Genomic DNA, 81,291 nt, shown 5'->3' with positions numbered 1-81,291 from the left:
AATACTCCCCGGCGCCCGCCCCCCCCGGCCTGGGGGGGGGCGGGTTTTTGGGGGTTTTTACAACCGCCCGGCGGGGGGGGGGGGGCGGGCCGGGGACTTTCGAAACACGCCCTAGAAGAAGCCGCAGGTGGGGGCCGCTCCCGAGGGGGCTTCGGCTTCTTCCGCGCCCTTCGGGACCGAGATCTCCAGGCGGGTGCCGTCCGGGTCGTGGAAGAAGATGCCGCCGGACGTCGCGCCCTCGCTGTGGGCGACGACGCCCTCGTACGCGAAGGAGGCGCCGCGCGCGGTGAGCGCGGCCTCGGCGGCGCGGACGTGGCCGATGGACTCGGCCTCGAAGGCGAGGTGGTGCAGGCCGGGTCGGCCGGAGTCGTACGTGCCCGTGGACTGCTGCCAGAGGGTGAGGACGAGGCGGCCGTCCTGGCCGAGGAAGGCGTAGCGGCTGCCGCCCCCCTCTTCCTCGCCCTGGCCGAGGACGTCGAAGCCGAGGACGTCTCCGTAGAAGGCGAGCGAGCGCTCCAGCTCGGTGACGTTGAGGCCGACGTGGTGGGTGGCGAGTGTGCCGATCGCGGACATGGCTGTCCCTCCGTCGCAGTGGCCGGCCCCCTTGGGCTAACCTCTTAACTTGAGATTAGAGGTTAGATGCGAAGGGCGTCAACCGCTCACGTACTCTTGAGGGGTTAGCTCATCGAGGAGGGTGCCTGCCATGACCGCCACCGACCCGCGGCCGCTCACCGGCGAGCCGGTCTCCCTCGACCTGCTCAACACCCGCTGGAACGCGGAGGGCGTCCGCCAGGACCTGCTCACCGGTGTCGAGGGACTCGCCGTCTGGCTCACCGCGAACGGCCTGGCGGGGCGGTTCGCCGCCGACGCCGGCACCCTGCGCCACACCCTCGCCGCCCGGGACGCGCTCGCCGCGCTCGTCGACGCACCCGGCGATCCCGCCGCCACCGCCCGCGTCGACGCCCTCCTCGACCACGGCCGCATCCGGGCCACCCTCACCGCCGAGGGTCCCGGCGAGCGGGCCGAGTTCACGGACCCCTCCTGGGGGCCCGGCTGGACCGCCGCCCGCGACTACCTCGACCTGCTGCGCACCGCGCCCGACCGCATCCGGGCCTGCGCCCACGAGGCGTGCATCCTGCACTTCTTCGACACCTCGCGGAACGGCACCCGCCGCTGGTGCTCGATGGCGATCTGCGGCAACCGGGCCAAGGCCTCACGCCACTACGCCCGCACGAAGGAGAGCTGACCCGGCGAGAGCGCCAACTCGCCCCGTTTAGAGCCGTTTCGCCCACCGTGGCGCAACACGGGCGATGGCGGATTTCCGCCGTGTCCCCAACCCGCCCCCGGCTAACTCTCCACAAACCCCTGTCTCTTACGAAAGGCTGAGCGGTCATCCGGCACCGAAAACCGGAGCCCTCCTTTCACAAACAGGGATCTAAATGACCACCCCCGAAACTCGGAGCTCCATACCCGGAAGCTCGACGCACGGGCACAGACGCGCGGCTCGCATCGCCGCCGCCGCCGGTCTGGTCGCCGCGCTCGTCGCGACCGGCGCCGCGCCCGTGCTCGCCACCGAGGCCCCCGCCGTCACTCCCCCGGCCAAGGCCTCGGACCCCGCCGACAAGCTCGGCGCCATCGACGCCCAGCGCCTCACCGAGGCCGAGGCGAGCGGCGAGAAGACCGTCACGATCCTCGTCGCCACCGCCCCCGGTGCCACCGAGCAGGTCGCGGGCCAGCTCGACGCCGTCACCGGTGCCTCCGTCGGCAAGCAGCAGGACGCGCTCGGCTACGTCCGCGCGACCCTGCCGATCGCCAAGGCCGCGGCCGCCATCAAGGCCGCGACGACGCTGTCCTCCGTGCAGTCGATCGACCTCCAGGCCGAGATCGAACTGGACGACCCGACCCCGGACGCCGGCGCGGCGACCGGCGCCGTCGAGGGCACCACCGTCACCACGACGTACCCGGCCCCCGGCAAGAACACCCCGGCGAAGAACCCGTACAACCCGTCGTACGAGACGGGCGCGGTCGAGTTCGTCGAGGACCACCCCCGGTCCGACGGCCGCGGCGTGACCATCGGCATCCTCGACTCGGGTGTCGACCTCGGCCACCCGGCCCTGCAGAAGACCACCACCGGCGAGCGCAAGATCGTCGACTGGGTCACCGCCACCGACCCGATCACCGAGAGCGACGCCACCTGGCGCGCCCAGGTCACCCCGGTCGCGGGCCCGGTCTTCACCGCCGGCGCCCAGAGCTGGAAGGCGCCCGAGGGTGCCTACCAGTGGAGCCGCTTCGCCGAGTCGGTCACCGCCGGCGGCGACCCGGCCGGTGACATCAACCGCGACGGCGACACCACCGACGTCTTCGGCCTGCTGTACGACCCGGCCGCCGGCACCGTCCGCGTGGACTCCGACCAGAACAACGACTTCACGGACAACGCGCCGATGAAGCCGTACAAGGACGGGTACCAGGTCGGCTGGTTCGGTACCGACAACCCGGCCACCGAGGTCGCCGAGAAGACGCCGTTCGTCATCGAGATCCGCAAGGACGTCCCGATGGACCCGTACGGCGGGTCCTGGATCGGCCAGAAGCGCGACTTCGTCAACATCGGTGTCGTCGAGTCCTCCCACGGCACGCACGTCGCCGGCATCACCGCCGCCCACAGCCTCTTCGGCGGCCGGATGAACGGCGCCGCGCCCGGCGCGAAGATCGTCTCCTCGCGCGCCTGCACCTGGACCGGCGGCTGCACCAACACCGCCCTCACCGAGGGCATGACGGACCTCGTCGTCAACCGCGGCGTCGACATCGTCAACATGTCGATCGGCGGCCTGCCCGCGCAGAACGACGGCGACAACGTCCGCTCGCGCCTCTACACCCGGCTGATCGACCAGTACGGCGTGCAGCTGGTCATCTCGGCCGGCAACTCCGGCGCCGGCATCAACACGATCGGCGACCCCGGCCTGTCCGACAAGGTCGTCTCGGTCGGCGCGGCGGTCTCCAAGTCGACCTGGGCCGCCAACTACGGCTCGGCCGTCACCAAGTCGTACACCATGTTCCCCTTCTCCTCGCGCGGCCCGCGTGAGGACGGCGGCTTCACCCCGACCATCACCGGTCCGGGCTCCGCCGTGAACACCATCCCGACCTGGCTGCCCGGCGCCGGCGTCGCCGAGTCCGGCTACACGCTGCCCGCCGGTTACGGCATGCTCAACGGCACCTCGATGTCCTCCCCGCAGGTCGCGGGCGCGAGCGCGCTGCTGCTCTCCGCCGCGAAGCAGCGGGGCCTCGACGTCTCGCCGCTCACGCTGCGCACCGCGCTCACGTCGACCGCCCAGCGGATCGGCGGCGTCGCCGCCCACGAGCAGGGCTCGGGCCGCATCGACATCAACGAGGCCTGGGACGCGATCAAGGACGGCGCGACCGCCCACGACTACAAGGTCGAGGCCCCGGTCGACACCCTGATCTTCCCGGCCCCGCACACCGGCACCGGTGTGTACGACCGCGAGGGCGGCCTCAAGGTCGGCCAGACGAAGGTCTACGACGTCACCGTCACGCGGACGAACGGTCCGGCGTGGCCCGTCGAGCACGAGCTGGAGCTCAAGTACAACGACGGCACCTTCCGCATCCTCGGCGACGACGAGATCGACCTGCCGCTGAACAAGCCGGTCACCGTCAAGCTCCAGGCCCGGCCGTCCACCGCCGGCGTGCACAGCGTGATCCTGGAGGCCGACGACGAGCGCACCGAGGGCGTGGACAAGCAGATCCTCGCGACCTCGGTCGTCGCGAGCGACCTGGTCGCGCCCGGCTACGGCTTCTCCGCCACCGGCTCCGTCCAGCGCAACAGCCACAAGTCGTACTTCGTGACCGTGCCCGAGGGCGCCAAGTCCCTGGAGGTCGCCATCGGCGGCCTGAAGGCGAAGAGCCAGACCCGGTTCATCGCCATCCACCCGTACGGTGTGGCCGTCGACCCGACCGCGACCACCATGTGCTACCCGCACTACAACCCGGCGAACACCTGCCGCCCGGACCTGCGGTCGTACGCCGACCCGACGCCGGGCGTCTGGGAGATCGAGGTCGAGGCGCGCCGCACCTCGCCCGACCTGGACAACCCGTACACCCTCGGCGTCTCCGTCCTCGGTGCCTCCTTCGACCCGGCCGTCCAGACCGTCGCCGAGGCGAAGGTCGGCACCCCGGCCGCCGTCGAGTGGACCGTCACCAACGGCTTCGCCGCGCTCGACGGCAAGCTGAAGGGCGGCTCGCTGGGCTCGGCCAAGGTCGAGACCCCGACGATCCAGCACCACGAGCAGCAGACGAAGACCGTCACCATCGGTGAGGGCGTCGAGCGCCTCGACATCGCGATCGGCAACACCTCCGACAAGGCCGCCGACCTCGACCTCACCGTCCTCCTGAACGGCAAGCAGGTCGGCCAGGCGGCGGACGGCGACTCGGAGGAGGCCGTCTCCCTCGTGAAGCCGGCCGCGGGCACGTACACCGTCGTCATCGACGGCTACGCGGTCCACGCCGAGGGCGGTACGACGTTCGACTACAAGGACGTGTACTACTCCGCCGCGCTCGGCAGCGTCCGGGTCGACGACACCGCGACCTACCCGCTGGCCAACGGCGGGACCGTCAAGGTCGGCGCCGAGGTCCTCGTCTCCGGCGCGGCCCCCGAGGGCCGTCAGTTCTTCGGCGAGGTCCAGCTGCTCAACGCCCGCGGCACCGTCGCCGGCTCCGGCAGCGTCCTGATCGGGAACGTCACCCCGTAACACCGCGTGTCAGTGAGGGGCGGGTGCCGACGACGGCGCCCGCCCCTCTCCCGTCCCGACCGGTGGACAATGGATTGGACAAGGCGCCCCGGGACCCCCGCATCATGGACCGGCAGCACCCTGCACATACGTACGGAGGAGTCCCCGTGAAGGTCGGAATCGTCGGAGCCACCGGTCAGGTCGGCACAGTCATGCGCAGCATCCTGGCCGAGCGGAAGTTTCCCCTCGACGAGCTGCGGCTCTTCGCCTCCGCGCGTTCCGCCGGGACCGTCGTCGACGGCGTCACGGTCGAGGACGCCTCCACCGCCGACTACACCGGCCTCGACATCGTGCTCTTCTCCGCCGGTGGCGCCACCTCCCGGGCCCTCGCCGAGAAGGTCGCCTCCCAGGGCGCCGTCGTGATCGACAACTCCTCCGCCTGGCGCGGTGACCCCGAGGTCCCCCTCGTCGTCTCCGAGGTGAACCCGCACGCGGTCAAGGACCGCCCCAAGGGCATCATCGCCAACCCGAACTGCACCACGATGGCCGCCATGCCGGTCCTCAAGCCCCTCCACCAGGAGGCCGGCCTGACCGCGCTGATCGCCACCACCTACCAGGCCGTCTCCGGCTCGGGCGTGGCCGGTGTCGCCGAGCTGCGCACCCAGGCGTGTGCCGTGGCCGAGAACGCCGACCAGCTGGCGTTCGACGGCGAGGCCGTCGCGTTCCCCGAGCCGACCGTCTACAAGCGCCCGATCGCCTTCAACGTGGTCCCGCTGGCCGGTTCGATCGTCGACGACGGCTCCTTCGAGACCGACGAGGAGCAGAAGCTCCGCAACGAGTCCCGCAAGATCCTGGAGATCCCGGAGCTCAAGGTCTCCGGCACCTGCGTGCGCGTCCCCGTCTTCTCCGGCCACTCCCTCCAGGTGAACGTGCGCTTCGACCGCCCGATCAGCGTCGAGCGCGCCTACGAGCTGCTCAAGGACGCCGAGGGCGTCGAGCTCTCCGAGATCCCGACCCCGCTCCAGGCCGCCGGCAAGGACGCCTCGTACGTCGGCCGCATCCGCGTCGACGAGACGGTGGAGAACGGCCTCGCGCTGTTCCTCTCCAACGACAACCTGCGCAAGGGCGCCGCGCTGAACGCGGTGCAGATCGCGGAGCTCGTCGCGGCCGAGCTCAAGGGCTGACGGCGGGTCACCTCCTGGAGGGGCGGCTTCCCGTTGCGGGGAGCCGCCCCTCCGCCGTGCGCGCCCGTGCCACAGTTCCCTCATGAGCCAGATTCCCGAGGGTGCCGACATCGCCGTGCGTCCGCAGGCCCTGCACGTCGCGGTCGGCTGGCGGACCGGACACGGGGTGCCCGACATGGACGTCTCGGCGCTGCTCCTGGGGGCCGGGGAGCGGGTCAGGGGCGATGCCGATCTGGTGTTCTACAACCGGACCGAGCACCCTTCGGGGGCCGTACGGCACCTGGGCAGGTCGGCCCCCGGCGCGGCCGGCAGCCCGGCGGCCGACTGGCTGTGGCTGGATCTGTCGCGCGTGGAGCCGGAGGTGGGGCGGCTCGTGGTCGTGGCCTCCGCCGACGGCGGAACCTTCGGGCAGGTCCCCGGGCTCGACGTGCAGGTCACGGACGCGGCCGGGGCCACCGTGGCCTACCGCGCGCTCGGGAACGCGACGACGGACACGGCCTTCGTCTTCGGCGAGTTCCACCGGCGGGGCGACGGCTGGCGCTTCCGCGCGGTCGACCGGGGGTACGCCTCCGGGCTCGCCGGGCTCGCGACGGACTTCGGCATCGTGGTGGAGCCCCCGCCGCCGCCGATCCCGGGCCCCGGCTACGTACCGCCGCCGCCCACACCCGCGCTCCCGCCGCCACCGCCGCGGCTCCCCGCCCCGCCCCCGCCCGTGCCCGGGGTCCCCGCCGCTCCGTACGGCGGGGAGTTCCGGCCCGGCACCTACCAGGGGCGCGGCAAGGAGACCGTGCGCTGCGACCCGGGGCTGCCGGCGGGCCGCTGGGTGCTCCTGGAGATCGAGTCGTACCACTCCCTGTCCACCACCATCGAGACCTGCGACGCCCACGGCCGCGCCGAGGAGTACCTGCTCGCGGCGTACGAGGACGACGTCCGCGCCCGTACGGTCGCCCTCGTCCCGCGCGCCCGGCCGCTGACCCTGCGGGTGGACGCCGACGCCCCCTGGACGCTGCGGGTGCTGCCCCTCTCCCACGCCCGCCGCTTCGACAGTCACGTCGAGGGGCTCGCCCACGATCTGGTGGTCTACGACGGGCCGTCCGGAGTGCTCGACTTCGCGCACGGCGGCGCGGCGCGCTTCACCGTGCACCGGCACACCCCGCCCCAGGATCCGCTCTACGACGACGAGGAACGGGACCTGCTGGTCAACGCCGTCGGCGAGGTACGGACGAGCGTGGCCGTGCCCGGTCCCGGGCTGTTGCGGATCAGTGGTGACGGACCGTGGAAATGCGCCGTGCGCCGCTGAGGCACCCCGTGGAAGGATGGGCCAAACGTCACGAAACCGAGGAGTTGACCGGGTGCCTGGCACAAACCTGACCCGTGAAGAGGCCAAGCAGCGGGCGGCGCTGCTGACCGTGGACGCGTACGAGGTCGAACTGGACCTCACCGGTGCGCAGGAGGGCGGCACCTACAGGTCCGTCACCACCGTCCGCTTCGATTCCGCCGAGGCCGACGCCGAGACCTTCATCGATCTCGTCGCCCCCGCCGTCCACGAGGTCGTGCTCAACGGCCAGGCGCTGGAGATCGGCGCCGTCTTCCGGGACTCCCGGATCGCCCTGCGCCATCTCGCGGCCGGGCGCAACGAGCTCAAGGTCGTCGCGGACTGCGCGTACACGAACACCGGTGAGGGCCTGCACCGGTTCGTCGACCCCGTCGACGACCAGGCCTATCTGTACACGCAGTTCGAGGTGCCGGACGCGCGACGCGTCTTCGCCTCGTTCGAGCAGCCCGACCTCAAGGCGACCTTCCAGTTCACCGTGAAGGCGCCGAGCGGCTGGACGGTGATCTCCAACTCGCCGACGCCGGAGACGCCGAAGGACGACGTGTGGGTCTTCGAGCCCACCCCCCGGATCTCCACGTACATCACGGCGCTGATCGTGGGCCCGTACCACTCGGTGCACTCGACGTACGAGAAGGACGGGCAGAGCGTCCCGCTCGGCATCTACTGCCGTCCGTCGCTCGCCGAGTTCCTCGACGCCGACCACATCTTCGACGTCACGCGGCAGGGCTTCGACTGGTTCCAGGAGAAGTTCGCGTACGACTACCCGTTCGCGAAGTACGACCAGCTCTTCGTGCCGGAGTTCAACGCGGGCGCGATGGAGAACGCCGGCGCGGTCACCATCCGCGACCAGTACGTCTTCCGCTCGAAGGTGACGGACGCGGCGTACGAGCGGCGCGCCGAGACGATCCTGCACGAGCTCGCCCACATGTGGTTCGGCGACCTCGTCACCATGGAGTGGTGGAACGACCTCTGGCTGAACGAGTCGTTCGCGACCTTCACCTCGGTCGCCTGCCAGGCCTCGGTGCCCGGCACCCGCTGGCCGAACGCCTGGACGACCTTCGCCAACGCGGAGAAGACCTGGGCCTACCGCCAGGACCAGCTGCCGTCGACGCACCCGATCATGGCGGAGATCAACGACCTGGAGGACGTGCTCGTCAACTTCGACGGGATCACGTACGCCAAGGGCGCGAGCGTCCTGAAGCAGCTCGTCGCCTACGTCGGCGAGGACGAGTTCTTCAAGGGCGTGCAGGCCTACTTCCAGGCGCACGCCTTCGGGAACACGCGCCTGTCCGACCTGCTCGGCGCGCTGGAGGAGACCTCCGGCCGTGACCTCAAGACCTGGTCGAAGGCGTGGCTGGAGACGGCCGGCATCAACATCCTGCGCCCGGTGATCGAGACCGACGAGAACGGCGCCATCACCGCGTTCGCCGTCAAGCAGGAGGCCCCGGCGCTGCCCACCGGCGCCAAGGGCCAGGCCGTGCTGCGCCCGCACCGGATCGCCATCGGCTTCTACGACCTCGACGCGAGCGGCAAGCTGGTCCGCACCGACCGCCTCGAACTCGACATCGAGGCCGCCGGACTGACCGCCGTGCCGCAGCTCGTGGGCAAGATCCGCCCGGCGGTCGTCCTCCTCAACGACGACGACCTGTCGTACGCGAAGGTCCGCCTCGACGAGGTGTCCCTCACCAACGTCACCGCGCACCTCGGCGACTTCGCCGACTCGCTGCCGCGTGCCCTGTGCTGGGCCTCCGCCTGGGACATGACCCGCGACGGCGAGCTGGCCACCCGCGACTACCTGGAGCTCGTGCTCTCCGGCATCGCCAAGGAGTCCGACATCGGCGTGGTCCAGTCGCTCCAGGGCCAGGTCAAGGCGGCCCTTGAGCTGTACGCGGCGCCGGAGTGGCGGGCCGAGGGCCTGGCGCGCTGGGGCACCTTCGCGCAGGAGCAGCTGCGCGCCGCCAAGGGTGGCGGCGACCACCAGCTGGCGTGGGCGCGGGCCTTCGCGGCGACCGCCCGCACGGACGCCGAGCTCGACGTGCTCGCCGGGCTGCTCGACGGCGGCGAGGTGATCGAGGGCCTGGCCGTCGACACCGAGCTGCGCTGGGCGTTCGTGCAGCGCCTCGCGGCCACCGGCCGCTTCGACGAGGCGGAGATCGCCGCCGAGCTGGAGCGCGACCGCACGGCGGCGGGCGAGCGGCACGCGGCGACCGCGCGCGCGGCACGTCCGACGGAGGCCGCGAAGGCCGAGGCCTGGGCCTCGGTCGTCGAGGACGACAAGCTGGCGAACGCCGTGCAGGAGGCGGTCATCGGCGGGTTCGTCCAGTCCGACCAGCGCGAGCTGCTCGCCCCGTTCACGGCGAAGTACTTCGCGTCGATCAAGGGCGTCTCGGAGACCCGCAGCCACGAGATCATCCAGCAGATCGTGGTGGGCCTCTACCCGACGCTCCAGGTCTCGCAGGAGACGCTCGACCTGACGGACGCGTGGATCGCGGAGCACGACCCGGCCCCGGCGCTGCGCCGTCTGGTGACGGAGTGCCGCGCGGGCGTCGAGCGCGCGCTGAAGGCACAGGCCGCGGACGCGGCCGCCGCCTGACGGTGGCGCTGAGGTGAGGAAGGGCCCCCGGACCGCTGACGGTCCGGGGGCCCTTTCGGTGCGCTCGGTTCTTTCGGTACGGGCGGTTCTTTCGGTACGGGCGCTTCTTTCGGTGCGCTCGGTTCTTTCGGTACGGGCGGTTCCTTCGGTACGGGCGGGATCAGCCCAGGGAGTCGATCCACTGCCAGCCGCCGGTGCCGACGGTCGCGGCGGGCCCGAAGCCGGTGGGCGTGCCCGGCAGGATCTCCAGGTTCTCGGCGGTGCCCGCGGTACGGGTCGACCACAGGTCGGGGCGGCCGTCGCCGTTCACGTCGCCGGCCGACAGCAGGAGGCGGCGGTCGGCGACGGCCGCCGGGCCGCCGTCGAGGGTGGCCGGGTCGGTGGGGAGGTGCTGGGTTCCCTGGCTCGTGTACTGCTTGAGCTCGCCGGTCGCGCGGTCCCTGGCCCAGACGTCGGCCCGTCCGTCACCGCCGGTGTCGCCGGGTGTCAGCACGTCGTACGCGGCCCACTCGGCGTCGCCGATCGGCAGCGCCGCCTTGGGGGCGAAGGTGGGCTGTCCCGCCGTGGGCGCGCCACCGCGGTGCAGCCACAGCCCGGTGCCGCTGCGGACGAGGACGTCGGGCAGGTCGTCGCCGTCGACATCGCCCGCCGCGAGGGGGGTGAGGCCGCTCCAGCCGGTGGGCCGGCCGCCCATGGCGATGCGCGGTCCGAGGTCGCCGCTGCCGGTGCTGGGGTAGACCCACAGGTCGTCGCCGATGCGGGCGAGCACGTCGGGACGGCCGTCGCCGGTCCAGTCGCCGCGGTGGCTGATGACGGCGCCGGCCCAGCCGCCGGTGCCGATCAGGCGCGGGGTGCCGAGGACGCCGTTGCCCGTACCCGGGTACAGCCGCAGATTGCCGTCGTCCTTCACCGCGAGGAGGTCGGGGCGGCCGTCGCCGGTCAGATCGGTGTCGACGCCGGTGGGGTGGGCCGCGGCGCGGAGCAGCTTGTGGTCGGAGAGGGGCCTGGTGCCGGGCGACTCGGGTGTCACGGCGTCGGCCCGCACGGTGTGGAAGTCGCGCGCGCTGAGGAAGACGTGGTCGAACTTCTTGCCGCTCGCGATGGTCGGCTCACCGGTGTGGCAGGAGGTGGCGCCGCCGGCGATGCACTCCTGCGTGAAGAAGGTCGGGTCCGTCCCGTCGGCCTCGACGAAGGGGCCGGTGCCGGGCAGACCGGCGCGGATCGGGTCCAGGGCGGCGTCGTAGTCCACTGTCGTGCCCGCGTTGAGGTCGGCGCCGAGGATCACCGGGGCTCCGGCGTCCCAGGTGTCGATGTACGCCATCGCCTGCGCGGAGCCGTTGTCCGGCACGATGTACTGGGCGAGATGGGTGTTGCACACCAGGGTGATGCGCCCGTCGACGGGGCCGCGGGCGCAGAGCACCGAGCGCGGTGACTGGCCGGCCGGGACCGTGAGGGCGGCCGCGTACCGCTCCACGGCGGGAGCCTTGACGAAGATCCCGAGGCCCAGCCGGGTGTCGGTGGACCACTTGGCGCAGCCGGGCCAGGTCCTGGCGGACGTCCATACGGCGCTGTAGCCGGGGAGCGCGTCGCGCAGGGCGGCCCACTGGCCGATGCACAGCTCCTGGAGCATGAGGGCGTCCGTGTCCCAGGCCAGGGTCTCGTCACGGAGTTCGGCCGTCCAGGTGGGCAGGTCGAGGTCGCTCCGGCACTCCTCCCACCCGCCGCAGACGTTGTACGTGATCGTGCGCACCGGCGGCGCGGTGGCCGGGTCGACGACGTCCTCGGCGAAGGCCGGGGCCGTGAGGCCGGAGAGCAGTGCGGCGGCGAGGGCGAACGCGGCCGCGAGGCGGGCGGCGCCCCTTCTCACCGCCGATCTCGCTCTCGCTGTCGAGCGAAGTCGTTGCATCGGTCCCCCAGTTGCTCGATGGTCGCGCACAGCCGGATGATCTTCGCAGGCATCGGCGGAACGGCGAAGGGGCACCCTCCCCCACGGAGGTGCCCCTTCGCCGTGTCTGGAGTCCGCCCGGCGGACGGGCGTCGGCGCGCGGCCGCGCCGCCGGGCGGAGGACCGGGGGTTCCCCGCGTCAGCCGCCGAGCGCCGCGTACCGGGCACGCAGGTCGGCCGCGCCCTGCTCCGTCAGCGTGCCGTGGAGCCGCATGCGGGCGACGCCGCCGTCGGGGAAGGCGTCGAGGCGGACGTGGGTGACGACCGCCTGCGCGGGGAGCTTGAAGCGGTGCAGGGTGTCGGGCTGGAGGCGGGTCCTGGGGATGATCTCGAACCACTCGCCCGTCTCGCCGTTACGGCCCTGGAGCGCGATCCAGCCGGCGGAGTTGCCCTTGAGGTAGGCGGTGTCGATCTCGACGGCGCGGACGGCGCCCTGGGCGGCGAGCCGGAAGCGGACCCAGTCGTTGGTGCCGCGGACCCGGCGGCGGCGGTTCTCCCAGCCGTCGTCCATCTTGCGGGAGGTGCCGGGCAGGATGATCTGCGTCGGCGAGGAGTAGAACCTGTCCGAGGCGTCCTCGTACGAGCCTCCGTTGAGCACGGAGATCAGGTCGAGGGTGCCGAGGAGGTCCAGCCACTCGGGGTCGGGCACGACCTCGCCGTGGACGCGGAGGCGGGCGATGCCGCCGTCGGGGTGCTGGCAGAGGCGCAGGTGGGTGTAGCGGCGCTCGACGTCGACGGGGAAGCCGTTGGCGGCGTGGCCGCGCACGGGGGTCGGCGGGACGAGCTCCTCCCACTTCGCGTCGAGCAGTTCCGCGGGGCTCGGCGTGCCCTCCACCATGGTGGCCTGGACGCTCACCCGCTGCGGGTAGTTGCCGCGGAAGTGGGCGGTGTCGACGATGATTCCGCGGATCACGCCGGGGGCGCCGAGGCGGACGATCGCCCAGTCGTGGTCCTCGAGGGCGGGGAAGACGTTCTCGGCGTCGGCGCCGCGGCGGCGGCGGGTCTCCCAGCCGTCCATGATCTTTCCCTTGTGGCCGAAGTGCTCCGGATCGAAGACGGCCCGCTCGCGGACGAGGAGGTTCTCGCGCTCGGCGAAGAACTCGTCGTTGGCGGCCACGACCCCGGCGCCGAGCCGGCGGTCGGCGAGGTCGACGAGCTCGGTGAAGGGGAAGTCACCGGAGCGGTAGTCGGCGTACGGGTCGCCACCGGAGTAGGGGGCGGCGGCGTTGGCGTGCGGGTCCGTGTTCTCGTCGTGCGCGTCGAAGCTGCTCATGGCTCGACCCTCCCGCGCCCACTCCCTCCCGGTCCATCGAATGTTTTCGATGGTGTTGTTCAGCTCTGCTGAACGGTTGCGGGAGTCAGCCTGCTGACGGTGGTGGGCGTCAGCTCTGCTGACGGTGGTGGGCGTCAGCTCTGCTGACGGTGGTGGGCGTCAGCTCTGCTGACGGTGGTGGGCGTCAGCTCTGCTGCACGGTTTCGCGGGCCGCGGCCGCCTGCCGGAGCGCGGCAAGCACCCGGGCCACCGCCGGGCCCTCCTCCGCCCCGCGCCGTACCGCCGCGACGACATGGCGGCGCGGCTGGTCGGCGGAGAGGACGCGCATGACGACCCCGGCGCCGCCCCGGCGGTCGGCGGAGGCCATCCGGGGCACGAGCGCGATCCCCATCCCTGCCTCGACCATGGCGAGGATCGCGGTCCAGCCGGAGGCGCTGTGGGCCTGTTCGGGGACGAAGCCGGCGGCCTCGCAGGCGGCGGTGGTGATCTCGGACCAGGGTCCGGAGCCGCCGAAGATCCACGGTTCGGCGGCGAGGTCCGCGAGGCGGAGGCCGGGCGCGTCGGCGAGCGGGTGCCCGGCGGGCAGGGCGACGTCCAGGGGGTCGGCGAGGAGGGGCACCCGGCTGAACTTGGGGTCGCGCACCGAGGGCGCGTGGGCGGCGAGCGAGAGCGCCAGGTCGACCTCGCCGGCCGTGAGCAGCTCGTACGCCTCCGCCGCCTCGGCCTCCCGGACGCGGATGTCGAGCCCGGGGTGGGCGGTCCGCAGCTGGCGGACGGCGGGGACGACGAGCGCGGGCACCGCCGTCGAGAAGGCCGCCACCCGCAACTGCCCCGCCTCTCCCCGCAGATACCCGTCGAGCTCGGCGTCGGCGCGCTCCAACTGCGCGAAGACCACCTCCGCGTGCCGCAGCACGAGATGGGCGGCGTCGGTGAGCCGGACCCGGCGGCCCTGCGCCTCAAGGAGGCGTACGCCGAGCTGTTTGGCGAGGTTGGTGAGCTGCTGCGACACGGCCGAGGGGGTCATGAGCAGGGCCTCCGCGGTCGCGGTGACGGTGCCGCGGTCGCGGAGGGTGCGGAGGATCTGGAGCTTCTTGATGTCCCACTCGGTCATGGGGCGCAACCTACCGGGCGCACCGGGCGGCGTTCAGCGGCCTCGGGCCGAGGCGAGCGCGACTCCACCGAGGACGAGCGCCATGCACACGACCCCGAGGACGCCGAGGCGTTCGCCGAGGAGCGCGTACGACAGGAGGGCGACGCAGACGGGCTGGAGGTAGTAGACGACGCCCGCGCGGGCCGCGCCGATGAGGCCGATCGCCTTGTTCCAGGCGAAGAAGGCGACGGCGGAGGAGAAGACGCCGACGTACAGCAGGGGGCCGACGGTCGCGACGCCGAAGGTGAACCCGCCCTGGACGACGAGGGACACGGCGTACGCGGGGGCGAGCATCAGGGCGCCGAGCAGGAAGGTGGTGAAGAGGAAGGCGAGTCCGTCGATCTCGGCGGGCTTGCGCCTGAGCAGGGCGCTGTACGAGGCGAAGGAGAGGGCCGCGGCGAACATCCACAGGTCGCCGACGGCGAAGTCGAAGGCGAAGTCGAAGGCGAGCCGTCGCCGGACGAGCCCTTTCCGACGAGCAGGAGCACTCCCAGCGCGGCGGTCAGCATCCCGAGGATCCGGCGGGCGCCGAGGCGTTCGCCGCCGAGCCGGGTGTAGACCGCCATGATCACCGGGGAGGCGGCCATGATCATGCCCATGTTGGAGGCCGAGGTGGTGAGCCCGGCCTGGTGCACGAGGGTGTTGTAGAGGGCGACGCCGAACAGCGAGGCGAGGGCCACGAAGCCGAGGTGGCGGCGGATGGTCCGCCACTGTCGCAGGAACGGGCGGGCGGCGAAGGGCGCGACGGCGAGCAGCGCGATGACCCAGCGCCAGAAGACGGCCTGGACGGGCGGGACGCTGTCGGCCATGTCGCGGGTGGCGACGAAGCTGCCGGACCAGACGACGGTGGCGAGCAGGGCGAGGAACACGCCGAGGCCGGCGCCCCGCGCGAGCTTCCTCGCGGGCGCCGGCCTCTCGGTGGCTGCGGTGGTGGTGTCGGTTTCGGTGGTCGGATGGCGGGCGGTACCGGCGATCGGGCTCATGCCGCCTACCGTCGCACCCCCGAACTCTCCAGATCCATCGAAACTTCCTGACTGCTCTTTTCAGTTGAGCTGAACGATTCGAGCTTCTTGCCGCTCTTGGGAGTCCAGGGCCCCATCTGGCCGACCAAGGTCGCACCGAAGGCGATGACCATGCCGACCAGCTGCACCGGACCGAGCGCCTGGTCGAGCGCCACCCAGCCGATGATCGCCGCGGTGATCGGCGAGAGGGGGCCGAGGAGGGTGGCCGAGGAGGCACTGAGCCGCTCGATGCCGCGGAACCAGAGGAAGTAGGAGATCGCGGTGTTGCCGAAGGCGAGGTAGGCATAGCCGGCCAGGTGGGCGCCGGTCAGGGCCGGCGGGGCGCCCTCGATCAGGAAGGCGATCGGCAGGATGACCAGGCCGCCCGCGGTGAGCTGCCAGCCGGTGAGCGCGAGGGCGCCGACGCCCTCGGGGCGGCCCCAGCGCTTGGTGAAGACGACGCCCGCCGACATCGAGAGGGACGAGAGCAGTCCGGCGACGACGCCGACGAGGTCGAGCGCGGCCCCCGCCTTGAGGACCACGAGGCTGACGCCAAAGGCGGCGGCGACGGCGGTGATCAGGGATTTCGCCGTGGGCTTGTCCCCCAGGAAGAGCGCGGCGAGGCCGACGACGAAGAGCGGGCCGACGGAGCCCACGACGGCGGCGACGCCGCCGGGCAGGCGGTAGGCGGCGAGGAAGAGCAGCGGGAAGAACGCGCCGATGTTGAGGGCGCCGAGGACGGCGGACTTCCACCACCAGGCACCGTGCGGGAGCTTGCGGGTGAGCGCCAGGAGCAGGAGTCCGGCGGGCAGGGCGCGCATCAGGCCGGTGAAGAGGGGCCGGTCCGGCGGCAGGAACTCGGTGGTGACGAAGTAGGTGGAGCCCCAGGAGATCGGGGCGAGAGCGGTCAGCGCGACGACGGCGACCCTGCGGGACATGACGGTTCCCCCTTGCTGCGGATACCTGCCGGCTGCGGAGCCGGACTGGCTTGGCGGTAATTAACTTACCACTAAGCTACTTACTCGCAAGTGTCTTAGTTGCCATCGAGGGAGAAGGAAGGGAACACTGGAACCATGGAGACGCAGACCCCGGCCCATGACGCCGTCGACGCCATCACCGACCAGTGGGCGGCCGTCCGCCCCGACCTGGACACCCGGCCGATGGCCGTCTTCGGGCGGATCTACCGGCTGGCCAACGCGATGCGCGGCAGGGTCGACAAGGCGTACGCGCCCTACGGCATGGCGCTCGGAGAGTTCGACGTGCTCGCGACGCTGCGCAGGTCCGGGGAGCCGTACACGCTCTCACCGCGCGAGCTGACCGCCACGCTGATGATCACCACCGGCGGGATGACGGGCCGGCTGGACAAGCTGGAGAAGGCCGGGCTGCTCACCCGCAGCCCCGACCCGAACGACCGGCGGGGACTGCGGGTGACGCTCACGGAGCACGGCAGGGAGCTGGTGGACCAGGCCGTCGGGGCCGGGCTCGGGCAGCAGCGGGCGGCGCTCGAGTCGGCGCTCACCGAGGAGGAGGCGGAGCAGCTGGCCGGGCTGCTGCGCAAGCTGCTCGCCACCACCGTGTAGACGGGAAGCGGCGCGCGCACGCGTGCGAGGGCGCCGCACGGTACGTCGGTACCGTGCGGCGCCCTCGGAGAGGAAAAGCGGAGGCGGTTACGCCTTCTTGGACTTGTCGAGCACCATCACCAGGCCGGCGATGACCAGGAACAGCGCCAGCGGGGCGGCCACGAACAGGCCGAGGGTCTCGACGACCTCGAGCTTGGGGGCCGGGTCGTCACCGTCGTCGCGGGTCAGCGCGAGCGCGGGGGACGACATGAGCAGCATCATCAGCGTCGTACCGGCCGCGACGGCGCCGGCGCGCAGGGCGTTCTTCTTGTCCACGGTGCAAACGTAGCGAACACCTAAACGGACCGCGCGCCCGGGGGTACCGTACGGGCGTTCCCGGCGCCCTGACGGGCGTTCCCGGCCCCTCCTCCCGGGTCCGTACGGGCGTGCAGCTCGCGCAGCAGGGCATGGGCGCGGGGCGAGGCCGCGAGGCGCTCCAGGGTGAGCGGCTGCCCGTCCGGGCCCGCCACCGGCAGCCGCCAGTTGGGGTACTCGTCCCAGGTGCCCGGCAGGTTCTGCGGCCTGCGGTCCCCCACCGCGTCCGGCAGCCACACGCCCACCATCCGGGCCGGGGTGCCCAGCAGGAACCGGTGGACGGCCAGGATCTCGGCCTCCTCGTCCCCCGGGCCCTCCGGGAGCAGCCCGAGCCGCTGGAACAGGCTCAGCCACTCGGTGGTCTCGGCGGCGTCCTCCGCCCGGTCGCGCTCCGGGTCGCCGTCGACGAGCCCGAGCCGGTGCCGCAGGGCGACGTGGTCGCCGGAGAGGCGGGCGGCCGTCGGGGGCAGGTCGTGGGTGGTGGCGGTGGCTACGCACTCCGCGCGCCACTCCGCCGCGGGCACCGGACGGCCGGTGCCCGTCCAGTCCCGCTCGAACCACAGCACGGACGTCCCGAACACCCCGCGCCGGGACAGCTCCTCGCGTACGCCCGGCTCGACCGTGCCGAGGTCCTCGCCGATGACGAGGGCCCCCGCGCGGTGCGCCTCCAGGGCGAGGACGGCGAGCATCGCCTCGGCGTCGTACCGGACGTACGTCCCCCCGGTCGGCTCGCTGCCCTCCGGCACCCACCAGAGCCGGAACAGACCCATCACATGGTCGATGCGCAGGGCGCCCGCGTGCCGCAGGAGTTCCCGCAGGAGGCCGCGGTACGGGGCGTAGCCCGCGGCGGCGAGGGCGTCGGGCCGCCAGGGCGGCAGGCCCCAGTCCTGGCCGCGGGCGTTGAAGGCATCGGGCGGGGCGCCGACCGACATGCCGGCCGCGAAGGCCTCCTGCTGGGCCCAGGCGTCCGAGCCCTCCGGGTGGACGCCGACGGCCAGGTCGTGGACGATCCCGACCTCCATCCCGGCCTCGCGGGCGGCCTCGGCGGCCTCGGCCAGCTGCCGGTCCGTCAGCCAGGCCAGCCGGCAGTGGAAGTCGACCCGGGCGGCGAGGGCGGGGTCGGCGCGCACGGCGCGCTCCGCGGAGCGCGGCTCGCGCAGCGCCTCGGGCCAGGCGCGCCAGTGGGGCCCGTGCCGCTCGGCGAGGGCCTGGTAGGTGGCGTGGTCCTCCAGGGCGCGGCCCCGCTCGGCGAGGAAGTCGTGGTAGTCGGCCCGCCTTCCCGGCCCGAGCTCCACGCCCCCGACCACGAGCTCCAGGGCCCGCCGTTTGACGTCCCACACCGCGTCACGGTCGATCAGCGCCCCCTTGCCGAGGACCCGTTCGCGCAGTTCGGCCGCCTCGGCGAGGATCCGGTCGAGCTCCTCGCGCCGGGCCGGGTCCACGTACGCGTACTCGGGGACGGACTCGACCCGCAGATGGACCGGGTCCGGGAAGCGGCGCGAGGAGGGGCGGTACGGGGAGGGGTCGCTCGGCGCCCCCGGCACGCCCGCGTGCAGCGGGTTGACCTGGACGAAGCCGGCGCCGTGCGTCCGGCCCGCCCAGGTGGCGAGCTCCCGCAGGTCCCCGAGGTCGCCCATGCCCCAGGAGCGGGTGGAGAGCAGCGAGTAGAGCTGGACGAGCAGGCCGTACGCGCGCCGCCCGGGGACGGGCACGCGCGGGGGGCTCACGATCAGGGTGGCGGTGGCGGCCCGTCCGTCGGGGGCCTGCGCCTCGACGGCGTGGACGCCGAGGGGCAGCCGCTCCCAGTCCGGACCGGTGAGGACCGCACCCTCCTCGGTGGTGACCCGCAGGCGGGTGCCGGGCGGCAGGTCCGCCGGCGGGCGGACGGGCTCCCCGCCCCGCCGCCGGACCAGCGTCGGGGGCAACAGGCGCTCCCGCTCGAACCGTTCCGCCGCTTCGAGGGCGGCGTCGACCGCCTCCGGCGTGGTCGCGTCCACGCCCAGGGCGCCGAGGACGGCCACCACGGCGGCGTCCGGCACGGCGACGGTGACGCCCGCGGAGGGGCTGTACTCGGTGGCGACGCCGTGACGGGCGGCGAGACGGGCCAGGGTCACTTCACACTCCGGGGGACTCCGTGCCGCCCGCACTGCCGCGGACGGTGGGTTCGCTGGTGAGGGGGGCCGCCTCGGTCAGGGGCGGCTCGCTGGTGAGGGGCGTCGTGTCGGGCAGCGGCGGTTCGCTGGTCAACGGGGAGTCGGGGCCTGCCGACTGCTGAGGAATCCGTATCCGTCCGAGGTGGCGGGCGGTCGTGGTCACGGGGGTCTCCCGGTTTCGTCTCGACAGGTGGAGCTACGGGTAACGGCCGGGTGCGCCGGCCTGCGGTCCGGCGGATCACGACCGGACATCACCTAGGCCTACCCACCGCACCTCGTTTTACCGGCGGAAAGTGGCGAAGTGGCGTCATCTCCGTGACGGCTCGCCGGGCAAAGCCGACACATCGACCACGCGCATTGACACCCCAGTGCGACGGGTGGTGGGCTCGTGACCCACTCGTGACCGACCGGCAGAGGCGCCGACCGGGTCGAAGGGAGTTCCCGTGCATCTCGGGCGCAGGAAGCGCACGGCGACGGCGGTCGCCGCCGCCGTCATCGGCGGACTCCTCGGGGGCGCGACCCCGGGCGCGGTGCACGCGGCTCCCGTCCCGCCGGCGGCCGACTCCCCCTCCGCCTCCCCGGCCTCCCCCGCCACGACGGCCCCCGCCACGACCGGTTCGTCGGCCGCCACGCGCGCGCCCGCGCCGACCGCTGCCGCCACCACCGCTACGACCGCGGCCACCACCGCCGCCGGCGCGCCCGCCGTCTGGCCCCGGCCGCAGTCGCTGACCGGCCGCGGGCCCGCCGTACGCCTCGGGGGCGAGGTCACGCTGCTCGCGGACGCCGACGCCGATCCGTACGCCCTCACCGCCCTGCGGGAGCTGCTCACGGCCGCCGGGGTACGGACCGTCCACACCGGGCTCCCGGGCCGAGGCCCGATGTTCCGGGTCGCGGGACCCTCCGGCGAGGCCGCCGAGGAGGCGCTGACCGCCCTGCGCGTGCCCGAGCGGCTCGATCTCCCGCGCGGCGGCTACCGGCTCGCGACGGGCCGCTTCCAGGGCCGGGAGACGGTCGTCCTGGACGGCGTCGGCGAGGACGGCCTCTTCCACGCAGTCCAGACGCTGCGTCAGCTCGTCGGCGCCGGCGGGGAGATCCCCGGGGTCGTCGTGCGCGACTGGCCGGGCACGGCCGAGCGTGGCCTCACCGAGGGCTTCTACGGCCGCCCCTGGAGCCCGGAGCAGCGCCTCGCCCAGGTCGACTTCCTGGGCCACACCAAGCAGAACCGCTATCTGTACGCGCCCGGCGGCGACCCGTACCGCCAGGCGCAGTGGCGCGAGCCCTACCCGGCCGCGCAGCAGGAGGAGTTCCGCGCGCTCGCCGAGCGGGCCCGCGCCAACCACGTGACGCTCGGCTGGGCCGTGGCGCCCGCCCAGTCCATGTGCCTGGCCTCCGACGCCGACGTGACGGCCCTGACGCGGAAGATCGACGCGATGTGGGCGCTCGGGGTGCGCTCCTTCCAGCTCCAGTTCCCGGACGCCGGCTACGGCGAGTGGCACTGCTCGAAGGACGCCGACGCCTTCGGCCGGGACGCCGAGGGCGCGGCCGCCGCCCACGCGCGCGTGGCGAACGCCGTCGCCCGTCACCTCGCCGAACGGCACCCGGACGGCGAACCGCTGACGGTGCTGCCGACGGAGTACTACCAGGACGGTACGACCGACTACCGCGCGAAACTCGCCGGGGCGCTCGACGCGGACGTGCGGGTCGCGTGGACGGGCGTCGGGGTCGTCCCGCGCACGATCACCGGCGGCGAGCTGGCCGGGGCCCGGGAGGCGCTTGGCCACCACCCGCTGGTCACCATGGACAACTACCCGGTCAACGACTACGCGCGGGGCCGGCTGTTCCTCGGCCCCTCCACGGGCCGCGAGCCGGCCGTGGCCGCCGGTTCCGCCGCCTTCCTCGCCCAGGCCATGGAGCAGCCGGCCGCCTCCCGCGTCCCGCTCTTCACCGCCGCCGACTACGCCTGGAACCCGAAGGGCTACCGGCCGCAGGAGTCCTGGCGCGCCGCCGTCGACGACCTCGCGGGCCCCGACCCGGCCGCCCGCGAGGCGCTGCGGGCCCTCGCCGGGAACGACGCCTCCTCGATCCTCGACCCGAAGGGCGAATCGGCCTATCTGAAGCCGCTCATGGCCGCCTTCTGGTCCTCGCGCACGGGCACCGGCACCGCCGCGAAGGAGAAGGCCGCACGGGAACTGCGGGCCGCGTTCACCGTGATGCGCGGGGCCCCCGAGCGGCTCGCGGCCACCGCGGGCGGCACCCTGGACGACGAGACGGGCCCCTGGCTGGAGCAGCTCTCGCGGTACGGCCTCGCGGGCGAGACGGCGGTCGACATGCTGCTCGCCCAGGCGCGCGGCGACGGCGCGGCGGCCTGGCAGGCCCAGCTGCGCCTCGAACCGCTCAGGGAGGCCCTGGGGGCGAGCGGGGTGACCGTCGGCGCCGGGGTCCTCGACCCGTTCCTCACGCGCGCGGTGACGGAGACGGCGGCCTGGACCGGCGCCGACAGGACCCCGGCGCGTCAGGCCGACCGCACCCCCGACTCGTACACCGTGCGTCTCGACCGGGCACGGCCCGTGGAGGCCCTGACGGTGCTGACCGCCCGTACGGACACGACGGCGGACCCGGAGCCGGGCGCCGCCCCGGCCGCACGCGTGCGCACGGACGCGCGCGTGGAGGCGTACGTCGCCGGGGAGGGCTGGCGGGCGGTCGGCCCGCTGTCCGCCTCCGGCTGGACGCAGACCGACCTGAAGGGCCTGCGCGCGGAGGCGCTGCGGGTCGTCTGGAGCGGCGAAGGACCGGCGCCCGACGTGCGCTCGCTGGTGCCGTGGTTCGCCGACGGGCCGCGCGCCGGGCTGGAACTGGCCCGCACGGAGACGGACGCGGAGATCGGCGGGCCCGCGCAGCGGGTGGACGTGGAGCTGACGGGGCTGCGCGCGGGCGAGGTCCGCGGGCCGATGACGGCGAAGGCCCCCAAGGGGATCGCGGTCCGGCTCCCGCGGCAGGCCGTGGTGGAGCGGGGCACCCGGACGACCGTCCCCCTGGAGGTGTCGGTGGGCACGGACGTGCCGGCCGGTTCGTACCGGGTGCCGGTGTCCTTCGCGGGCGAGGAGCGGGTCCTTACCGTGCGGGCCTTCCCGCGCACGGCGGGCCCGGACCTGGCGCGCACGGCGACCGCCTCCTCCTCGGGCGACGAGACCCCGGACTTCCCCGCCTCCGCGGCGCTGGACGGCGACGCGGCGACCCGCTGGTCCTCCCCGGTCGAGGACGGCGCCTGGTGGCAGCTGGAGCTGGCCGAGCCCGCCCGGGTAGGCCGGGTGGTGCTGCACTGGCAGGACGCGTACCCCTCCCGCTACCGCGTGCAGGTCTCCGCCGACGGCCGCGTCTGGCGCACGGCGGCGACCGTCACGGACGGCCGGGGCGGCCGGGAGTCGGTCCGGATGGACGCGGCGGACACGCGCTTCCTGCGGATACAGGGAGAGAAGCGGGCGACGGAGTACGGCTACTCGCTCTGGTCGGTGGAGACCTACGCGGTGGCCCCGCAGGACCCGCCGAAGAAGCCGGAGCAGCCTCAGGAGCCCGAACAGCCCGAGCAGCCTGCGGGCACGCCCGAGGACCGGGACACCCCCTGACGGGTGCCCCGTCCCCGTACACGCGAGAAGGCCCCGTACACGCGAGAAGGCCCCGGGTACGCGAAAGGCCCGGCTCAACCCGTCGTCAGCGCCCTCACAGGGGCGTCCGCGACGGAGTCGATCCGGGCCATCACGTCCTCGGCACCGTACGGCTGGAGGTAGGGCAGCCAGCGGGGGTCCCGGTGGCCGGTCCCGATGATCCGCCAGGCCAGACCGGTCGGCGGGGCCGGTTGGTGCCGCAGCCGCCAGCCGATCTCGCGCAGGTGCCGGTCGGCCTTGACGTGGTTGCAGCGGCGGCAGGCCGCCACCACGTTCTCCCAGGCGTGGGTGCCCCCTCTGCTGCGCGGGACGACGTGGTCGACGCTGGTCGCGACACCCCCGCAGTAGACGCAGCGTCCGCCGTCGCGGGCGAAGAGGGCCCTGCGGGTCAGGGGAACGGGCCCCCGGTAGGGGACCCGCACGAAGCGTTTCAGTCGCACCACGCTGGGAGCGGGGAGGACTTGGGTCTCGCTGTGCAGGAAGGCGCCGGACTCCTCGAGGCAGAGAGCCTTATTCTCCAGTACGAGGACGAGTGCGCGGCGGAGCGGTACGACGCCGAGCGGCTCGTACGACGCGTTGAGGACCAGGACATGCGGCACGGATGCCTCCAATGGCGCCGGCGGCGCGTGGCTCGCGCCGGGACGAACTGCTCTCAGTCTCTCCTCATGCCTGGTCGGAACGCCACCACGTATCGGAACCGGGGTGACGGGCCCGGGGTGTTCTCGACCACATCGGCATCTCTCCCAGTACTTGCCCAGGTGAGGTCCGTCTCTCCCTCGAACACGGCAACAGGACCACGCCCGATGCCCCGTTAGTGTGGAAGGACTGCGTACGCGATGCCTGGAGGTTGCCCCGTGCCCTGGTCCGCCCTAGCGGCTGCCACCGAACCCGAACCCATGCCGGTGACCCTGGACGAGGCGGCGGAGAAGGCCACGAACGCGGCGAGCTGGGTGGAGCAGAACTGGTCCACCTGGCTGAACACCGGGCTGCGCATCCTGCTGATCCTGGTCGTCGCGCTCCTGCTGCGGATGGCCGTCCGCCGTGCCCTGACGAAGCTGATCGAGCGGATGAACCGTTCGGCGCAGGCGGTGGAGGGGACGGCGCTCGGCGGTCTCCTCGTCAACACCGAGCGGCGACGGCAGCGCTCGGAGGCGATCGGTTCGGTGCTGCGCTCGGTCGCGTCGTTCCTGATCCTGGGGACGGCGGGGCTGATGGTCCTCGGCGCCTTCAAGATCGATCTGGCGCCGCTGCTCGCCTCGGCCGGTGTGGCCGGTGTGGCGATCGGCTTCGGCGCCCGGAATCTGGTCACGGACTTCCTGTCCGGCGTCTTCATGATCCTGGAGGACCAGTACGGGGTCGGTGACTCGGTCGACGCGGGCGTGGCCTCCGGCGAGGTCGTCGAGGTGGGCCTGCGGGTGACCAAGCTGCGCGGTGTGGACGGCGAGATCTGGTACGTCCGCAACGGCGAGATCAAGCGCATAGGGAACCTCAGCCAGGGCTGGGCGACGGCGGCCGTGGACGTGACCGTCCGGCCGACGGAGGACCTGGAGCGGGTGCGGTCGGTGATCACCGAGGCGGCGGACTCCATGGCCAAGGAGGAGCCGTGGAACGAGCGCCTGTGGGGGCCGGTCGAGGTGCTCGGTCTGAACGAGGTGCTGCTCGACTCGATGACCGTCCGGGTCTCGGCGAAGACGATGCCGGGCAAGGCGCTGGGTGTGGAGCGCGAGCTGCGCTGGCGCATCAAGCGGGGCCTGGACGAGGCCGGCATCCGGATCGTGGGCGGGCTTCCGACCCAGGCCGAGGAGGCCGCGGCCGATCCGACGGCCGGCATGGCGGCCCCTTCGGCCTTCGCCTCGACGACCTCCCCGCAGTCGGCGGCGGCCACCCCGCTGCCGAGGACGGACCTCACGAAGTAGCGCGTACGTCACGCGTACGGGCGGAACACGACCCCGAACACGACGCCCCCGCAGGTAACGCTTTGGTTGCCTTCGGGGGCGTCGTGCGTTCCCGGGTATTGACGGCCCGGTGACGGGCGCCTTATTTTCCTCCCACCGAATAGGAAACTTTCCTAACAGTGTGACGAAGGAAGCGGACCCCGGCAGGCAGCAGAATGGCCGGAACCGATCAGCTCGGAAGGGCAGGTGCACCCCTCATGGCCGGTACGACCCCGGGAACCCCCGGCACGCCGCGTGTGCTGCGGGCCATGAACGACCGCGCCGCCCTGGACCTGCTCCTCGAACACGGACCGCTCTCGCGGACCCGGATCGGCAAGCTCACCGGCCTGTCCAAGCCGACCGCCTCCCAGCTGCTCGCCCGGCTCGAAGCCGCCGGGCTCGTCGTCGCCACCGGCACCACCGAAGGCCGGCCAGGACCCAACGCCCAGCTCTACGCCGTGAACGCGCGCGCCGCGTACGCCGCCGGACTCGACGTCAACGAGCACCGCATCCACGCCGCCGTCGCCGACGTCACCGGCGAGATCGTCGGGGAGTACGAGCTCCGCACCCCAGGACGCTCCGCCACCGGCGTCGTCCGCCAGGTCACCGACGCCCTCGACGGGGCCGTCAAGGCGGCCGGCATCGCCGGCGCCGAGGTGCGGCGCCTGGTCATCGGCACCCCCGGCGCCTTCGACCCGGCCACGGGACGGCTGCGGTACGCCTCCCACCTGCCCGGTTGGCACTCCCCCACCCTCCTGGAGGAGCTGGCCGCCGCCCTGCCCATGCCCTTCGAGTACGAGAACGACGTCAACCTCGTCGCCATCGCCGAGCAGCGCGTGGGCGCCGCCCGCGGCCACACCGACTTCGCCCTGCTGTGGAACGAGGCGGGCATGGGAGCCGCCCTCGTCCTCGGCGGGCGCCTGCACCGCGGCTTCACCGGCGGCGCCGGCGAGGTCGGCTTCCTGCCCGTCCCCGGCACCCCGCTGGTCCGGCAGGTCGCCAAGGCCAACTCCGGCGGCTACCAGGAGCTCGCCGGTGTGCAGTCCGTCCCGCGGATCGCCCGCGCCGCCGGGATCGAGACGCCCGAGCAGCCGTACGTGAAGGTCGCGAGCGGCCTGCTGGCACGGGCCGCCGAGACCCACGAGGACGACCCCCGCTACGCGGAGCTGCTCGACCGGTACGCCGAGCGCCTCGCCACCGGTCTCGCCTCGATCGTCGCCGTCCTCGACCCCGAACTCATCGTGCTCTCCGGTGACATCCTCGTCGCCGGCGGCGAACCCCTCCGCACCCGCGTCCAGTCCGAGCTCGCCGAGCTCGCGGCCTCCCGCCCGCGGCTCGTCCTGGCCGCCGTGCCCCGGCGCCCCGTGCTGCGCGGCGCCCTCGAAAGCGCTCTCGCGACCACACGCGACGAGATCTTCGACACCTCGCGCTGACCAACCGCCCCGCCCCACCACTCGTCCTCTTCCCCGGTATCCCCTCCACCCCTCGCCACAGGGAGACATCGTCATGCCCGCACACCCGCGCAGAGCAGCCGCCGCGCTCGCCGCCACCGCCTCGATCGCCCTCTTCGCCTCCGCCTGTACGGGCTCCACCGAGAACAAGTCGAGCGACGACCCGAACGCCAAGACCACGATCACCTTCTGGCACGGCTGGTCGGCGCCCGCCGAGGTCAAGGCGATCAACGACAACGTCGCCCGCTTCGAGAAGGCCCACCCGAACATCAAGGTGAAGGTCGTCGGCGACATCAACGACGACAAGCTGGGCCAGGCGCTGCGCGCGGGCGGTTCGAACGGGCCGGACGTCGTCTCCTCCTTCACGACCTCCAACGTCGGCAAGTTCTGCGCCTCGGGCGCCCTCGCGGACCTCAAGCCGTTCATCGAGAAGTCCAAGCTGGACCTCGACAAGACCTTCCCGAAGGTCCTCCAGGAGTACACGCAGTTCGAGGGCAAGCGCTGCGCGATGCCGCTGCTCTCCGACGCGTACGGCCTCTACTACAACAAGGACGCCTTCGAGAAGGCCGGCATCAAGGCGCCGCCGAAGACCTGGTCCGAGTTCACCGAGGTCGCCAAGAAGCTCACCAAGGCCAAGGGCGACTCGTACGAGCAGCTCGGCTTCATGCCGAACTACCTCGGCTACGAGACGGTCGTCGAGCACTACATGTCGCAGTGGGACCACACGTACTTCGACGAGAGCGGCAAGTCGAACATCGCCAAGGACCCGGCGTTCGCCGAGATGATGACCTACCAGAAGTCCCTGGTGGACGCCCTGGGCGGCTTCAAGAAGCTCGACAAGTACCGCACGACCTTCGGCGACGAGTGGGGCGCCAAGCACCCCTTCCACACCGGCCAGGTCGCCATGCAGCTGGACGGCGAGTGGCGGCTGAACTTCGTCAAGGACGCCAAGGTGGACTTCGAGGTCGGCGTCGCGCCGATGCCCGTCGCCGACGACGAGCTCGCCGAGTACGGCAAGGGCTACCTCTCCGGCACGATCATGGGCATCGCGCCGCAGAGCAAGAAGCAGAACGCGGCCTGGGAACTGATCAAGTACATGACCACGGACACCGACGCCGTGGTGAGCTTCGCCAACGGCATCGGCAACGTCCCCTCCACCCTGGAGGCGCTGAAGTCGCCGAACCTGAAGTTCGACGACCGCTTCAAGACCTTCCTGGACATCGCCCAGCACCCCGAGTCGACCACCATGACCGGCGCGGTGAACGGCGCCACCTACCAGGAGACCCTCTCCGACCTCGCCCACAAGTACGAGAAGGGCCAGGTCACGGACCTGAAGAAGGGTCTCGCCGACACGGCGGCCCAGATCGACCGCGACATCGCCGCGGCGAAGTGACGGCCGGGACCACACACCCATGAGCACGGACACCCTGCCCGCGAAGGAGGCGGCGGCCCCTGCCGTCGCCTCCCCGGAGGGGCGGAACACCCTGCGGTCGAAGCGCCGGCGCAACGCGCTGCGCACCGCACTGTTCATGTCGCCCTGGCTGATCGGATTCGGCTTCTCCTTCGCCTATCCGCTCCTCTCCACGCTGTACTTCTCGTTCATGCGGTACGACGGCCTCAACCCGCCGACCTGGCGGGGCGTGGAGAACTGGACGTACGTCTTCTCCGACCTGCCCAAGTTCTGGCCGGCGATGCAGAACACCCTCTGGCTGGCCGTCGTGATGGTCTCCTGCCGGGTGCTCTTCGGCCTCGGCATCGGCATGCTCATCACCAGGATCAAGACGGGCGCGGGCGTGTTCCGCACCCTCTTCTACCTGCCGTACCTGGCCCCGCCCGTGGCCGCCACCCTGGCATTCGTCTTCCTGCTCAACCCCGGGACCGGACCGGTCAACTCGTTCCTGGAGGCGGTCGGCGTCCCCGCCCCCTCCTGGTTCAACGACGCCGACTGGGCCAAGCCGGCCCTGACCGTCCTCGCCGTGTGGGGCGTCGGCGACCTCATGGTCATCTTCATGGCCGCGCTGCTCGACGTACCGAAGGAGCAGTACGAGGCGGCCGAGCTGGACGGCGCGTCCGGGTGGCAGCGGTTCCGCTACATCACCCTGCCGAACATCTCGCCGATCGTGCTCTTCGCGGTCGTCACCGGGATCATCGGCGCGATGCAGTACTACACCCAGCCGATCGTGGCCGCCAAGGTCGCCTCGGGGAAGATGGGCGGCTCCGGAGCGGCCTTCCAGCCCGGCTACCCGGACGACTCCACGCTCACGCTCCCGCAGCTCGTCTACAGCCTCGGCTTCAGCCAGTTCAACTACGGCGCGGCGTGCGTGGTGGCACTCGTACTCTTCGCCCTCTCCATGGCCTTCACCGCGCTCCTCATGCGCCGGCGCGGCGGCCTGATCGGCTCGGGTGACTGAACCATGACGACCGCGACACTCCCCGACCGCCCCACGAAGGCGAGCCCGGCCACGAAGGCGAGCCCCGTCGCGAGGACCGCCCGCCGCAAGGCGCTGCTGCACTGGATCGCCGTGCACTCGCTCGGCATCGCCGCGGCCCTGTTCTTCGTGCTGCCGTTCGTCTTCGTCTTCCTCACCTCCCTGATGAGCGACCAGCAGGCGCTCACCCGGGACCTCACCCCGGACTCCTGGCACTGGGACAACTACGTCAAGGTCTTCGAGACCGACGGCTTCCTCACCTGGTGGAAGAACTCCCTGCTCTACGCGGGCCTCGGCACCGCGCTCGTCGTGGTGTCCTCGGTCCCCGTGGCGTACGCGCTCGCCAAGTTCCGCTTCCGCGGCCGGCACCTGTCGCTGCTGCTCGTCATCTCGATGATGATGCTGCCGCCGCAGGTCGTGATCATCCCCATGTACCTGTTCTGGGCCAAGCAGATGGACCTCTCCGGCACGCTGTGGCCGCTGATCGTCCCGATGGCCTTCGGCGACGCCTTCGCCATCTTCCTGCTGCGTCAGTTCCTTCTGACGATCCCGAACGAGTACATCGAGTCCGCGAAGATCGACGGCTGCGGCGAGTTCCGCACCCTGATACGCATCGTGCTGCCGATGGCCAAGCCCGGCATCGCCGCCGTCGCCCTGTTCCAGTTCTTCTACTGCTGGAACGACTACTTCGGGCCGCAGATCTACGCCTCCGAGAACCCGGCCGCCTGGACCCTGAGTTACGGCCTGGAGTCCTTCAAGGGCGCGCACCACACCGACTGGAATCTGACCATGGCCGCGACCGTCCTGGTCATGGCCCCTGTGATCCTCGTCTTCTTCTTCGCCCAGAAGGCGTTCGTCGAGGGAGTCACACTGACCGGAGTGAAGGGCTGAATCACACATGAAGCTCGCTGTCGTGGGGGGCGGCTCCACCTACACCCCCGAACTGATCGACGGATTCGCGCGGCTGCGCGACACCCTGCCCATCACCGAACTCGTCCTCGTCGACCCGGCCGCCGAGCGGCTCGAACTCGTCGGCGGGCTCGCCCGGCGCATCTTCGCCAAGCAGGGCCACCCCGGAAAGATCGTCACCACCTCCGACCTGGACGCCGGCGTCGAGGGCGCGGACGCCGTCCTGCTCCAGCTCCGCGTCGGCGGCCAGGCCGCCAGGAACCAGGACGAGACCTGGCCGCTGGAGTGCGGCTGCGTCGGCCAGGAGACCACCGGCGCCGGCGGCCTCGCCAAGGCGCTGCGGACCGTCCCGGTCGTCCTGGACATCGCCGAGCGCGTCCGGCGCACCAACCCGGACGCCTGGATCATCGACTTCACCAACCCCGTCGGCATCGTCACGCGCGCGCTGCTCCAGGCCGGGCACAAGGCCGTCGGCCTGTGCAACGTCGCCATCGGCTTCCAGCGGAAGTTCGCGAAGCTCCTCGACGTCGCCCCGTCCGCGATCCACCTCGACCACGTCGGGCTCAACCACCTGACGTGGGAGACGGGCGTACGGCTCGGCGGGCCGGACGGCGAGAACGTCCTGCCGCGGCTGCTCGCCGAGCACGGCGACGCCATCGCCGGCGACCTGCACCTGCCGCGCCTGGTCATGGACCGCTTCGGCGTCGTCCCCTCGTACTACCTGCGGTACTTCTACGCGCACGACGAGGTGGTCCGCGAGCTCGGCACCAAGCCCTCGCGGGCCGCCGAGGTCGCGGCGATGGAGAAAGAACTCCTGGAGATGTACGGGGACCCGGCACTCGACGAGAAGCCGGCGCTGCTCGGCAAGCGCGGCGGCGCCTTCTACTCGGAGGCGGCCGTGGACCTGGCCGCGTCCCTCCTCGGCGGCGGGGGTTCGCCGTACCAGGTGGTGAACACGTACAACAACGGCACGCTGCCGTTCCTGCCGGACGACGCCGTCATCGAGACGCAGGCCGCGGTGGGCCGGGACGGCGCGGCGCCGCTGCCGGTCGCGCCGGTGGACCCGCTGTACGCCGGGCTCATCGCGAACGTCACCGCCTACGAGGACCTGGCCCTGGAGGCCGCGCTGCGCGGTGGCCGCGACCGGGTCTTCAAGGCGCTGCTCGCGCACCCGCTGGTCGGGCAGTACGCGTACGCCGAGGGCCTCACGGACCGGCTGATCGCGCACAACCGGGAGCACCTCGCGTGGGCCTGAACGGAACGCTGCTGGCCATCGACGCCGGCAACAGCAAGACCGACGTCGCCGTCGTCGCCCCGGACGGCACCGTCCTCGGCGCGGCGCGCGGCGGCGGTTTCCAGCCCCCTCGGGTGGGGGTGGCGGCGGCGGTCGACGCGCTCGCGGAGATCGTCGGCCGGGCGTGGGCCGAGGCGGGCGGGGGCGGGCTTCAGGAGGGGGGCCTTCCGAGCGGGGGGCTTTCGGGCGGGGGGCTTTCGGGCGGGGGGCTTTCGGGCGGGGGGCTTTCGGGCGGGGGTGGCGGTCGCGCGCCCGTCTTCGCGCATGTCGCGGCCTGTCTCGCCAACGCCGATCTGCCCGTCGAGGAGGCGGAGTTGCGGACCGCGCTCGTGGCGCGCGACTGGAGCCCGTCCGTACGGGTGCACAACGACACGTTCGCCATCCTGCGGGCCGGTCTCGACGAGCCGCGCGGTGTGGCGGTGGTGTGCGGCGCCGGGATCAACTGCGTCGGGATGACCCCGGACGGACGGACCGCGCGGTTCCCCGCGATCGGGAAGATCTCCGGCGACTGGGGCGGCGGCAGCGGCATGGCCGAGGAGGCGCTCTGGTGCGGGGCGCGCGCCGAGGACGGGCGCGGTGAGCGGACCGAACTGGCGCGCGCGCTGCCCGCGCACTTCGGTCTGGAGACGATGTACGAGCTGATCGAGGCGCTGCACCTGGGCCGGATCCCGTTCGAGCGGCGGCACGAGCTGACGCCCGTGCTGTTCCGGGTGAGCGCGGAGGGCGACCCGGTCGCGCTGGCGCTCGTGCACCGGCTCGCCGAGGAGGTCGTCGCCCTGTCGTCGGTGGCGCTGAGCCGGCTCGGGCTGCTCGGCGAGGAGGCGCCCGTGATGCTGGGCGGCAGCGTCCTCGCCGCGCGGCACCCGCAGTTGGAGGACCGGATCGTCGCGCTCCTCGGCACCCGGGCGCCGAAGGCGACGATCGGCTTCGTCACCGCGCCGCCGGTCCTCGGGGCCGGGCTGCTCGCCCTGGACGAGGTGGCGGCGGCTCCGGCGGCGGCCGCCCGGCTCCGGGAGCACTACGGGGCCTGAGCGGTCCGCGTGGCGTGAATGGCCCGCGTGGCGTGAGTGACGTGTGTGGCGTGCGTGCGGGGTGCTTCTTCTCTCCGAAGAGGCGCCCCGCACGCATGTTCACCTGTTCGAGCGACGCCGGACACGGAACCGATCGCCGCCGGGGGACGTATTCAAGGTGAGGGGGCTCGCCCGCGGATGTGCCGGGGGCATGGGGCACGATAGGAACAAGATCGAGTCAATCCCGGTGTGCGATCGGGCCCCTGAGGCCATACTGCTGGCCGGACGGACCGACGTCAGCGACCCAGGGGGAGGTCAAGTGACATACCCGCCGAACGCGCCCGCAGCACCGGCGACGGCGCAGGGCACGGCGCCCGCGCCGGCGCGCCCGGGCACGGTGCCCGCGCAGCCGTCGGCCGTGCCCGCGGGCGGCCCGCCCGCGGGACGCGGGGCCTGGGCCGTGGGCCGGGAGCGGCTCCGGGAGGCCGCGACGACCGAGCCCGGCCGGCTCCAGATCCTCGGGGCCGTACTGGCGCTGCTCGTCGTCGCGTTCGGGGCCGTCACCGCCCTGGAGGTCGCCGACCGCGGCTCCGCCGCCGACGACGTGGTCAGCCGCAGCCAGCCGCTGAGCGCCGACGCCGCCGCCGTCTACCGCTCCCTCGCCGACGCGGACACGACCGCCGCCAGCGGCTTCCTCGCGGGCACCCTGGAGCCCGCGGAGTCCCGGAAGCGGTACGACGAGGACATCGCCACCGCGGCCCGGCTCCTCGTGAAGGCCGCGGCGAACACCGAGGGTGCGAGCGAGTCGGCCCGCGAGATCGCCACGCTCAACGTCCAACTGCCGCGCTACACCGGCCTGATCGAGCGCGCCCGGGCCGCCAACCGGCAGGGCCTGCCCCTCGGCGGGGCCTATCTGCGGTACGCGAACCAGCAGATGACCGGTGAACTGCTGCCCGCCGCCGAGCGGCTGTACGCGGCGGAGACCCGGCGGCTCCAGGAGGACGACGACTCCGCCCGCACCTGGCCCTTCCTGTCGCTGGCGCTCGGCCTGCTCGCCCTCGCCGTACTGGCCTGGGCGCAGCGCCGGAACTACGCCCGCACCCACCGGGTGTTCAACCAGGGTCTCCTCGCCGCCACCGCCGCCTCACTGGTCGTACTGGTCTGGCTCCTCGCCGCGCACACGGTCGTGCGGGCCGATCTCAGCTCCGCGCGGGCGCACGGGCAGGAGTCCCTCCAGCTGCTCAACGAGGCCCGGATCAGCTCGCTCACGGCCCGCGCCAACGAGAACCTCACGGTGGTCGCCCGGGGCGCCGTCCTCACGGAGGACGGCAAGAACGACAAGTACGAGGCGGACTACACGGCGAGCATGACCGCCCTGACGACCGCGCTCGCCTCGGCCCGGGAGCTCGCCGACGACGACGCCGGGCGCGGCCCGGTGGACGAGGCGAAGGAGCGGACGGACGACTGGCAGAAGCGCCACAAGGCCGCCCGCGCCGAGGACGAGGCCGGCAACTACGAGGGCGCGCTGGGACTGATCGTCGGACCGGAGAGGACGACGGGCCAGTCCTTCGACCAGGTCGACGCCGCCCTGGAGCGGGCCCTCGCCCACGAGCAGGCCGAGTTCACCCGCTCCGCCGGGGACGCCAGGGACGCGCTGACGGCGCTGCCGCTCGGCGCGGCGGGGCTCGGGATCCTGGGGGCGGCGGGCGCCGTGCTCGGCATCAACCGCAGACTGTCGGAGTACCGGTGAGAGGGGGCGCGATGCCGAACGGCACGGACCCGCTGACGCGGCGGGCCGCACGGCGGCTGCGGGGCTGGGGCGGGGTCGCCGCCATGGCCGTGGCCTGTGGGCTCACCGCCTCGCTGACGCTGCTGCCGCTGGCACACGAGGGGAGCGGCGCGGACGCCGCGCCCGCGAGGACCGGCCCGGGTCCCGGCGTGGGCACCGGCGTGCAGGTCGGCACCCAGGCCAAGGCCGACACGTGCGAGAACCCGGACGCCTCGCTCCGCCCCGACGGCGCGGACGGCCCCTCGATCCAGGCGATCAAGGACCGCGGGAAGCTCGTCGTCGGCGTCGACCAGTCCAGCTACCGCTGGGGCTACCGGAATCCGGAGAGCCGCACGCTGGAGGGGTTCGACATCGATCTGGCCCGGGCCATCGCGCGGGACATCCTCGGCGACGAGAACGCCGTGATCTTCCGGGCGATCCCGACGAACCAGCGGATCGCCGCCCTGGACAGCGGCAAGGTCGACCTCGTCGTGCGCACGATGACGATCAACTGCAAGCGGATCCAGCAGGTCGCCTTCTCCACCGCCTACTTCCAGGCCGGGCAGCAGGTCCTCGCGCCCAAGCTCGCCAAGGACATCACGGGCTACGACGCCTCGCTGAGCGGCAAGCGGATCTGCACCGCCGAGGGGTCCACGGCCTACGAGGCGCTGGAGGAGAAGTCCTTCGGCGCGGTCTTCAAGGACGAGGCCGACGGCACGAAGGACGACAAGGACCTGCTGACCGTCCCCAACCAGCTGGACTGTCTGGCCCGGCTCCAGCTCGGCGAGGTCGACGCGGTCGTCACCGACAACGCGCTCGCGGCCGGCCAGGCCGCCCAGGACCCCGCGGTCGAGCTCAAGGGCACGCCCTTCACGACGGAGTACTACGGAGTAGCCGCCAAGCTCGGGAACGACGACCTGGTCCGCCGGGTCAACAAGGTCCTCGTGGACTACCGGAACGGCCCCTGGCAGAAGGCGTACGAGCGCTGGCTCAAGGCGGACCTGCCCGGGATATCCGGGCCGCCCGTTCCCCGGTACAAGTGACCCGGCCGACAGCCCCTGCGAACAGCCGCTGTACGCGCGGCGGAAGAGGTGATCGATGGGCGTCACGGGGCCTCCTGGGCCGGTGATGGACCGGGACGAGGTGGACCGTGCGCTGGCGCGGCTCGGCGCCGAGCACAAGGCGGTCGAGGACTCGCTCCTCGCGCTCCAGGACCACGCGGGCCGCAGACTGCTCGAAGGGGCGGAGCTGACCGGCACGACCCGGGACCGCTGGGCGGGCGCCGAGCGGACCATCACCCTGCTCTGGACCTGCTTCGACGTGTACACGAGCGCACTCCGCGAGGCCCGTGAGGTGCGGGCGCGGCGCCGCTGGCCCGGCCGGGACGAGCTCGTGGAGCTCACCGACCGGCTGCGCGGCGAGAGCGTGCTCGTCGCGGGCGGGGCGGGGGAACAGGGGCTGCTCTCCGAGCGGTTCACGCTCGAAGGGCTCGTCCGCCGGATGAACGAGCTGTACGCCTCCTCGCTCGACGTGGTCGTCACGGCCGACGCCGTCTGGTCGGCGCTGCCGGCCCGGATAGACCTGCTCGCCGCGGAGCTGGGCCGGACGCGTTCGCTCGCGCACTCGGTCGGCGTGCGGCCCGGGGAGCACCCGGCCGGCGACGAGCTGGAGGACATCACGGCCGAGCTGACCGCGCTGCGCTCGCAGGTCGTGACCGATCCGCTCGCCTTCTGGCAGCCCGCCATGGGCAGTTCGGCGCCCGGCGGTGGCCGGCCCGACACCGCGCGGTACGACCGGGCGGCCCTGGCCCTTGAGGACATCCGGCGCGAGATCGAGGCGGTCCTCGCGGTCCGGCAGGACTCCGAGGACCGGCTGCTGAGGCTGCGGGACGTGCTGTCCCGCGCGGACCGGACGCTCGCCGAGGCGCGGTCCGCGCGCGGCGAGGTCCTCGCGAAGATCGCCGCCTCCGAGGTGCCGGCCGTCAGCGGGCCGCCGACGGCGCTCCAGGAGCGGCTCGCGGCCGCCGCCGAGTACCGCAGGCACCAGCGGTGGCACCGGCTCTCTCCGCTCCTGGAGTCCCTGGAGCGGGAGGCGGAGGACGAGTTGATGCGGGCCCGGGAGTCGCTGACCGCGGTCACGGCGCCGCTCGCGGTCCGGGCGGAGCTGCGCGGCCGGCTCGACGCGTACAAGGCGAAGGTGGCACGGCTCGGAGCGGCGGAGGACCCGCTGCTCATCGAGCGGTACGACACGGCACGCCGGATGCTGTGGAGCGCGCCCTGCGACCTGCGGGTCGCGGAGCAGGCCGTGCTGCGCTACCAGCAGGCCGCGGCGGACGTACTGTCCGGCCCGAGAGATGCCGGAGGACGACAGTGGTGAGCGGGGAGACGGGTGTGGGGAGCTGTCAGCGTCCCTCGTGCGAGGGCGCGTACGAGGACATGGGAGGCGGCGAGCTGTACTGCGACACCTGCGGGCTCGCCCCGGTCGTCGCTCCCGGAGGGCTGATCGGTTCGACGCCGACGGGCATGGCCGTACCCGGCAGAGGAACCGGTACGGGCGGCATCGGGTCAGGTGTCGGGGGGCCCGATTCGAGCTCCTCGCGGAGCTCGCGGGCGTCCTCGCGGGCCTCGTCCCGCTCGTCGACCTCCCGCCGTTCGGTCTCCGGCCGCCTCTCGCGCTCGCTCTCCGGGACCTCCGGGGGCCGCTCGGTGTCGGTGCGCAGCTCGGGCACGTCGACCGGGCAGTCCGGCCGGAACCGGCTGGGCGCGGGCCTGGTGACGATCCCCGAGGTGCCGCGTCCCGACCCGCGGGGCGCGGTGATGGAGAACCCGGAGGTTCCCGAGCGGAAGCGTTTCTGCTCCCGTTCCGACTGCGGGGCCCCGGTGGGCCGTTCGCGCGGCGACCGGCCGGGCCGTACGGAGGGCTTCTGCACCAAGTGCGGGCACCCGTACTCCTTCGTGCCGAAGCTGCGCGGCGGGGACATCGTCCACGGTCAGTACGAGGTCGCGGGCTGCCTCGCCCACGGCGGCCTCGGCTGGGTCTACCTCGCCGTCGACCGGGCGGTCTCCGACCGCTGGGTGGTGCTCAAGGGCCTGCTCGACACCGGCGACCAGGACGCGATGGCCGCGGCCATCTCGGAGCGCCGCTTCCTCGCCGAGATCGAGCACTCCAACATCGTCCGGATCTACAACTTCGTCGAGCACCTCGACCAGCGCACCGGCTCCATGGACGGGTACATCGTCATGGAGTACGTCGGCGGCAAGTCGCTCAAGGAGATCGCCAACGACCGGCGTACCCCGGACGGCCGGCGCGACCCGCTGCCGGTGGAGCAGGCCTGCGCGTACGGGATCGAGGCCCTGGAGGCGCTCGGCCATCTGCACAGCCGGAACCTTCTGTACTGCGACTTCAAGGTCGACAACGCCATCCAGACCGAGGACCAGCTGAAGCTCATCGACATGGGCGCGGTCCGGCGGATGGACGACGACGAGTCGGCGATCTACGGCACGGTCGGCTACCAGGCGCCGGAGGTGGCCGAGGTCGGCCCGTCGGTCGCCAGCGACCTGTACACGGTGGCGCGGACGCTGGCCGTGATGACCTTCGACTTCCAGGGCTACACGAACGTGTTCCTGGACTCGCTGCCCGACCCGGAGCACATCGAGGTCTTCCGGACGTACGAGTCGTTCTACCGCTTCCTGGTCCGCGCCACGGATCCGGACCCGGCGCGGCGGTTCTCCTCCGCGCAGGAGATGGCGGAGCAGCTGACGGGCGTCCTGCGGGAGGTGGTGGCGCTCCAGTCGGGGCGTCCGCGTCCCGCGCTCTCGACGCTCTTCGGCACGGAGGTCCGGGTGACGGACACCGCGCTCTTCGCCGAGCTGACGGACGACGTGTCGCTGCTCGGGGCCCGCAAGGGTGCCGGGAAGCGGGGCGGCGGGCGACAGGGCGGCGCGCCGGGGGCCCGGCCGGCCGGGTCAGGGCCGGCGCCCGGCGGGCCGGGCGGGCCCGGGCTCGGGTGGCTGCTCGCCGCGGTCGACGCGCCCGCCACCGCGCTCGCGCTGCCCGTGCCGCGCGTCGACACGGGCGACCCGAACGCCGGATTCCTCGCCGGTCTGCTCGCCGCCGCCCCGGCCGAGCTGCTCGGCGCGCTCCAGGCCGCGCCCGCGCCCTCCACCGAACTGCGGCTGCGCACCCTCCGGGCCCATCTGGAGCTGGGCGACGCGGCCACCGCCGTACGGACCCTCGCGGGTCTTGAGGAGCGGGACCAGGACGACTGGCGGGTGGTCTGGTACCGGGGCGTGACCTCGCTGGTGACCGGGGACCACGAGCACGCGGCGCTGGCCTTCGACGCGGTCTACGACGCCTTCCCCGGGGAGCCGTCGCCCAAGCTGGCCCTGGGGATCTGCGCCGAGGTGCTCGGCCAGCTGGACAACGCCGCCGAGTACTACCGCCTGGTGTGGGCCACCGACCCGAGCTTCGTCAGCGCGGCCTTCGGTCTCGCCCGGGTGCAGCTCGCGGCGGGCGACCGCACCGGAGCCGTACGGACCCTGGAGTCCGTGCCGGAGGCCTCGATCCACTACACGGCGGCCCGGGTCGCGGCCGTGCGGGCGCGGCTGCGGCGGCGCCCGGCGCACGAGCCGATCGGCGCCGAGCTGACGGCCGCCGCGGCGCAGGTGTCCGCGCTCCAGGGCTTCGGTCTCGACGCGGTGCGCCGCGAGCAGTTGTCGACGGAGGTCCTCGGGACGGCCCTCGACTGGGTACTCTCCGGGAGTCCCGGTGCGGCACCGGGCGGCGGCGCGCTGCTGCTCGGAAGTGAACTGGACGAGCGCGGACTGCGCTTCGGCCTCGAACGCTCGTACCGGGTGCTGGCCCGGCTCGCCCAGCGGGGCGAGGAGAGGATCGAACTGGTGGAGCGGGCCAACCGCTTCCGCCCCCGGACGTGGGTGTGAGGATGTCGCAGAAGCCGAAGCCGGAGCCGAAGCCGTCGCACGGACTCGCCGCCTGCCCGGGCTGCTCGGAGCCGCTGGACTCGGGTGACCGGTTCTGCGGGGCGTGCGGCTACGAGCTGTCGGCCGTGCCGGCGGCCGAGGCGGAGCCGGACCGTCCGACCATGGCGATCGTCACCCCGGTGGCCTGGCCGGCCGCGCCGCCCCGGGAGGCGGGTTCGCTCTCGACGGCGACCCAGCACCCCGGCGACCTGCCGGGCACCGACTCCGGCGGCCGTGACCTGCCCACGATGGCGGTCCGCACGGACGGCCCGGTGCCGGCGGGCGGGGGCACGCCCGCGTCCGGCGGCGACTTCGAGCTCGCCGCCCCCGACCCCCGTACGGCGGTCCAGGTGGATCCGCCCCAGGCCGTGGAACCCGCCCGTGCCCAGGTCCAGAACCCGGCCCAAGCGCAAGCCCAGGCCCAGGCTCCGGCCCAAGCTCCGGCTACGGCCCCTGCCCCTGCCCCCGCCCCGGCCCCGGCCCCGGCCCAACCGTCGGCGTCCGCACCCGGTGCGGAAGCACCCGACGCCGCTGCCGGCCTCGCCGCCGCTGCCGCGTTGTGCGTGGCCTGCCGGGCCGGGCGGGTGGACACCGACGGCTACTGCGAGAACTGCGGGCACGCGCAGCCGCGCGAGCGGGACCACATGGAGCAGGAGTTCGACACCGTCGCCGCCGTCAGCGACCGGGGACTGCGCCACCACCGCAACGAGGACGCGTTCGCCATCTCGGTGACGACCCTCCCCGACGGCTCCCCCGCCACCCTCGCGATCGTCTGCGACGGCGTCTCCTCGGCGACCCGCCCCGACGAGGCCTCCGCCGCCGCCGCGCGGGCGGCCGGCGCCTCGCTGCTCGCCGCGCTGCCCCGTGGCATCCACCCGCAGCAGGCGATGCGCGAGGCGATCGTCGCCGCCGCCGAGGCCGTCAACTCCCTCGCGGAGGAGCCCGGTCAGGACGGCACCGAGCACGACCCGCACCGGAACTCGCCGGCCTGCACCCTCGTCGGCTCCGTCGTCGCCGACGGCCTGCTCGTCGTCGGCTGGGTCGGCGACAGCCGCGTCTACTGGGTGCCTGACGACCGCACCACCCCGTCCGCGCGGCTCACCGAGGACGACTCGTGGGCCGCCCAGATGGTCGCGGCGGGCCTGATGAACGAGGCCGAGGCGTACGCGGACGAGCGCGCCCACGCGATCACCGGCTGGCTGGGCGCCGACGCGTACGAACTGGACCCGCACACGGCCGCGTTCAAGCCGGACCGCTCCGGGGTGGTCGTCGTCTGCACGGATGGGCTCTGGAACTACGCGGAGGGCGCCGAGGACATGGCGAGGATCCTTCCGCCGGACGCGGCCGGACGCCCGCTGGGCGCCGCGCAGGTCCTCGTCGGGCACGCCCTCGACGGCGGGGGCCACGACAACATCACGGTCGCGCTGCTGCCGTTCACCGTCGCTCCCCCCGGGGCAGGATCCGCCTGAGCGGTCACCGGTCGCCCCCTCTTACTCCCTTCCCTGTTGTCGCCCGAGGAGCCGAAACAGATGGCGAACTTCTCCAAGCCGACCGCGCCGCAGTTCTCCGTGGACGTGTACCAGAACGAGTTCCTGCCGGAGGGCGGCCGCGAGGTCAGCGCCATCGTCACGGTCACCTCGACCGGGGGCGGCACCAGCGGCGCGACCGGCGTCTCCGGATACGCGGGCGGCGGTTCGGCCGGTGTGGTGATCATGGTCGACTGCTCCGGCTCGATGGACTACCCCTCCACCAAGATGCGCGGCGCCCGTGAGGCGACCGCCGCCGCCGTCGACACCCTGCGCGACGGCACCTCCTTCGCCGTCGTCGCCGGCACGCACGTGGCGAAGGAGGTCTACCCGGGGAACGGCCGGCTCGCCGTCGCCGACTCCCGGACCCGGGCCGAGGCCAAGGACGCGCTACGCGGCCTGTCCGCCGGCGGCGGCACGGCGATCGGCACCTGGCTGCGCCTCGCGGACCGGCTGCTCTCCTCCGCCGACCTCGCCATCCGGCACGGCATCCTGCTCACCGACGGCCGCAACGAGCACGAGGCGCCGGAGGAACTGCGGGCCGCGCTGGACGCCTGCGCGGGCCGGTTCACCTGTGACGCGCGCGGGGTCGGCACCGACTGGGAGGTCAAGGAGGTCACCGGCATCGCCTCGGCGCTCCTCGGCACCGCCGACATCGTCGCCGACCCGGCCGGTCTCGCCACCGACTTCACGGCGATGATGGAGCAGGCGATGGGCAAGGGCGTCGCAGACGTCGTACTGCGCCTGTGGACGCCGGTCGGGGTGGAGATCGGGTACGTGAAGCAGGTGGCGCCGACGGTCGAGGACCTGACCGGCCGGCGCACCGAGGCCGGGCCGCGCGCCGGGGACTACCCGACGGGCTCGTGGGGCGACGAGTCCCGCGACTACCACGTGAGCGTGCGCGTCCCGCAGGCCGCGATCGGCCAGGAGATGCTCGCCGCCCGGGTCTCCCTGATCGCCCCGGACCCGGCGGGCGGCGACCCCCGGCCGCTGTCTCAAGGGCTGGTACGGGCGGTGTGGACGGACGACCTGGTGATGTCCACGTCGATCAATCCGCAGGTCGCGCACTACACGGGACAGGCGGAGCTCGCGGACGTCATCCAGCAGGGTCTCGATGCCCGCAAATCGGGCGATCACGACGGCGCGACGGCGAAACTGGGCCGCGCCGTGCAGCTCGCGGCGGCCTCCGGCAACGCGGATACGGCGAAACTCCTTTCGAAGGTGGTCGACGTCGTCGACGCGGTGACAGGTACTGTGCGTTTGAAGGCGAAGGTCGCGGAAGCGGACGAGATGACACTCGAGACCCGCTCCACCAAGACCGTTCGCGTCAAGAGGTAGCCCGGCCCGCCGGGCCGGACGACGAGAGGGGGAAGCACCGACATGCCGACCTGCCCGAACGGTCACCAGTCGGTCTCCGACGACTGGTGCGAGGTCTGCGGCCACCGCATGGCCGGGGCGGGCGCGCCTGCGGGTGCCGTACCGCCGCCTCCCCCGCCGCCGCCCGCGTACGGATATCCGGGCCCCGGCGGCCCCGGTCAGCCCCCGACGGGCCCGCCGCCCGGCGCTCCCGGTGGCCACGGTGCTCCCGGTGGCTTCGGTCACGGGGGCGATCCGAACGCGACCGCGCAGGCGGAGCTCTGCCCGCAGTGCCGTACCCCGCGTGAGCACATGGCGCCGTTCTGCGAGGAGTGCCGCTGGAACTTCCTCACGAACACGGCGACCTCCTACACCCCGCTGGCCCCGCAGCAGTCCGGGCCGCCGCCCGGGCTGAACCTGCCGCCCGGCTTCCAGTCCCCGCCGCCGCCCCCGCAGCAGCAGCCGGACCCCTTCGGGTACCAGGGCTCTCGGCCCTCGCAGGTGAACCGTCCGGCCGAGCCGCTGGGCGCCGAGCCGACGCACCACCAGGCCCCGCCGCAGCGCCGCCCGCCGGCGCAGCAGCAGCCCGTACAGCAGCAGCCCATGCAGCCGCCCGTACAGCAGCAGTCGGCGCCGCCCTCGTTCTTCCAGGCTCCGCCGCCGCAGGCCCCGGCCCAGGCCGCGGCCCCGCCCGCGCCGCCGCAGCCGCGCGCGGACGACGACTGGGTCCTGTCCCCGCCGTCGCAGCCGCAGCCCCCGCAGCCTCCGCAGCAGCAGTTCCAGCAGGCCCCGCCGCCTCCGCAGCAGCACCACCAGGCACCGCCGCCGCCCCCGCAGCAGCAGTTCCAGCAGCAGCCACCGCAGCAGCAGCAGCAGTTCCAGCCGCCGCAGCCGCCCCTGGGCTGGACCGCGGTCATCGGACCGGACCGTGAGTACTTCATGGCGATGATGCACCGCAGCGGGCCGGAGGCCTCGGGCCTCAACCTGCCCGCGTACTCGCCGGACAAGCACCTGCCGCTCCAGGGCAACCAGATCTCCATCGGCCGCCGCCGGCACTCCACCGGCGAGTCCCCCGACATCGACCTGTCGGTGCCGCCGGAGGACCCGGGCGTCTCGCACCAGCACGCCGTGCTGGTGCAGCAGCCGGACGGCTCGTGGGCGGTGGTGGACCAGAACTCCACCAACGGCACCACGGTCAACGGCGGCGAGGAGCCGATCCAGCCCTACGTCCCCGTCCAGCTCCAGGAGGGCGACCGCGTCCACGTCGGCGCCTGGACGACGATCACGATCCGCCGCGGTTAGGTCGCGCCTCGACCGCGGGATCAGGGACGAGCCCGGCCTGATCCGAAGGACGGGCCCTAGCCGACGGACGGCAGGGGCCAGGCGTACGGGCCTCCGGGCTCGTCCAGCCAGGCCCACTGCCGGTCGCCGCTGACCGTCACCCCGAAGCGCTCCCGCCCCGGCCGCCCCTCGCGCAGCCAGAGCGAGAGCGCTTCGCGTCTGTCCAGGACCTCGGCGACGAGACCGCTCAGGAAGCGGAAGCGGTCGTCCCCCGCGGGACCGTGGCGCGGGCCGCGACTGTCCGGGGCGTGGGCGGCGACGCCCCGCAGCGCCACGAAGTACGCCGAGGTCTCCAGGAACCGCCCCTCCGCGTGCGTGCCGTCGTGCACGCGCAGCAGGATCAGCCCGGTGGAGAGCGGGGCGAGGACCAGGGCGCCCGGCCGGCACTGGGCGAGCCAGGGGTACGGGACGGCGGGCACCGCGCAGGTCGCGACGATCCGGTCGTAGGGCGCGTGGTCGGGGCAGCCCCTGGCGCCGTCGGCGGCGAGCACCGCCGGCCGGTATCCGGCGGCGGCGAGATGGGTCCTGGCGGACTCGGCGATCTCCTCGTCGAGGTCGACGGTGGTGACGTGCTCCTCGCCGAGCCGGTGGCAGAGCAGCGCCGCGTGGTAGCCCGTACCGGCGCCGATCTCCAGGACGTCGTCCCCGTCGCGCACGTCCAGGGCGTGGAGCATGAGCGCCATCAGGGACGGCTGGCTCGCGGAGGAGACCAGCTCCCCGTCGCGTACGCGGGTGGCGATCGCCGTGTCCGCGTACGCCCCGCGCAGCCAGCGCTCGCGCCGGGCGGGATCGGGGTCGCCGGCCCAGAGCCGCTCGTAGCCGCCGGTCCCGGGGACGTAGTAGGAGGGGACGAAGAGGTGGCGCGGGACCTCGGCGAAGGCGGCCCGCCAGGCGGGGTCGGACAGCTCGCCCTCCGCCTCGATCCGCCGCACGAGCGCCCGTCGCTCCCGCGCGCCGGCCCCGGCGAACTCGCCCCACGGTTCACCACCCATGCCTCCACTCTCCCGCCGCCCGGGCCCCCGAGCGAGCGCCCGTACGGGTACGGGTCGGACAGGCTCCGGACAGGCCTAGGCCTCCGGTCCTCGGCCGGGTCATCTGAGACGATGGAACGGTGAACGAGATTCCCGGGGAAACGACGCAGGAGCAGACCTTCTACGAGCAGGTCGGCGGCGAGGAGACCTTCCGCCGCCTGGTCCACCGCTTCTACGAGGGCGTCGCGGCGGACCCGCTGCTGCGCCCGATGTACCCCGAGGAGGACCTCGGCCCGGCGGAGGAGCGCCTCGCGCTCTTCCTGATGCAGTACTGGGGCGGCCCCCGCACCTACAGCGACCACCGCGGCCACCCCCGTCTCCGGATGCGCCACGCGCCGTTCACCGTGGACCAGGAGGCGCACGACGCCTGGCTCCGCCATATGCGCGCCGCCCTGGACGACCTCGCCCTCGCCCCCGAGCACGAGGCGGAGCTGTGGCGCTACCTCACCTACGCGGCGGCCTCGATGGTGAACACGGCCGGCTGACGGACCTTCATACCCCACACCCTCACCGCCACCCCCTGGACGGACACATTCCGGAGACGGAACGCCGAATAACGGTCACGATCGCATCAAGGTCGGTCCGTAAGCGGTTTCCAGCCGTACGTGCACTCTGAAAGAGTCCAGGGGAAGTCCGGGGGGACTCGAAGGACTTTCGGAGAACTCTCGGCGGCGTTCGGCGTGCGCGGAGCGGTTCAGGGTTCCAGGGGGATGGGTGACGGGGTTCGTATTCCTGCGTGTCAGGGCTCACCGGCTGCTGTTGGCCGCGGCGCTGCTCGCCGTACTGCTGACCACCACCGTGCTGGCCACGCTCGCCGCCTTCTCCTCCACCATCGGGGACGCGGCGCTCCAGGCGGGGCTCCAGGGGCGGTCGGCGCCCGCCGCTTCGCTGGTCGTGACCGGGCAGGTGGACGCCGCGAAGCGGGCCAGTGCCGACGCGGCGGTGCGCGAGGGGGCGCGGAAGACCTTCGACGGGCTGCCGGTGACCGTACGGCGGCTCGAACGCTCCGGGCCGTACGCGCTGCCCCGCGCTCTTCAGCCACCCGCCGCCCGCAAGGGCGACCCGGACCTCGCCCGCTTCGCCGCCCTCGACCGCTCGCGGCTCTCGCTCGTCCGCGGCGCCTGGCCCTCGGCCGCCCGCACCGGCGGCGTCGTCGAGACGGCGATCCCCGAGGAGGCCGCCCGGCGCCTCCGGGTCGCGCCCGGGACCGTGCTCGCCCTCGGCGACCGGCTCACCGAGGGCAAGGTGGTGAAGACCCGGATCACCGGCGTCTACCGGCCCGTCGACACCGCCGACCCGTACTGGCAGCTCGACCAGGCCGGTGGCCGCGGCGTGCGGACGGTCGCGTTCACGACGTACGGGCCGCTCTTCGTCGACCCGGCCGTCCCCGCCTCCGGAGCGCTCAGCACCGGGGACACGTCCTGGCTCGGCACCGCCGACTTCAGCGGCCTCACGACCGGCGGGATGGACGCCCTGCGCGTCTCGGCGACCGAGGGGCCGAAGGAACTGGCCTCCGACACCGGGCCGTTCGGGACGACGATCGCCGCGACCACCGCGCTCCCGACCGTCCTGGAGCAGACCCAGCGGGCGCTCGTCGTCTCCCGCTCGACCCTCCTCATCGTGGCCGTGCAGCTGGTGCTGCTCGCCGCGTACGCGCTGCTGCTCGTGGCCCGACTGCTCAGCACCGAGCGCTCCGGGGAGACGGCGCTGCTGCGGGCCCGCGGCGGTTCGCGGCGCCGGATCACCGGGCTCGCCGCCGTCGAGGCGCTGCTGCTCGCGCTGCCCGCGGCGATCGCCGCCCCGCTCCTGACCGGCCCGCTGACCCGGCTCTTCACCGAGCGGTCCGCGCTCTCCTCACTCGGGGTACGGCTCGACACGACGCCGTCCCTCCAGGTCTGGCTGGCCGCCGCCGCGGTGGCGCTGTGCTGCGCGGCGGCCGTCGTGGCTCCCGCGCTCGCCGCCGGGGACGGCGCCGCCGTCTCCCTGCGCAAGACCCGCTCGGGCACCTTGCCCGCTTCCGTTCGGGCCGGGGCTGACATCGGGCTGCTGGCCGTCGCCGCCGTCGCCTACTGGCAGTTGCAGCGGCCCGACGCCACCGGCGCGACCCTCGGGGCGGGCGCGGACGGCGGGGGCTCCGTGGACCCGGTGCTCGTCGCCGCGCCCGCCCTCGCCCTGCTCGCAGGGACTGTCCTGACCCTGCGTCTGCTGCCGCCCGCCGCCAAGCTGGCCGAGCGGCGCGCGGCGAGCGGGCGCGGTCTCTCCGCCGCCCTCGCCGGCTGGCAGTTCAGCCGGCGGCCGCTGCGCGGCGCGGGGCCCGTACTCCTTCTCGTCCTGGCCGTGGCGATGGGCATGCTGGCCATCGCGCAGAGCAACTCCTGGGATCGTTCGCAGCGGGACCAGGCCGACTTCCGGTCCGGTGCGGATGTCCGCGTCCTGGCCGCCGGTCCCGGCGAGCCGACGCAGACCCAGCGGCTGGCCGCCGTGCCCGGTGTCACGGCCGTGGCCCCGGTGCACCGCGCCTCGACGGACGTCGCCGGGAAGAACGCGATCGTCCTGGCCGTCGACACCCGCGCGGCCGCGGGCGGACTGCTGCTCCGCCCCGATCTCGCCGGCACCTCCCCCGCTTCCTCCGCTTCTCCCTCTGCCTCCGCTTCCTCCGCTACCTCCGCTCCGTCCACCCCCGCCGCCTCGCTCCTCGCTCCGCTCGCCCCCCAGGCCGGTACCCGTCCCGGGCTCCCCGTGCCCGCCGGCACCCGGACGCTCGGCATCGACCTGCGCACCGTCGCGGCGGCCCGCACCTCCGAGGCCCGGCTCACCGTCGTCCTGGAGGACCCGAACGGCATCCCGTACCGGCTGCTCGTGGGCGTGCTGCCCTCCGACGGCCGCACGCACCGGCTGACCCTCGACCTCGGCGCCCTGACCGGCGGGTCCGGTGCCCCGGGCGACTCGGGCGCCACGGACGACAAGGGGTCCGGCGGGCTGCTCACCCTCACCGGCCTGGAGCTCATCGGCGAGGTCGACGACGGCGAGAAGCACCCGCTGACCCTGCACGTCGAGCGCTTCACCACCGTCGGACAGGACGGCGCCGAGCGGACGCACGCGCCGGGACGGATCCTCGCCGACTGGGCCTACGCCGCCGAGCAGACCCTGAACGGCGAACCCCGGCTCGCCGTCCCCGTGACCGGCCGTCCCGGCGCCGCGGGGCCCGGCGGCCGGCCCGCGCCGTACTCCCTCGCCTACACGATCAGCGGCAAGGAGCTGGGGGCCAGGTTCGTCGTGACCGAGGAGTACACCGTCCGGCTGACCGCCCCCGGGCCGAAGGCGCCCGCCCGGCTGCCGGCCGTGGTCACCGAGACCTATCTGGCGGCGACAGGCGCCAAGCCCGGGGACCAGCTGGAGATCACCCTCGGCGGCAAGCCGGTCGGCATCACCGTCGCCCGCGTGGTCAAGGAGCTGCCGACCACCGGCCCCGGCGCCCAGGTGGCCTCCGCCACCACACCCGTCGCCACCCCTGAGGACGGCGGCGCGATCCTCGTCGACCTGGCCTCGGCCAACCGCTATCTGGCGGCCGACGAGACCGCGAGCGTGCCCGCGAGCGAGTGGTGGCTGACCGTCGCGCCCGGCCGGTCCGACGAGGTCGCCGCGGCCCTGCGGGCCCGCCCGAGCGCGGACCCCGCACAGATCCTCGTACGCGACGAGACCGCCGCCGACCTGCTCGGCGACCCGCTCGGCGCCGGACCCAACGCCGCCCTGATGGCGGTGGCGGCCGCCGCCGCCGCGCTCGCCGCGGTCGGCTTCGCCGTCGGCTCCGCCGGTGCGATGCGGGAACGGTCCGCGGAGTTCGGGGTGTTGCGGGCGCTCGGCACCCCGCAGCGCCGCCTCGCCCGGCTGATCGCCGCCGAGCAGGGCGTGCTCATCGCCGTCGGCCTGCTCGTCGGCATCGGGCTCGGCGCGGTCCTGGCCCGGGCCGTCGTCCCCCTCGTCGTCCTCACCGGCCAGGCCACCCGGCCCGTGCCCCCGGTCCTGGTGGAACTTCCCCTCGGCCAGGTGGCGCTGCTCATCACCGGTGTGGCCGCGCTGCCGCTGGCGATCGTCGCGGCGATCGCGCTGCGCCGCACCGACCCGGCCGTGACCCTGCGCCACCAGGGGGACAACTGATGACCGCCGCACGCAGGGAGAACACCGACATGCCCCGGTCCGAACGGCCCGCCCGGTCCGGCAAGCCCGCTCGCGCCGTGGCGCCGTGGGTACGGACCCGGCTGCGGACCGCACCCTGGGCAGCCGCCTCCCTCGCCCTCCTCGTACTGGTCACCGTCTACCTCGCCGCCGCGCTCCCGCGCGCCGTCGACGCGTACGAGACGGAGGGCCTGCGGCACGAGATCGAGGCCGCCGCGCCCCGCAACAGCGTCATCGAACTGACCCAGCCGGGCGGCCTGTCAGGCCCGCTCGCACAGCGCGAGGCGGCCCTGGCCCCCTCCGCCCTCCTGAACAAGCGGGACACGCTCCGCTCCCTGCTCCCCGAGCCGCTGCGGACCGACCCCGAGCAGACCGTCCACGGCATCCGTACGGTCAAGCGGATCGACGGGCTCGACAGGTGGCTGCCCCGGCCCGACGGCCTGTCCCCCGAGCTCGTGCTCTCCTCCCCGTCCGACCTGCCCGCCCACGCGACGGTACGGAAGGGCCGCCTGCCCGCCGGATCGGCGCGCGCCCCGGAGGCCGTGGTCACCGAGGCGACGGCGAAGTCGCTCGGCATCAAGCCCGGTTCGGTCGTGCACGTGCCCGGCGTGGTGAACGCGGAGCCCGTCGCCGTGACGGTCACCGGCATCGTGGCGCCGCGCGGCCTCGAGTCCGCGTACTGGGCGGTGGAGCCGCTGCTGCACACCCCGGCGCTCACCCCGGTCGTCGGCGACGAGGTGAAGTACTACTGGCAGGGGGCCCTGCTCCTCTCCCCCGCCTCGGCGCCCGTGACCCTCTCCACCACCGGTGAGCCGGAGGCCTACTGGCGGTACATGCCCACGGCGGGTCACCTCACCGCGCGGGACGTCGACCGGCTCGACGCCGCGCTCGGCTCGGCGAGCGCCGGACCCGACCTGGTCGCGATGCGCCAGGTCATGGGGAACACCGGCGCGCTCACCACCAAGCTCGACGAGATCGTCGGCTCCTTCCGCTCGATGCGCGAGGCGATCAACCCCGTCGTGGCCGTCGCCGTCTTCGGGATCGGCGCGGTCGCGGCCGTCGTCGTCGCGATGACCGGCGGCCTCTTCGCCGCCCGCCGGGACAGCGAACTGGCGCTGCTGCGCTCGCGCGGCGCCTCGCTGACCGGCATCGGGCTGCGCCTGCTCGGCGAGACCGCGGCGGTGGCCGCACCGGCCGCCGCGCTCGGCCTGGTCCTGGCGGTGTGGACCGTACGGCCCCCGGAGGTGACGGGCGGTCCCGCCGGAGCCGGATCCGGAGCGGACCCGGGAGCCGCGGCCGAGGCCGCCGCGGGGATCCCCCTCGGCCCCTCGATCCTGGCCGCCGCCCTCGTCGCGCTCCTCGCGACGCTCGTCCTGCCGCTGCGGGCCGTCGTCCTGCACCGCCGCCCGCGCCTGCACGGCGGCCGCGACGACCTCCTCACCGCCCGGCCCTCCCGGCGCCGCACGGTCACCGAACTCACCCTGCTCGTCCTCGCCGTGGGCGCCGTCGCCTCGCTGCGGCTGCGCGGCACCGACGACTCCGGCGACCATCTGGTGAGCGCCGCCCCGGTGCTCGTCGGCGTGATCGCCGCGCTCGTCCTCGTACGGATCTATCCGCTGCCGCTGCGGTGGCTGGCCCGGCCTGCCCGCCGGCTGCGCGGGGCCGTCGGGCCGCTGGCCCTGGCCAGGGCCGGACGCTCGTCCTCGACGGGCGCGCTGCCGCTCCTCGCACTGGTCCTCGCGCTGACCACGGCCGCGTTCGGCGGCTCGGTCCTCGCCGGGGTCGCCGACGCCCGCGACCGGGCCGCGCTCCTCGCGACCGGCGCGGACGCCCGCGTCGACGGCTCGGTCGAGTGGACGCCGCTGCCGCCCGGGCTCACGGAGGCGGTGCGCGGTACGGCGGGGGTACGGGACCTGGCCCCGATCCAGATCGAGTACGGGGTGGCGATGCCGTCCTTCCAGGGCACCGCCGCCCTGCCGATGAGCGCGCCGCTCGTCGGCGTCGAGCCCGGCTCGTACACCCGCCTCGCCGGCCGGACCGGCTTCGGCCCGTTCCCGTCCGAGCTGCTCGCCTCGACCGGGAAGGGCGGCAAGGACGCCGTCGCGGACACCGAGCGGGTCCTGCCCGCGATCGCCTCGCCCTCCGTCGCCGAGCGGCTCGGCAGCGAGCCGCTGGAGATCGTGGCGGCGGCCGGGGTGTTCCGGGTGAAGGTCGTCGCGGTCCGGTCGACCACCCCGGCCCTCACCGGGGAGGACTTCCTCCTCGTCAACGCCGACGACCTGACCCACCCGCAGCCCACCGCACTGCTCGTCACGGGCAGGGCGGCGGACGGAGCGCTCGACGGGGCGGCCCTGCGCGCCGCCGTGACGGCGAAGTCCGACGACTTCGTCGTGACGCTCCGCACCGAACTGCGCTCCACCTACATCGACTCGCCGCTCCAGACGGGCGCCGAGCGGATCTACGCGGCGGCCATCGGCGCGGGCGCCGCCTACGCGGTCGTGGCGGTGCTCCTCGCCCTGATGCAGAACGCGCCGGAACGGACCAAGCTCCTCGCCCGGCTGCGGACGATGGGCCTGACCCGGAAGCAGGGCCGCCGGCTCCTCGGCCTCGAAGCGCTGCCGCAGGCGGTCCTCGCCGCGCTCGGCGGCATGCTCGTCGGCTGGGCGACGGTGCCGCTGCTCGCCCCGGGCATCGACCTGTTCCGGCTCGCGCTCGCGACGGCACCGGGCTTCGCCCCACTGGACAGCGCCCCACTGCGGGCGGATCCCTGGTCCCTGGTCCTGCCCGCGCTCGGCGTCGTCGTCCTGACGGGACTGGCGGCGGCGGGGCAGGCGTGGTGGGCGGGGCGCAGGGGCTCGATCAAGGAACTGAGGGCAGGAGACGCACGATGACGAAGACCGGTACGACCCTCACCACCGCCCCGTCGGGCACCACCCTGGAGGAGCTGGAGCGGCGGGCGACGGCGCGCCGCGACCGGCCCTCGTACGGGCATGACGCGCTCATCGCCTGCGACCGGCTCGTCCGGATCTTCACCACGGACGGGGTGGAGGTGCAGGCGCTCCAGGGCCTCGATCTCCTGGTGAAGGAGGGGGAGTTGATGGCCCTCGTCGGCGCTTCGGGCTCCGGGAAGTCGACGCTGATGAACATCCTGGCGGGCCTCGACGTGCCGACGGCCGGCTCGGCGAGCGTCGCCGGGTGCGACCTGCTCGCGATGGACGGCAAGGCGCGGCTCCGCTACCGCCGCGAGGTCGTCGGCTTCGTCTGGCAGCAGACCGCCCGCAACCTCCTCCCGTACCTGACGGCCACTCAGAACGTGGCGCTGCCGATGCAGTTGCGGGGCCGGACGAAGCGGAAGGCCGAGCGGGCCGAGGAGCTCCTCTCGATGCTGGGCATCGCGGATGTCCGTGACCGGCGGCCGCACCAGCTCTCCGGCGGGCAGCAGCAGCGGGTCGCGATCGCGGTCGCCCTCGCCAACAACCCGTCCGTCCTGCTCGCCGACGAGCCCACCGGCGAGCTGGACTCGGCCACCGGCGAGCAGGTCTTCGCGGCCTTCCGCCGCGCCAACGAGGAGCTGGGCACGACGATCGTCATCGTCACCCACGACCAGGCGGTCGCCTCCGAGGTCCGCCGCACGGTCGCCATCCGTGACGGCCGCACCTCCTCGGAGGTGCTGCGCCGCACGGAGGTCGACGAGCAGGGCCAGGAGTCGTTGGTGGCGCGGGAGTACGCGATGCTGGACCGCGCGGGCCGGCTCCAGCTCCCGTCGGACTACACGCAGGCGCTCGGGATGGAGCACCGGGTGGCCCTGGAGCTGGAGCAGGACCACATCGGGGTCTGGCCGGACGACGCGGAGCACTGACACCGGCGAAACCGGGGAGAGCTGCGGGACGTCCCTTCCCCGGGGGGGGGATGTCCATGCCATCAAGACCACCGAGGACATCAGGGAAGCCGATACGAGAGACGCGGGCGGGCCGGGCGAGGAAGGCGGGCCGGGCCCGGGCGGCGATGTTCCTGCCCGCGACCTGCGCGCTCGCCCTCGCCGCATGGGCGGTCTGGTGCTTCGGGGGCGTGTCGGCGCCGTCCACGGCGGTCGCCGTCTCGGTCGGCGGGGCGGCCGTTCTCGCGGCGGGAGTGGCGTACTTCCTGCTGGTCACCGGGAACGCGGGCTTCTTCGGCGCGGTCGCGCTGGTCGGCGGACTGCTGCTGACGGCCGCCGCCGCGGACCAGGCGGCCGCGCGTGGGGCGGTCGCCGAGTGCGTCGTCGTGAAGGTCACCGGGGAACACAAGGAAGCGATCTTCGACGGCGGCCTCGACACCACGCTCCACCACCACACGCTGCGCTGCCCGGGCGGCTACCCGACGACCCTGGCGGAGGACAGCCGGCTCGCACCGGACGGCGGGACGATCCGGGTGGCCTTCGACCCGCGGCGGAGGGTCGACCCGGCCGTGGAGGGCTCCAGCTCGCCGTGGCTCCCGGGACTCCTGGCGGTGATCGCGCTGACGGCGGCCACGGCGGGGGCGAGACGGGTGAACGCGCACTGGAACCGACCGGAAGAGGAACCTCGACGCCGGTCTCCCCGCAGGACGTGATCTCCCCCGCGGGCAGCACGCCCTAGAGGTCCACGGGTTGGGCGGGCTCGACGGCCACGTCCGTCATCGGCCCGGGGTGACCGTGAGGGACATCGGTGCGGCGGTGCGGAGGGCGATCGAGCCGTACGGGGTGCGCAGCCGGAGCCACGGGCCGGAGGCGAAGAGCACGATCGGCGCGTCGTCCTGGCCCGGCGGCAGGAAGCCGAGCGACTGGGCGGCGTGCACGGCCCGCAGGGGCAGTCCGGTGGTGCCGAGGGTCCGGGACCAGATCGCGTGGCCGATACGGTCACGCTCGGCCCGGGTGCGCCGCTCCTCGGGGAGCTCTTCGTCGCGCGCGCGGAACTCGGCGACGGCCGCGGCGACCGCGCCCCGCATCTCGGCGGCGGACGGCAGCCCGGCGACCGGCTGCCAGCCGGACCGGGGCGGCAGTACGCCCGCCCAGGGCGGGCCGGTGACGGAGTCCGGGACGACGGCCTTGCCGGCCGACTCCTCGATGCCTTCGAGGAGCTCGCCGGCGGAGACGGTGGCGTCCAGGTCGACGGCGTCGACGAGCCGGGCCGTACGGATCGCGAGCACCTCGAAGGACGGCGGCCGGCCGAAGACGGCCAGCGCCCCGCCGCCCGCCTGGAGGCGGACGGCCGCGGCCCGGTCGTAGTGGACCAGCCGGCCCAGGAAGGCGGCGAGGGCCGCCGCCTCCCGGGCGTCGGCGAAGTGCAGCGGCGCGAGGACGGTCATGCGGCGGAGTTCATCCCGTCGTCCACGTACTCCTCCAGGAAGCTCCGCTCCTCGGCGGTGATCCGCCGCGGGCGCTGGGCCTCCAGGTCGAAGGGCACGACGACCGTGGACGCCCGGACGTACACGACGTCCGCGTCCTTGACCTCGTACGCGATCGTCAGCGACGCCGCGCCTATCTTCGTGACCCACGACTCGATGGTCACCGGCTCGTGCCGGTGGACCAGCGGCCGCTTGTAGTCGATCTCGTGCCGGGCCACGACGGACCCGCCGGAGAACGAGGGGGAACCGTCCCCCGGCGCCAGCCGGAACATGAAGTCGATGCGCGCCTCTTCCAGGTACCGCAGGAAGACGACGTTGTTGACGTGCCCGAAGGCGTCCATGTCCGACCAGCGCAGGGGACAGCGGTAGAGGTGCCTGGCCACTGAACTCAGCCTCGGGCCAGCTTCTTGTACGTGGCACGGTGCGGGCGGGCCGCCTCGGCGCCCAGGCGCTCGATCTTGTTCTTCTCGTACGACTCGAAGTTGCCCTCGAACCAGTACCACTTCGACTCACCCTCGTACGCGAGGATGTGCGTGGCGACCCGGTCCAGGAACCAGCGGTCGTGGGAGATCACGACAGCGGCACCGGGGAACTCCAGGAGGGCGTTCTCCAGCGACGACAGGGTCTCGACGTCGAGGTCGTTGGTGGGCTCGTCGAGGAGCAGCAGGTTGCCGCCCTCCTTGAGGGTGAGCGCCAGGTTGAGGCGGTTGCGCTCACCGCCGGACAGCACGCCCGCGGGCTTCTGCTGGTCCGGGCCCTTGAAGCCGAAGGCGCTGACGTAGGCGCGGGACGGCATCTCGACGTGGCCGACGTTGATGTAGTCCAGCTCGTCGGAGACGACGGCCCACAGCGTCTTCTTGGGGTCGATGTTGGCACGGCTCTGGTCGACGTACGAGATCTTGACGGTCTCGCCGACCTTGATGGAGCCGGAGTCCGGGGTCTCCAGACCCTGGATCATCTTGAAGAGCGTGGTCTTGCCGGCGCCGTTCGGGCCGATGACGCCGACGATGCCGTTACGGGGCAGGGTGAAGCTCAGGTCGTCGATGAGGACCTTGTCACCGAAGGCCTTGGAGAGGTTCTCGACCTCGACGACGATGGAGCCCAGACGCGGGCCCGGCGGGATCTGGATCTCCTCGAAGTCCAGCTTCCGCATCTTGTCGGCCTCGGCCGCCATCTCCTCGTAGCGGGCGAGACGGGCCTTGGACTTGGTCTGACGCCCCTTGGCGTTGGACCGCACCCACTCCAGCTCTTCCTTGAGGCGCTTGGCGCGCTTCTCGTCCTTCTTGCCCTCGACCTTGAGGCGGGTGGCCTTCTTGTCGAGGTAGGTCGAGTAGTTGCCCTCGTAGGGGATCGCGCGACCGCGGTCGAGCTCCAGGATCCACTCGGCGACGTTGTTCAGGAAGTAACGGTCGTGGGTGACGGCCACCACGGCGCCCGCGTACTTCGAGAGGTGCTGCTCCAGCCAGTTCACCGACTCGGCGTCGAGGTGGTTGGTGGGCTCGTCGAGGAGGAGCAGGTCCGGGGCCTCGATGAGCAGCTTGCAGAGCGCGACACGGCGCTTCTCGCCACCGGAGAGGTTGGTGACCGGCCAGTCGCCGGGCGGGCAGCCCAGGGCGTCCATGGCCTGCTCCAGCTGGGCGTCGAGGTCCCAGGCGTTGGAGTGGTCGAGGTCCTCCTGGAGCTTGCCCATCTCCTCCATCAGCGCGTCGCTGTAGTCGGTGGCCATGAGCTCGGCCACCTCGTTGAAGCGCTTGAGCTTGCTCATCTGCTCGGCGGCGCCGTCCTGCACGTTCTCCAGGACGGTCTTCGACTCGTCGAGCTTCGGCTCCTGCATGAGGATGCCGACGCTGTAGCCGGGCGAGAGGAACGCGTCACCGTTGGACGGCTGCTCGATCCCGGCCATGATCTTCAGAACGGTGGACTTACCGGCACCGTTCGGACCCACCACACCGATCTTGGCGCCGGGCAGGAAGTTCAGGAAGACGTCGTCGAGAATCACCTTGTCGCCGTGCGCTTTACGCGCCTTGCGCATGGTGTAGATGAACTCAGCCAAGAGAAACCGTCCGGCAAGGAGTGAGTGGGCAGATACACCCCATCTTGCCTGACCGCCACCCTCAGGCGGAAACCGGTAAGACCGGCGCGAGGGCGGAACGGAAGCGGAGACGGGGTCGGGGCGGCGTACGGGAGCGGCCCGGGCGGGGGCCCCGGAGGACGGCCTGGAGGGCCTTCTGGAGGGGTGGAGGGGCCCCGGACGTGCGACGGCCCCCGCGCGGCGCCCGGCGCGGATGCGCACCAGGGCCGTACAGGGGCCGTACAGCGGCCGTGTCGAACTCCAGGGAGCGAGGCGCGTGTGACGCGGATCACTCCCTGGAGTCGGCTACCGGCTGTCGCCGTCAGTTACCGGCGGTCTTCTTCTTGCGGAGGACGAACACCGCGGCTCCACCGATCACGACGAGGACGGCGGCGATGCCGGCGATCATCGGGGTCGCGTTGGAGCTGCCGGTCTCGGCGAGGTCGCCGCCACCGGTGCCCGCGGTGTCACCGGCCGGGGCCGGCGTCGACGGGGTGGCCGACGGGGTCTCCGTCGAGGGCTGCGCGGAAGGGGTCCCCGACGGCTCGGTCGAAGGCTCCGTGGAGGGGGTCTCCGAGGGCTGCGGGCCGGGGGTGGCCGTCTTGCAGTCCAGGACGCCCTCGAAGGTCTCCTCGAAGTTCGGACCCTTGATCGTGAACTTGTACGCCTCGTCCTCGCCGATCGGGACCGTCACGGTCTTCGTCTCACCGGCGGCGATCGTGTACGAGGCGCCCTTCAGCTCGAAGGTCCAGTCCTCGTCGCCCTTGTTGGAGGCGCTGATCTCCAGGCCGCCCTTGGCGCAGTCCTTCGCGACCGTGACGGCCGGGACGGCACCCTTCTTCGCCCAGGTCGCGGAGGCCTTGGCGGTGACGGTGGAGTCGCTGGAGCCGGCCAGGATCAGGGTCTGCGAGGGGCCGTCGAGGGAGACGAAGGCGCGGCCCAGCGGGACCTTGGTGGTGGTCGCGGCGGTCAGCTCGGCGCTGCCGTCGGCGGTGCCGGCGGGAACGTCGAAGAAGACCTTGTCGCCGTCCTTGGCCTTGGTGACGGGCTTGCCCGCGGCGTCGACGACCTTGACGCCGGCGGGGGCTCCCGGGGCGATCGCGATCGTGGGCTCGCCGTTGGTGGCGACGGTGATCGGACCGATGCGGTCACCGGCCTTGCCGGCGACGGAGGACGGGGACAGGCTCAGGGAGGCCGTGGGCTCCTTGAGGTCCTGCACGTTCTTGACCAGGTACTTGGTCAGCTCGTTGGCGTCGGCGTCCACGGGCGTGGCCTCGACGCCGTCGGAGAACTTCCAGATCGCGGCCTGCGTACCCGCGGCGGCCTCGTCCTTGGAGAGGTCGACACCGAGCTTCTCGCCGAGGGCCTCGGCGGAGAACTTCGGGTAGGCGTTCTCCAGGATCCAGAGGATCTTGCCCGCGTCCTTGTTGTTGTGCAGGGAGGACTCGCTCCAGCCGACCTCCTTGTAGCGGTACTCGTGCCGCGCCTCGGTGTGGAAGTCGATGCAGTAGGTCGAGATGGTTCCCCCACCCTCGACCTCCATCGTGAAGAGACCGCCACCGACCGGCTTCGGCCGCTCGGTGCCGTCCTTCTCGACGATCTTGACGTCACCGCCCTCGACGATGTTGCCGAGCTTCGCCGTCGCGCCACCGGTACCCGGGGCGGGCTCATCGGCCAGCGCCGGACCGGCGGTCGCTATCGCTCCGACCGCGACGAGGCCGGACACCAGGGTCGCGGCGGCCAGGCGGGCAGCACCCCGCCCACGAACTGAAAACATTGCATTCCCCTCCGGGCGGGCCGCTCCGCGAACTTGGTCGATTCGCGTGGGGGGAGCGCACGCCAGCAGATTCACAGACTCGATGGGCTCACGTGCCACATGAGTACCCGGGAATCCTATGGACGCGGAACCCCCCGGTGCCCTGCCATACGTTCAGATAACCATTCCGACTCAGAATCGTTATCCCTTCGGCGAGTTGGTCGACAAATCCCCACCACACATGGTCAGGGAGCGGTCACCAGCTGCTTCGTGGCCGCCGTCCACGGGTCCTGGTCGGGTGCCTCGACGAGGGTCGGTTCCGGCTCGGGCCGTGGCCCCGGCTCCGCCCGCGCCGTACGCCGGAAGGCCGCCGTACCCCGCGTCAGATCGTGCCCCACGGCCAGTGCGTCCACGTCCACGAAGGTCTTGCGCTGCCCGTCGCGCTCGTCCTCCCGGACCCTCAACCGGCCGTGCACCACGAGCGGTTCCCCGACGGAGACCGAGGCCGCGAGATTGGCCCCGAGCGACCGCCAGGCCGACACCGTGTAGAAGCTGGTGTTCCCGTCGGTCCAGAGCGCCCGCTCCCGGTCCCAGCGCCGCGCGGTCACCGCGAAGCGGAACCGCGCGACCCCGCCTCCGGCCGTCTCCCGGTACTCCACCGCCGTCGCCACGTTGCCGACGAGCGTCACGGTCGTGTCGTTCATGGTTCCGCCCCCACCTGTGCGTTTCTCTCGGTCGGCACCATGGTGGGGGCGGTGGGCAGGCTCCCGCCGAGCCCTGTGGACAACCGGCGGACTGGGGACAACTCCCTCACCCGGAAGGGAGGGAGCGGGGTCCGGTGAGGCAGCGGCGGCGCTACCTCACCCAGAAGAAAAGGAGTCGGGCCTGCAAGGCAGCGGAGCTCCCTCACCCGGGGACGACTTCCTCACCCGGCAGGAAGGAGCCAGGCCCGGCAAGGCAGGCGCGGCGCTACCTCCCCCGTACGCTCGTCCGCGTCGCCCCCAGCCGCGACGCGCCGGACCGGATCCCGCCGACGACCCGGGCCGAGGGCCGGGCGCCGGGGCCGGTGCCGACCACCGTCGCGTACTGCTCGCGCACCTCCCGGTAGCGCATCAGCTCCGCCGCCACCGGGTCGAGCACCCGGGCCCGGCCGCAGGCCGCGGCCGCCTCCCGCAGCCGGCGCTCGGCCTCCTGCCCGTACCGCCGGGCGGGGCCCTTCACGGCGCCCTCGCAGGCCCATTCGACGAGGGGACCGCCGACGATGCCGCCGATCATCACGAGGACCGGCGGAAGGAGTCCCGGCTGCACGACGCCGACGATCTGGCCCAGCAGCCACAGCGCGCCGAAGATCTGCAGGAGCGTCATCACGGCCTGCGCGAGCACGGCGGCGGGCCACCAGGCGGGCCGGGGCGGCCGGGCGGCCGGGTCGCCCATGCTCGCGGTCAGCTCGTCCAGGGCCTCCGGCAGCCCCTCGGCCCCGCGCGCGGCCGCCTCCCGCACGGCCTGCGCCCATGGGGTGGGGAGCCCGCACGAGGCCTCGTCGGCGACGATCCGTACCGCCTGTTCGACGCGCTGGCGGGCCGTCAGTTCGTCCTCGACGGGCGAGTCGAGGCGCGGGTCGGTGGAGCCGTGCGCGCGCAGCCGCTCGTACCAGCGGTAGAGCCGCAGCCAGGGCGTACCGCAGGCGCGGATGGCTCCCCGGCGCCAGACGCGCTCGGCGGCCTCGCCCGCGGCCTGGGCGCCGACGGCGACCGCGAGCCGGTCGGCGAACTCCCCGCGGGCACGCTCGTCGAGGCCGGAGCGGCCGTCGGCGAGGTACGCGGGGCGCAGTTTGACGGCGGCGGCGTCGAGGTCGGCGGCGAGGCGGCGCTCGGGCGCGGTCCGTTCCTGAACGAACCGGCCGACGAGTTCACGCAGTTCGGGGACGCCCTCGCCGCTCAGCGCGGAGACGGCGAGGACGGTGGCGCCGGGCTCGCCGTGCTCGCCGAGCGCCACGCCGTCCTCGTCGAGGAGGCGGCGCAGGTCGTCGAGGACGAGGTCGGCGGCCTCGGTGCCGAGCCGGTCGATCTGGTTGAGGACGACGAAGGTGACCTCGGCGTGTCCGGCGAGGGGGCGGAGGTAGCGCTCGTGGAGGGCGGCGTCGGCGTACTTCTCGGGGTCGACGACCCAGATGACGGCGTCGACGAGGCCGAGGACACGGTCGACCTGGTCGCGGTGGGCGGTGACCGCCGAGTCGTGGTCGGGGAGGTCGACGAGGACGAGGCCCTGGAGGTCGGCGTCGGCCGCGCCGCCGGCGAGGGGGCGGCGGCGCAGCCGGCTGGGGACGGCGAGCCGGTCGAGGAGTCCGGCGGCGCCCTCGGACCAGCTGAGCGCGATGGGCGCGGAGGTGGTGGGGCGGCGCAGGCCGGTCTCGGAGACGGGGACGCCGGCGAGGGCGTTGAAGAGCGTGGACTTACCGCTGCCGGTGGCGCCGGCGAGGGCGATGACGGTGTGCCGGGAGGAGAGCCGTTGGCGGGCGGCGGCCTCGTCGAGGACGCGCCCGGCCTCGGCGAGGGCCTCGCTCTCCACCCGCGTACGGGAGAGCCCGACGAGCTCGTGGAGGGCGTCGAGGCGGGTACGGAGGGGGCCGCCGTAGTTCCCGCCGAGGGGCGGCAGCGTGTCCTCCTCCGGAGCTTCCCGCTCCGGGCCCTCCACCAGGGCGGCCCGCTCGCTCGCGCGCCGCGCGATCAGCCCGTCGTCCCAGGATTCCCGCCCGCGACCGCGACCGTGTTCGTCGTCCACCACGTCACTTCTCCTTCTGCAGTACGGAGAGCGCGGCGATGAGCTCCGCCTGCGGCTCGGGGGTCACGTCGAGGCCGTCGAGGGGGGCGAGGCGCCGGTCGCGCTCGGCGTGCAGGACGCGGTCGACGCACGAGAGGACCAGCGCGCCGCCCTTGTCGCGCAGGCGCAGGGCGGCCTGGGCGCCGAGGAGTTCGGCGAGGCGGTCGCCGGCGGCCCGGGCGCGCCGGCCGCCGAGGAGGGAGGCGGCGAGGAGGGCGGCGACGGTGTCGGCCTCGGGGACGGCGGTGCGGGAGGCGCGGGACCCGGAGGGCCGCTCGACGTTCCGTACCTCGTCCTCGGCCAGTTCTTCGAGGACGCGGCGCCAGCGGCGTACCTCCACGCCGGTCCGCTCCCCCGCCTCCCGGTCGCCGCCGGTCCGGGGCGGGCCGAGGGCTTCGGCGGCGGGGTCGCGCTGCCAGGCGTCGCGTACGCGCTCCTCGGCGGCGGCCACCGCGCAGTGCAGGAGGGCGGCGAGGGATTCGGCGAGGGCGTCGAGGAGTTCGTCGGCGGTGCTGTCCCGGGGGTACGCGCGCCAGCGGGCGCGGGCGTCGCCGGCGAGGACGGCGCCGCGGCCCAGCTGCTGCCGCACCCGCTTGCCCTGCTCGCGGTAGGCGGCCTCGACGGCGCCGCCGAGCCGGACGGCGGAGGCGTACTGGGCGGCGACCGCGCCGGCCAGCTCGGGCAGCCGGGCGTCGAGGGAGTCGATGACCCCGGTGGCGGTCCGGTCGAGGGCCTGCTGCCGGGCGGCGGGGTCCTCGGCGCGGTGGGCGAGCCAGGCGCGCAGCGGGGCGACGGCGCTGTCGGGCAGGAGTCCGCTGCCGCCGTCCGTGGACTCGGGCAGCTCGGGGATGGTGAAGCGGGGCACGTCGCCGAGGCCCGCCTTGTCGAGGAGCGCCTCGTACTGGCGGGAGACCTCGCCGATCACCTGGTGCGGGACGCGGTCGAGGACGGTGACGAGGGTGGCGTCGTACTCCTTGGCGGTACGGAGCAGGTGCCAGGGGACGGCGTCGGCGTACCGCGAGGCGGTGGTGACCATCACCCAGATGTCGGCGGCGCAGATCAACTCGGCGGCGAGGAGGCGGTTCTCGACGACGAGGGAGTCGATGTCGGGCGCGTCGAGGAGGGCGAGCCCCCGGGGCAGGGAGGCGGCGGTCTCGACCCGCAGGGCGTTCTCCTCCGGCGGCTCGTCGGTGGAGTGGCCCTCGTCGGCCTGGGGCAGCCAGACACGGGTGAGCTGCGGGAGGACGCGCATGCCGGCGAACCAGTGGTGGTCCTCGGGGTGGCAGACGAGCACGGGGGTACGGGTGGTGGGCCTGAGCACCCCCGACTCGCTGACGCGCCGACCCACAAGGGAGTTGACGAGGGTGGACTTCCCGGCTCCGGTGGAGCCGCCGACGACGGCGAGGAGAGGAGCGTCGGGATCCTTCAGGCGGGGCACCAGATAGTCGTCGAGCTGAGCGAGGAGCTCGGCCCGGGTCTGCCGGGCGCGTGATGCGCCGGGGAGGGGCAGTGGGAGACGCACGGCGGCGACACGGTCGCGCAGGGCGGAGAGTGCGTCGATCAGCTGAGGCCGTTCGTCCAAGGTCACCACATGCGAAGAATGCCCAATTTATGAGTGTTTTTGAAGCGTATAGCCGCCCTGCGCGCCGAGAGAAGGGATGGGTGGCCGGGACCGCAGGCATAACGAGTGCACAACACCCGCCCCGAGCGGCGCGAAAAGCGCTGCGCGAATCGCACCTGCCTGCGATTATCGTTCCGCTTCACCGAACCTCCACATCGTGCCACGCAGGTGAAGCAACCGGGCCAAGGCGATCGGAGCCCTATCCTTGTCCCGGCAGGCCACACCCCACCCACCAGGGCCTCCAGGCCACACGGCCACCACCCGGCCCCCGTAGCTCAGTGGATAGAGCAGGTGCCTTCTAAGCACTTGGCCGCAGGTTCGAGTCCTGCCGGGGGCGCACGACGGAAGACCCTCCTTCGGGAGGGTCTTTTTGCTGGTCGGGGCCTGTTTTCAGCCCGGGGTGGGGGTGCCAGGGAGAGAGCCTCGGATGGCTGGATCCGTCCGGCTGAAACCGGTCAGAGGCGGCCTCTGGCGGCTGGTTTTCCCGAAAACTTCCCGAAGTTTTGAGATCGCCCGCTGCCCTGCCTCACTCCGACCGGCGTGCTCTCCTCTGTCGATCACCCCCCTGCTGGATGACGGTGAGCCGCCCCTCGACTCCCGCCGGGAGGGTGGACCGGGGCACGGGGTGGGGCGCGGCAAGCGAGTGAGCGAAGATCGCGGCCAGGTCGTGCGGCACGCCGGCGCTGAAGCTGGCGCACCACAGGTACGGGTCCCCGACGACAGGCTCGGCCCACGCCTGCCATCCGAGCTGTCCGGGCCGCGGATCGGCATCGCGCACGAGCGGTGGCACCTCCTCCAGCGAGACGCCGGCGGACAAGCCAGGGGCGAGGGCGGCGGTGCGGGGGCGGTCGATGTCGCGAACCCACCCCTGAGCGCAGACCGCCGCGAGGACGGTCTCGGGTCCATCAAAGAAAGAGGAGGGTTCCCGGCGGGCGTCGAGCGCTAGCAGGAAGTCGGTCAGCGCTTCGTACGGGATGCCGGCGGTGAAGTACGCGTTCCACTCCGCCAGCGCACTGGTGGGATGCGACCGGACTGAGATCTGCCAGGCCACCGGGAGGTCTCCCAGTTCGAACGGACAGGCTGCGCGTGTCCACTCGGCACCGCACAGTTCGTTCGGGCTCACATAGAGAAGGGTGTCGCGGGCTGTCGGCCACATGCGCCAGCCTGCGGAGGCGAGGGCCGCTCCCACCTGGTCGGCGAGAGCATCGTCGTCGCCTGCCAGATGGCGAGGGGTGACCCAGTACAGCGGGTCCGGGAGAGAGGGTTTGCTGAAGCGGTACGGGTGCAGGGCGCCTCCATAAGATCGAGGTTCTGGGCGGTCGTCTACGTTGACATGGCCGTGGGGCCGTAATCAGCCCCTTGGCGCTCTTCCTCGTCTGCCTCCGGCGAACTGGTGTCCTTTGACAGCTGTGGGGTCTCAAATCCCGCGGCACACCCTCAGATCCGATGCCACATCGATGACACCTGCGCGGTCTCCGAGAGAGTCGCGGTTCGGGGCGCTCACCTTTCGGGAGGAAGGTCGCCATCGCAGCCAGGATCTACGGGGACAGGCCGGTGGCAGGGCATTACAGTCCGAGAGCAGGAGAGGGGGCCTGATGGCGCTGAACAAGAAGGGTTCTCGGCGGATCACAGTCGACGGGGCCGCCTACCGCTGGCGGATCCGCCGGAAGCCGTCCTACATGCAGGGACTGTGCTGGACGCCTTTGGCCTACGCCGTCGAACTCGCCGACGACGACCGCCCAGGCAGGACGTTGGTTGTTGCCACTGGCCAACCGCACCCCAGTAACTGGCTGGGCGTTGAAGCGGAGCCCGTCAGGCCGGATCATGTTGCCGCCAGTATCAAAGAGGCACTGGCGCAGGGCTGGGAGCCTGCCGCGTCCGGCTCCCCCTTCCTGCTTGACCAGTCGGCGACTTTCGTCCCGTCGCTTTGATCGTCAGACGGCCTGGGGCTAGAGCCCTGAAACAGCTTGCCGGTGCGAGAGGGTGATTCGACGCCGGACCGTGTCGATGTCAAGGATCTTGACCAGTAGTGCGTCACCCACCTGGATGCCGAGCTGAGGGTTTTCCAGGTGCTCGTCGGCCAGTTCGGAGTTGTGTACCAGCCCCTCGAAACCGTTCTCCACCTCTTCAATGCGTACGAAGACGCCGAACGATATGAGTTTGGTGACGCGGCCGACGAGGGTCTGGCCGATCTGCACGGTCAGCAGCGGCATCGGATCTTCGTGCAGGGCCTTGAGGGACAGTGATACGCGTTCGCGGATGGGATCGACGTCGAGAATTTCGGCGTTGATCTCCTGGCCGACGGAGACGATGTCGGATGGGTGGTTGAAGGGACGCCATGACAGCTCGGGGATATTGATCATCGCTTCGAAGCCGCCGATGTCCACGAAGGTGACGCCGAAGTCGGCGATGTGGGTCACCGTGCCGGCGACGGTCTCGCCTCGGTGAAGGGTCTTGAGGAAGGCCCAATTCCGGTCGCTCGGCGTCGGCTCGGTCTGCCAACGGGCCCGTACCACTCCATCGTTGTCAGGCATGACAACGGTGAACAGAGGCACACGTTCATCGGCATACACAGACAGGAGCGCTGCAGCATCGGCACCGGACAGCCGGGCGGCCAACTCCGCGAACTCGTCCTCGTCAGCCATAGCGCTGTGGATCCAGCCGTTCTTGTCCTGCCAGACACCTTCGACGAGGCCCTCGGCGGGGAGCGCACCGATGACTGCGTCGACGTCGGAGGACAGGCCCGGCCACACGGCCAGCCGGGCGCGGGGAGCGATCCCGGCGCGAACCGTGTCGATGGAGTCGCGCGTGAGGCGGTGCCACCGCGAGGCGCCGTCGATGTACGTCTCTTCCAGGAGCCCGGCGCGGCATGCGGCGACTGCCCAGCGCAGACCGGCCCAGAACTCGTCGTCACCGGGCCGCTGGACATCTGCGTCATCGGTCTCCATCTCGTACGGAGAGGAGTCCAGGCGTTCCGGGAACAGCCCCAGCGCGCGGGTTCGGGCCAGTGCCTCCTCGCAGGGCCGGCTACTGCCGATGTAGAGGTACTGGTCCCATCCCACATGGACCGCGAACGCGCCTTCTGCCTCCAGCCGGCACCAGGCGCCGTTGTCACGCAACATGGCGCGCACCAACTCCAGCGCGATGTCGAGCGGTACCTCTGCCCCGTCGTGAAAACCGGTCGGACCGGCAGGGAAGAGCCCGGCCAGCCCAAAGCCGTCCACCGGAGGCTCCGCACCGAAGTGCGCGAAGGACGGGACCTGCGGTTCACGTACGGCCAGGTGATCGACGTCGGTGTCTTCGGCGAAGGCCGCGACCGCCTGAAGGTAAGACGCCTCGACCTCGCCGTGATCGCTGACGGTGTCCTCGCTACCGGTGTAATGCCCGTGTTCGTCACGGTCGGCGGGGTCGTACTTGGTGACGCGGTAGACGTAGGGGCGCTGCACCGTCCCATCATCCAGCACGCCGCTGCCACCCCCACGAGGAAATGCCCGGTAGGTGAGACAGAGGTGTGGACAACGCCCTGAGACGGATCAGGAACCTGCTGGTCAGCGCAATGCTCCGTGACATGAACCAGCGAGCTCCTACAACAGCGAACCCAGCCGCCGTGTCATCGGATTGGATGGCAGAGGGCAACTGCATGCTTCCCGAGCTACCGAAGAAGGGAAGCGGCTCACCAGGAGATCAGACGGCCCTCGGGTGTGTGGGTGAGCGTCACGCAGCCGATCCAGTCACCGCTCTCCGGATACTCCCAGTTGTCCGCGTCGGCCAGAACGTTCAACAGTTCCTCGCGGGCGAGGGGCGGACCAGGCTGCTCGCCGGCGCCCCCGCTCGGAGGCGTCCAGGGGATGACACGGCACACATCGATCCACCCCCTGTCGATCAGGGGAAGGAGGATGGGGACCAGCTCTCCAGGCGGCGCCGATGCGAGGGGTTCGTCCAGATCGCCGCGGACGCCCGGGAGGATGTCGATCTCAAAGGCGTTGAGCATGAATGCGCGCTCGGCGGCGGAGAGGTCTTCTGGAGCGTTCACACCGGGATCGTCGCACGACGGATGCCGGTGGCCGCAGGCACAGCCGTTGACGGGGGCGATTGGCGCCATCAGGGTCGGTGCATGGATTCCGCTCCCGCGTCGCTCGGTCACGCAGCAGCCTGGTCGAAGCTGCTGGAGACGTACCCCTCTCGGCCTGCTGACAGCAATCAGGTTCCGCCGTCCCTGGGCTGCCTGATCGAGGCGGCCCGCCACGAAGCCATGCTCGGTGCGATGTACCCCTGGGTGTCGATGGAACAGTTGAGTGTGTCTGCAGGGGACAGCTGGGGAGAGTGGGGGCATGCCCTGCTCCCGGCAATGTTCGCCCGTCCCGACGGGTACGAGGTGGTGGGTCACGACCGGCGGGGAGACGTTGTCCGGCTGACGACGCCCGATCCGGCGAAGGCCGCCGCGTTCGCAGCCAGTCTGGTGCGCACCGATGACGCCGTAGGGCTGAAGGAGCCGCACGCATGGGCGTCCGAGGTGGAGCGGGTTCTGCGGGAGACGGGCTGGCATCCCGGACGGGCTGTCGATACGAGCGGCTGGAAGCAACAAATGGAGCAGGACGGCTTCCGCTCTCATGCCGCTGCCGAGGACTTCCTGCGCGAGTTCGGCGGTCTGGCGGTCGAGCATGGTGGTGCCGGCATCACGCGCGCGCGGGAACCCTTCGATCTGGACCCGCTCGTGGCGCTGGGCGAGGCCGACCGCTTCAGCGAGTGGGGGGAGGAGATCGGCCACCACCTCTTCCCGGTGGGAGAACTCGCCCGCGGTCACGCGTTCCTCGGCCTGGACGAGGACGGTGAACTGTACGTCGTCGCCGACTGGCTGGCCCGCTTCGGCCGTATGCCCGAGGCCATGGAGAACCTCGTTCTCGGTGTCATGCCCGTTCGCATGCCCGCCTCCGAATAGACCGGGCCGCAGGAGAACCGCCCCGAGCCGCCGGCACGACCGAGGAGCGCTGTGTCGGCCAGCGGACCGACACAGCGCTCACGGGCCTCCACTCAGGACGCCGCAGCATTCCTGAATGCGGTGAGGAGCGACCTGGCGCGGTTCCGGAAGGCTTCGTCCTGGCGGATGATGCGGTTCTCGGCTCCCGAGCGGACCACCCGGGCGTCGCCGTCGGCGAGGACCCCAAGCCGGCGCAGGTGGTCGTTGTTCAAGGCGGCGCTTCCGAGGGCTTCCAGGGCGTCGCAGGCCCCCACCGGATCGGCGTCCGACTCGGCGGACGCCAGGGCGGCGGAGGCGAGCGCGGCATGGTCCAGAGCAGCAGGGTCCGCAACAGCTACGAGGGCCAGCACCACGGCCGGCGCCTGCACCGGATCGTCGAGGGCCGCCTCCAGCCTGGCGGTGAGCGAACGACCGGCAGGGCCGAGGAGCGCGGTCGCCCGGGCGGCTCTCGCCACCGACCAGCGGGTCCACTGGCTCTGCGCGGCGCGGTCGAAGACCGACGCAAGGACGGCGACGACAGGTTCCGGGTCCCCCGTGACGCGCCACAGGGCTTCGGCGAGGGCCGTGTCCGTGTCCAGCGCGGGCGTGGTGTCCTTGGCCGGGTCACTGAGCGCCCCGCGCAGGAGCGGCGCTAGGACCACTCCCCGGGGACCAAGTACGGCAGCGATCCTGGCGGCGTCACGCAGGTCTCGGCCGCCACGGCCGAGTTCCTGTTCGAGGCATCGCAGCAGCGGTGCGGGATCGTCCGTGAGGTCGTACAGGGCCTTCGCCGCCGGGAGGACGTTCCCTTGGACTGCCGTACGCAGCGCGGCAAGGGCCATGTCGCGATCGGACGGAGCGCAGTCCGCCACGACGGAGACGAGGGCACGTGAGGCTTGGGCAGGAAAGTGCGGGACCGCTGCACACAGCTCGGGCAGCGCAGCCGCCGCCTCGGCGCCCCACCCGGCCAACAGACTGGTCAGCTGCCATGGTTCGTTGCCGCTGAGCGCCGCGGGCCGGGAGAGGCGGGAGCGAACAGCATCGAGGAGTTGCCTGTCGAACGGGAAGGCCGCGCTCTCCACGTCCCACAAGCCGGTCGCCGCGTCGAGGGCACGCGGGCGGCGCCCAAGGCCGGCGGCGAGGAGCGGGGCAGCCTGCTCGGGTGCGACGAGCACGAGTGCGGCCAGAGCACGGTCGGCGTGATCGTCCTCCCGGTCCAGGTTCCGTCCGGCGAGAGGGGCGAGCACGGCCGCAGCAGGTTCGGCAGCGTGGGCCAGCCGCTCCAAGAGAGACGCCATGTCCACCACTGCCTTGTCGTCGAAGGCCGCCGCACGCAGGCTCTCCACCAACTGCTGCGGGGCACTGCGCGAGAGCATGCAGGCGCGGTCGGCCGCCCAGGCGCCTTCGGCCCGGACCTCGGCCCGGCTATCGCGCAGGGCCGCGTCGACCAGGGCGAATGCTGCCTCCCGCTCCAGTCCGCGATCCCGGCCCAGGAGGGTTTCGACGACGGCGGCCAGTGGCTCGCCGCGTTCGAGGTCGAAGTCGGAACGCAAGGAGTCGGCGGGCAGGAGCGACAGCATCGTCGTGTGCAGGGAATCAGTCCACGAAGCGTCCGCATCGAGACAGGCGAAGAGGGCGGCCAGCCGCACCACGGCAGGCTGGGACGGGTCCAGGACGGAAGCCGCCTCAACCACTCCGCGCTGCGGGTCGAGCCGAGCGATCCCGGCCAGGACCTCGGCCCGCACGGCGGGCTCTGTCTCCTCCGCCCAGCGGATCCCCAGCGCGGGCAGGACGGTTCTGCCTGCGCGGGTGTGCGAAACCGCCCAGGCGGCGGTCCGCCGGACGTCCGGCTCGGCGTCGGCCAGCAACGGCAGAAGCAGCTCCAACTGCGCGGCCACGGCCGCCCGAACACCACCCGGTGCCACGCCGTACTCGTCCTCGCTCTCGGCCATGCCACCGAGCAACCCGAGGACGTCAGCCGTACGGTGGCCGGCCGCCGCGATCCTGGCGAGGAACGGCACCGCTTCCGCGCTGGCCGCGTAGACCGTCCCCTGATGCAGCACGCTTCCATACAGCTCCGACAGCGCTTCGGACGCCGCAGCGGCGTCCGTACCTGTCAGAGCCCGAAGCAAGTCAGGAACGTCCTCCGCGCTGCCGTACGCGTGGGAGGAGGAGGCCCAGGGCAAAGCGTCCAGGTCGTCGAGCGGGTGTGCGAGATCCATGCGGGGCATGGTGCCAGCCGCCTCTGACAGAGCCTCCCCGCAGCCAGCTGCAAGGCTCATCAGGCACCCTTCCAGCTGGTTGAAGTGATCGGCCGCGTCACACGACGGCACATCGCACAGAACAGCCTTCAAGGCGCGGCTCCGTCGGCAACGCGCGATAAGCATCGTGTCGAGAAGTCACCTTGCCCGAGCACCTCTCGCCGAAGAGGCTGCGGCACGGGTAAGACCGATGCTCGAAGGCAGCCGCGGACCGGGCAGTGCCTGGGGGCCTTCGATGCGTTGCTGGAGTTCGGCGATCTGCCCGGTGATGCAGCGGGCGTAGGTGGAGAGCAGGACGGGGACGCTGTTGCCGGCCCATTCGGCGACCTGGGCGGGCGGGATGCCGTTGTTGAGCCAGGTCGTCAGGCAGGTGTGCCGGAGGTCGTATACGCGCTTCCCGACAGGCGACTTGAACTCGTGCTCGGGCAGGACGGCCTTGCGGGCCTTGGCCCAGATCCGTCGGTAGACGGAGCCGGCCAGGAGACCGCCCTTCTCTCCGGGGAAGAGCAGGCCACCGGGCTTGAGTTGCTCGCGTGCGATCAGGTCCCGGAGGCTCGCGACCAAGTCGGGGTGGACGGGGACAGCGCGGGTGTCTCCGGATGCGCGGCCCTTGAGGTTACGGGTCTCGTGGACCTCGCCGTCGTCGGTCCAGTGGCTGCCGACCTCGGGCTCTGCCGTGTGGACGCGGAGCTCGCCCCAGCCGGTCGCCGGGAGGACGGCGTCCTCGACTCGCAGGGCGACCGCTTCCTCTGGGCGCAGGCCGGCGTAGTACAGGGTCGCGAAGAACACGGTGAGCCGATGGCCGGTGCGAGGGCGGGCGGCGATCCAGACGAGCAGGGCGGCCACCTGGTGGGGGTTGAGGAGGGATCGCTTGTCGACTGCGGCGGAGGTCTTCGGGGCGGCGTTCTCCTCCTTCCCCTTGGGCATGGGGTTGGCCCGAAGGACGTTCTGGCGGACGGCGTGGCGCAGGACCACGTTGAGGATGCGGCGGTAGCGCTTGGCAGAGCTGGCGGCGGCCGGCGTGCCGTCGAGGACGGTGTCGAGGGCATGGAGGACGGCATCGACGTGCTTAGTGTCCTCCCAAGCGCTCATCGGGAGCGAGTTGCGCCGGATCCAGGCCAGGATCGCCCGGTACTCGGACGGGGCTTCCTCCCGGCGGTTCTTGTTGAAGGCGTACTCACGCAGCGCCTTGCGGACGTCCACGCCCTCGTACTGGACGGGCTCGACCCGGAGGAGTGCGAGCGTGGCCTTGGTCAGGGCTTTGGCGGTGCTGATGCGGTTGTTCGCCGAAATGCGGGACCACTTCATGTCGACGTACTGGAGGGCGAAGTCGTACCAGGTGATCTCGGTGGACGGCGCGGCATGGGAGACAGGCCGGCCGGTGTCCTGGTCGAAGGGCTCGCCATTGTTGGCGGCGACGAGCAGGGTGGCGCGGAAGGACTCGGCAAGCGCGCTCTTCTTGAACGTCTCGCCGTGCCGCCGGCCATCGACCGACCAACGGACGGTGTAGGTGGAGCCACGCTTCCCCTCGTAGACCTCCGTCTTGTAGAAGCGGACCTTGTAGGACCGAACAGTCACGCAGCGGCCTCACAGTCGCTGAGCCAGTTCTCCAGGTCGCTGCGGCGGATACGCAGGCTGCCGTTCGGGAGTTTCACGCACCGAGGTGCGCGTCCTTTCTGACGCCAGTCATAGAAAGTCGACCGGGAAATCCGCAGCTCATTGCAGAGCTCGTCGACGGTGAGCTTTTCCTCGGAGCGGCGGGTGGCAGATATCGGGGATCGGCGCAAGGTTTCTCTCTCGGGAAAAGGGCATGGCTCTGGCAGGGACCGGATCGACGAGCGTTCCGGGATCCACAATCATCCGGAGAATCCCCGGTTAGGCTAACCGGGGATCGTCGCCTATATTTCGCCCAGCCCGGCCGCCCTCGGGGACGTGAGCGCGCCGGCGAGAAGGGCCTGGGGCGCGATTCCAAGGGCTGCAGCGATGGCGACGAGGTCGTCGATGTCGCAGCGGCGGACGGTGCGTTCGATGCGGGAGAGCGCGGTGAAGGTCATGGGCCGGCCCAGTGCCGTGACGCGGGCGGCGAGCTGACGCTGGGAGTAGCCGCGGGCGGTACGGGTGCGTTCGATGGCGTGAGCGGCGGCGTGTCCAGCGGATCCGATGGCGAGGGGGCGTGGCGGCATAGGTGGTGTTGTAGCTTGCGCGCCGGCCGGTCCGGAAGGGCATTCCTGTCTGCCGTGAGCGATGCGGATCGCACGGCAATTTCCGGCGGCGATTTCGCCGACCGGGAATCCGGCCCTACAGTGACCGGACTCGCCGACGCGGTATGCCGACGAGTTGTTCGGAATTCCTGAGCTAAGTCTGGACTTCTGCGCACCAGGTGTGGCTGTGTTGGCCATGCACCCCGGCGATGCCGGATTCCCCCACCCCCTCCTGAAAGGCGGTCGATCGCCATCGCCCGTATCCGCACCATCAAGCCCGAGGCGTTCTCGTCCGAGTCCCTCGCGGCGGTGTCGCTGTCCGCCGAGCGGACCTTCTTCGGGCTGCTCACCCAGGCCGACGACCAGGGCCGGTTCCGCGACCAGGCCGCCGTCATCGCCGGCCAACTGTGGTCGCTGCGCCGCGAGCACGGCCCGGAGGCGGTCGAGGAAGACCTCATCCAGCTCGATGACGCCGGGCTGATCTGCCGCTACGAGGGCGAGGACGGCAAGCGGTACCTGCACATCGTCACCTTCGCCAAGCACCAGAAGATCAACCGGCCCAGCGGCATCCGGAACCCCGAGTGCCCGCACCACGATCTCGGCATTCCGCGTGAGCCCTCACCGCAGGTTCAGGGAACCATCGCGGAGACTTCCACGAGTCGTCCGGGAGGACTCACGGAGCCCTCCGTGAACGACGAATCCGCAGGTCAGAGCCGATTCCGTGAACACTCGCCGCACCCTCACGGAGGGCTCACCGAGCCCTCCGTGAGCCCTCACCATCCGGATCTAGGACCTAGGAACAGGGATCTAGGATCTACCCCGTTGGGGGGCGCGAGCGCCCCCGCACCCGACTCGGTCTCGACGAAGGACCTGATCGGCGAGTACGCCGCCGGGTGCGCCCACCGCCCGCCGCAGGGCGTGCTCGGCCACCTCGGCCGCGAGGTGAAAAAGCTCCTGGACGAGGGCATCTCCCCGAACCACATCCGCGCGGGCCTCGACCTCCAGCGTGCCAAGGGCCTGCACCCCAGCACTCTGCCCAGCCTCGTGCACGAGGCGATGAACGCCACCCCGGCCGCCGCCGCTCCCCACCAGGCGTGGACCAACCCCACCAACACCGCTGCCGCCTACGGAGGTGAACTCTGACCGCCACCCTCGCCCGTGATCCGCAGCAGCCCGCCCGGATCACCAGCAGACTCGGCGACATCCTCTCCGAACGCGGCATAGCCCCCGACACCGCCGCCCAGGAGCCGACGCCCGAGCCGGTCACCGCGCTGCAACTGGCCGAAGCCCGTATCCCCGCCCGCTACCGGCATGCCCTCGCCGACCATCCCGAGGTCGTCGCTTGGGCGGACGAGATCGCCCGCGCCGGACGCCCCGGCCCAGCCGGCGCGCCAGGAATCGCGGAGGGTCCCTCGCTGCGGATCGTCGGCCCGACGGGCACCGGCAAGACCCACCAGGCATACGGAGCCATCCGCAGCCTGCTGGCCGCTGGGGTCCGCCTGCGCTGGGAAGCAGTCACCGCTGCCGACCTGTACGCCCGCCTGCGCCCGCGCCCTGGCTTCGACAGCGAGCGTGATCTGCAGAGCCTGATGCGCTGCCCGCTGCTGCTCCTGGACGACCTCGGCGCGGCGAAGACCAGCGAGTGGACCGAGGAGCTCACCTACCGGCTGATCAACCACCGGTACGAGTACCTGCGTCCCACCCTGATCACCAGCAACCTCACCACCGACGCCCTGCGGGCGGCCCTCGGCGACCGCGTCGCCTCCCGCCTGGCACAGATGACCGAACGCGTCACCCTCGAAGGGCCGGACCGCCGCCGTCCCAGGCCCGCCGCCTGACGCCCACCGCTACGTCGCGGCCCCTCTCCCGGCCGTCCGGCCCCATCTCCACGGACGCCTCGCCACCACACCCACACCCTGCCCTGCCCTGCCCTGCCCTGCCCTGCCCTGGAGCATCTCCGCTTGACCACGTCATCCTCTGCCCCGCACCCCGCCGACCGGTACACCCTCCTCGCCGCCGGGGCGGTGATCCTCACCCTTACCGCTGCCGGATTCTGGCTCTCCTACGCACACCTCGCCGAGGTCGCCGGAGACCACGGCCTCGGCAACTCCCCCGCCCGCATGTGGGCCTGGCCCGCCACCCTCGATGCCTTCATCGTCGCCGGCGAACTCCTCATGCTCCGGGCCGGCCTGCGCCGCCGACCCGACGGCTGGGCCATCGCCATCACCGCCACCGGCTCCCTCGGCTCCATCGCCCTCAACGTCGCCGGCGTCGCCGGCACCCGCGACCCCGCCGACGTCCCCCTCCTCGACTACGTCGTCGCCGCCGTACCCCCGACCGCAGCCCTCCTCGCCTTCGGCGTCCTCATGCGCCAGATCCACCAGCACCTCGCGCAGCCGAACCGTGAGGTCGCCCCTGGCCACCTCCGGGCAACCGGAGCTGCAGTCACCGAGCACCCGTGGGAAGGGGAGCGTCCCCGCCCGCATCCCGTCGCCACCCCGTCCGCCGCCGAAGACACAGACCGCGCCGCCGAGGCAGCCGCGTCCGACGAGCCCCCGGTACGTCCGCGCAAGGTAGGCCGTCCCCCGACCGGAGACCTCGACGAGTTCGTCCGAATCGTCGAGCAGATGGAGGGCGAGCAGACCCGGAAGACCGTCCGGAATGCCCTCCGCACGGCCGGTCACACCATCAGCAACGAGCGCCTCACGGAACTCCAAAAGCTCCTCGGCGGGACAGAGTCACCGAGGGGCCGTCCGAAATCCCCGCAGACCACTGACCGGAAATAACCGCAGGTCAACACACTTCCGGTTGGTCCGAGTCCCTACGGCCCGGACCGACCGGTCCGCCCCCCTCCACATTTCCGGACAGCCTCCCGCCCCGTCGAGACATCCACGAACCGCGGACTGGCCCCTCCCGCCGTCCCACCGAAGGATCCCCACATGACACCCGCCCCGCAGCACCCCACCCCTGCCACGACGATCCCGTCCCAGCCGAGCGACCGGCCCGTCCCGCCGCAGATGCCCGTCAGTCCTGCCCGAGGCGGAGCAAGTTGGGGCGGAAGCAGCGCTTCCGCCGTACCCGCCCCCGATGGGGCGGGAGAGGACCTGCACCAGGGGGCGCAGGTCCTGGAGGCTTCGACCGAGGGCGGATCGAAGCCGGGGGAAGAGCAGATGCCGAAGTCCCGCCGTCGCGAGCGTCGTGTCCGCCAGCGTCCGCGTCAGCCGCCTGCGAAGAAGCGCCGTCATCAGCACTCGACGCGCTTCAACGACGATGAGTACGCGCTCGTCGCCACCGCCGCCGCCCAGTGCAACCTGACCGTCGCCGGCTTCCTCGCCCGTGCCGCCCTCGCAGCAGCCCGCGACCTCGATCGCACCAACGCCGAGATTGCCACCGAGCGCGACATGCTTACCGCGCTGTTCGACAGCCGGCGCAAGCTCGGCTGGGCCGGCAGCAACCTCAACCAGGCCGTGAAAGCCCTCAACTCCGGCGCGGACGCACCTCAACTGGAGTCCACCGCCACGGCGGTTCGCCAAGCTGCCGACGCCGTGCACGCCGCCGCGACCAGCATCCTCGAACGACAGCAGGCTGCGTGATCCCCAGCATCAACCCGCCCGGCGACCGGACCCTCGGCCTGCTCTCCTACCTCTACGGCCCCGGCAAGCGCGAGGAGCACGTCGACCCGCACCTCGTCGCCTCGTTCGACGGCATGGCCCCCGACCCCGGCCGCGACCCGAACACCACACTGAAGGCCCTCCAGCAGCTCCTGGACCAGCCCGTCCAAGCGCTGCCGGAGCACGCCCGCCCCGCCAGGCACGTCTGGCACACCTCCGTCCGCACCGCGCCCGGCGACTGGCCACTGTCCGACGAGGAATGGGCCGAGGTGGCCCACCGAATCGTCGCCGCCACCGGCATCGACCCGGGCGAGGGGCAGCCCGGCTGCCGCTGGGCCGCCGTACGGCACGCGGACGACCACATCCACATCGTCGCCACCCTCGTGTGCGAGGACGGCACCAGGCCCGACGACTTCCGCTCCGGCAAACGCGCCCAGGCCGAGGCCCGGCTCATCGAAAAGGAGCTCGGCCTGCACCAGGTCGCCCCCGGCGACGGCACCGCCGCCCAGCGCCCCACCAGCGCCGAACAACACAAAGCCGAACGACAGGGCCGCGAGCGCACCGCCCGAGAGGAACTCCGCGAGACCGTACGACGCGCCGTGGCCGGCGCGACCGACGACGAGGAGTTCTTCGACCGCTTGGCAGCCGCCGGCCTCCTGGTGAAGAAGCGCGTCGCTCCCTCCGGTGATCTGCTCGGGTACAAGGTCGCGCTTCCCGACGACCGCAACAAGGACGGCGAGCCCGTCTACTACCCCGGCGCCCGCCTTGCCCCTGACCTCTCCCTGCCCCGCATCCGCGAACGCTGGTCCATGGGCAGCCCAAGCCTCCGCCGTCTGCCAGGCCGACGGCACCGGCCGCCGCACGACGGCGTGCGACAGCTGCGCTCTCAGATGCGGTCCTCGTCGTCCACAGCGGCGAGGACGCCGTCGCTGCCGCGCACATCACCGCCGCCGGAGAGATCCTCGACGCGCTCGCCAAGACCTCCGCCGCCCACACCCGCTACCAACTACGAGAAGCCGCCGGGGCATTCGAGCGTGCCACCCGCTCCCACATCCGCGCCGCACGCGGACACGACCAGGCATTGCGGCAGGCCGCTCGCGAGCTCGTCAACGGCGGGGCCGCCCTCGGCCGCGGCGAGGACGGCGCCACCACGGCCATGGCGATCGACATGCTGTTCTTCCTGATCACCGCCGCCGCGCACTGGCACGCCAGGAAGGGCCACGCCCAACAGGCAGAAGCAGCCCACCGGGCCGCCGAGCACCTGCGCGTCGCCTACCAAGTCGCCGCCGACCAGCCGCTCGCCGTCCTGCATCAGCGCGGCCGAAACCTCGCCCGCTCGCTGGTGGAGAGACACGCCGCCGCCCTGCGGGCGGCAATGCCCGAGCTGGCTGAACAGGTACTGGCTGAGCCCGGCTGGCCGTCTCTCGCCACCACACTCGCTGACGCCGAGGCCGCCGGCCACACCTCCGCCGACCTTCTTGCCGACGTGGCAGGACGCCGCGAGCTGGGCACCGCAGAGTCAGTCAGCGACGTGCTGGTGTGGCGCGTACGACGGATGGCCAATCTGCCTGCCGACCCGTATCCCGGGTACGTGGCCGATGCCGGCGCCAAGCGTGAATCTGCTGCGCCACGGACAGCCGAGGCGCTGGGAATCAGCACTGCGAACGGGCCCCTCCGACGACGCTAAGCCGCAGGTCGAACAGCGGAACATAGCCGAGAATCCCCGGTTAGCCTAACCGGGGATTCTCCGCACCATGGACCTATCAGCACCCACCCCACCATGTGAGGAGAACACCCATGCCCGAAACCGATTCCTACCTCCGCGCCGACGTCTTCACCCTGCTCATCGACACGGACTTCCGGCTCCATCCCGACACTGGCACCTTCTGCCACTTCGACGGCCGCCCCTTCACCAACGAGGAACAGGCCACCGTCCTCCTGGCCAACCGGGACGAGCTCGAAGCAACCCTCGAGGTCCGTCTCCTCATCGACACGGAGGTCCAGAAGAAGGTGGGCATCGCCGGACTGAACATCGTCCTGGCCCCATACGACGACCAGCACGACGAGGACTTCACGCTCGGAGACGTGATCAGCCACGTGTCCCACGAAGGCCCCTCCGACATCGAGCGCCTCGCCTACGTGATGAACGGCTTCGTCCCCGACAGGCAGTGACACCAGCCCCAGGGACCTGAGCCCACAGCACCGATCGACCCGATGGTGGGCTCACCTGGGAACCTCGCACAACACAACGGCGGCCGGGATCATCCCCGGCTGCCGTTCGTGTCAGAGGCACCCCAGGCCAATCGACCATCCCACGGCCTCGCTTGTCAGCGGCGAACATCCTGAGACAGCAACGAAAGCGCCTCCTCCCACCGGAAACGATCCGCTCCGCCGCCCGCCTTCGGCTGGTGAGGCTTGTACGACCCGACCATCACGCCCATCTCCCGCAGCTGGTCCAGGCTCCGGCCGTACGCGGGGTGGGCGGCCATGGCGGCGTTCACGTACGGCAGGACCACGGTCGGGATCCCCATCCCGTACGCCTCGCACAGGATGCCCAGCGCGAGAGTGTCGGCGACGCCGGCGGCCCACTTGTTGACGGTGTTGAACGTGGCCGGCGCGACGGCGATGGCGTCGGCGGGTGGCAGCGGCCGCGGGTCACCGGGGCTGCGCCACGCGGACCGGATCGGGTAGCCCGTCTGTTGGGTGATCGCCTCGGTGTCGAGGAAGCCGAGCCCTTGGGGTGTGGCCACGACACCCACGTCCCAGCCCTGAGCTTGCGCGACAGTGATCAGCTGGTGGGCGTCGCCCGCGATGCCGGCGGCGCAGACGACGACGTACAGGAAGGGCTTCGTCGGCTGGTTGTTCACCACCTGTCTCCCCCGTCGGTGGCCAGGAGGTTTGCTGCTTCTTCGGCACAGCCCCACGAGAGCGTGACGCCGGCGCCTCCATGCCCATAGTTGTGCACGATCAGGTTGTCGCCATCCTGCCGCTCCGACTCGACACGGACGGCGGCGCGGGTCGGCCGGGCACCGATCCGGTGCTCCAGGACGCGGGCCCCGGCAAGGCGGGGCTCGACCTCCGTACAGCGGGCCAAGATACCGGCTGCCGCCTTTTCGTCTGGGGCGACGTCGCCTTCGCCATCGATGGCTGTGCCGCCGAGGACGACGGTGTCGCCGTGAGGGTAGAAGCACAGCAGGTCCGGTGAGAGGCCGGTGTCCTCGGAGAAGAACTCGGTCAGCCCTGGGTTGATGACGACGACGTGCTGGCCGCGGATGGGTCGAAGGTCCGGGTCCGGGGCCAGGTCCTTGGCGCCCAGTCCGGCGCAGTTGACGATCACGGGGGCCGGGCCGGCGTCCGTGATCGAGTCCAGGCGTCGCCGCTCGACCGTTCCTCCAGCAGCATCGAGCCGGCGCAGGAGGTAGCCGAGGTAAGCGGGCATGTCGATGAGTGGCACGGTGAACCGGTAGCCCGCAGTGAAGCCAGTCGGTAGCTCGGCCGACTCGCACGGCCGGAAGCTGGGCAGAGTAGTGGCCCAGTCTGGCGGGGCCTCGGCCGTGCGGGACGCCTCGATGCCGCTGGTGAGGCGGACACCTGTGCCGGGGTCGTCCGCCAGCTCGCGGAAGACCTCCAGGGACCGCTGACCCCAGTGGTCAACCTTGTCCTTCGGTTCAACCAGGTACGGCCCCCACATAGCCCCCGCTGCCAGCGACGTGACGCCAGGCACCTGCTCGGCGATCACGTGCACCGAAGCGCCGGCCTCGGCGAGAACGACGGCGGTGGTGAGCCCTGCCACCCCAGCCCCGACAACGACAACGCGCTCCCCTGCGGTCATGATCCCGACCCTAACGGCCAGGTGGCGTCGACGGTACGTGCTCGGCGAGGGCGTGCTCCAGGCCGTCAGGAAGTTGCGCACCTGGGAGTTGCGCTGTCGACGGCGTAGATCTGCGACGAACTGGTAGAGGGGGTAGCGCTGCGAAGTGAGCGCACGGCCGTGGCGCTGCCTGAGCGGTGCGCTGTTAGGGCGCGGTCAGGAGCCGAAGGCGGGACGACGTGGAGGGGGAACCGTGCCCAGCAGTTCCCACAGCGGCACGGAGCCGGCCGCCCACTCGGCCAGGAGCTCACGATCCACCAGGTGAAGTCGCTGCGAACGGGCGAAGGCAACGGCCTTGCTCGTGAAGCGGCCGTTGGTGACCAGCACGACGACATCGCCGTGGTGGACGGGGCGTCCGGTGCCATTGAGAACATGCAGGTCCGGAGTCCCCACCGCGGCGCCTGCCAGACCGGCCTTACGATGCTTGCACTGGATGACCCACAGGCGGCCGAAGGGATCAGTAGCCTTCACGTCGGCGCCGTTGTCGCCAGCCCCGCCAACCCGGATCGTCCGCGGACAGCCATCGCGGCGCATCAAATCCCGTACGGCCTCCTCGAACTGCCGGTGATGCAGGGCATCGATCTGCGGCAGCGCGTAACGCAGCCCCTGGTCCCGCGCCCGGTTTCGCCGGGTGGTCTCCCGAATCCGATGCACCCCAACCGCGCCGGCCGTCACAGCGGCCAGCAAGAGCACGATCAACATCCAGGGGTGTGCGGCCAACCAGCGCAGGGCACCGGCGACCAGGCTCCACACCACTGCGAAAAGCAGAAGAAGCAGGCCTGCCCGCTCCCAGCCGGAGGTCTGCCTCGTAGTACGGCGCGCCGCACCACGCCTGGACGCGGGCCGACGGCGGGAAGCCGATGGTGAACGGGGACGGCGGCCGCCCTGGCGAGGCCGCGTGCTCATGATCCGGCCTGTGAGATGCCACGTACCAGCTGACCGATCCCGTTGAAGATGCCCTGGCCCACCGGAGTCGGCGCGATCAGAATGCCTAAGGCCAGGACGAGAAACGCGGTATTGCGCTCCTCGAGACGGCTCCTGGCCTGTGTCCTTCGGCGCAGCCTCATCACCACGATGATCGCGAGCAGCACCGCCACGTTGACCGTCATCATGTGCAACCCACTCCCACCCGCCCGCACGTCCCGCACGCTCCCCACGGCGCCCCGGACCAGTGCAGCTGACGATGCACCCGAGCCGCAGGCAGTCGGTGAACGATGGCGAGAACCCCGCCTGACACTGTCTGGATGCCTCCCGGACACCCGTTCCCACGCATCCCAACCATGAGGGGGCAGACTCGGTGATCCTTGTGCCTGGTGGTGCCACGCCCCCGTATCGTCGCTGGCGTGACTCGGACATCCATGACGGACAGGACACAGGTCCCCGCTGATGATCTTGCCACGCTGATCGACCTGTTCGGGCTCGATCACGTGCTGGAGCGCCGCCACCTCGCCGACGGCCTGATGAATGTGAACTGGCGGCTGGACACCCCTGCGGGAAGTTTCGCCCTCAAGCGGATCATGGACGTGCCGCTCGACCGTCTGCGGCGCAACCTCGCCGTGCTGCCCGGGCTTGCCAAGGTCGGCATCCCCGTGGCCGCCCCCATCACAGCCTCTTCGGGCGCTGCGGTCGTCGAGGTCGGCGGCAGAGGGTACTGCCTGTTCCCCTGGGTACCGGGAGAACACATCCGTGGAGTCGACCTTTCCACTGGCCAGGTGGAAGGGCTCGGCGTGCATCTGGCCCGACTCCACGTAGCTCTCCGCCACGCTACCGACGCAGGCCGACTGCCGGCAGTTCCGGATTTGGTGACCGCCGAGGTCGATACACCGGAGCGTGCGGCGGAGAAGGCCGACCGGCTCACCGCATCTGTGCGCGCTAATGCTGCGGCCGAGCCTTTCGACCCAGTGGCCCTCGACGCGATCGCCAAGCGTCGCGTACTGCTCGACGAACACGCACGGTTGCAACCCCAGAGCAATGTTCCTGCGGGGCCACACGGCTGGACGCACGGCGACTTCCAGTACCGGAACCTCCTCTGGGCGGACGGCGAGCTGGTGGCCGTTCTGGACTGGGACCGGCTCGGCGTCCGCCCGTACGCGGAGGAAGTCGTCCGCACGGCGCAGGTGCAGTTCGGGGTGGAGGGCGTCTTCGACCTGGATCGGGTGTCGGCATTCGTGGCCGGGTACCGGTCGGTGAACCCCTTGGAGCCGGCCGAGCTGGGCGATGCCGTGCGTCGTCTGTGGTGGAAGCGGATGACGGACTTCTGGCAGCTCGAATTCCACTACGGCCGGGGCGATCGCTCCTGCGACGAGCTGTTCATCGCCGACGAGGCGCTCCTTCACTGGTGGACGGAGCGGCTCGACGTGGTGGAGCGGGCGTTCGCCGGGTCTGCCTAGATGTATTGCCCTGTGAGGTTGGGGACGCGGCTGGCGGGTGGTTTGCCTGCGAGCGCGGTGTGTCCGCGGTGGTGATTGTAGGTGTGCAGCCAGTCGGGGAAGGCGTCGCGTCGTTCCTGTTCTGAGTGGTAGGGGCGGGCGTAGGCCCACTCGTCGAGCAGGGTGCGGTTGAGGCGTTCGACCTTGCCGTTGGT

At 72.3% G+C, this 81,291-nt stretch carries 65 protein-coding genes, 1 tRNA gene and 1 pseudogene; 36 read left to right on the top strand and 31 right to left on the bottom strand.

Going from position 1 to position 81,291, the window contains the following annotated elements; translation table 11 throughout:
- Positions 1-111: 111 nt before the first annotated feature.
- Positions 112-573: a VOC family protein gene (locus ACWFR1_RS04470; protein WP_453546361.1), complete on the bottom strand. Its 462-nt coding sequence runs from the start codon at positions 571-573 to the stop codon at positions 112-114.
- 130 nt (positions 574-703) lie between these two features.
- On the opposite strand from ACWFR1_RS04470, the gene ACWFR1_RS04465 reads away from it, so the two are divergent.
- From ACWFR1_RS04465 to pepN, 5 genes are all read left to right on the top strand, one after another.
- Positions 704-1,246 carry a CGNR zinc finger domain-containing protein gene (locus tag ACWFR1_RS04465; RefSeq protein ID WP_453546358.1) on the top strand — a complete coding sequence of 181 codons (543 nt, stop codon included), beginning with the start codon at positions 704-706 and terminating at the stop codon, positions 1,244-1,246.
- A 193-nt stretch (positions 1,247-1,439) separates the two neighbouring features.
- Positions 1,440-4,760 carry a S8 family serine peptidase gene (locus ACWFR1_RS04460; RefSeq protein WP_453546356.1) on the top strand — a complete coding sequence of 1,107 codons (3,321 nt, stop codon included), beginning with the start codon at positions 1,440-1,442 and terminating at the stop codon, positions 4,758-4,760.
- A gap of 146 nt (positions 4,761-4,906) precedes the next feature.
- A complete protein-coding gene (locus ACWFR1_RS04455) occupies positions 4,907-5,923 on the top strand; it encodes an aspartate-semialdehyde dehydrogenase (protein ID WP_453546352.1) in 1,017 nt (338 codons plus the stop codon).
- A gap of 82 nt (positions 5,924-6,005) precedes the next feature.
- Positions 6,006-7,223 (top strand): TerD family protein, encoded by a 1,218-nt coding sequence (locus ACWFR1_RS04450; protein WP_453546350.1) that lies wholly within the window; start codon positions 6,006-6,008, stop codon positions 7,221-7,223.
- 52 nt (positions 7,224-7,275) lie between these two features.
- Positions 7,276-9,852, top strand: a complete 2,577-nt coding sequence (gene pepN / locus ACWFR1_RS04445; RefSeq protein ID WP_453546348.1) for an aminopeptidase N — start codon at positions 7,276-7,278, stop codon at positions 9,850-9,852.
- 160 nt (positions 9,853-10,012) lie between these two features.
- Here pepN and ACWFR1_RS04440 read toward each other — a convergent pair whose 3' ends face one another.
- The 6 genes from ACWFR1_RS04440 to ACWFR1_RS04415 form a co-directional block, all read right to left on the bottom strand.
- Positions 10,013-11,719, bottom strand: a complete 1,707-nt coding sequence (locus tag ACWFR1_RS04440; protein WP_453546346.1) for an FG-GAP-like repeat-containing protein — start codon at positions 11,717-11,719, stop codon at positions 10,013-10,015.
- 217 nt (positions 11,720-11,936) lie between these two features.
- On the bottom strand, positions 11,937-13,070 hold the full coding sequence (alc, locus tag ACWFR1_RS04435; RefSeq protein ID WP_453546344.1) for an allantoicase: 1,134 nt from the start codon (positions 13,068-13,070) through the stop codon (positions 11,937-11,939).
- Positions 13,071-13,254: 184 nt separating this feature from the next.
- Positions 13,255-14,181, bottom strand: a complete 927-nt coding sequence (locus ACWFR1_RS04430) for a LysR family transcriptional regulator (RefSeq protein WP_453546342.1) — start codon at positions 14,179-14,181, stop codon at positions 13,255-13,257.
- Between the two features lie 33 nt (positions 14,182-14,214).
- Complete coding sequence (locus ACWFR1_RS04425; protein ID WP_453546340.1) at positions 14,215-14,625, bottom strand: DMT family transporter; 411 nt, start codon at positions 14,623-14,625, stop codon at positions 14,215-14,217.
- On the bottom strand, positions 14,514-15,203 hold the full coding sequence (locus ACWFR1_RS04420; protein ID WP_453546338.1) for a DMT family transporter: 690 nt from the start codon (positions 15,201-15,203) through the stop codon (positions 14,514-14,516). The genes ACWFR1_RS04425 and ACWFR1_RS04420 overlap by 112 nt, the downstream gene beginning before the upstream one ends.
- Before the next feature lie 5 nt (positions 15,204-15,208).
- Positions 15,209-16,159: an EamA family transporter gene (locus ACWFR1_RS04415; RefSeq protein WP_453546335.1), complete on the bottom strand. Its 951-nt coding sequence runs from the start codon at positions 16,157-16,159 to the stop codon at positions 15,209-15,211.
- 135 nt (positions 16,160-16,294) lie between these two features.
- Here ACWFR1_RS04415 and ACWFR1_RS04410 point away from each other — a divergent pair, with 135 nt between their 5' ends.
- Positions 16,295-16,801, top strand: a complete 507-nt coding sequence (locus ACWFR1_RS04410) for a MarR family winged helix-turn-helix transcriptional regulator (protein WP_453546333.1) — start codon at positions 16,295-16,297, stop codon at positions 16,799-16,801.
- Positions 16,802-16,888: 87 nt separating this feature from the next.
- Here ACWFR1_RS04410 and ACWFR1_RS04405 read toward each other — a convergent pair whose 3' ends face one another.
- Genes ACWFR1_RS04405 through ACWFR1_RS04395 form a run of 3 tightly spaced genes read right to left on the bottom strand, consistent with a single transcriptional unit; the run spans position 16,889 to position 19,471 of the window.
- Positions 16,889-17,116, bottom strand: coding sequence for a hypothetical protein (locus tag ACWFR1_RS04405; protein WP_453546330.1), 228 nt, complete (start codon positions 17,114-17,116; stop codon positions 16,889-16,891).
- 20 nt (positions 17,117-17,136) lie between these two features.
- Positions 17,137-19,269 (bottom strand): 4-alpha-glucanotransferase, encoded by a 2,133-nt coding sequence (malQ, locus tag ACWFR1_RS04400; RefSeq protein WP_453546328.1) that lies wholly within the window; start codon positions 19,267-19,269, stop codon positions 17,137-17,139.
- 1 nt (position 19,270) lies between these two features.
- Positions 19,271-19,471: a hypothetical protein gene (locus ACWFR1_RS04395; RefSeq protein WP_329623427.1), complete on the bottom strand. Its 201-nt coding sequence runs from the start codon at positions 19,469-19,471 to the stop codon at positions 19,271-19,273.
- A 280-nt stretch (positions 19,472-19,751) separates the two neighbouring features.
- Between ACWFR1_RS04395 and ACWFR1_RS04390 the strand changes: the two genes are divergently transcribed.
- Positions 19,752-22,931 carry a beta-N-acetylglucosaminidase domain-containing protein gene (locus ACWFR1_RS04390; RefSeq protein WP_453546326.1) on the top strand — a complete coding sequence of 1,060 codons (3,180 nt, stop codon included), beginning with the start codon at positions 19,752-19,754 and terminating at the stop codon, positions 22,929-22,931.
- Between the two features lie 74 nt (positions 22,932-23,005).
- On the opposite strand, the gene ACWFR1_RS04385 is transcribed toward ACWFR1_RS04390, so the two are convergent.
- Positions 23,006-23,569, bottom strand: a complete 564-nt coding sequence (locus tag ACWFR1_RS04385; RefSeq protein ID WP_376405808.1) for an HNH endonuclease — start codon at positions 23,567-23,569, stop codon at positions 23,006-23,008.
- A 237-nt stretch (positions 23,570-23,806) separates the two neighbouring features.
- Here ACWFR1_RS04385 and ACWFR1_RS04380 point away from each other — a divergent pair, with 237 nt between their 5' ends.
- From ACWFR1_RS04380 to ACWFR1_RS04315, 14 genes are all read left to right on the top strand, one after another.
- Positions 23,807-24,886, top strand: coding sequence for a mechanosensitive ion channel family protein (locus ACWFR1_RS04380; protein ID WP_453546324.1), 1,080 nt, complete (start codon positions 23,807-23,809; stop codon positions 24,884-24,886).
- A gap of 236 nt (positions 24,887-25,122) precedes the next feature.
- Complete coding sequence (locus tag ACWFR1_RS04375; RefSeq protein ID WP_453546322.1) at positions 25,123-26,337, top strand: ROK family transcriptional regulator; 1,215 nt, start codon at positions 25,123-25,125, stop codon at positions 26,335-26,337.
- A gap of 73 nt (positions 26,338-26,410) precedes the next feature.
- On the top strand, positions 26,411-27,748 hold the full coding sequence (locus ACWFR1_RS04370) for an ABC transporter substrate-binding protein (protein WP_453546320.1): 1,338 nt from the start codon (positions 26,411-26,413) through the stop codon (positions 27,746-27,748).
- 19 nt (positions 27,749-27,767) lie between these two features.
- Positions 27,768-28,766 carry a carbohydrate ABC transporter permease gene (locus tag ACWFR1_RS04365; RefSeq protein WP_453546318.1) on the top strand — a complete coding sequence of 333 codons (999 nt, stop codon included), beginning with the start codon at positions 27,768-27,770 and terminating at the stop codon, positions 28,764-28,766.
- Between the two features lie 3 nt (positions 28,767-28,769).
- Positions 28,770-29,675, top strand: coding sequence for a carbohydrate ABC transporter permease (locus ACWFR1_RS04360; protein WP_453546316.1), 906 nt, complete (start codon positions 28,770-28,772; stop codon positions 29,673-29,675).
- Positions 29,676-29,682: 7 nt separating this feature from the next.
- On the top strand, positions 29,683-30,948 hold the full coding sequence (locus tag ACWFR1_RS04355; protein ID WP_453546313.1) for a 6-phospho-beta-glucosidase: 1,266 nt from the start codon (positions 29,683-29,685) through the stop codon (positions 30,946-30,948).
- On the top strand, positions 30,939-32,018 hold the full coding sequence (locus ACWFR1_RS04350; RefSeq protein ID WP_453546310.1) for an N-acetylglucosamine kinase: 1,080 nt from the start codon (positions 30,939-30,941) through the stop codon (positions 32,016-32,018). Before ACWFR1_RS04355 ends, ACWFR1_RS04350 begins: the two co-directional genes overlap by 10 nt.
- A 298-nt stretch (positions 32,019-32,316) precedes the next feature.
- Positions 32,317-33,747, top strand: a complete 1,431-nt coding sequence (locus ACWFR1_RS04345) for a hypothetical protein (RefSeq protein ID WP_453546308.1) — start codon at positions 32,317-32,319, stop codon at positions 33,745-33,747.
- 11 nt (positions 33,748-33,758) lie between these two features.
- Positions 33,759-34,808 (top strand): glutamate ABC transporter substrate-binding protein, encoded by a 1,050-nt coding sequence (locus tag ACWFR1_RS04340; RefSeq protein WP_453546306.1) that lies wholly within the window; start codon positions 33,759-33,761, stop codon positions 34,806-34,808.
- Between the two features lie 55 nt (positions 34,809-34,863).
- A complete protein-coding gene (locus ACWFR1_RS04335) occupies positions 34,864-36,141 on the top strand; it encodes a hypothetical protein (RefSeq protein WP_453546304.1) in 1,278 nt (425 codons plus the stop codon).
- A gap of 59 nt (positions 36,142-36,200) precedes the next feature.
- On the top strand, positions 36,201-38,705 hold the full coding sequence (locus ACWFR1_RS04330) for a tetratricopeptide repeat protein (RefSeq protein WP_453546571.1): 2,505 nt from the start codon (positions 36,201-36,203) through the stop codon (positions 38,703-38,705).
- 2 nt (positions 38,706-38,707) lie between these two features.
- Positions 38,708-40,213, top strand: a complete 1,506-nt coding sequence (locus ACWFR1_RS04325; protein WP_453546302.1) for a protein phosphatase 2C domain-containing protein — start codon at positions 38,708-38,710, stop codon at positions 40,211-40,213.
- A gap of 60 nt (positions 40,214-40,273) precedes the next feature.
- A complete protein-coding gene (locus ACWFR1_RS04320) occupies positions 40,274-41,608 on the top strand; it encodes a vWA domain-containing protein (protein WP_453546300.1) in 1,335 nt (444 codons plus the stop codon).
- A gap of 42 nt (positions 41,609-41,650) precedes the next feature.
- Positions 41,651-42,928 carry an FHA domain-containing protein gene (locus tag ACWFR1_RS04315; RefSeq protein ID WP_453546298.1) on the top strand — a complete coding sequence of 426 codons (1,278 nt, stop codon included), beginning with the start codon at positions 41,651-41,653 and terminating at the stop codon, positions 42,926-42,928.
- A gap of 56 nt (positions 42,929-42,984) precedes the next feature.
- On the opposite strand, the gene ACWFR1_RS04310 is transcribed toward ACWFR1_RS04315, so the two are convergent.
- Positions 42,985-43,959: a methyltransferase domain-containing protein gene (locus ACWFR1_RS04310; RefSeq protein WP_453546296.1), complete on the bottom strand. Its 975-nt coding sequence runs from the start codon at positions 43,957-43,959 to the stop codon at positions 42,985-42,987.
- A gap of 119 nt (positions 43,960-44,078) precedes the next feature.
- On the opposite strand from ACWFR1_RS04310, the gene ACWFR1_RS04305 reads away from it, so the two are divergent.
- The 5 genes from ACWFR1_RS04305 (at position 44,079) to ACWFR1_RS04285 (ending at position 52,764) form a co-directional block, all read left to right on the top strand.
- Entirely contained in the window at positions 44,079-44,483 is a 405-nt protein-coding gene (locus tag ACWFR1_RS04305; protein WP_055643412.1) for a globin, read from the top strand.
- Between the two features lie 229 nt (positions 44,484-44,712).
- The gene (locus ACWFR1_RS04300) at positions 44,713-48,156 is read left to right on the top strand and encodes an ABC transporter permease (RefSeq protein WP_453546293.1); all 3,444 of its coding nucleotides are present in this window, start codon (positions 44,713-44,715) and stop codon (positions 48,154-48,156) included.
- The gene (locus ACWFR1_RS04295) at positions 48,156-51,065 is read left to right on the top strand and encodes an FtsX-like permease family protein (protein WP_453546290.1); all 2,910 of its coding nucleotides are present in this window, start codon (positions 48,156-48,158) and stop codon (positions 51,063-51,065) included. The genes ACWFR1_RS04300 and ACWFR1_RS04295 overlap by 1 nt, the downstream gene beginning before the upstream one ends.
- On the top strand, positions 51,062-52,033 hold the full coding sequence (locus ACWFR1_RS04290; protein ID WP_453546288.1) for an ABC transporter ATP-binding protein: 972 nt from the start codon (positions 51,062-51,064) through the stop codon (positions 52,031-52,033). Before ACWFR1_RS04295 ends, ACWFR1_RS04290 begins: the two co-directional genes overlap by 4 nt.
- 56 nt (positions 52,034-52,089) lie before the next feature.
- Positions 52,090-52,764, top strand: a complete 675-nt coding sequence (locus tag ACWFR1_RS04285; RefSeq protein ID WP_453546285.1) for a hypothetical protein — start codon at positions 52,090-52,092, stop codon at positions 52,762-52,764.
- Between the two features lie 63 nt (positions 52,765-52,827).
- On the opposite strand, the gene ACWFR1_RS04280 is transcribed toward ACWFR1_RS04285, so the two are convergent.
- The 7 genes from ACWFR1_RS04280 to ACWFR1_RS04250 all read right to left on the bottom strand — a co-directional run bounded on the left by ACWFR1_RS04280 (position 52,828) and on the right by ACWFR1_RS04250 (position 61,767).
- Positions 52,828-53,499, bottom strand: coding sequence for a hypothetical protein (locus tag ACWFR1_RS04280; RefSeq protein WP_453546283.1), 672 nt, complete (start codon positions 53,497-53,499; stop codon positions 52,828-52,830).
- Positions 53,496-53,921, bottom strand: coding sequence for an acyl-CoA thioesterase (locus ACWFR1_RS04275; protein WP_453546281.1), 426 nt, complete (start codon positions 53,919-53,921; stop codon positions 53,496-53,498). Before ACWFR1_RS04275 ends, ACWFR1_RS04280 begins: the two co-directional genes overlap by 4 nt.
- A 5-nt stretch (positions 53,922-53,926) precedes the next feature.
- Positions 53,927-55,591 carry an energy-dependent translational throttle protein EttA gene (gene ettA / locus ACWFR1_RS04270; protein WP_453546279.1) on the bottom strand — a complete coding sequence of 555 codons (1,665 nt, stop codon included), beginning with the start codon at positions 55,589-55,591 and terminating at the stop codon, positions 53,927-53,929.
- A gap of 340 nt (positions 55,592-55,931) precedes the next feature.
- Positions 55,932-57,386: a Cys-Gln thioester bond-forming surface protein gene (locus ACWFR1_RS04265; protein ID WP_453546277.1), complete on the bottom strand. Its 1,455-nt coding sequence runs from the start codon at positions 57,384-57,386 to the stop codon at positions 55,932-55,934.
- Between the two features lie 224 nt (positions 57,387-57,610).
- Complete coding sequence (locus ACWFR1_RS04260) at positions 57,611-58,069, bottom strand: single-stranded DNA-binding protein (protein ID WP_453546275.1); 459 nt, start codon at positions 58,067-58,069, stop codon at positions 57,611-57,613.
- 265 nt (positions 58,070-58,334) lie between these two features.
- Positions 58,335-60,149, bottom strand: a complete 1,815-nt coding sequence (locus tag ACWFR1_RS04255; RefSeq protein ID WP_453546274.1) for a GTPase — start codon at positions 60,147-60,149, stop codon at positions 58,335-58,337.
- 1 nt (position 60,150) lies between these two features.
- Positions 60,151-61,767 carry a dynamin family protein gene (locus ACWFR1_RS04250; protein ID WP_453546272.1) on the bottom strand — a complete coding sequence of 539 codons (1,617 nt, stop codon included), beginning with the start codon at positions 61,765-61,767 and terminating at the stop codon, positions 60,151-60,153.
- Positions 61,768-62,070: 303 nt separating this feature from the next.
- Between ACWFR1_RS04250 and ACWFR1_RS04245 the strand changes: the two genes are divergently transcribed.
- Positions 62,071-62,143: transfer RNA gene (locus tag ACWFR1_RS04245), tRNA-Arg, on the top strand.
- A 189-nt stretch (positions 62,144-62,332) separates the two neighbouring features.
- On the opposite strand, the gene ACWFR1_RS04240 is transcribed toward ACWFR1_RS04245, so the two are convergent.
- On the bottom strand, positions 62,333-62,929 hold the full coding sequence (locus tag ACWFR1_RS04240; RefSeq protein WP_453546269.1) for a DUF317 domain-containing protein: 597 nt from the start codon (positions 62,927-62,929) through the stop codon (positions 62,333-62,335).
- A gap of 472 nt (positions 62,930-63,401) precedes the next feature.
- Between ACWFR1_RS04240 and ACWFR1_RS04235 the strand changes: the two genes are divergently transcribed.
- The gene (locus tag ACWFR1_RS04235) at positions 63,402-63,737 is read left to right on the top strand and encodes a hypothetical protein (protein WP_453546267.1); all 336 of its coding nucleotides are present in this window, start codon (positions 63,402-63,404) and stop codon (positions 63,735-63,737) included.
- Positions 63,738-63,755: 18 nt separating this feature from the next.
- On the opposite strand, the gene ACWFR1_RS04230 is transcribed toward ACWFR1_RS04235, so the two are convergent.
- Together ACWFR1_RS04230 and ACWFR1_RS04225 are read right to left on the bottom strand one after the other, a co-directional pair.
- Complete coding sequence (locus ACWFR1_RS04230; RefSeq protein ID WP_453546265.1) at positions 63,756-65,252, bottom strand: S1 RNA-binding domain-containing protein; 1,497 nt, start codon at positions 65,250-65,252, stop codon at positions 63,756-63,758.
- Positions 65,253-65,479: 227 nt separating this feature from the next.
- Positions 65,480-65,839: a hypothetical protein gene (locus ACWFR1_RS04225; protein WP_453546262.1), complete on the bottom strand. Its 360-nt coding sequence runs from the start codon at positions 65,837-65,839 to the stop codon at positions 65,480-65,482.
- Positions 65,840-65,920: 81 nt separating this feature from the next.
- Here ACWFR1_RS04225 and ACWFR1_RS04220 point away from each other — a divergent pair, with 81 nt between their 5' ends.
- Positions 65,921-66,745 carry an SUKH-3 domain-containing protein gene (locus tag ACWFR1_RS04220; RefSeq protein ID WP_453546260.1) on the top strand — a complete coding sequence of 275 codons (825 nt, stop codon included), beginning with the start codon at positions 65,921-65,923 and terminating at the stop codon, positions 66,743-66,745.
- 92 nt (positions 66,746-66,837) lie between these two features.
- On the opposite strand, the gene ACWFR1_RS04215 is transcribed toward ACWFR1_RS04220, so the two are convergent.
- The 4 genes from ACWFR1_RS04215 to ACWFR1_RS04200 all read right to left on the bottom strand — a co-directional run bounded on the left by ACWFR1_RS04215 (position 66,838) and on the right by ACWFR1_RS04200 (position 71,207).
- Entirely contained in the window at positions 66,838-68,985 is a 2,148-nt protein-coding gene (locus ACWFR1_RS04215) for a hypothetical protein (RefSeq protein ID WP_453546258.1), read from the bottom strand.
- Positions 68,986-69,162: 177 nt separating this feature from the next.
- Positions 69,163-70,602: a tyrosine-type recombinase/integrase gene (locus tag ACWFR1_RS04210; RefSeq protein ID WP_453546256.1), complete on the bottom strand. Its 1,440-nt coding sequence runs from the start codon at positions 70,600-70,602 to the stop codon at positions 69,163-69,165.
- Positions 70,599-70,811, bottom strand: a complete 213-nt coding sequence (locus ACWFR1_RS04205) for a helix-turn-helix transcriptional regulator (RefSeq protein WP_453546254.1) — start codon at positions 70,809-70,811, stop codon at positions 70,599-70,601. Before ACWFR1_RS04205 ends, ACWFR1_RS04210 begins: the two co-directional genes overlap by 4 nt.
- Before the next feature lie 111 nt (positions 70,812-70,922).
- Positions 70,923-71,207 carry a helix-turn-helix domain-containing protein gene (locus tag ACWFR1_RS04200; RefSeq protein ID WP_317595260.1) on the bottom strand — a complete coding sequence of 95 codons (285 nt, stop codon included), beginning with the start codon at positions 71,205-71,207 and terminating at the stop codon, positions 70,923-70,925.
- Positions 71,208-71,477: 270 nt separating this feature from the next.
- Here ACWFR1_RS04200 and ACWFR1_RS04195 point away from each other — a divergent pair, with 270 nt between their 5' ends.
- From ACWFR1_RS04195 to ACWFR1_RS04170, 6 genes and pseudogenes are all read left to right on the top strand, one after another.
- The gene (locus tag ACWFR1_RS04195; RefSeq protein WP_453546569.1) at positions 71,478-72,368 is read left to right on the top strand and encodes a hypothetical protein; all 891 of its coding nucleotides are present in this window, start codon (positions 71,478-71,480) and stop codon (positions 72,366-72,368) included.
- Entirely contained in the window at positions 72,365-73,063 is a 699-nt protein-coding gene (locus tag ACWFR1_RS04190) for an ATP-binding protein (RefSeq protein WP_453546567.1), read from the top strand. Before ACWFR1_RS04195 ends, ACWFR1_RS04190 begins: the two co-directional genes overlap by 4 nt.
- Positions 73,064-73,186: 123 nt before the next feature.
- On the top strand, positions 73,187-74,011 hold the full coding sequence (locus tag ACWFR1_RS04185; RefSeq protein ID WP_453546252.1) for a DUF2637 domain-containing protein: 825 nt from the start codon (positions 73,187-73,189) through the stop codon (positions 74,009-74,011).
- A 153-nt stretch (positions 74,012-74,164) separates the two neighbouring features.
- Positions 74,165-74,818: a plasmid mobilization protein gene (locus tag ACWFR1_RS04180; protein ID WP_453546250.1), complete on the top strand. Its 654-nt coding sequence runs from the start codon at positions 74,165-74,167 to the stop codon at positions 74,816-74,818.
- Positions 74,815-76,523, top strand: a pseudogene (locus tag ACWFR1_RS04175) (mobilization protein). Before ACWFR1_RS04180 ends, ACWFR1_RS04175 begins: the two are co-directional and overlap by 4 nt.
- Before the next feature lie 110 nt (positions 76,524-76,633).
- On the top strand, positions 76,634-77,008 hold the full coding sequence (locus tag ACWFR1_RS04170; RefSeq protein ID WP_453546247.1) for a hypothetical protein: 375 nt from the start codon (positions 76,634-76,636) through the stop codon (positions 77,006-77,008).
- A gap of 155 nt (positions 77,009-77,163) precedes the next feature.
- Here the strand turns inward: ACWFR1_RS04170 and ACWFR1_RS04165 are convergent, their stop codons facing one another.
- The 4 genes from ACWFR1_RS04165 to ACWFR1_RS04150 form a co-directional block, all read right to left on the bottom strand.
- Positions 77,164-77,703: a flavoprotein gene (locus ACWFR1_RS04165; protein ID WP_453546245.1), complete on the bottom strand. Its 540-nt coding sequence runs from the start codon at positions 77,701-77,703 to the stop codon at positions 77,164-77,166.
- Positions 77,700-78,668 (bottom strand): FAD-dependent oxidoreductase, encoded by a 969-nt coding sequence (locus tag ACWFR1_RS04160; protein WP_453546243.1) that lies wholly within the window; start codon positions 78,666-78,668, stop codon positions 77,700-77,702. Before ACWFR1_RS04160 ends, ACWFR1_RS04165 begins: the two co-directional genes overlap by 4 nt.
- A gap of 195 nt (positions 78,669-78,863) precedes the next feature.
- The gene (locus ACWFR1_RS04155) at positions 78,864-79,463 is read right to left on the bottom strand and encodes a restriction endonuclease (RefSeq protein ID WP_453546240.1); all 600 of its coding nucleotides are present in this window, start codon (positions 79,461-79,463) and stop codon (positions 78,864-78,866) included.
- A 146-nt stretch (positions 79,464-79,609) separates the two neighbouring features.
- Positions 79,610-79,819, bottom strand: coding sequence for a hypothetical protein (locus ACWFR1_RS04150; RefSeq protein ID WP_317595271.1), 210 nt, complete (start codon positions 79,817-79,819; stop codon positions 79,610-79,612).
- Positions 79,820-80,011: 192 nt separating this feature from the next.
- Here ACWFR1_RS04150 and ACWFR1_RS04145 point away from each other — a divergent pair, with 192 nt between their 5' ends.
- The gene (locus ACWFR1_RS04145) at positions 80,012-81,097 is read left to right on the top strand and encodes a phosphotransferase (RefSeq protein WP_453546237.1); all 1,086 of its coding nucleotides are present in this window, start codon (positions 80,012-80,014) and stop codon (positions 81,095-81,097) included.
- Here ACWFR1_RS04145 and ACWFR1_RS04140 read toward each other — a convergent pair.
- Positions 81,094-81,291, bottom strand: a 198-nt coding sequence (locus tag ACWFR1_RS04140; RefSeq protein WP_453546234.1) for an integrase core domain-containing protein, incomplete at its 5' end; no start/stop codon positions are given. The two genes, ACWFR1_RS04145 and ACWFR1_RS04140, sit on opposite strands and share 4 nt — an antisense overlap.

The sequence above is a fragment of the Streptomyces sp. NPDC055103 genome (genome assembly GCF_053607625.1).
Note: the sequence above shows the minus strand (reverse complement) of the source record. Positions and strands in the feature narration are given on the sequence as shown.

Excerpts from the sequence above, each read along its gene's own strand:
- ACWFR1_RS04265 (WP_453546277.1), bottom strand. The coding sequence starts at position 57,386 with ATGTTTTCAGTTCGTGGGCGGGGTGCTGCCCGCCTGGCCGCCGCGACC.
- alc (WP_453546344.1), bottom strand. The coding sequence starts at position 13,070 with ATGAGCAGCTTCGACGCGCACGACGAGAACACGGACCCGCACGCCAAC.
- ACWFR1_RS04465 (WP_453546358.1), top strand. The coding sequence starts at position 704 with ATGACCGCCACCGACCCGCGGCCGCTCACCGGCGAGCCGGTCTCCCTC.
- ACWFR1_RS04160 (WP_453546243.1), bottom strand. The coding sequence starts at position 78,668 with ATGACCGCAGGGGAGCGCGTTGTCGTTGTCGGGGCTGGGGTGGCAGGG.
- ACWFR1_RS04260 (WP_453546275.1), bottom strand. The coding sequence starts at position 58,069 with ATGAACGACACGACCGTGACGCTCGTCGGCAACGTGGCGACGGCGGTG.
- ACWFR1_RS04460 (WP_453546356.1), top strand. The coding sequence starts at position 1,440 with ATGACCACCCCCGAAACTCGGAGCTCCATACCCGGAAGCTCGACGCAC.
- ACWFR1_RS04420 (WP_453546338.1), bottom strand. The coding sequence starts at position 15,203 with ATGAGCCCGATCGCCGGTACCGCCCGCCATCCGACCACCGAAACCGAC.
- ACWFR1_RS04285 (WP_453546285.1), top strand. The coding sequence starts at position 52,090 with ATGCCATCAAGACCACCGAGGACATCAGGGAAGCCGATACGAGAGACG.
- ACWFR1_RS04410 (WP_453546333.1), top strand. The coding sequence starts at position 16,295 with ATGGAGACGCAGACCCCGGCCCATGACGCCGTCGACGCCATCACCGAC.
- ACWFR1_RS04295 (WP_453546290.1), top strand. The coding sequence starts at position 48,156 with ATGACCGCCGCACGCAGGGAGAACACCGACATGCCCCGGTCCGAACGG.
- ACWFR1_RS04335 (WP_453546304.1), top strand. The coding sequence starts at position 34,864 with ATGGGCGTCACGGGGCCTCCTGGGCCGGTGATGGACCGGGACGAGGTG.
- ACWFR1_RS04215 (WP_453546258.1), bottom strand. The coding sequence starts at position 68,985 with ATGGATCTCGCACACCCGCTCGACGACCTGGACGCTTTGCCCTGGGCC.
- ACWFR1_RS04380 (WP_453546324.1), top strand. The coding sequence starts at position 23,807 with ATGCCTGGAGGTTGCCCCGTGCCCTGGTCCGCCCTAGCGGCTGCCACC.
- ACWFR1_RS04415 (WP_453546335.1), bottom strand. The coding sequence starts at position 16,159 with ATGTCCCGCAGGGTCGCCGTCGTCGCGCTGACCGCTCTCGCCCCGATC.
- ACWFR1_RS04170 (WP_453546247.1), top strand. The coding sequence starts at position 76,634 with ATGCCCGAAACCGATTCCTACCTCCGCGCCGACGTCTTCACCCTGCTC.
- ACWFR1_RS04200 (WP_317595260.1), bottom strand. The coding sequence starts at position 71,207 with ATGCCGCCACGCCCCCTCGCCATCGGATCCGCTGGACACGCCGCCGCT.
- ACWFR1_RS04430 (WP_453546342.1), bottom strand. The coding sequence starts at position 14,181 with ATGACCGAGTGGGACATCAAGAAGCTCCAGATCCTCCGCACCCTCCGC.
- ACWFR1_RS04325 (WP_453546302.1), top strand. The coding sequence starts at position 38,708 with ATGTCGCAGAAGCCGAAGCCGGAGCCGAAGCCGTCGCACGGACTCGCC.
- ACWFR1_RS04365 (WP_453546318.1), top strand. The coding sequence starts at position 27,768 with ATGAGCACGGACACCCTGCCCGCGAAGGAGGCGGCGGCCCCTGCCGTC.
- ACWFR1_RS04310 (WP_453546296.1), bottom strand. The coding sequence starts at position 43,959 with ATGGGTGGTGAACCGTGGGGCGAGTTCGCCGGGGCCGGCGCGCGGGAG.
- ACWFR1_RS04450 (WP_453546350.1), top strand. The coding sequence starts at position 6,006 with ATGAGCCAGATTCCCGAGGGTGCCGACATCGCCGTGCGTCCGCAGGCC.
- ACWFR1_RS04280 (WP_453546283.1), bottom strand. The coding sequence starts at position 53,499 with ATGACCGTCCTCGCGCCGCTGCACTTCGCCGACGCCCGGGAGGCGGCG.
- ACWFR1_RS04375 (WP_453546322.1), top strand. The coding sequence starts at position 25,123 with ATGGCCGGTACGACCCCGGGAACCCCCGGCACGCCGCGTGTGCTGCGG.
- ACWFR1_RS04290 (WP_453546288.1), top strand. The coding sequence starts at position 51,062 with ATGACGAAGACCGGTACGACCCTCACCACCGCCCCGTCGGGCACCACC.
- ACWFR1_RS04370 (WP_453546320.1), top strand. The coding sequence starts at position 26,411 with ATGCCCGCACACCCGCGCAGAGCAGCCGCCGCGCTCGCCGCCACCGCC.
- ACWFR1_RS04180 (WP_453546250.1), top strand. The coding sequence starts at position 74,165 with ATGACACCCGCCCCGCAGCACCCCACCCCTGCCACGACGATCCCGTCC.
- ACWFR1_RS04220 (WP_453546260.1), top strand. The coding sequence starts at position 65,921 with ATGGATTCCGCTCCCGCGTCGCTCGGTCACGCAGCAGCCTGGTCGAAG.
- ACWFR1_RS04355 (WP_453546313.1), top strand. The coding sequence starts at position 29,683 with ATGAAGCTCGCTGTCGTGGGGGGCGGCTCCACCTACACCCCCGAACTG.
- ACWFR1_RS04320 (WP_453546300.1), top strand. The coding sequence starts at position 40,274 with ATGGCGAACTTCTCCAAGCCGACCGCGCCGCAGTTCTCCGTGGACGTG.
- ACWFR1_RS04360 (WP_453546316.1), top strand. The coding sequence starts at position 28,770 with ATGACGACCGCGACACTCCCCGACCGCCCCACGAAGGCGAGCCCGGCC.
- ACWFR1_RS04235 (WP_453546267.1), top strand. The coding sequence starts at position 63,402 with ATGGCGCTGAACAAGAAGGGTTCTCGGCGGATCACAGTCGACGGGGCC.
- ACWFR1_RS04425 (WP_453546340.1), bottom strand. The coding sequence starts at position 14,625 with ATGTTCGCCGCGGCCCTCTCCTTCGCCTCGTACAGCGCCCTGCTCAGG.
- ACWFR1_RS04150 (WP_317595271.1), bottom strand. The coding sequence starts at position 79,819 with ATGATGACGGTCAACGTGGCGGTGCTGCTCGCGATCATCGTGGTGATG.
- ACWFR1_RS04470 (WP_453546361.1), bottom strand. The coding sequence starts at position 573 with ATGTCCGCGATCGGCACACTCGCCACCCACCACGTCGGCCTCAACGTC.
- ACWFR1_RS04340 (WP_453546306.1), top strand. The coding sequence starts at position 33,759 with ATGCCGAACGGCACGGACCCGCTGACGCGGCGGGCCGCACGGCGGCTG.
- ACWFR1_RS04315 (WP_453546298.1), top strand. The coding sequence starts at position 41,651 with ATGCCGACCTGCCCGAACGGTCACCAGTCGGTCTCCGACGACTGGTGC.
- ACWFR1_RS04330 (WP_453546571.1), top strand. The coding sequence starts at position 36,201 with ATGGGAGGCGGCGAGCTGTACTGCGACACCTGCGGGCTCGCCCCGGTC.